This window comes from Saccharicrinis sp. GN24d3, from assembly GCF_052400645.1.
In the GTDB taxonomy this organism is placed as follows: Bacteria; Bacteroidota; Bacteroidia; order Bacteroidales; family Marinilabiliaceae; genus Saccharicrinis.
The window spans coordinates 8,696-124,038 of sequence record NZ_JBQTGI010000001.1 but is presented as its reverse complement, the minus strand read 5'-3'; the positions used below and the strand labels follow the sequence as shown (position 1 = coordinate 124,038).

Genomic DNA, 115,343 nt, shown 5'->3' with positions numbered 1-115,343 from the left:
AGATCGAACAGAAGATACGATTGCGTTGATTCGAAAACACAACCCGCAGTTGGTTATAAATGTAGCATTACCTTATCAAGACCTAGTTATTATGGATGCTTGTTTAGAAACCGGCGTGCACTATCTTGATACAGCTAACTATGAACCTAAGGATGAAGCCAAGTTTGAATACAAATGGCAATGGGCCTATCAGGATAAATTTAAAGAAGCCGGCTTAATGGCTTTACTAGGAAGCGGTTTTGATCCAGGTGTTACCAACATGTTTTGTGCTTATGCTCAAAAACACTTATTCGATGAAATTCACCACATAGATATTGTAGACTGTAACGGAGGTGATCACGGCAAGGCATTCGCAACCAACTTTAATCCTGAAATAAATATTCGAGAGATAACTGCACGGGGCCGTTATTGGCAGGAGGGAGAATGGAAAAGCACAGATCCACTTTCTGTTAATCAGGATTTTGAGTTCCCGGGTGTAGGTACACGCAAAATGTACTTGATGTACCACGAAGAAATGGAGTCGTTATGTCAGAATATAAAGGGATTAAAACGCATTCGTTTTTGGATGACCTTTGGCGAGGAGTACTTGACGCATTTACGTGTTATACAGAACCTTGGGTTTGACCGTATTGACGAGGTCGATTACAAAGGACAGAAAGTAGTTCCTTTGGAATTCTTAAAAACACTGTTGCCCGACCCTGGCAGTTTAGCAGCTAACTATACCGGAAAAACATCCATAGGTTGTGTTATCGAAGGCATCAAAGATGGCAAGAATGTTCGCAAATTTATTTACAATATTTGCGACCATGCCCAAACCTACAAAGAAGTTGGTTCGCAAGCTGTATCATACACTACTGGTGTGCCTGCCATGATTGGTGCCAAAATGATACTAGAAGGTCATTGGAAAAAACAAGGTGTGTTTAATATGGAGCAACTTGATCCTGATCTTTTTATGGAGGATTTAAATAAATATGGTTTACCCTGGCATGTTGAGGAATGGAGCAATTCAGTGGAATAAATTTCGCTAAAAATGAGTTAGCAGATTTACAAACACCCTGTTACGTAGTAAACGAAACACAACTGGAGCGTAATCTCCAGTTGTTAAAATACGTACAGGAAAAAGCTGAATGTAAAATTCTGTTAGCCTTTAAAGGGTTTGCCATGTGGAGCCTGGCTCCCTTGGTTCGAAAATATTTGCCCGGAACTTCTGCCAGTTCAGTGAGTGAGGCGAAACTGGGACATGAGATGTACGGTGGCGAATTGCATGTGTATGCGCCTGCCTTTTCCGATAAGGATATGGAAGAACATGTTAAACTTGCCAACCACATAGTATTTAACAGTCCAGGTCAATTCAAACGCTTCAAACCCCTATTGACTGCATATCCGAATATCCAAACCGCCATTCGTGTTAATCCGGAGCATTCAGAAACAGATACACCTATTTACGACCCTAGCGGTAAATATAGTCGTCTGGGCACCACCCTGAAAAACCTATTGAACCATATCGACGATATTGATGGGATAACAGGCTTGCATTTTCATAATCTATGCGAATTAAATGCCGATGCACTGGAAAGAACATTAGCCGTAGTAGTAGAAAAATTTGGTTTTTTATTCAAGCGTTTGTCATGGATTAATTTTGGCGGAGGTCATCATATTACCAGGTCGGATTATGACCTGGAAAGATTAATAAGAATCATCAAAGCATTCAAATCGAAACATAAGCTTGAAGTTTACCTAGAACCAGGAGAAGCCATTGCTTTAAATACCGGGGTATTGGTTTCCACAGTTGAAGACGTTATATATAACGAGACGAATATTGCTATTCTGGACACCTCGGCAACGGCCCATATGCCAGACGTACTGGAGATGCCTTATCGTCCTTACGTATTAAATGCAGAAGAAGCTCATATAAAAGAACATACCTACCGATTGGGAGGAGTCACATGCCTGGCCGGAGATGTGATAGGGGATTATAGCTTTGACCGTCCGCTAACCTTGGGTGACCGTTTAATATTTGGAGATATGGCCCATTATACTATGGTAAAAAACAACACTTTTAATGGTGTTCGTTTACCATCAATTTATATTTACAATGAAGAAACTGAGAAATGCCGAGCGGTAAAACATTTTTCGTACGAGGATTATAAAAACCGTTTGAGTTAAATTTTTATCATGGATTACACCAAATATTTTTGTGGCGAAGATGGTTATTGTTTAGATTACAAAAAAGCAGCAATTGCGCTATTGCCTGTCCCTTACGATGGTACAAGCACCTGGATAAAAGGTGCCGACAAAGGGCCTGAAGCCATAATTGAAGCTTCAGGAACCCTTGAAATGCTGGATATAGAAACCATGACCGACGTTTCAAAGAAAGGTATTTTCACCATGCCTGCCGTTACCAATAATGGTACTCCGGAAGATATGAGTTTGTCTGTTGAGCACGCCATAACCAAAATCTTAAACGATGGCAAATTTCCTGTTTTGGTTGGTGGAGAACACTCTGTAAGTATTGGAGCATTTAATGCTATCGCCAACCACTATAAGGATGTTACTATTTTACAGTTCGACGCCCACGCCGATTTACGAAAATCCTACGAAGGTTCGGCATACAACCATGCCTGCGCCATGTACAAAGCAAAAGAAGTAGCTCCGATAGTTCAGGTAGGCATTAGAAGCATGTGCGAAGATGAAAGCATTTATGTTGATGCAGAAAAAATGTTTTTTCGACATCAATTGCGAAAGAATAAGAATTGGCAAAAAGACGTTTTAAAGCAAATGTCTAAAAATGTGTATATTACCATCGACTTAGATGTTTTCGACCCTTCAATAATGCCATCTACAGGTACCCCTGAGCCAGATGGATTATTATATTACGATGTGCTATCGATGGTAAAAACAGTAGCCGAAGGGTTTAATATTGTAGGGTTCGACATAGTAGAACTATGTCCTAATGAGAAAAACAAAGCACCCGATTTTTTGGCTGCCAAACTCATATATCAGATATTAAGCTTGATTTATAAATAGTATTTTTGTTGTTTGACTGTATTTTAGGATGAGAAAGTGGACCGTTGAAGACTCGAAAGAGTTATACAATATAGAAGGATGGGGAATTAATTATTTTTCTATCAATGATAAAGGAAACGTAACTGTTTGCCCAAATAAGGATGGTGTTAAGGTGGATTTAAAAGAGGTGATTGACGAGTTACAACTGCGAGATGTAAATGCTCCGGTGTTACTTCGTTTTCCGGATATTTTGGACAATCGTATTTTAAAAATGACCAACTGTTTTGAGAATGCGAGAAAAGCGTTCGATTTCACTGGCGATAATTTCGTGGTGTACCCCATCAAGGTAAATCAAACACAACCTGTGGTTGAAGAAATTGTGAGTCACGGCCGCAAATTTAATGTGGGGCTCGAAGCAGGCTCAAAACCAGAATTACATGCCGTTATTGCCACCAGCGTAAATAGCGATTCCATAATTATTTGCAATGGCTACAAGGATGAGGATTATGTGGAACTGGCACTGTTAGCGCAGAAGATGGGGCGGAATATATTTTTGGTAGTTGAAAAACTGAATGAATTGCGAATCATTGCAGATATTGCAAAACGTTTAAAAATCCGTCCTAACATTGGTATTCGCATTAAACTGTCAAGCTCGGGTTCGGGCAAATGGGAAAGCTCGGGAGGCGATGTGAGCAAATTTGGATTAACAGCCAGCGAATTACTTGAAGCCCTTGACTTCATGAACGCAAACGGGCTGCAAGACTGCCTGCGATTGGTTCATTTTCATATAGGTAGCCAGGTAACAAAAATACGGCGCATAAAAATCGCCTTGCGCGAAGCAGCCCAATTTTATGTGCAGATTCATAGCCTTGGGTTTAAGGTTGATTTTGTAGATATTGGTGGGGGGCTCGGTGTAGATTACGATGGTACTAAATCTGCCAATAGTGAAAGCAGTGTAAATTATTCAATTCAAGAATATGTCGATGACGCTATTTCGTGCATGGTGGATGCCAGTAACAAAAATAAAATTCCTCACCCGAATATCATTACCGAATCGGGTCGTTCTTTAACGGCTCATCATTCATTGTTGGTATTTGAAGTGTTAGAGTCAACCTCTGTGCCTCATTGGCCCGAAGAAAATGAAATTGACGAGAATGATCACGAGCTTGTGAAAGAATTATACCACTCCTGGCAGATTTTAAATCAAACCAAAATGTTAGAAGTTTGGCACGATGCACAATCTGTTCGCGAGGAAGCTTTAGATCGTTTTAGCCTGGGTTTATTAGACCTAAAAACCAGAGCACAGGTGGAAAGACTATTCTGGTCCATTGCTTCCGGTATTTATAAGATGTCGCAGAACTTAAAGCATATCCCGGATGAATTCAACAGTTTGCCCAAGTTGTTGTCTGATAAGTATTTTTGTAACTTTTCACTTTTTCAGTCATTACCTGATTCGTGGGCCATTGATCAAATATTCCCCATTATTCCCATTCATCGCCATAATGAAAAACCAACACGGCATGCCACCTTACAAGACATCACTTGCGATAGCGACGGTAAGATTGACAGTTTTATCTCTACAAGGAATTTAGCACATCACCTTCCCGTTCATACAGTGAAAAAAGGTGAGTCTTATTACATAGGTGTATTTTTAGTGGGAGCCTACCAGGAAATATTAGGCGACCTACATAATTTGTTTGGAGATACCAATGCGGTTCATATTATAGTAGACAAAAATGGCTACAAAATCAACAAAACCATTGATGGGGAAACAGTTGCCGAAGTTTTAGAGTATGTGCAATACAGTCCTAAAAAATTGGTGAGAGCGGTAGAAACCTGGGTTACATCATCGGTGAAAAACGGGAAAATATCCTTAACTGAAGGAAAAGAATTTCTTTCTAATTACCGATCCGGACTTTATGGATATACCTACCTCGAATGAACCTTTACCTTAACAAAAGGGCATTTCGGAGATGTAATATGGCACATCTCCGTTAATTAAACCATTAATTAAGTTATATATACAAAGCGACTTTGGGGCTGAAAGTCCTGAAGGCGCATTTTGAGTAGCAAACGGCATTACTCGTTTTTATTCTCTTTCGCTCCCTATCTTGGTCACCAGGCTCATTTTACTCATTACATGGTCGTAAGCTTTTTTCGAATGCGGCACCAAACAATCACTGCAGTCTTTCACATTATTGGTGTACTTAAAATTCCCCCCACACTGATCCTTTAGCATATACAAGGGACAGTAACAGAACAGACAATTAAACTCAGCTTCGTTGCTGGTTTTATGGCAAGGGAAAAACTCGCACTTTTTATGTTGGTTGAATTTGTAGTTCTCGGTTTCTAATTTGAAAAGCATAATCGATAGTTTTAATTTATCTGGCAAAACTAAGCATTTGTTATTTTACTTTTTTGACTTCGTTTAAATATTGTGTCCACCAAGCTGCAATTCGATGTTTTTTTTGCCATGCCAGTAAAAACAAACTCGCTTAAAATTAACCGTCATCTTACACTTGACAGGACACTAGCTCAGGGTTTGTATTTTACCCTCCGACATATGAATTGCTCTTGTTGCCAGTCTTTTCGCTTCATCGACATCGTGGGTAACCATAACAAAAGTAGTGTTTAATTTTTGATGAATATTTTTAACCAGATCCTGCAAGTTCTTCCTTGTATCCGCATCCAAAGCAGAAAAAGGCTCGTCCATCAGAACTATCTCAGGATTGTGTGCAATTGCTCTAACAATTCCAACCCTTTGACGCTGCCCGCCACTTAGGGTATCCGGAAACTTATTCAACACATCACGTTCCAGGTTAACAAGCGGAAGAAGTTCATTAATGCGTTCTTCGCACTCTTCTTCACTAAACTGGTTTATTTTCATCACATAACACATGTTCTGATATGCCGTTAAGTGAGGAAAAAGCGCCCCTTCCTGCAGCACATAACCCATTTTTCTGCGAAGTTCATGTATTTCCCACTGATTAATGTGCATTCCCAATATGCTGATGTCTCCATCTTGCCGGGGAAGTAATCCATTGATCAATCGCAACAGGGTAGATTTACCACATCCGCTTTTTCCCGTGAGACAAATAAACTCCCCTTGATCAACCGTAAAGGATAATTCGTGCAGTACCTTTTCCTGACCGTATGAAAAATTAACCTTATCGAAATGGATCATATTTGACTGGCTCATTAATTTGTTTTTAACTGTTGGATAAAATATGAGGCTACTTTTTGGATATCCTCTTTTTCTACTTCAACCTTGTAGTTCATCTCCATCATGGCTTCCGTGGTTATCTGTCCGTTCAGTTTCATTAATAACGGTTCCAGTTCCGGATGTTGTTCCAATAATTCGTTTCGAACAATAATCCCTGCCTCGTAGCTTGGAAAATAGTTTAAATCATCATCCAATACCCTCAGGTTTTGAGCCTCGATTTTTGCGTCGGTGGTAAAAGCATCAATGGCATTTACCTTACCCTCAACAATGGCATTATAACGCAAATTAATATCCATCTCGTGGATAGAGGCAAATTGAAAACCGTAGACATTTACCAAGCCTTCGTATCCATCCGGACGTTCGAAAAAATCGAACTCGGCCCCAAACTTGAAGTGCCGGCTGTTTCGTGCCAAATCGGAATTGCTGTTGATGTTGAACTTTTGTGCTAAACTATCGGGAATAGCCAGGGCATAAGTGTTATTAAAACCCAGCAAACCCAGCCACTTTAAACGAAAGTTTTCTTTGTACATCTTTTGTATTAAATCGAAGTCCACCTGATTGCTGTGTGGTAGTTTTTGTTTCAATACGTTCATCCAACCCGTACCCGTATATTCCACGTACATGTCCACTTCCCCGTTTAACATGGCTGGATGAATATTGGTGGTTCCGCCTCCTATTCCGAATTTTCGGATCACCTGAAGGTCCGTTTTTTCTTCTATCAATTGCGCCATTATCTCACCCAAAATGAATTGCTCGCCGGTAGGTTTCGAAGCAACGGTAATAGTCCCGTTTTTATGGGACGAAAAAAAATTTGTATTGGTAACCGCAGCTGCCAGCACGATAAATAGAAGCCCCAGGTTTACATATACTTTCAACCTCAACTTATTCGAAGCATTTTTACTTACCATTCTTACCACCGTACCTTCAAAAACCCCAACAAACCTATCGCCTAAAATGGCAAACAACGATATCAGCAGCGAACCAGCCACAATCATTGGTGTGTTCATGGTGTTCAGCCCTCTGAATATGGCCTGACCAAGACCGCCGGCTCCAATCAAAGCAGCCAACCCTGTTAGCGCTACCAGCATAACTGTTGTAATTCGCAATCCTGAAAGAATAGACGGCAATGCCAACGGGAAATACACATCTTTAAATACCTGATACCTGGTAGCGCCCATTCCTTCGGCAGCCTCCACGATATCGGAACGGACTTCGTTCAGTCCTGTAAAGGTATTCCTGACCATAGGGAGCAATCCATATAACACCAAAACGATCACGGCATTTTTAAGTCCGATACCTACCAATGGTATCAACAACCCGAACATAGCTATGGATGGTATGGTGTATAGAAAATTGACCACGGGCATTACAAAAGACCGGGATTTAGCCGAATAGAAAACCCATATGCCAATTGAGATCCCCACTACTGCAGTCATAGCAAGAGCACCGAAAGAGATTAGGATGTGTTCCGATAACAATTGTAAGAAATAAGTTCTTCGTTCCAATATTTCCATAGATCGTGTTAATTAAGCTAACTGAAGAAATATAAAAGTAGGTTAAGTAAAGCAAAGTTTAAAGATAAAAAAAAGTAAAAAGAGCGTAAAATTCATCAATCCCATATCCTTTACTACCAAACCACAACAAGCATAAACCAAACAGGTTTATAACCTGACCCAATTAACCGGCTCATGGTCAGATGACGATTGCTAGGTTCAACCTTGTAAAAGCATGGTTGGCACCACCTTCGCATACCACAATTATTTTACTACCTATTAGAAATAGAATAATTATTAAAAATTCAGTTTTAATGGTTCAAAAAACAAACCAATACAATTTCTGACTGGGTGTTTTACACATCAAATGTCATATGGCTATCCACTAAAAAAAACTATTTTTGCGTTGAACACAGTAAATTCAATCAACTTAAAATATTATTTATGCAAAAAACAAAGGTTTTACTTTCGTTAATGATGGCTGTTGGCATGCTGTTTCCAAAGTTAAGCACAGCCTGCACCAACTTTTTAATTACCAAAAACGCTTCCGCAGACAACTCAACCATGATAACATATGCGGCCGATTCTCATGTTTTATACGGAGAATTATATTATTGGCCGGGGCAAGCATGGCCTGACGATGCTATGTTAGATGTGTACGAGTGGGATACCAGGAAATATTTAGGTAAGATTAAGCAAGCCAAAAAAACTTATACGGTTATTGGTAACATCAACGAAAATCAGGTAGCTATTGCCGAAACCACTTACGGTGGGAGGAAAGAATTACAGGACACAACAGGAATTATGGATTATGGCAGTTTAATATACATCGCCTTACAAAGGTCGAGAACTGCACGCGAGGCCATTAAAATCATGACCGATCTTGTAGCAGAATATGGCTACTACAGTTCTGGCGAATCATTCTCGATAGCCGACAAGAATGAGGTTTGGATTATGGAGATGATCGGTAAAGGAGTTGGTAATAAAGGAGCCGTATGGGTAGCCCGACGCATCCCGGACGGAATGGTTTCGGGTCATGCCAACCAGGCCCGTATCACTACATTCCCATTGAACGACGAAGAGAATTGTTTGTATTCAGAGGATGTCATCGAGTTTGCCAAAGAACAAGGTTATTTTGATGGAAAGAAGAAGGATTTCAGTTTTGCCGATGCCTATGCCCCACTTGACTTTGGTGCACTTCGCTTTTGTGAGGCCCGTGTTTGGTCTGGTTTCCGCATCATGAATCCCGAGATGGAAAAATACGAAAGCTACGTAGCTGAAGGTAAAGGTGAAAGATTACCATTGTGGATCAAACCTTCTAAAAAGATTTCCTACCGCGATGTTCAGAATATTATGCGTGACCACTTCGAAGGCACCTCATTGGATATGACCAAAGATGCCGGTGCCGGTGCATTTGCACGCCCATACCGGTTTCGTCCTTTAACATGGAAAGTAGGTGACGAAGAATACTTTAACGAGAGAGCCATTGCTACACAGCAAACAGGTTTTTCATTTGTTGCACAACTCCGCGACTGGCTTCCTGACGCCATCGGAGGTATTCTTTGGTTTGGTGTGGACGATGCTGCCTCTTCGGTTTATGTGCCCATTTATTGCGGCATCAACGCTATTCCGGAAAATTTTGCAGTTGGCAACGGGAATTTACTCGAATATTCTTCAACATCGGCGTTTTGGATATTCAACCGGGTTTCGAACCAGGCGTATGGCCGATATAGCCATATGATCCGGGATATTAAAAAGGTGCAAAAAAAATTGGAGGATAAGTTTGAGGATTATGGCCCAGTCATAGATCAGGCTGCAGTTAATCTGAACAAACTCGATCCACAAAAAGCCAAAGCCTTTATTACCGAATATTCGTTGGTACAGAGTAAGATTACCTTTGATGCCTGGAAACAGCTGGATGAATTCCTGATGGTGAAATACCTGGACGGAAACCTGCATAAGGAGGAAAACGGGGTTTTCTTGCGTAACGAACATGGCAATCCATATGATGCCGAATTCCCGGGTTACAGTAAAGAATTCTATGAAAAGATTGTGGAAGAAACAGGTGATAAATTAAAAATGAAAAAGCTTCCTGGTGAGGAAAGCAATCACTAGATCATACGTTAAAAATAGCCAAGAGCAAAGAACGGTGAGCGGTGAGATATAGGTGTATGAGTTAAAAAATACAAATGCAGCATATCTAACTGACGAACCTGTAATATAGATAAAAGTCCGGAGCTCGATAAATAAGGCTTACAGGATTTTACACATACCACCTTAGTAATCCCGAAACTGTCATTAGACTTCATCTAAGAGCCATTTCGATTAACAAAATCTTAACACAGCAATGTAAGATTTTTCGCATCGGGATTACCTTACGGCCGATGTCTGCTGACACTAAGGAATATTTCAAATTTCCAATAAGCGATCTTGGTTAATAATGTTACAACCATACCACAGAAAGCCCCGTTGAGCAATTGTTCAACGGGGCTTTCAATATCTATATGAATCTTCTTCTATTTCTTTACAGGCACTTCTACTTTTTTTGCTTTAACAATAAAGTAGATGCCCGCCAATACAAACGGAATACTTAACCACTGCCCCATATTTAAGGCCATATCGGCTTCAAAATTTTCCTGATCGTTTTTCACAAACTCCACAAAGAAACGTGACAAAAACGTTCCGATCAGAAATACACCAAAAATCAACCCGGTACGGTCCTTGGCATCTGTTTTCCAATACATCCACATAATTATGCCAAACAATGTTAGATAAGTTAAGGCCTCATAAATTTGTGTGGGATGCGAGGGTTGTGTAAATACAGGCTCTGCTCCTGCCAGCCATTGATGAAAGTTTTCCACAAACCTGAAAGCCCAGGGCACATCCGTTGGATGCCCATATATTTCGGAGTTCATCAGATTACCCATGCGAATAAAAAACGCAGCCAGCGCTGTGGGTATAACTAAACGATCCAGTGTCCAAATAGGCGATTTTTTGGTGATCTTTCTGGAATAGATGATGATAGCAATAACAATTCCCAGGGCACCACCATGACTGGCCAAACCACCTTTCCACACCATGAGTATCTCTCCCAAATGTTGCGAATAATAATCCCAACCGTAAAAAAACACATGACCTAATCTGGCTCCCAGAATGGTCGCTATCACCACATACATGAATAATTTCTCCAACCAGGGCAATGGAATTTTTTCCCATTTAAACATTTTTTCCATCAGCTGGTAACCCAGCATAAACGAAATGGCAAAAAACAATCCGTAATACCTTACAGATATTGGCCCTAAGGAGAATATTTCTGGTTTTACCGTCCAGGTAACAAAGTCAAGTACCATACAAATTAGATTATTAGACAACAAGATAAAAGACATTATACGTAATGGCCCTTATTTATTTCCTATTTTATCAACCCAAAAGAAGTTGAAATATTAAACAAAAAAGTTACTTAATCGCTAAGTATAACTATTTAATGTAATTATATGAATAACATGGCAATTAGAAAACTTCGAGAACTGGGCTTGCTAATTTAGCGGATAGCAGTTATCTGAGTATTCTTGCATCCATGGATTTATGCATGTTGTCCTTTACCATGACATTGCTTATACTTCTTACCGCTTCCGCAAGGACACGGTTCGTTTCTGCCCACTTTTTTCTCTACGCGAACCGGTTCTGCTTTTTGTTTCTCCCGTTTCTCGCTTCCGTTTCCGCCCAACGCTTGCCTGCTGGCAGTCAGCCTGCTCATATCCTGACGCTTGCGAACTTCTTCTTGTCTGATCTCTTCAGGGTCCTGAACCGGAATACTTGCTTTCACCAATGTAGAAACTACATCTTTATTAGCCTGATCGAGCATCGTTTTAAACAGCTCAAACGACTCAAACTTATAAATCAACAATGGATCTTTCTGCTCGTACGAGGCGTTCTGAACAGCGGTCCGTAAATCATCCAATTCGCGCAAGTGTTCCTTCCAGGCATTATCAATCGTCATCAGGATGATCGATTTCTCGAAGGACTTAACCAACTCGGCACCATTCGACTCGTACGCTTTTTTCAGATTCGTTGTAATCTGCATTATCTTTTGTCCATCGGTAAACGGAACCACTATGTTTTGGTATTGATGCGATTTTGTCTCGTACACATCCTTGATTACCGGCATGGCCTGAGCTGCGACAGCTTCAATCTTGCGTTGATAGGCACTCCAAACATCGTTATAAAGTTTTTCGGCCATTTCTTCCGGATTACCTTTTAAGAATTCCTGACTTCCGAACGGAGATGACACCGAAAACACACGGATCAGATCCATTTCAAAACCTTCGTAATCGGCATTGGCATGGTACTCGCTGATCATGCTTTCGCAAGTATCATAGATCATGTTGGACAAATCCACCTGTATACGCTCACCAAAAAGGGCATGGCGACGTTTGGTATAGATCACCTCACGTTGCGAGTTCATTACGTCATCATATTCCAACAAACGCTTACGAATACCGAAGTTGTTTTCTTCTACCTTCTTCTGCGCACGTTCAATAGATTTGGTAATCATAGAATGCTGAATCACCTCACCATCCTCAACCCCCAATCTGTCCATATATTTTACGATTCTGTCAGAACCGAACAAACGCATCAGGTTATCTTCCAACGACACGAAGAATTGCGAACTACCCACATCTCCCTGACGACCTGCACGACCACGCAACTGACGGTCGACACGACGCGATTCGTGACGCTCGGTACCTACAATGGCCAAACCGCCCGCTGCTTTTACCTCATCGGACAATTTAATATCGGTACCACGACCTGCCATGTTGGTTGCAATAGTTACTACCCCGCTACCTCCTGCTTCAGCAACAATATCCGCCTCTCGTTGGTGTAACTTCGCATTCAGTACGTTATGCTTGATACCACGTATTTTCAACATTCGGCTTAATAATTCCGAAATTTCTACCGATGTTGTACCCACCAATACCGGACGGCCTTCTTTTACAAGACCAACAATCTCTTCGATGGCAGCATTATATTTTTCGCGGTTGGTTTTATATACCTTATCGTCTCTATCATCTCGGGCAATGGGTTTGTTGGTCGGAATGACCACCACATCCAGTTTGTAGATGTCCCACAATTCTCCAGCTTCTGTTTGGGCAGTACCCGTCATACCGGCCAGTTTGTTGTACATCCTAAAGTAATTCTGCAATGTAATGGTAGCATACGTTTGCGTGGCAGCCTCTACCTTCACACGCTCCTTGGCTTCAATTGCCTGGTGCAATCCATCCGAATACCGACGGCCTTCCATAATACGACCTGTCTGTTCATCCACAATCTTCACCTTGTTATCCATCACCACGTACTCGGTATCCTTCTCGAATAAAGTATAAGCTTTGAGTAACTGGTTGATGGTATGTACACGTTCCGATTTTACACCGTAGCTTTGTAGCAGTTCATCTTTTTTGGCCAGTTTTTCTTTCTCTTCCAATCCAGATTTTTCCAATTCGGCGATCTCAGATCCGATATCCGGTAATATAAAAAAGTTTGGGTCATCAGAAGCTCCGGTAATCAAATCAATACCTTTCTCGGTCAACTCAATTGAATTATGCTTTTCGTCGATCACAAAAAATAATGGATCGGTAACGATATGCATATTCTTGTTGTTCTCCTGCATGTAAAAGTTCTCAGTCTTTAACATCTGAGCTTTAATACCCGGCTCACTCAGGAACTTAATCAACGGTTTATTGCGCGGCAATCCCTTAAACGCCCGAAGCAACAACAAAGCACCTTCTTCGGCCTCTTTTTTGTCCTCTGACTTCAATTTCTTTTTGGCTTCCACCAATATACCCGAAACCAAATGACGTTGTGTTTCTGCCAATCGCTCCACCTTTGGCTTTAGTTCTTCAAAAAGCTGGTCATCGCCCTTAGGCACGGGACCGGAAATAATCAATGGCGTACGGGCATCATCAATCAATACGGAGTCGACCTCATCCACAATAGCATAATTGTGTTTGCGCTGCACCAAATCCTCCGGAGAAATGGCCATGTTATCGCGCAGGTAATCAAAACCAAACTCATTGTTGGTACCAAAAGCGATATCGCTGTTATATGCTTTACGACGCTCATTTGAATTTGGGCGGTGCTTGTCGATACAATCTACCGAAAGGCCATGAAACTGATATAGAGGCCCCATCCATTCGGAGTCACGTTTTGCCAGGTAATCGTTCACGGTTACCACATGAACTCCGCGACCGGTAAGCGCATTCAAAAACACAGGCAAGGTAGCCACCAGGGTTTTACCTTCACCCGTTGCCATCTCAGCAATCTTACCCTGGTGAAGTGCCACCCCACCGAACAACTGCACATCGTAATGAACCATTTCCCAGGTGATTTTTGTTCCACCCGCTTCCCACGAGTTAAACCAGATCGCTTTATCCCCTTCAATTTCTACAAAATCGTGCACGGCTGCTAAATCTCTGTCGATTTCTGTAGCTGTAACTTCTATCGTTGTGTTTTCTGTCAAACGGCGAGCGGTGTCTTTTAATATAGCAAAAGCCTCCGGAAGTAACTCTTCCAATACTTCTTCTAATTTCCCGTCGATGTCTTTCTCGATTTTATCGATTTCGGCGTAAATCTTTTCCCTCTCAGCAATGCCCACAGCATCATCTTCTGTTTTTGCCTTCAGTTCGGCCACTTTGTCTTGATCAGCCTTTACATATGCGCTGATCTTAACCTTTAAATCACTACTTCTTTGACGAAGCTCATCGTTGCTCAATTGCTCAATTTCAGGAGAAACCTTTTTAACTAATTCTACAATTGGATTTAGCTCCTTTAAATCTCTTTCGTATTTGCTACCAAACAATTTGGTAACCATGTTATTTATAAATGCCATGTTTATTTTAAATAGGATGAATCAGAACACATTGTATTCCATTCAAAATTATATACTTTGATTAGTGATATCAGAAAAAATTAATCGTTAACGATTAATTAAAAAACGGACCAGAAAGGGGTCCCGCCCTATTTTGAAAGTTAATTCCATGGAAAGAAGTGGAATAAGATAATTTTCCGGCAATAATGCTTTTATTGATCAGAGGACTCAAATAGTGTTGAAACCTCACATGAAATACTATGGGACAATAATCAACGGTTATACCGGAAACTGCAATATGCGTTCTTCCCGATTCAATAATATGGTTGATTCTTAATTTTGAGTTCGATGAATATCTTGTCTTTTTATGCTTGCCGACACTAAATGTTTTGTCGGTTGAAGAAATATCAAACTCAAATCCATAGCTACGAAGGGTTTCGGCATTCAGTTCCAATGAACCACCCACACATGACGACATAGTCACCAATAACGTGATCCCTAAAACCTTAAACCTTGAAAAATCCTTCTTCATTGTTATACCTAATTTCTAACGAGGACAAATGTATAGAAAAGAAATTAGTATCCAGTCATCAGGCACCAGTTTTAAGTTCTAATTTTTAGACTGACACCTGACAGCGGATGAAGAAATTTACTTCTTCATATACTTATACGCCTTTGGCAAATATGCTTTAATATCTTTAATACGTGTATCGTCAGCCGGGTGCGTGCTCATAAATTCAGGAGGTTTCTGCCCACCACTTTGCGACATGCGGGTCCAAAATTCAGCTGCTACCGCAGGATCATATCCGGCCATGGCCATAAATACCAGCCCCATTTTATCCGCCTCGGTCTCATGTGTTCTGGAGAAAGGCAAGGTCATACCATACTGCGCTCCCAGACCAAAGGCACCCATATAAATTTGTTGTGTTTGTTCCGGTTTTTCCTTTAACGCTACTTGCAAACCGGTTGCGACTGCCTGAACCCCCATTTGCTGGCTCATGCGCTCGTTACCGTGACGGGCTACGGCGTGGGCAATCTCATGTCCCATAACTACAGCTATTCCTGCTTCATCTCTGGTATACGGAAGTATTCCTGTATAAAACACTACCTTACCACCAGGCATACACCACGCATTAGGCGTATCGTCCTCAACCAAATTAAACTCCCAATTAAAATTGTCGATATGACTGCTTAATCCATTGTTATTCAAATATTCTTCCACCGCGGCAGCAATCTTTTTTCCCACTTTTTTAACCAATGCAGTCTGTTGTTGATTCGTCGACAATTTGGCTTCCTTTAAAAATTCGCTATAGTTGGTCAATCCCATTTCTGCCATTTGCGACTCCGGAAATAAGTTCAGTTGGGAACGTCCTGTAATGGGCACTGTAGAGCACGCCACTGCAAATACTGCTATAAATGCAACCGCTAATATCTGTTTACAAAAGTTCTTCATCATTTTTTCAGTTTGTTTTAGATTAGTATCTAGAATTACTCATCGCAAAAATATAAGATTTATGACAAAATCAATAACCAACAATCCACATTAAGGTTTAATATCTGTTTCCAACCAGTAGGCACCTTCGTCACTAATATCGTTGTCATCGTCCTCATCTTCAAGAGGTGACCTTGGACGCTGGGGGCCTTCGTTTTTAAATAAAACGGCCAACAATATTCCTGCCAATCCACCCCAAAAATGCCCTTCCCACGAATAAGGTAAATTTACCTTTAAAGGAAACGCACCCCATACCATACTACCATAAAAGAATATAACCAGAAACGAGATAGCAATCAGTCGAACGTGTTTTCGGAGAATACCGCTAACCGCCAAAAAACCCGCCAGGCCGTAAATAACCCCACTTGCGCCTATATGCCACGAATCGCGTGCTGCCAACCACACCCCTATTCCACTAAGCAGGTATATTAAGAAAAACACCTTATAGGCAATTTTATTATAAAAGTAAAACAAAGTCACCCCAAGCACAAACATGGAAACTGAATTGGAATATAAATGATCCCAATCGCCATGGATAAGCGGAGACAATACGATACCCCACAAACCTTCTTTTGTTAAAGGGCGAACGCCATAATGCGAAAAGGACACATCCTCCAATATTTCAATGAGCTTAACGGTAAATATCACCAACAAAAAGAATGTTGGAAATATAAGGCTATGCAAAAATCGCCTCTTTTCGATGGGTATATGTGATCCAAGACCTTTCAATTTATTAGATAATAGATTTTTAGATGAGAGATAACAAACAAAAAGTATTGAACAACTAATTATCCAAAGTCATAATAATATGTTACTAAAATATAAAAACTCTCCGTCTTTGTGTCGCTGTGTTCAATTTTAATAATTTTACCCCCCACTTTATCGCTATGCAAATACTTCAAAAATTAAACAGTACGGAACGAACCACTTTTAAGCTACACTTGTTTTACAGCAGTATTGACGGGGTTGCGCGTGGAGCATTGATATTAAACGAGTTTATCTTTATAAAGTCGTTAAAAGGATCGAATGTACAATTGGCTTTTTTATTCCAGTTTAGCATGGTTGTGTTTCTGTTTGCCATGCTGGCCAACGAGGTGATGCGACGTTACCCTAACCGAAAAAAACTATTAAGGACGGTTGGTATCTTTACCAGACTTCCGCTGGTTATATTCTCAATTTTTCCGGCGGTAAACGCAAATACTGGTTTATCCCCAAATTTTCATTTCCTGTTTTTGGGGGTATTCCTACTGTTTTATACTTCACAAATAGCCGTTATTCCCTCCATTAATCAATATTTAAAAGGAAACTACAGGCACGAAAATTTTGGGAAACTTTTTAGCTATTCCACTACGGTAAACAAAGTTTTAATGATGGTTTCCATTTTTACCGTTGGCTTACTGCTCGATTACAACCCAAATTCATATCGCATATTTTATCCGATGGTCGGAATACTGGGTGTTGTTTCTATTTTTCAACTCACCCGAATTGATTTCAAACAGAAAGTCGTACCAGCCACCACACCAATTAGCAAAGCCCTGGGCGATTCCTTTAAACGTATTTTCTCCATCTTAAAAAACAATACCCCATTTCGCCATTTAGAAATAGGGTTTATCCTTTATGGTTTTGCGTGGATGAGCACACATGCGGTAATTACCATTTTTTACAAAGAAGCACTCGATCTTAATTATTCTTCGGTTTCCTTTTATAACAACGCCTATAATTTGGTAGCCATTGCGGTACTGCCCTTATTTGGAAAACTGATTGGAAAAAACGACCCGCGTCGTTTTGGGATTATCACCTTTGGTGCCTTGATGATGTTCATCATATTCACCGGATTAACAGAATATTTTACCGGCTTTAATGAAATATGGGGGCTAAAACTTTACCACATGCTGCTAATCGCAGTAGTCTTTAACGGGTTCTTCATGGGGAGCATGCCCATTCTGTGGGGAATTGGCAGCAGTTATTATTGCGAACCTCATGAAGCTGCCGATTACCAATCGGTCCACCTATTTTTAACCGGGGCAAGAGCATTGTTTGCTCCCATTATCGGGATTCAATTGTACGAATATTTTGGTTTTAGTATAACCTATATGGTGGGAATAGGCTTTTTAGTTCTCGCTATTCTGTTAATGATTTATTCTGAAAAAAGATTTCCTAAAAACGCATAAACAAAAATCCGGTACCTATTAAACCCGCAATATGCATTAGAAATTCTATTACACATTGAAATTACTTTAAAACAAGACACTTCGTTGCATCACTTCAACTCACCAGAACGATGCTCCCGAAAGTAATCGGGAAAAGTGATGCCTCGTTTCAGTAATGCCTTGTTTTATTGTACTTGCCATGCTCATGACGAACCTCCAATACACAATCCGGGTTAAAGCAACATTCCAATCAGAAATATTCCGATTACAGCCACAAAAGTGATAATAAATGATAGATATGACAACGTTAACAATCGATATTGGCGCAACAACATCGAGTTAATCAAATAACTGGTGCGCACCTGGTTACCTATTTGTAATTCCTGACTGCGCACAACCTCATCCATCGCTTCCTCATATTCGTCCAGAGTAGGTTGCGTAAAGAACAAAAGCACATTGTTTTTCAAATTTGGATACTTGGGTATAATTTGTTTATCCAGTACCTGCTCTATCCCACTGGGTTTTGAGGATAACAATCCGAATACAAGCGAAATACCAACGCCAACAATAGCCGTAATCAGCACGACAGATCCCAAAGGTACATTTTGTTCAATATAGCTGTGGAATACGATCAATGCCGAAAGCAACGTGGTGCTAATCCGGACCAATATCATAGACTTTCGGTCGGACAGCGCCATTGAACTAAACAAGGTTCGGAATTGATTCCTCTGAAAATTTGTTAATGATTTTTTAGGTTCTTTTTTGGTGGCGTATAACTCCCGTAATTGGCCCCTTTCATTGTTCTCTTTTTTTTTCTTTGGAAGTTCATTTCCACCTATGTTTTCAACGAATAGTTTCTCTTCAACTATGTTTTGTACCAGTATATCCTTTTCCATACGCAAACGATGATGTTACATTTATATATGCAAAAAAATAAATTTTTATTCACATATGCAAATATATACATGTTTACATATTACACGGCACTGATTTTATGATTTCAAATGACATATTCGGACTGATTGTTATGTTAAGTACTATTTCTTTTGGGCTACAAGAGAGAATAACATAGGAAGTTTTCCCTGCAAGCCCTCTATTTGAAATTTACCCGTTTCTATTTCTACAGTATTTTGAAAGCAATCGTACGGGGAATAATCGTATTCCTGCACATCTGTTATTTCAAGACCCGATTTGATCAATGCATTCTGCACTTCGCCCAAACCATGATTCCAGCATACCGATTTTCCCTTTATGTCTGCGTTAGTATCGGCATATGTACCTTCCTGCACCTCTACAATAGGACCAGTATTTAAATAATCGAACTCTACCTTTTTAAAATCGTAACTGAACATCCAAACAACCGGATGAAACTCTACCATGACAAACCGACCCCGCGGCTTTAAAAACCTTGAAATAACCTGAGCCCACTTTTCCATATCCGGGAGCCAGCCAATGGTGCCATACGATGTAAAAACAATATCGAACTCCTGGTCCAGCATCTCCGGTAATTGATAAACATCGCTTTGTATAAAACGTGCCGACATTCCCAATTCCCCATTTAATTGTTTTGCCCTGGAAATGGCTTTTCCCGAAAGATCAATCCCCGTGACCATAGCACCGTGACGAGCCAGCGATATGGTATCCATTCCAAAGTGACATTGCAAATGCAACATTCTTTTTCCCCTAAGATCCCCCAGCAATTCCAATTCCACCTGGTTTAAAGAGTCTTTTCCTTGTTTGAATGCTTTAACGTTATAAAAATCAGAATCGAAATGTATATCGGTTTTCCTGTCCCAAAGGTCTTGGTTAATTTTTAAATAGTTCATTTAATCATTAGTTCAAATTGATTCTTGGATATCTTCTGTTTAAAATCACAAACTGTTAGGATACGTTCAGTTTCTCACAAAAAAACAATTTCTTTGCGTAAAAGTTATATTTGAATGACAAAATCGCTCAAACACACAAATCATAAAGCCTGGTTTCGATTATTGGTTAAGGAATTTTGGCGACACCCGAACAGACTAACCGCAACTAAAGTAATGATTACCATGGCTTTTCAAGCCATTCCATTTATTATCCTGGGGAATCCATTTTTGGTGGTCACGCTCTCATTGGGAACTGTTGCTGCCGCATTATCGGAAACCGATGACCATCCTAAGGGTAGAACAAAAGCACTGGCCATTACTATTATTAGCTTTGCGATTACTACATTGTCCGTTTCACTTTTAAAGCCCTACCCGATCATTTTTGGTGCAGGTTTTATAGCTTCAACCATCGTTTTTGTTCTTATTGGGGGCATAAGTGAAAGATATCGAGGTATTTCTTATGGCGCCGTTTTAATTGGCATTTATGCCATGATTGGGTATCGTGAAGAATACCTTTGGTACGAACAAGCCTTGTATTTATGTGCCGGCGCGAGCATTTACGGTCTTCTTTCCTTAATCTTGTTATTTCGGAAACCATGGCGTTTACTGGAAGAGCAACTGGCTACCGGGTTTAAGGCTTTATCCGATTATTTGGAAGAAAAAGCAAGAAACTTCCCGAACGAAAAATCAGAGCAGTCCAACCGACAGGCCATTTTAAACATCCAGGTGGTAAGCGCTTTGGAAAAATGCAAGGAAGTGATCAACATCTATGGTCAGGAAGTAAAATCAAAAGAGCAATTAACACCTTACCTGCAACGCTTTATGTTATTGCAGAGCTTGCACGAGCGAGCTGCCTCAGGTCATGAAAATTATGAGAAACTAGCAGACAAAGAAGAATATTCCGAAATATTGGAAGGATTTGCCGAACTACTCCATCAGCTTTCGCATGCCTCCAGATTGGTAGCGGAAAACATGTTAACCGGAGAACCTTATATTCATCCTGTTTCAATAGGTTGGATTGTGAACGCTTTGGAATTTGAGATTGAGAAAATACCGGAACACGACCGTCAGTTGCTGGAACTACTTTTACATAACTTAATTCGTTCACACCAATCCTTAAAAAACTTTAACCTTCCGGATAAAAGCACTTCCGCGCCAAGGTTGGGACAAGACGAAAGAACCACCATACAGCGGCTTAAGGAACAATTAAACTGGAGTCATCCGAGATTGAGATATGCCATCAGATTAAGTTCTTGTTTTTTAATTGGTTATTTATTGATTCAACACTTTAACCTTGAAAATGGAGAATGGATTTTGCTCACCTCCTTATTCGTGAGCCAGCCCACCTACAGCGAAACAAGAAGAAAGTTATTGGAAAGAATTATAGGTACAATAACCGGAGTTGGGATTGGTATATTAATGCTACAACTTCTCCCTACCCAGAGTGGTCAACTTTTGCTTTTACTGGCAAGCGGATTCAGTTTTTTTTATTGGCGATTTTCCAACTATTCCTATGCGGTAATCTTCATTAGTATTTATGTTTTGGCGAGCAATCAACTTACATCCGAATCGGTTGACTATGTGCTTATCCCTCGAATAATGGACACCTTGGCCGGATCGCTTTTATCCTTTTTAGCCATTCGTTTTTTATGGCCTAACTGGCAGCATAAACAAATACCAAATTTATTAGGCAAAGCTCTTCAGAACAATATCTTGTATTTTAAAGCGATAGTCAATAGAACCAACCGGCAAAAGGATGACTACGATTATCGGTTGGCCCGAAGGTTAGCACATAAATCCGACAATGCCCTCACACTGGCCTGGCAAAGTATGCAAGTGGAACCTAAAAAGAGAAGACATCTGATGGATCAAGCATTTAAACTTACGTATCTCAACCATGCCTTACTCTCGCACTTATCGGCGCTTGGGGCCTTATACCAGGATCATAGCGACCTAATTCTTGCCAAAGATATTTATACGGCCATCACCAGCACTTTGAACGGAACTGCCACCAGGTTGATTGAAGATGACCATATGAACATTGGTTCATTAAAGCCGGTATTGTTTGAACTAAAAGATAGGATCAACGATTATTCCCAAGGAACAGAAAGGCAACATTTACGATTGATTTATAATATTGCGGCTGTAAGTAATAAACTGCTAAAAGAATCGGAAGAATTTCAAAAATCGATAAGTTAAGTTGCGCAATTCATTACTGTGAAACATCAATCATTAATGTACAAAACCACTTTTACAATGAAACAAAAGCTGATGTTAGAGCCTATGATTTAAGCTGATTTATCAGTTGATTTACTTTGCCCATATTGGCTTGTCGTTCCAATGAGAATGCACCAGACTCAATTTCAACCAGGTTATATAACTGAAGTGCTTTTATATAGCAACTTTTAGCGCGCTCATCATCATTATTTCTGACATGAATATCTCCTCCTTGCACCAGCAACCCGGCCATTACCTCCAATCCTTCAAAGCTTTCGCCAAACTTATCCTCAAAAATATTCCTTAGTTGGTCGGTATCCTTAATCAGGATAGCTTCTTCATCCAAATCCAATGATCTTTTAATTCCCTCGCTGTATAGTTTTTGAGCCTGTTCAATTTTTCCCTCCTTTAATAATCCAAGGATGGCAGCAATCATTTTGCCAATTTCTTCTATCATCCGTAAAATATAATCACGTCTAATCATAACTGTTATGTCTTGTATGAATATATAAATATAACGTGTTTTTTGAAGCTATACCATTTGTATCATAAAATAAGCGATTAGAAATTTTTCAAATCCCCCTAATTAAATGGTTAAACCCTATCAAATAATGTATATTTGTTATCAAATGTAAACCCGTTAAAATAATTCAAAAATGATTGTTGACAGCTTAGATCATGTAAAACACTACAGAAACTTAAACGAAAGGATAAAAAAAGCCTTCGAGTTTCTTGAAGAGTTGGACTTTGAAAACATTGAGCCCGGAAAATACAATGTAGAAGGAGATGAGATATTTGCCATTGTTAGCGAATATAACACCAAAGAGCATAAGGATGCCCGCCCCGAGGCACATGAACGCTATCTGGACATCCAGTATATTGTTAAAGGCGAAGAATATATGGGGTATTCTCCTTTAGAGGATCAAGATATAATGCAGCCGTATAATGTAGAAAAGGACGTTGTTTTTTATCAGGCTGATGTTAGCCCCATAAAAGTCAGCGAAGGGATGTTCGCCTTATTTTACCCTAACGACATCCACGCACCGGGAATGAAAATCGGTGAGTCAAAACCAGTAAAAAAAGTAGTGGTTAAAGTGGCCGTTTAAAAACAAAAGCTGAAATACCAGAAACCCCGTTTTTGTCATGACAAAACGGGGTTTTATATTTTTATATACAGTTAAGGTATTAGTCTTCCGGCCAGATATACGCTTCGTTATCATCGTCCCAAAGCGGGCCAAACTGAATTTCGGTAACTGCACCGTTTTCAATCCAGAAATTAATGCTTGCTTCGTAAAAGGTCACCACCTCATGATCGGGACTTTCGGGAGAAGAAACATCCTCTCTATCGTAATCGCCAAGATCTATAGCCGAAAGTTTAGCCAGTAAGTCATCGTCTGTAATACCCACTAGTTTAAGTCCTTCCAGAACGGCGTCGGGACTGCTAACGGCAATAGAACCCAGCCGCCAATCGTCCATCTCGTCAAAAGAAACAGAAAGCTCCAACTCATCATAGTGATACGCCTCCGTATTATCGTCAGCTTCCTCACTGCTCGAATAGGCATCAATTTCATCAGGTTCACCGAGAATCTCTTTTACCTGTTGACGAGTCATCCCGAAACGAATCTCGTCGAACCCCTTACCAATTAAAATGTCTTTCATGCGTTTATTTTTTTTATATTGTCACATTGCATGTTCCGCAATATTGCGGAAGAACTCGCCAAATAATCTACTCCACAGGGAAGAAATCATTATGGTGCTCATTCATATGTTTAAATGCTAAACCATGAAGAACGATGTACATCACCGGGTTAATTCATGGCATCTTTTATTTTTTGATATGCGCAATATAAGGCAATAATTAATTAAACCTATATCTCAACGGAAATTTTACACAAAATTCACAATAAGTAATTATTGGCCTTATTAGTTAACACACTTCAGACGCAAATACTTTTTTCCGTGCGTGATTTTTTCCTATCGGCGACTATAATTCGTGAAGTACCTTTTTTAACTCACCGGCATTCCTTATTAAATGAAAATCCTCGGGAATTTCGTGTGCATGTTTTTTAACTTGAAGGCCGGTAATCAAAAATGGCACATCCGGAAATTCATCTTTGTATTTTTTTAGCAGCTCATCCAATTCAACTTTTGAAGGCGGACTGATGAATGAAGTAAAAAAAGCATCCGCCTTTTGTATTTGGTTCACCGCTTTTAAGTCATCAAAAGGCACCGATATCCCTAGATAAATAACTCCGAAACCTTCTTTACGAGCCAACAAGCTGTAAAACAACAAACCTATTTCGTGCAGTTCGTTCTCAGGTAAAAAGAAGATTATTTGCTTGTCTTTTTTCTTATCGCTCATTTCGTTATCAATGGCCACAATTATCTTTTGGCGTATCAAGTTGCTGATAAAATGCTCCTGTGCCGGACTAACAGTACCTGCCTGCCACAAAACTCCAATCCTATCTAAAAAGGGAAACAATATTTCTTCCACCGTATTCTCAAAGCCTCGTTTAATTATTGATGTGGTCAATACATTGTTGAACTTATATTCGTTTAGCTCCAACATGGATACCACCAAACTTTCTATTTGAACGTTCGTGTTTCCATGATCCAAGCACAAGTCAATAACTTTTTCCTTCAACTGCTGGTTATTCAGATTGGCTATTTTGGAAATTTTAAAGCCGTTTTGATTTAATATGGCAATGTTTAAGATACGTTTTAAATCATCATCGGAGTACTTTCTTATATTGGTGTCGCTTCGCATGGGTTCAATAACCCCGTACCTTCTTTCCCAAATACGAATGGTATGCGCTTTTATTCCGGATATCTTTTCTAGATCTTTGATTGAATATACTGCCATTGTCTACAGTCCTGTCTTTTTGTTAGTCGAATTCAAATGTACTTATCAATACTGTTATGAATTCAATTTAAATACAGAAATTGAATCGTTATAAGTACTTTCTCCTTAACGAATGATGTTTTAGTTTTGTTCATCAAAACTACAAAATTATTTAGCAAAAAGAACCTTGCTACTAATGGGAAAGGTTGACCTGAAACACAGGCCAACCTCTCTGTCAACAACTGAAACCATATACCTAAAGATACGATATGATATAATGCCGATATGTATAAACACTGAGCGTTATTAACGGAATAAATAAATCCCGCAGCATTAAACCCGCAATATGCATTAGAAATTCCGTTATGCCATTAAACTACTTCAAAACAAGCTATTTCACGGAGTTGCTTCAACTCACCAGAGCGGTACTATGCCTCGTTTCAGCAACTCCTTTTTTATCGTAATTTTAAATGCTCATTACGTCCCTCCAATAGATAATCCGGGTTTAACAATCGGTATGAACCGATTAAGGAACAATCACTTTATCAATTGCATGCACAACACCGTTGGTACCCTGTACATTGGCAATAATTACATTGATTTCCGAATCTATGGTCACCCCGTTGCTAATATCGATAGAAATGGTTTTTTCCGTGTTCAGGGTAGGTACGGTACCATTGCTCAAATCGGTAGACCTCACATTGCCACTCACAACATGCGCTAGCAAAATTGGTGTTAATGTTTCCTTGCTTAAATCTGCCACACCACTTACTCCTAGTGCGGTAAACAACGCCTTAAACGCTGTGTTAGTGGGTGCGAAAACGGTATATGGCCCTTCTCCCGAAAGTGTTTCGTCCAATTCGGCCTTCACCACTGCCTCAACTAATATTGAAAACGCACTGTTGTTGATGGCCAGGTCAACCACGGTATTGGGCAGAATAACTTTATCGATCACGTGAACAATTCCGTTTGTAGCCACAACATCTGTTAAAACCACTGTTGCTCCATTGACCATTACAGCCGAGTTACTGACTTCAATGTTCATACTTAAGTAATTTTCTTGTCCCATGGCCAACGCATTAACATATCCAGATGTTACCTGGGCAGCAGGAACAAAGTCATCTATCACGTGGTATAATAATATGGGTGTAAGTGCCTCCTTGTCTAAATCATCCAATGTTGCACTTAAATCCTGGAACAACATGGCAAATGCATCATCTGTTGGAGCAAATACGGTAAAGTTATTATCATCATCGTCCAGGGTTCCAGCTAGTTCTGCTTTCACCACAGCCGCCGTCAGGTTGCTCAACGCAGGATTGGCTATGGCATGATCTGTAATAGATGGTGGCAAAATTACCTTGTCGATGATGTGAATAACACCATTGTCGGCCATTACATCCGCTTGCGTAACTTTTGCAGAGCCATTAACCATCAAATCCTCCTTGTTAAAATAAATAGAATAATAATACCCATCTTCCTTTTCGCTCATGGACGCATAGTAACCAGAGGATAAACTTGAAGATGCGTTGCTTCCACTAACCACATGGTAAAGCAAAATCTCAGTCAAATCATCCGTAGAGATATCATTTAACGAAGTGGCGCCCAAATTGTTCAACAATGCTTGAAAAGCAGTGTTTGTTGGTGCAAACACCGTGTACTCAGTAGACCCGTTTAAAGTGGAAACCAAGTTAGCTTTGGCAAGTGCTTCCACCAAAATTGTAAAAGAAGACTCAGAAACTGCTATATCAACAATGGTATTAGTTTCTTCTTCCTCGGGCTCGTTCAGGTTGTTGTCGTCATTTTCATCACAGGCGGTTGTACTAATAGATAAAAGTACAAACGCTGCCAGTATTAAATACCAATTGAATCTTAGAGTTTTCATGATTTTTTGTTTTAACATTGATTAAACTTTTAACCACCTTTCAAATTAAACGCGCGCTATCATTAACTTGAAAAAATGAGTTGCGTTGATTATTTTTTGTTTAATCTTTACAACTTTTTATTAAACATTAAAGATCTGGTTTTTGTTCATTGTTTTTTAGCTTTTTATTAAACACTATATAAGACAGATCACAATTACCGTTGATTTCAGAGGTGTTTGACCAGTTTTTTTTGGTGAAAATAAAATCAGAATTCTAAGTTAAAAGATTAACTTTGTGGCTTTAAAAAAGCTAAATAGCATATGATTAAATCAATGACCGGCTTCGGTAAAGCCACTTGTGAACTTCCAGACAAAAAAATTAGCATCGAAATTAAATCACTTAACAGCAAGCAATTAGATGTAAACATGCGCTTGCCTAACATGTACAGAGAGAAAGATTTGGTGCTTAGAAACGAATTGGCCAATCAATTGGGAAGAGGAAAAGTAGATGTTGGTTTTTATATTGATTTTTTAGGTGCAGAAAAAAACGCTTCTATCAATCCCCAGGTTATTGAAACGTATTTTAATCAATTATCCCCCCTTGCCGATAAACTAGGCTTAACCGAAAATACCGATATTCTAAGAGCCATTATGCCTTTGCCGGATACAGTTAAGATTGAACAAGCAGAATTAGATGAAAGCGAATGGGCAACCATTTTTAGCACGTTCAAATCGGCCTTAAATAATTTAAACAGTTTTAGAGCACAGGAAGGTGAGGTGCTTCAAAAAGAGATTACCGAGAGAATTAGCAATATTAGAAATTACCAGGCTGCCGTAGAACCTTTTGAAGCAGAACGAATTGAAAAGGTGAGAGAGCGTATTCTTGACCAATTAAACGAGCTTAAGGAAAAAATAAACCTGGATCAAAACCGCTTTGAGCAGGAAATGATTTTTTATCTGGAAAAACTGGACATTACCGAGGAAAAAGTAAGACTAACCAATCACCTGGATTACTTTATAGAAACCATTGAGAAGGAAGATTTGGTAGGTAAAAAACTTGGTTTCATCACCCAAGAAATTGGGCGTGAAATAAACACCATGGGATCTAAGGCTAACCATTCCGAAATTCAAAAGTTGGTGATTCAAATGAAAGATGAGCTGGAAAAGATCAAAGAGCAGAATTTGAACGTACTTTAAATTAATAGCTTGCAGCCAACAAAACATAGCAAGCAGCTCGTCACAAAATACGCTAATCAATCTCTAATACTACCAAAAAACAAATGACCAATAACATGTCGAAAAACGGCAAATTGATTATTTTCTCAGCACCTTCGGGTTCGGGCAAGACTACCATTGTAAAGAATCTGCTCGAAAAAGATTTTAAGATGGAGTTCTCTATTTCGGCAACCACAAGAGCTCCCCGAGTAAACGAAAAACATGGAGTAGACTACTATTTTTTAACCCCTGAAGAATTCCGTTCTAAAATAAACGATGATGATTTACTTGAGTGGGAAGAAGTTTATAACGACAAATACTATGGCACTTTAAAAAGCGAGGTGGAACGCATTACTTCCAAAGGCAACAATGTGGTGTTTGATGTAGATGTGGTTGGAGGACTGAACATTAAAAAAATGTATGGCAACAGAGCGATAGCCATATTTGTTAAACCTCCTTCCATAAAGGAACTAAAAAAAAGGCTGGAGATACGTGGTACGGATTCCGAGGAAGTGATTGCACAAAGAATCAACAAAGCCGAAGAAGAATTGAGTTATGCCAATAACTTCGATCACATTGTGGTAAACAGCAATCTGGATTTGGCCATTGAGCAAACCGAGAAAATACTGTACAATTTTTTAAATGACTAACACCGGCAACAACATAGGATTGTATTATGGGTCGTTTAACCCGGTACATATCGGCCATTTGGCCTTGGCCAATTTTATCGTGGAAAATTCCGCACTGGATGAAATTTGGTTTGTAGTCAGCCCCCAAAACCCATATAAGGAAGCTTCGGAGCTTGCTGAGGCAAAACACAGGGTTAGAATGCTGGAGTTATCCATTAAAGATTACACAAAGTTTAAAGTCTGCAGTATTGAGTTAAATCTACCAACCCCATCGTACACTTATGCTACATTAAGGGAGTTATCTAAACTACACCCACACAATAAATTTACCGTTATTATTGGAGGTGATAATTTACCCTACCTAAAAAGGTGGAAAAATGCGGAAGAGATTTTGGCCAATTATTCTTTTATGGTGTACCCTCGTCCCGGTTACAATATTGATCAGCACGACCTCTCGGACAATATCCAGGTATTTTACGCACCTGTTTTCGATATCGATTCTACCAGCATCCGAAAAGGGATTCGGGACGGTAAAGATTATCGTTTTCTGGTTCCGCATGAAGCGTTTCAATATTTAATTGAGAAAGAACTATATCGTTAACATTCCTGCACATTGGGAGGACACTTGCATAAAACAAGGAGTCGCCTGATAAATAACGTCAAATGCTTCTCCTGATATTTCGTTCGCCTATTCAATTCGCATCGACCAATACCCTTATCAAAACACCAACCTAAATATTACACAACATTCGTGTTGAGGTATTTTTTTATAGTACAATCCCCAGGTATAAGGCATTTAGTCTATTATCCCTCATCTCCTATCCCGTTTCTGAAACATCAATGATTTCCGCAATTATGATCGTCATTGTCATGCGGAGGACAAACTTCGGAATTTCCTTTATTTCCGTTTAACCATTGCTCCAAAACCTGTTTGGTTTCGCCTTCGTAGCCCATAAACACTTCAATATTGGAAGCCTTAAGTTTATTGATGGCTCCTTGACCAATTCCTCCGGCCAATAAAACATCAACACCTTCATTGCCAAGCTCTGCAGCCAAATCCGATTTACATCCGCAACTTTCCGGAGCCGTGTAATACGCTGTATCCAATACTTTATTTTGAACCGATAAAGTATAAATGGTGAACTTTTCGCAATGCCCAAAGTGATTGTCAATCATTTCTCCCCTAGTAGGCAATGCCACTTTTTTTGTGCTCAACTTTAAATCAATCATTTGTATTATTTATTTCGTTTCAATATTAACTTCAACTGTATTCTTTGTGCCCGAAAATTCATTACCAGCTGCTTTTTCGATCCGCAGTACATATCCATTGATTAGTGCAGTTGCCACTTTTTTACGGGCTTTCTCAAGTATTCTACCAAATGTTTGACGCGAAACCCCCATTTCATCAGCCGCTTCGGCATGATACAAACCCTGTTCGTCTGCTAAACGAATGGCTTCATATTCATCTAACTCAACAACAACTTCCTGCAATTCACAAGCTCTAATACCTGCGGGCTTAAAAATGTATACATTCGGGAATTGGCCAATATTACGGCATCCTTTGGTACGTGGCATATTCTACAATTTTGCGCTAAAATAGGCATATGCCCAATATAAAACAATAGCTTCTATTCATTCAGAAATATTTTTTGTTCAAATGGATATAATATTGAAAAACTGACATCGGGAGCAAGCCGTTATTAAACGTATAAAACTGAAATATAAACCAATCTATTTGTATATTAGCCATGCATCATCGTTCGCAAACCTTAAAATCAATATCATGAACCTGAACATAAAGAACAACACATTTTTGGTTATCGGAGTAAGCAGCGGTTTTGGTAAGGCCACAGCAGAGCATCTAATTGCGGAAGGAGCAAAAGTTATTGGGGTAGCGCGCACCGAATCAACGCTCAACGAATTCAGCAAGGTTCACAAAGAAAAACTCATTCCTTATTGTGGAGACATAACCGAGATTGATACTGTTGTTAAGGTTGCCAGGATAGCTGTTTCCAGCAATATTTCAGGCGTTTTTATGAATGCAGGGGGACCACCCGCGATGCAATTTGAAGAGTCGGAACTTAGTGACTGGGACAAAGCTTACCATCAATTGTTGCGTTGGAAGGTGGCTCTGACCCAAGCCTTGCTCCCGCACTTTAAGTCCAAACAATATGGTAGGATAGTGTACCTGGAGAGCGCTTCGATAAAGCAACCTATCGATAACCTCGTATTAAGCACTTCACTCCGTTTGTCGGTGTTAGGTATGATGAAAACCTTATCGCAGGAACTGGCCGGGAACGGTGTTACTTTTAATATGATTGCCCCGGGTTCACACACCACCCCTGCTATTGACAGATTAATACAAAAATCGGCGGAACAACAAGGTATTAGCTTCGAGAGTGCCAAAAATTCATTTGTCGACAAACAACCTTCGAAAAGCATGGGAAAACCTGAAAATTTGGGTTCATTGGCTGCCTGGTTGCTTTCGCCGCTTTCCGAATTTGTAAACGGTCAAGTATACGCTATCGAGGGTGGAGCTGTAAAGGGAACTCTTTAGGGTAGAAAAGTAAGGGTAAATAAAAAAGAAGAATATGCCAGTTAGCAATATTTAATTAGTGGAGAGCACAGAGCAGAATAGGGAGAGTCCAAATGTTGGCAGGCAATACAGGGCCCAAGAGTATGTTGGTAAACTTCTTTTCAATTAATCTTTTTTAACACAAATTAAGCGGATATACTGCTAAATATAAATTTCATATCAATCGAAGTTGAGCCTTTTTACTATTTTTGCTGGCTGATTTTGATGAGAAGTACCTTCAACAAAATCACTTACAAACTGTAAACGAATAACTTATTATATGAAATTTACTTTCTCTTTTATCGACAAGCGACAGGGCTCAGTCAAAGATGACATTCTTTCGGGATTAACCGTTGCCTTAGCACTTGTGCCCGAAGCGGTTGCATTTGCATTTGTGGCAGGCATTTCTCCTATTATTGGTCTTTACGGTGCCTTTATGATGGGCTTGGTAACCGCCGTATTAGGTGGCCGTCCCGGGATGATTTCGGGAGCAACAGGTGCTCTGGCCGTTGTAATGGTAGGTTTAGTAATCGAAGGCAATGCCATAGGAGGCGAATCTGCCGGTGTGCAGTACCTTTTTGCCACTATTATTTTAGCCGGAATTTTTCAGATGCTTGCCGGTCTGTTCAAGTTAGGAAAGTTCATCCGTATGGTACCCCAGTCCGTAATGATGGGATTTGTAAACGGGTTGGCCATCGTAATTTTCACCTCACAACTTGGAATGTTTAAGGTAGATGGCGAATTCCTCTCTGGTGCTCCTCTGATGATCATGCTTGGCTTGGTAATTTCAACCATGGCCATTATGTATTTCTTGCCCAAATTCAGCAAGAAGATCCCGGCTGCTCTGGTTGGCATTTTGGTTGTTTCCCTGATCGTAATTTTAGGTGGAATTGAAACAGAAACTGTTCGCTCTTTTGTGGTATCCAGAGGAGGCACAGGCATAAAAGCCGGATTACCCGATTTTAATATACCTATGATTCCACTTAATATGGAAACACTGGGTTTTATAACCCCTTATGCGTTGATACTTGCTATGATCGGTTTAATTGAGTCATTAATGACCTTAACCTTGATTGATGAGCTTACAGAAACCCGGGGTAGTGGTAACCGTGAGTGTGTGGCACAAGGCATTGCCAATATCACCAACGGATTCTTTGGGGGTATGGGCGGATGTGCCATGATCGGTCAAAGCATCATCAACATCAAGTCGGGTGGCAGAGGCCGTTTGTCGGGAATTGTGGCTGCTTTGGCGCTTTTGGCATTTATCCTTTTCGGTTCTACCTATATCGAAATGGTTCCTATTGCCGCTCTGGTAGGTGTTATGTTTATGGTGGTTATCGGAACTTTTGCCTGGAGTACTTTTAAAATCATCAACAAAATTCCTTTGGCCGACGTGTTTGTAATTGCTTTGGTAACTGTTTTAACCGTGTTATTTGATTTGGCAATTGCAGTGGCTGCCGGTGTAATAGTTGCCGCCCTGGTTTTTGCCTGGGAAAACGCCGTTAAAGTCCGCGTTACAAATGTCACCGATGAACAAGGTGTAAAACACTATATCGTGCACGGACCGCTGTTTTTTGCGGCCACAACATCATTTATTTCAAAATTTGATGTCAAAAACGACCCCAAAGAAGTAGTGATCAGTTTCGAAGAGTCGAGAATTATGGACCAGTCGGCTATTGAAGCCATCAATAAACTGGCAGAAAAATATCAGTTGATTGGCACCAATGTGCACCTTAGATATTTAAGTCAGGATTGCGTAAAACTAATTAAACGCGCAGAGAAGATTTGTGATGTGAATGTATTGAAGGATCCGGACTATCATGTAGCCATTAACGATTACCGTAAAAAGGTGGAAGCGCTGAATGTTTAAACTGCATACAAATTACAAAGGGCCGTTCGTTTGCAGAACGGCCTTTTTGTTTATTATAATACCATCTGGTTAAACAAATAATTATAATCTTTTAAGTACCAAATAAAAACCGCACAACCTATAACCATAACCAGACTAACCAAAGCATTTACCTCGCATGCCCTTATCACATCCCCTTTTGAAATCTCCCTTGGATTTTCACCCATATATGGCTTATCCACTCTTATCCCGTGATAAACATTAGGCCCGCCAAACCTGCAATTTAAAATGCCCGCCAATGCGGATTCTGGATATCCCGCATTAGGACTGGCATGCCGGCGACCATATTTAAACACAAAAACACCCCCCCTGTAACTGCCGGATACCAACACCATTAACAACGCTGTTAAGCGAGCCGGAACAAAATTGGCTATATCATCAATTTTTGCGGCCACCTTCCCAAACTGTTTGTATCGATCACTTTTATAACCTATCATAGAGTCTAAAGTATTAATCATCTTATAAGTAAACATCAATGGAAATCCTCCCAGTGCATAATAAAACAAAGGAGCTATCACACCATCACTCAAATTCTCGGAAAGAGTTTCCAGTACCGCGGTATAAATCTGCTGATCATTCAAATTAGAAGTATCGCGACCAACAATGTAACTAAGTTGTCTTCGGCCCGCCTCCAGCCCCTCTTTTTCAAGTGCATGAACAACCTTTAATCCTTCGTTTATTAAAGTTCTATTGGCCAATCCGTAAAAAACAAAAACGCTCCCGCCTACCAGCCAAAACCATTGGTTTATGGCCAAAATACTTTCAATTTTTAAGAGAACAAACCAAGTTGAACCGATCAATAACAAGGTTAATAAAGCACCTTTTACAGTTGTATGGTCGCCTTTATTTAGCTTCCTCTCGCCCAACGCTATTAAATGACCAAAACCCTTGATAGGATGTGGCCACGAATACGGGTCACCGATCAAAGCATCCAGAATAAATCCAAATGTCAATATATAAACGGGTATATATAAGGTATCTATCATCTATTTAAATATTGGTAAATTGCTTTTGAACAAGCCATATTGTTATTGTTTCCTTGAACTGACAACCGAAAGTATCTTTCGTCCAAACCATAAAAGTTACTACAGTCCCGAATCAAGAAACCATAGTTTTCGATTAAATACCCCTTTAATTCTCGAGCGTTCGACGATTCAAGCTTAGCCAGAAAATAATTGGTGCGCGAAGGATAAACCGTTATGCCATCAATTTCTTCTATCATATTTTTAAACGCAGAACATTCTTGTGTAACCCGCTTTAAATCCATTTTAAAATCTACATAACGATCATAAATATACATCCCTGCTTCCAAAGCCAACGTTGACACACTCCATGGCATACGAAACGCGGCTATTTTGTCGCGCAATTTATTTGATGCAACCAAGTACCCCAATCGTAACCCGGGTATAGAGCAGAACTTGGTAACAGACTTAACAACGATAAGACGATCGTACTTATCCACCAGACCTACCGATGATTCAAAATCCGAGCATAGTTCACCGTAGGCCTCATCTATAATAAATATTGATTCAGGATTATTCTTCAAAAGGTATTCGATCGTTTTCAAGGAAAGAACCTTCGCATCCGGATTATTGGGGTTTCCTAACCAGACCAGCTGATTTGAGAATTTAGATTCTTTTGACAGGTTCGTGTTCTCATAGTAGCTCACCTTATGCATGTGCACTTTTGCTGCATCTTCATATTCCGAAAACGAAGGAGATATTATGGTTGAAGAACACTGCCGAAAACAATGCGCGATCAAATAAAATGCTTCCGTGGCACCGCTGGTGATGCACACATTGTCCGGATGCAACTGATGATGCCTTGCAATGGATGCTTGCAGATTAGCGGCATCTACAGGAGGATAGTCTCTTATTTGGTTCAGGCATGTTTCCAGATAAGAAATTAATCCTCCATTTAACGACCCGTACCAAATATTGGAACTAAAATCAACCTTTATTCTATGTTCCATACCCAAGGTATGGTTTCCGTGACCAAGCAACATGTAAACTTTGATTAAAAGTCCACAAAATTAACAATTAATCTATAAAACCGATATCCATCAAAAATCTATCTCTATTCACCTTTATATATTGATTATTAATCACTAAAATAAATCAATAAAGCAAATCCTGATTATCCATATCCCATAAAAGGAATTTGTATTCGTTAATATTTTTATATTCGTAGTATTAACCCCATACAAAATGAAGCAAGTAAAACGCGCAAGTATATTTCATTTTTCATTGGAAAAATGGATGGATACCAAATTAGACAAACTTAACTCCAAGGAAATATTTGAACAAGTTGTACTGGCCACAACCATATTAAGCATCCTTGCTTCAGTTTGTAATACCCTATTGGGGCTAGCGCCCATCCTTAGCCAATTTACGTTTGCCCTGTCTTTTTTATTGATGGGCATATACTACCTGTCACGATTCAGAAACAAATATTCCTTTACCCTGAAATTGTTTATTGGATTGCAATATTTTGTCATTAATTTTTTGTGGTTGACAAATGGAGGGAGTAACGGACCAACTTTGCTGATCTTTCAGGCCTTTATTCCCATGTTTATTTTCATGAGCGAAGTTAAAAAGAAACTTTTGCTTATTTCTTTGTTTGGATTTAACATCCTCGTTTTGTTGGCAATAGATTTTTTCTTTCCCCAACTGATTGTCAATTATAAAAACGACACAAACAGGATTATTGATATCCTTGTGGTAATCATTGCTTTTTTTGTCTTCATCATTCCGTTGTTATACTTTATTCAAAAGCAATTTATAGCACAAAGTATAAAAGCTATCAACTCCGAAAAAATAAAAAGTGCTTTTTTAGCCAACATGAGTCACGAAATAAGGACGCCAATGAACGCCATCATTGGTTTTTCTGAACTGCTGAACCAACCGGATCTAAGTAAAGAGAGCAAAGAGGAATATGTAAACATCATCAGGGACAATGGAAATATATTGTTGGGTATAATTAACAATGTAATGGATGCATCAAAATTGGAATCCGGTGCTATTGAGGTGAACAAGAAGCAAACTAAAATAAAACCTCTTTTCGAAAGGATTTATGCTTCTTTCACAGCACAAATACCTGCCCACAAAAAATTAATATTCAGTTACGAAATCCCTTTTGGGCTGGACGACCTGGAAATATATACGGACGAATTACTGTTGCATCAAATTCTAACTAACCTTATTACTAACGCCATTAAATTTACCGACAAGGGATTTATAAAATTTGGACTTGCCTTACCCAATCCTCAAAATCCTGACAGGATAAGAATTTACGTAAGTGATAGCGGTAAAGGAATTTCCGCCGAAAACCAGAAATTAATCTTTCAACGTTTTAACCAGGGCGGACTTGATTTAAAAAACAAAAAGGAAGGTGTCGGTCTGGGGCTATCCATCAGTAACGAACTGGCGCAAAAAATTAACGGAAAAATCGATCTCGAATCGGATGGCAAAACGGGCAGCACCTTCTATATAAACATCTTTGAAGGAAGACCTGGGGAGCAGGCTTCATGGATTAAAACGACGAAATATGTTAATTATAATTAAATTCAGATTATTTTACATCATGCTTAAACTTTTATATAAACACGTTGTTTACCGTTCAATAAATAAACATTTGAATAAATTAAATGTAAATTTAACTCTTGGCGGAAATCCGGTAACGTATTTATATTAGGCCATGTATTTATTTGATATGTAGAACATCATAACAATAACAAAATTACAACTAGATAAAATAAAACAAAATGAACAAAACAGATTTAGAAATTACATTCGCAGGAAATAAAGTAACTATACTTGGTGACCAAATAAAAGTAGGTGATAAAGCACCTGACTTCACCACACTCAACGGAAAATTAGAGCCGGTTAAACTTTCTGACTTTGACGGTAAAGTTAAAATCATTGTTGTTTACCCTTCTATAGATACGGGTGTTTGTGCTGCACAAAATAGGCGTTTTAATGTTGAAGCTAACAACCTTGAAGATGTTGTTGTATTGTCAATTTCTTGTGATTTACCTTTTGCACAAGCTCGTTTCTGCGGTGCGGAAGGCTTGGATAATATCATTACACTTTCCGACCATAAAGACCTTGATTTTGGTAAAAAATATGGTTTTGTAATTGAAGAATTGAGGTTATTGACTCGCGGAACAGTGATCATAGACAAGGATGGAACTGTTAAATATGTAGAGCATGTTCCGGAAATTACCACTGACCCTGATTATGAAAAAGCTTTGGAAATAACCAAGAGCTTACTTTAAGAGTTATCCACCCCATCATATAAAAGCCGCTTACGTTCATTCGTAAGTGGCTTTTTTTGAAATTACGAACACGGATTACCAATACCCTTCATTAATTAAAATTAACCTTTAAAATTAGCATATCGACCATGTTTTTTTTATTTGCAACATAGTTGTTATACATTACCTCCGGTTTATCCTTAACTTGTATATCTATGGCATACACACTAAATTTAATTGGAGGAGTGAAAAATGAATGATAAACAAATAACTGATGACAAAAGCACTTGGGCAATTGGAGGAGGCTTACTAATCGGCTTAGGGGTTGGTTTTTTCTTTCTGAAAACGTCCGCGCTCGTATTTGTTGGCTGTATTATTGGAGGATTAGGTTTGGGATTAATTATTACGGCCATTCTTTCCAGTATAAAAAATCCGGAATAAATAATACACCTGTCCGCAACTTATATAAATCCATCATTTCTGAATTAAGCAACAGATAATTTGAAGGGGAACGGATTTGAGAGTATGTTAAACCGTGGTCTTATAGCGCAATTGGTTTTAAAAGGTTGTTAGACCTGCGTTGCTATCCGGGAAATTTTACCAAATTTTTCCGTTACGAATATGCCATATGTAGGTATATCTTAAATAATGAGGAAAAGATGATGACGCGAATGTTCCAATGGAGTTTACTTAAAAACGAGTATTTATGTCGGTTAACCAGCAATAGGTATCGCTCTCCGAAATTGCATAGGTTATGGTATTGCCAAAATTTAAAGAAGCGCCTCCACCCATCCTGCCTATTCTCGTAAGCCTAAAATAACAATCCATCGGAACACATAGGAAGAAGGGCGGCCCATGGTATTTTACCCGTACAAAACATTTTATAACATTTTTGATGTCATCAATTAAAAATAGTCAATGTTTTTGGTTGACCAATTGATTGGTTTGCCTATATTTGTTTTATTCATTTATATTAAAAACTTATTGTTATGAAATAATCTTGCATTTGCAGTCGTCAGCTGATGACACTTTGGTCTCGGTCCGGCAAGTACAACTTGAAAGGACACGAAGTGCAAAAATGTTAATGGCATTTTTGAGTTAGATATTTTGAACCCCTCCTTTTTATAATTTTAAGAAAGAATATCAGATGATTCCTAAAAATTATTTTTTTAGCGGCATTAACAAAACAGTTATAGCGTTAATTCTATTTAGCTTAGCCATTAACGCTTCTTCTCAGGTTATATTGAGTGCTGACGGAAATACGGACACCTACGATTTAATAAACTCGGTTTTGGCTCCCGGATATAACGTCGTTGAAGTTCCCGATTGCGGCCATGAAGAGTTTGGCGACCATATAGACCAGGCATTTGACGATGAGCTAGACACCTATGTGTTTTGTTTTCATATCCATACCGAATTTGATTCTGACCGGTGTATTAATTACGACCGACAGCGCACCGAAATTAAAACCTATGATAAATCGCCTGATAATTTAATAGGCACTGAAGGTGAAACTGTAGTGTATAAATGGAAATTTAGGCTGGATATTGATTTTAAAGCCAGCAGCAGCTTTACACACTTGCACCAACTAAAAGCTGTAGGTGGTTCCGAGGAAAGTATGCCATTAATGACATTAACAGCCAGAAAGGGCACACCGGATAAACTTGAACTTCGCTATGCGGAAGCCTTATCGCAGGAAACAATTTACCAGGCGGACCTAACTCCTTTTAAAGGATACTGGGTATTAGCAACCGAAAGGATTACATATGGCGAAACAGGTGAGTATAGTATCAACATCACGTTACTACAATCGGGACAGTCTATATTCCAGTATTCCTCCAATAATATCAGGACCTGGAAAACCGACGCTGATTTCATCCGCCCCAAATGGGGGATCTACCGCAGCTTAAACGATTCTGAAAACCTCAGGGATGAAAAAGTCTATTTTAATGATTTTAGTATCGAAGAAACAAATGGCACACCGGTTTTAGAAACCAAAGGAAACCAAGAATTCATAATATATCCTAACCCTAGCACTGGAGAATTCACAGTTTCAAATATACTGAACAAGGACATTCAGATTAGAAACCTGCATGGCGAGCTAATTTTTAAATTGCAAAACGCTAGCACAAACCAACTAAGCATTAACAACATAACTTCCGGACTATATTTAATCACTTTACGTTTCGGAAATAATATAGCAACTCAAAAACTTGTTGTCAATTAAATGAAGCCTTTAATACCGATTAGTATTCGACCTGATCAATATTTATTAGCCTATGTCAAACATCCCTACACGGGAAGAAGCCTTGCAACTCTTCCGCAAATACAACAAAACTGACAGTCTCTACCGTCATGGATTGGCGGTAGAATCCGTAATGAAACATTTTGCCCATAAATATGGGGAAGATGAAGTAAAATGGGGAATCATCGGTCTGGTTCACGATTTGGATTACGAAATGTATCCCGACGAACACTGCCGAAAAACGGAAAGCATTTTAAAAGAGGCCAACTGGCCCGAAGGCTATATCCGTGCAATCCTTAGCCATGGTTGGGGAATCTGTACCGATATAGAACCTATGGAAACAATGGAGAAAGTACTTTTCGCTTGTGATGAGCTAACAGGGTTAGTAACAACAGCAGTTCTCGTTAGACCAGATAAAAGCATCCATACCCTGACCGTAAAATCGGTAAAAAAAAGATGGAAAGATAAACGTTTTGCTGCCAAAGTAGACAGAAGTATCATTACAAAAGGTGCCGAGATGCTGGAAATGCCCATTGAAGAACTGATTGCAGAAACCATCCAGGGCATGCAAGACATTGCCCCCCAGCTTGGATTAGACGGATAAAAAGCATAAATAACTATTATACGAGATCTGTAGGCTTGGAACATACATGTGTTAAGCACCTACATTAAAGATATATCAATATTTAAACGGAAAAGTCAAAAGCTGAAGCTAAAACCGACAGTTCAATGACCCATACAATAGATCATTACTTTTCCACATTCGCATACTGATCAATAATTACGCTAACCGTTGCATCACCGGTTACATTAACCGTTGTCCTTACCATATCCAGAATACGATCAACAGGTAAAATAATGGCTATCCATGCCGGATTTAATCCCACCGACTGCAACACGACCATTAACATTACGATACCTGCACTAGGAATAGCTGCAGAGCCGATACTGGCTAAAGTGGCCGTTAAAACAACCGTTATCTGCTGCCCCAACGTAAGGTTGATCATATGCATCTGGGCCAGAAACAATACCGCCACAGCCTGGTACAAACTGGTTCCGTCCATATTCACCGTTGCACCTATTGGCAACACAAAACCGGCCGTTTTTTTGTCTACCTTCAAATTCTCCTCCACACACTCAAATGTAACAGGCAAGGTTGCCGCGCTTGAGCTGGTAGAGAATGCCAATGCTTGAGCCGGGCTGATCCCTCGAATAAACTCAAAGAACTTTCGTTTGGGCACAAGCAGCTTTAGAACACCAGGGTATATTGCAAAAGCCATTAAAATCAATCCCAATAGCACCGTTGCCGAATACCAGCCCAAACCTTTAAAAACCTCGATTATTTTAGCTGGGTTATCGCCTGCAATATCATTCACTACCCCCGCCATTAATGCAAATACAAAAAAAGGAGCACCTTTCATGATGATATCTACCATCCTGATAAAAACCTCGGAAGCACCATCAAAAAACTGAATCAATACTTTTGATTTCTCCGATGGGATATAAAGTAGCGTGATACCAAAAAAGATGGCGAAAAAGATAATTTGCAACATGGAACCATTGCCTGCTATCGCATTAAAAACATTCTCCGGAACCAGGTCAACAAGTGGTTGCAGAGGCCCCTGCTTTCCTTTAGGTTTGTATTTGGCTACTACTTCATTATCGGTTGCCACCCTTAACAAAGCCGATTTTGCTTTGACAATCTCCCGGTTTTCGGGCAAATCCAAATAACGTTTCCCATCTTTAATATCTATCTTATTCTGATCGGCCCACAATTCGTAACTTATTCGGTTTTCCAATCTTACCTCGTCAGATAATATCTTTCCCGGGGTAAAGGTATTTACCAACACCAAACCCAACGAGACTGCAGTAATCGTGGTCACCAAATATAAACCAAGCGTCCTCGCCCCTAATTTTCCCAGATCTTTGGGATCACCCAAACTTACAATACCACTGATAATAGAAAACAGGATCAGGGGAATGGCAATCAGCTTAAGCAGGTTGAGAAAGATTTTACCGAATGGGTCAATCCAGTCGCCGGTAAAATCCTGCCATCCCAGGTAACCTGACAAAACGGCCCATATGGCTCCTAAAACGATGCCTATGATGATTTGTAAATAAAGAGGGAAGTTTTTCATATTGTTGCATAAAGATTAAAGACAAAAGGGTTAAGACCTGAACGGTAACTTTATAAACTTTTGCCTTTACGTACTTTGTTAACTTAACGGTACATCTTATTCAGGTAAATCATATCCACCATTACCATAGCAGCCATCGCTTCCACAATAGGCACTGCGCGAGGCAGAACACATGGGTCGTGGCGTCCTTTGACGGTTGTGGCGACTTCTTCACCGTGTTTATTTACCGTATTTTGTTCTTTAAGAATAGTTGCAATGGGTTTAAAGGCTACATTCATATAAACATCTTCACCATTTGTAATTCCTCCCTGCACACCCCCGGAACGGTTTGTTTTAGTACGTACCCGATCTCCGTCCATATAGAATTCATCGTTATGGGCCGTTCCTTTCATCTCACTGGCCTTAAAGCCCATACCATACTCAAAACCTTTAACTGCATTGATTCCCAACATGGCTTTTCCCATTTCCGCATGGAACTTATCGAACACCGGCTCCCCTAATCCAACGGGAGCATTCTTCACCACACAGGTGATCACCCCTCCCACAGAATCCTTATCCTGGCGAACCTGGTCGATATATGCAATCATCTTCCCGGCCACCTCATCATCCGGACAACGTACAATATTTCCCTCGGCTTTTGCCAGATCCATTTCGGCATAGGACTTTTCCAGTTTGATTGTGCCGACCTGTGAGGTATATGCATTTATCTGAACACCATACTTTTTTAGAATCAGCTTAGCAATGGCTCCTGCCACCACTCTGGCAATGGTTTCGCGGGCCGATGAACGCCCTCCTCCCCTATGGTCGCGGATGCCATATTTCTGTTGGTACGTATAATCGGCATGGGAAGGACGGTACACATCTTTTATATTTCCGTAATCCTTTGAGCGCTGATCGGCATTCCAAATTAAAAAACCAATCGGGGTTCCGGTTGCTTTTCCGTCCAAAACACCGGATAAAATCTCTACCTTATCTTTCTCGTCGCGGGGTGTTGTGATGGCACTCTGTCCCGGTCGACGGCGGTTTAGCTCACTCTGGATAAAATCCAAATCAATATCTATACCGGGCATAACACCTTCGATTACACCACCTACCGCTTTACCATGCGACTCCCCAAAGGAAGTCAGTTTATAAAAGTTACCAAATGAATTTCCGGCCATATTTTAAATAGATTAATAGATTTTTAGATAAGAGATAACAGACCAAAATGTATTATTTAAAGCCCGTAAAAAAATATCTGACTGTCTATAGAATTTGATTTAAGTCACAAAAATAGAAAATTGATTGGCTTAACGATAAGGAATCACGCAAAGTTCGCCAAGTTTTTCCAAAAGAACATCCATTACGTACCGGTTTGTTTTATGTCGACAGGATTTGCAAGAATTTCTTTGGGCTGGATTTAACCCTCAATATGCATTAGAAATTCTATTACACATTGAAATTACTTTAAAACAAGACACTTCGTTGCATCGCTTCAACTCAACAGAACGATGCTCCCGAAAGTAATCGGGACAAGTGATGCCTCGTTTCGGTAATGCCTTGTTTTATTGTACTTGCAATGCTCATGACGAACCTCCATTACATAATCCGGGTTTAAGGGATAAAACCGGGGCATGTACACCTTGTTTATCATGTCCAATACAAAACATAGATTCCTTATTCAGCAGGAATAACAAGATCGAAAAAACATGACCATCCTGTGAATCCATTCTAAAAGAGAAAAGCCCATTTTCCGCTGAAAATGGGCTTTCTGAGACTATGGTGTCTCTTATCTCTTATCTAATGTATAAGCATCTAACATTAAGAACATCCGCAACCACCTGAACCTGATCCGTCAGAGCCACAAGATCCGCTATCGCATCCGGCCTGTTCTCCTTCTCCACATCCGCAACCTGAACCACAGCCACCACCTACAGCAGCCATCATTTCTTCATCGCTAGCTTCGCGTACTTCCTTAACCGCACCCGAAAAATAAAGATCGTCACCGGCCAATGGGTGGTTGAAATCCATTTTTACCGTTTCGTCTGTAACATCCAGCACAATGCCGTTTAAACGGTTACCCTGAGCGTCTTGCATAGGTACCATGTTACCTACTTTAATCATCTCCTCGTCCATTTTTCCGTCCACCTCGAAAATATTTTTTGGAATATCTACTTTGGCTTCTTCGTTTACCTGACCATAAGCTTCATCGGCAGTTAGTTTAAAGCTAAAGGCGTCGCCAGCTTTTAAGCCATCCAACTTTTCTTCAAACATCTGCAGCATACGTCCTGTTCCGTAGATAAACTCTAATGGCTTATCCTCTGCGGTTTCCTCTACAATCTCTCCTTCAAAACCTTGTAATCTTAGCACGTAAGACAATGTTACGAACTTGTTTCTAGTAATCTCCATATGTATAAACTTTTAATTTTTTCCATTCAAATTATAATGCAAAGAAAGCGAGTTTTTTAGAAAATACAAAAAGCATCCATAAAAACAGACCTCCATATCTGATTTTTTACCCCGAGTAAATAAGTATGGAATCTAATTCTCCCATGATTTTAAGAATCCATATTTACCTGAATATTTCATCATTTGACTTGCATAAGCCGTGTCATAACTTACTTCAACATCTACAATCTTATCCTCTACCTTAAGCAAAGTTAATTTGGGGTTTAAAAATCCGGTAAAAGGAGGAACACCTAACTTTTTAAATCGTTCCAGCACTTCCTGGTGGAGTTCCTGGTTTATTTTAACACCGTAAGTCTCCACAATGTTTTGTGCTGCTTCAAAATCCCCTTCCGATTTTATGCGCTGAATTTCCTTCAACAACTCCCCAAACAGTATCCTCAGCTTCTTATAGTCATTAATTTTAAAGTAAGTCTTGCCGTTCTCCACCACCTTTTCAATCACTTCCCCTTTGCCCTTCTCAAACACCCAGGATGCAATGAGCTGGCGATTTCGCATATGCGCCTGTTGCACATCTTCTCCCAATTTTATCCGGGTAACCTGAGTTAAAAGACCGTTTCGGATATATGCGTTGTAATGTGATCGGGCAGCATCCAAATTTGGCAACAACCCTAAGGTTACCATTTTAGGATCAAATATAAAATACAAACCGCACAAATCGGCTCTTGCCTCTTCAATAACCGAGCCATAATTTTTAAGCGACTCGGATGTCACCCCTGGCAACATTTTTCCCGACCCATGGCCAATACACTCGTGCAAATGGGTATGCAAATTATCGGCTGTTGCCCCATATTTCTTTTCCTGCTCTACTTCTTGGGTGGTCAATGCAAACTCTTCCGTAAATCCGGAAGTTAACGAGGCTTTGTGATGTGCATTTGATATATTGGTAAGGGTGACGGACTTTGACCCATATTCTTCGCGAATCCACTCCGCATTGGGCAGGTTTATTCCTAACGGACTAGCCGGATAACAGTCTCCGCCCAACATAACAGCACTAATTGCTTTTAATGATATACCTTTGATCCCATCTTTTTTAAAGCGTTTTTCGGTTGGCGAATTGCTTTCGAACCATTGCGCATTTTTGGCAATCGTTTCCGCCTTGCGTGTCTCTTCCTCATCCACCAGTTGCACAACACCTTCCCAGGTAGCTTTCATTCCCATTGGGTCACCATAAGTTTCTATAAAACCGTTGATAAAATCCACATCCCCACTCAAAGTCTCCACCCACTTAATCGAAAACTTATCAAACCATTCCAGATCGCCACTTTTATAATAATCCATCAACAATTGAATTACCGATGCTTGCCTATCGTTTTCCGTAAAGTTCAACGCTTTGTTCAGGTTTAAACAAATATGCTCCAGGGCTGCACTATATTTACCGCCTATTTGGTACACCTGTTCGCCGACCTTACCGTTTATTTTCACCAGTTTGGTATTTAAACCAAATGACAGCTTTTTATTAATTGCGTTCTCCTTTTGCCTGCGATAATAATCTTCCGCTTCCGCTTGCGAAACATCCTCATAAAAGTTATTGGCCGAAGTTTCTATTAAATCCTCTTCGGAACTTGTATTTACCCTTTTCGCTAAAAAATCCTTATCGAAAATCAGTTTTTCGATCATGGACAAAATGTCGGGTTTGAGATGGCGCTCCGTTATTTTTCCAATCCCAGGCCTTAATTCACTAAGCCATGATGCAAAAGCTTCCTTTGAAAATTCAGGGACAAATTTGTCGGTACTGTAATGATGATGCGGCCCACTGGCAAACCAAACTTTTTTCAGGTATACTATAAAATGCTCCCAATCCTCGCCTTCGTTGCCCTTGCCCTTTAAATAAATAGCTTCCAGCACATCTCGCAACAACAGATTGTACTTCCCATGCTGATCCCACAAGATATCCCTACCCGCCAAAGTGGCTTCCGACAAATAGTAAATCAGCAATTTCTTGTTCAGGCTAAGTTTATCGAAACCAGGAATCTCGAAACGCAATATTTTTATATCATCAAACTTTTCTGCAAATACTTCCATGTTTATATCTTAATTATAGTGGAGATATGGCTTTTAAACATCGCCAATAAAACTCAATCTAAACTACCTCAAGCTTAAAGCGTTGCACTGTGCTCTGTTCTTCAAGCCATCTGATCAGTTATTCCTCCGCTTTCGGGTTTCGTACGTCAACATCTTTGTAAAACACCCATTTCCCTTTATCAAAAACATAGGCATCGTAAGAAAAATCGGGTCCATAAAATCTTTTGTTATCGCCGTAAATCGGGCTTGGTGGAGCCAGGTGGTCCATGACAATCCTTTTCTCCTCTTTGTCGTATCGTAACAGCATGTTGCTTGCCGTATTATATTCAAAAACCAATCTTTTCAGCACATACCTGTCTTTTTGAAAAACGGAATGACCAAATCGTACCTGACCATTGCCAACCACTTGCATTGTTTCAATTACTTTTTTCTTGGTCATCTCATTATTTGGCTTATAACCTAACAACACATAATACTCTCTCCTTTTATTATCTTTTACCCTAATCAATTCGTAATAAATAGCCCCGTACCATTTTTTAGGGCTAAGTGAAGAACGTTCGGGTGATCGAATATCATTGGTATTATCCTGCAATGAAGATACTTTGATCCCATTATCGGTTTTAACAATCACAGCGCCGTAAAAGTTGTTAGACGCATTGGGTAGCGGTAGGTTCCAGGTACATACCTTCACACTTGCGTCTTCCGAGATCAAGCTAGAAATCCGTTTTAAGCCCTTGAAGTCATTGGCAAAATATTCGGGATTGCTCCAAAGTATATTCATCCTATCCACAATTTCTTCATTCAGGGCCAAACGCTCCCGGGTTGTATTGAGTTTTAAAATTTCTTCGAATATACACAAGGTTGCCACATCCCTGAATTCCATAAATGTTTTACCGTTTGTTACAAACGAGAATGTTAAGGGATAAAAAGTCATTCCCTTTTCTACTAACCTGGACAGGCTTAACTTTAGTTCCCCATTACCTTTTTTTGCGTTAAGGACGATCTCATCGTGATAACCATGTATCACTTTTTTATGCCCTGTTTCACCATGCAACACAAACCAATCAATACGGTATATCATCCCTTCCACATAGGTATTGAAATAAAGTATCTCATATTTTGAATCGCTGGATTTCGTATACTTGATGTAAGATGAGTCGTTTATATCGATAGATGAAGAATAATAAGTCAGAAAATCCTTAAACTCTTTTGCAAACTCTGCCAACTGATATTTTTTTTCGTTAATATCTGTTTTGTCCGAGATAGATTTAGCCCGCTCATTATATGGTTGAAAGCTTTTCTGCCCATAAGTATTAGACGAAAAGAGAAACAACAAAAAAAACACCCCTCTAAATATGTACATTTATATATATTTTAATATTTTTGTCAGACAAACATGATCCGACATTTAGTCCGATCCAGAAAATTAGAATTAAACACAATTACAAATTCCGTTCGAAAATATGAAGATTTGGGAAAAAATAAAAAAACAAAAACCGCACCGAATAATTTTGGGAGTGATGATCGGTGCAGCCCTAGGGTATGCTTATTATTATTTTATAGGATGTAACTCAGGTACGTGTGCCATCACCTCTAACCCTGTCAACAGTGTGTTATATGGCAGTTTTGCCGGATTGGTTATTAGTTTTCGGTAATCAGACCAACCGGGAACTGTTGTCCCGCTTACAATTAATTGTTTATAGTGGCGGGATGTCGCGCTGTTCCAACCGCCGGCCGTGTACTGCGGACTGAAGATTTCAAACCGGAACTATTCCCAATTAAGGATTACTTTGCCACTGTTCCCGGTTTCCATTATATCAAATCCTTTTTGAAAATCATCAACCTGATATCGATGGGAAATCATGGGTTCCAGATTTATACCTGAAAGTAACATTTGTTCCATTTGGTACCACGTTTCAAACATTTCCCTTCCATATATACCCTTCAACGTAAGTCCTTTAAAAATAACCTTGCTCCAATCGATTTGTGTATGTGAAGGTTGGATACCCAGTAATGATATTTTACCTGAATTATACATATTATCCAACATGGAGTTAAACGCAGTGGGATTACCCGAACACTCCAAACCGATATCAAAACCTTTCATATTTAACTCCTTCACCACATCCTTTAGGTTTTCGTTGATGGGGTTTACCACACGGGTAGCCCCCATTTTCCTTGCCAGTTCCGCCCTGTATGCGTTAGTTTCGGTAGCAACAACATATCTTGCACCCGCAAATTTAGCGATAGCCACGCACATGCTTCCAATCAATCCACTACCTGTAACAATTACGTCCTCGCCAATAATGGGAAAACTCAGTGTGGTATGCGTTGCGTTCCCGAAAGGATCCATTATGGAAGCTATTTCATCGGATATTTTTGGGTGCACCTTCATTACGTTATAAGCCGGAACCTTTACAAATTCGGCAAATGCCCCATCCGTGTTAACCCCAATTCCTATTGTGTTTTCGCATATATGCTGACGTCCTCTCCTGCAATTCCGACAATGCCCGCAAGCAATATGACCCTCTCCCGTAACCCGGTCACCTTCCTTAAACTCATTTACTTCTGATCCTACTTTAGCGACGTACCCAACATATTCATGACCGATGGTCATGGGCGTATGGATGGTTCTTTGCGCCCATTCGTCCCAGAGGTAAATATGCAAATCCGTGCCGCAAATGGCCGATTTCACAACCTTAATCAGTACGTCGTTAACCCCAATTTCAGGAACATCAATTTCTTCCAGCCAAATACCTTTTTCAGGTTTTGCCTTAACAAGCGCCTTCATCTTTGCCATCGTATATTTGCTTTTGTAGTCAATAGTAATTTACAGCAGTAAAGGTGGGGATAAGATAGAGACTGTTCAATGACAAATCTCAATGGAAAAACTTTTCTATCGTTTAACGTTGATGAATTGTGGCAGGTATTGAAAAAATACGATAACTACACAATTACCTTAAGCCTATATGCTACCGCCATAAACTTTTACTCCTTCACCTCACCCAACCATTTATAAAATTCAAGTTGCGAACGGTATTCTTCCTTACTTCCTTTTATTTTCCTGATTTTATTATCCATCTCATTATTTAAAACGCGGGCGGAGCAATTGTCTTTCATCTGCATTTCCAATTGGGTCATTATTTCCCGCTTCAGTTTTTTGTCGTAGATAGGGCAGGCAACCTCAATCCGGCGGTCAAGGTTCCGTGTCATCAAATCAGCGGAAGAAATGTACATTTTTTCATCCCCATTATTACAGAAAACAAAAATACGCGAATGTTCCAGGAACCTGTCGATTATCCCGATGGATTCAATGGCATTCTCCGGCTTGTCAAATTCAGAATAAACAGAAAACATACCTCGTACATTCAGGGTAATCTTAACTCCTGCTTTTCGTGCCTTGTATAGCATTTGAATTAACTCAAAATCAACCAGGTTGTTTAGCTTAATGTAAATAAATGACTTTTTTCCCTGACTTGCATTTATTATTTCCCGTTCAATAAAGTTTTCCAGCGAATTCCGCAGGTAAAAGGGAGAAACCAATAAATGGTTAAAGAAGGGTATGTTATAATTTTTATTGAAAAAATCGAACACAGAACCCACTTCATTAGCAATTCCAATATGTTTGGTAAACAACAGGTGATCGGCAAAAATACCTGCCGAATCCTCATTAAAGTTACCCGTCCCCACACACACATAACTGGCCATGCGACTTCTTTCTTTCCGCACTACCTGGCATATTTTGGCATGTACCTTTAATCCCGGTACACCAAATATCACCTTTACCCCTGCATCTTTTAAGGTATTGGCCCATTTAATGTTTGCTTTTTCGTCGAAACGGGCTTGCAATTCCATTACGGCAGTTACCTTTTTACCATTACGGGCAGCGTTTTTAAGGGCTTTCATAACCGCCGAGTTAGATCCCACGCGATAGATGGTAATCTTTATTTCCCGCACCAAGGGGTCGATAGAAGCTTCCCGCAAATAATCGATAAAATGATGAAAGGAATGATATGGATAATGAAGCAGAATATCTTTTTTGGAAATTACCGAAAAAAGCGAGGATTCCGGTTTAATATCCTTATGCGGTATAGCAGGCAAAGAGGGATAGACCATTTTTCTGTTTCCGAATTTAGGGAAGCCGATAAAGTCCTTGAAGTTATGGTATCTACCGCCTTTAATCACCGAGTCGTCCGTTGTATACCGCAGTTTTTTCAACAATACATTCAACATATCCTCGGGCATCATTTCGTCATATACAAAACGCACCGGATGGGCTTCTTTTCGCCGTTCCAGCCCCTTTGAAATCTTTTTTACGTAGCTTTCCGATACATCTTCGTTAATATCCAATTCTGCATCGCGCGTGAGTTTAAAAGTATATGCACTGATTTCGTCAAACTTAAACATGTAAAACATGTCGGACAGCTCATACCTGATCACATCATCCAGAAGCATCACATACTTTTTACCATCGTTGGACGGTAACAAAACAAAGCGATCCAAAACCGAAGGGATCTCCATCAAGGCGTAGTTTACCTTGTTTTGAACCGTGTCTTTTAAATAGACCGCCAAATAAATCCCATCATCTGCCAAATCGGGCAGTGGGCGTCGCTTATTAACAATGATGGGCATCAGGTTACCACGTACTTTTTTGCGAAAATATTTTTTAACAAACTCCCCTTGATCCTCCGTAAGATCGTTCTCATTAATAATATAAATATCTTGCCTGGCCAGGTCGGCAATAATTCTGTCGTAGGCTTCACCAAACATCTTCCCTTGCTTAATCACAATCTTGTGAATCTCTTTCAAGATTTCCTGAGGGGTACCACCTTCAAAAACAGTGCTTTTGTCGAGCTGAACAATCCTTTTAAGTATGGCCACGCGAACACGGAAAAACTCATCCATATTATTGGAATAGATTCCTAAAAACTTTATACGCTCAATTAGCGGAACATTATCGCGAGAAGCTTCCTGTAATACACGTTCGTTAAATGCCAACCAACTAAGTTCTTTACTTCTAAAGTTTTGTACGCTCATACCTAAAATATTTTAACATGGGTTTACCATTGAATACTGACCTCATAGCCGAAAGCCTAAAAATAACAAATATCTGTTGAACCTGCTTGCTGTTCATGGATAAAAAAGATGAACAAATAATTAAACTATCGGTTGTAATACAGATTCCACCGCGGGGAATTAACAAACTAAAATTAAGAAAAAACACATATGAATGCCAGCAGGAAGAGATTAAACTTACATGAAATACTCGAAATAAGACACTTAACCGATTCGACTTTTGTGATTAGGTTTGAAAAGAATGATATGGATTTCACAGCGGGACAGCACGTTTGCGTAGGGCCCCCAAACGGAATACACACACGCGAATATTCTATTTACAGCGCCGAAGATGCTCCTTACATTGAAATTCTGGTAAAGGAGGTTCAGAATGGGCTGATTACGCCGGTATTAAAAAAATTAAAAGTGGGCGACTCGGTGGTGGTGGAGGAACCGGTGGGTTATTTCGGCCTAAACAAAAAAGAAAAATTCGAAAAAAAATATTTGTTCATTGCCACCGGCACGGGCATTTCGCCGTTTCATTGCATGGTTAAATCTTACCCAGGATTAAACTATAAGGTGGTGCATGGGGTAAGATCGGCAGATGAGGGATATGAAAAAGAGGAGTACGAATCCACCAGGTACACACTGTGTTCTTCCAGGGATACCAGTGGCGATTATACGGGTAGGTTAACAAATTATTTGCAAGAATTACAGATTGATAAAGATTCTGAAGTATATTTGTGCGGAAATTGTAATATGATACATGATGCTTATGATATTCTCGAAAACAAGGGAATACCCAATGAGCAGATTCATGCGGAGGTTTATTTTTAAACCTTAGTATTCATCAGGTGACCATTTGTTTGCCGTGATAGCGATAAGTAGGAGAAGTTGAAGTTGAAGATTAATATTTTTTAGGTGTGAAGTACTTTTTAATGACACTGGGGTGTCAAATGAACATGAGTGATTCGGAACGTGTAGCATCGGTTTTAGATGCGGCAGGTTGCGAAAAGGTTGAAACGGAGGAGGAAGCGAACTTCATAGGGATTCTTGCATGTTCGGTCCGCCAAAAGGCTATTGATAAGGTGTACTCCAGAATAGCCAAATGGAACAAGTGGAAGAACAAGAAAAACCTGGTCACTTTTATTTCAGGCTGTATGCTGCCCGACGATAAGGAAAGGTTTTTGAAATTGTTCGACCTTGTTTTTACCATGCCAGAACTGCCTCAACTGCCACGTATGTTGGGCGAATATGGCATTGCCAATCCGCTATCCCTGATAGCGGAACCGCAATCTGCCGTGGACGAAATCAAATTGTTTTGGAAAGTGAAACCCAAGTACGACAGCAATTTCGAAGCTTTCGTTCCTATCCAAAACGGGTGTAACAAGTTTTGTACCTATTGTGCGGTCCCCTATACACGCGGCAGGGAAATATCACGGCCATCGGAAGAAATTCTGGAAGAAGTAAGAATCCTGGCGGAAAAAGGATATAAAACCATCACTTTACTCGGACAGAACGTTAACTCTTACGGGTTAGATAAAAATGGAGATGAGATCGGTTTCCCCGAACTGTTGGAAAAAGTGGGGCAGATGGGAGAAGAGATAGATCACGAATTTTGGGTGTACTTCACCTCGCCGCATCCCAGAGATATGACTACAGATATTTTCCATACCATTGCCAAATACGATTGTTTGGGCAAGCAAATACATTTCCCGTTACAAAGTGGCGATGAAAAGGTTTTGATAAAAATGAACCGCAAACACTCGCTGGCCAAGTACCGCGAGTCGATGGTTGCGCTGCGCGAGATTCTTCCGCAAGCCACGGTGTTTACCGATATCATCGTTGGCTTTACCGATGAATCGGATGTGCAGTTTGAAAACACCCGCAAGGTAATGGAGGAGTTTAAATACAACATGGCCTATATCGCCATGTATTCGCCCCGTCCCGGAGCCGCATCGTACCGTTGGGAAGACAATATTCCATTGGAAGAAAAGAAAAGAAGGTATGCCGTTTTAAGCGAAGAACTTTCGAAACACACCTTTGAATATAACAAGTCACTGATTGGCAAAACCGTAAAAGTGCTGGTCCGCGAACACGACCGCAAAGCGGGTTACTTATCAGGCCATACGGAAGGTAAGTTAGTGATCCGTTTTGAATCGAATGACGAATCTTTGATCGGACAGATCATTGAACTGAAAGTTACCGCAGCTGCCCGTTTCTCGTTGGAAGGGGAATTGTTAGTGCACAGCCTTCAGACGGCAGCTAGCAGTCTGTAGTCCATAGCCGGCAGCTGGAACAATGCGAAAACCCGCCACAATAAACCATTTAAGGATAGGCGGGCCAGTAGACGGTGGTCAGTTCGTCAATGCTTAATCGTCAGCGGTCAATAGCCATTGTTGTGGTTTACATGTAACGTGGCATGCCCTACAAACTAACAGTGTTGTAGGTTAAATTTCTCATTCAGGCAGTAATCAGTATGTTATGGGTTAACAGAACGTACTGATGAAGGATACATTTCGTAATCTGTTATATAAAAAACACAAAGCCCGTTTCAATCACAGAACCGGGCTTTTTTACAACAGTATCAACACAACTAAAATTCTAAGTTATTGCAATTGGGTCTATTACAACTTTATTCAAATTTAAACTTGTATACACCAACCATCCAAAAAGGTTACATTCATACACCAACGGCCATATTTTTGCCATTAACAGGTCATATTCATTGACGAACTTAATACCTACAGGAAAATACGGGTACATCATGGTAAGTCCGCGATCCACTCACTTTTGATATTTTAACCCGGATTATGTATTGGAGGTTCGTCATGAGCATTGCAAGTACAATAAAACAAGGCATTACTGAAACGAGGCATAACATCGTTCTGGTGAGTGGAAGTGATGCAACGAAGTGTCTTGTTTTAAAGTAATTTCAATGTGTAATAGCATTTTTAATACATATTGCGGGTTTAACCTGCCTGAGCAAACTTCGGATAAATAATCCTTTGCCCGTTTCCCCTGTAACAATCTACCAAAGAAGATGTCGTTCTTGACAGGGCCGACACCAACGTTTCTTTTTTATCCCCGACAATTACCTCTTTATTTAAAACATCAAGTAATTGCACCTTGTTTTCCTGATTTAACCCTGCTTCAATATCTCCGGACACATAAAACCTATAAACGACCTCATCGATAAATGGTTTATAGGGTTCCATTACATTCGCCGACAGACCATATACCTCATCCGAATTTTGCCCTTGCAAACCAATGGTTGGTAACAATCCCACGCCCACCAATGAATTTGTGATGGCAGCTTTTAATATGCCGTACCCATAATCCAAATGACTGCGAGTAAGGCTGTGTAAACCGCTCGGTTGGAATTCAGTTCCAAATAAAGTGCTGATATAGGATTGATAGGAAAACTCATTGTCGTTCAATGCATTATCGAACGAAAAACCATTGTGTTTATTCAAACCTGATTTCCCAGTTGAATACAGCATTTCCAACTGATTGTTGTTCCTGCTATCCATGGTCTGCTGCCATAGTTGCTCTCTCAACGGGAGCGAAGCGTTCAGCTGCTGGCGCAACAATTCATTTTGGACTTGATTACCATGCAAGTTCATCAACATGGAAGACGGAAATAAATTCTCGTCGCTGCAGATCACAGGTATATTATTGCGGTTTAAATGTTGTATCGCTTTAAGCGTAATATTAATTTTTGGATTTTCGAGTACCAACAGTGCTATGTCTTCGAAAAAAAACAGTAATTCATTAAAGTCTATCTTGTTATGAACAACCAACTGCCCTTGTCTTACGCAAATATATGCAGCTTCTGTTATAAAAATTATTTCTTGTTTCATGCTATGTTAAATTTGTTCCAGGATAAACATATACATATAAACACCTAACATGTTGGTTTTCTTTTACAAATGGCATTTCTCATACGGCTAACGTAGGTTTTTTTTAGGTGACTGAAAAATCGATCGGCTGGCAATTAGCGGTTATTTGGTCAGCGGTTATTGGTCAGCGGTCAGTGGTAAAAAGTCATCAATTGAAACGAACTGACATCCTGCCACTGATGGTTTAACCCGGATTATGCATTAGAACTTCGTCGTGAACATTGAAAGTGCAATCTTACTAGGTTTTCATCGTTCTGGTGAGTTGAAGTGAAGCAGCGGAGTGTCTTGTTTTGAAACAATTTCAATGTGTAATAGATTTTGTAATGCATATTGCGGGTTTAATGCTTTACGGGATAGCAGTAAATTTTTACACCCCTTACAGGTTTAGAGAACCTGTAAGGGTGTAAATGATGAAATTCACAAAGGCAGTTTAGAATTGCTTTAATTCACTGAATATTAATCGCTAATCATATTCATTGATCTACGCTACGCTCCAATTCAAATTGTATATTAACGTAGGTCTTTGACATGCGTATTAAATCCTACTCTTTTCCCATGTCCATTGTGAAAACATTTGTGTCGCCTCTTGTCCATAGCCGGGAGGCTTTTTTATGCCCAAATGTTTCATGGGCGTTATATAAAATAAATATGGACGAACAAAACATTTAATCTATTGCGACAGAAAACCGCAGACTTTGTCAAAAACCTCGTTAAATGATCTCGATACTTTTTCCGCTATTTTATGATTGTTTGGGAAAGGTGTTTCATGGGTATATGGGTAATCAAAGTCCATCACATCTACTTTTATTTGAATATCGCGGTAGGCTCCGTTTAAAGTATTGATGACTTCAAAAGCCGGAATCACTACATCTTTTTTAAGTGCAATAGCATAAATCTGTTCTTCATGTTCTTTAAACAACGATTCCCTGTACTCTCTCAATCTCTTAAATTCCAACATGGAACGAAACACTTTTCCCTCGTTATGGTCACCGTTCAGGCAGTGGTTTAAATACGCATCCTTTATTAAAAACTTGTCGAAGTGCTCCACCAGGTACGAATACAAAGCTACGTTGGCCTCGCTATCCAATATATACTTTGATACCGGCGACAAACGATTAAAAACCGGTCCGCTGCAGAACAAACAGAGTCTGGCATTGTCGAAATAACCATTATAGTTGGTCAGTTTAAGTATTTCACCCAGTAATCCCCCGATGGAATAGGCAAAAATATCAAAACTGAAATCGGGATCTATATTACTTATCCTGCCGGACTTAAGCTCTTCTATCAGCTGCATTATGTCGTAATAAGTTTGCAACCCCGAGCAGATAAAACGCTGTGGCAATGATTGCATACGAGCACTTATCGCCGCATTTGAGAGGGTGGAATGAATCACATTGGGAAACTGTTGTTTGCGTTTATTACTCAGTTCATACATCTTTCTTTTCTCACTCCACAACGACGGAGCCCTGTCCATATGAAAAGCCAATGGAAAAAATACCACCCCGCACTTTAACCTGTCGGCAATGGCAGCTCCCCAGGGAAGGTATTTATCCCAACTTTTTTCATTGAATCCGTGGAATAAAAAAACCATCTTTTTTAATTTGTGGGTGCCCCTTGGTTTGAGTAGGTAAAAATTAAATGATTTATTTTCTTCAACACGATCGTCCTTGACGTTGACATCATGGCTGCAATCATCCATCAGGTTATTTTCCTGATCACTCACCTTAAAATATTTATCGTGTATCCGGCAATATCTTACCTCTTCGCCGGGCAACACATAAGCAGAATTGGAACAAAAGGAAAGCCGGGATATTTGATAGTTCTCAAATTCCACTTTACTTTTATTCTGATCAACGACCTCTTTTAGTTTCGAATACAAATCTTTATATAGCATCGTTCATGAATTAAATAGTTGAATCCGCTATTATTTTAAGATTTTCGATTTTGCAGTTAGCATTCTTTGTTGGCAGTACTACAAATCTATAAGTTATTATCGATACCCAGAAAGCTGAAATGTTAAAATGAGGTAAAACTTAAGTTTAATCAACGGGCTTGTTTTCTTTTTTAGAGCTTATACGTCTTTTTCCAGATATCATGTTTTGGGAAAAATTAAAAACACAACGGTAAATTGTATACGTAGTAGCCGAATGCGCGGCACTTTCCTGTCAAACTGTTACGTAGTTTGAGCGACTGTAAATACTGATGCTAAACCCATTGCCTGCCATTGCGTATGTAAAGTTTTATCGATTGGTAGTCTTTTAAACCCGGATTATGTATTGGGGGTTCGTCATGAGCATTGCAAGTACAATAAAACAAGGCATTACCGAAACGAGGCATCACTTGTCCCGATTACTTTCGGGAGCATCGTTCTGGTGAGTTGAAAGTGATGCAACGAAGTGTCTTGTTTTAAAGTAATTTCAATGGGTAATAGAATTTCTAATGCATATTTCGGGTTAAATCAATATGATTCATTTTTAGCCTCCGGCTTTACAAGATGATCTATTGACTTAGTTATTTTAATTAGCAGATCTTTTGGATAGTATGCAAGCCACTTGCTTTATGAATTGTTCCAAAAAGTTCATGCCCTCATCATCGTATGAAAAGATGTTAATCCCTAATTCTGGATTCACTCCCTGAAGTTCAAGAAATTCCATACTCTTATTGATATTCGAAATATTGGCCACAAAAATTACATTTTTTCTACTTTTATTGTGATGAATCTCATTGAGTTCCCAGATAATATTCTCACTTGGACAAGAAATATCGAATATAACCACCTCACTCCTTTTAATAAGACTGGTTACACAAGTCTTCCACATTTCAGAAGAAGCAGAGACCTTAAATAGTTTTCCTGAAGAGGCAAGCCAATTTATATTTCGGGCAACTGTTTTGCATATCTTCTTTTCCATTTTGATAACTGACTCCAATCTACCCAGGTGTAATGAATGGAAATGAAGTAACCACATCTGCGGCAATGCGACTGGCCACCTAATATACCAAGGCTGACTGATTTCAGCATCGGACAGGGTGTATACGTGTCCAAAATATCCGACAGTATCCTGAATGATGCTTTTGAGAGTAACACTTACTTCCGGTGCATGAAAAGGCCGGAGCAGTAATATTCGCGAAGGTCTTTTCCAAAATAAGGCGACCACACCTATCACAGGATACAGTATAATGGGATAACTCAATGATAAAAGGATGCTAAATAAAGTAAAAACACGTTCAATAAAATTGCCAAAAGTATCAGTAATTTTCATAAACAACAAGCTAACTAGCGCATCACTAAGAACATACAAGGAAAGCATAATAATCAGTACTTCAAACCCAAGAACCATGCTGCTCATACCTTTTCTAAAACTTGCATGTTTTAAGAATTTCCTGATCAAGGTATTGGATGTGTTAATCTTGTAAAATTCTATTGCATATGATTTTAACCACCTTCGTACAGACGGTTTCGTAAGAATCCAATATTGAAATAATGCAGGAACGCATAAAACAAAGCCAAACCATAGATAATTAAATTCTTTATCACGTGGATAATAATAAAAGAAAGCCAAACCAGTGAACAACTGAAACATATTAATGAAGTACGAAGCAGTGCTGGTACCTCTTTTTCTAATTAACATAGCAACTGCTGTAGACCCAATCAAACATCCCACTATAAAAAATAGGATTTGGGTGCCAATTGAACCTGCGATCATTCCATAGAGTTCCGGGTCGGCATTGCCGTTAATTAAATCCTTAATCAAAGATGTCGTCCAGGTGTCAAGGATAATTCTGTCACTTTCTGATTCTGTGATGGTGATGGTGAGACTTGACCAAATCAACGAACTTGCCATGGCCAAGTAAAAAACAACTCCTGGTATCAGCCATTTTGGAAAAGATGGTTTGGGGCAAGTGTATGTTGGCATTGCGTGCATAGTCATAACAAACATCAATAAATATTTTCTGCTTTAGCATTTTCTTAGCGGCAATTATCTTCAATCATAATTTATCATTTTTTTTCTTTTTAATTGTCCTTACTAAGCGCTCCACGCGGAATTTTCTTTACTTATTAATTTACCATACGATAGACAAAAGACTTAAATGACTATTCGTCATCATTATATAGTACAGGTTCAGTTATATAACGGAATTTTTCATGTTTTAAAGTTTCAGAAGAAATCATTCGCCATATTCAACTATTACATTATTGTATCCCAATGCTACCGGCTAGCGAGTACGTTACCCTATAAACAGCCTTCCGCTCTTAGCGGCCTGGCCACTTGTATGCGTGGTGCGGGATTTACTGCACTCCATCGTCAATTTACACCGATACTTAATTAATAACATTTCGTTTATAACTTGCAATTTGCCGCATTACATAAAACACTTTATTAGGCAAAATTCATAAAGCTTTTGTGTAAATCACGGCTGCACATTCACATGGATTGCCGCATTCAGGGCATAAATAGCCGTTTTTCTTGCTGCCATCAGTCCAAAAGTTTGTTATCTCCTCATAAAGTTTAAAATCATATAATTTCATTAACCCTCCTATATTTATCCCCTGTTTATTCTTCCATGCCAAACAGTAGACTGATTCTATGTTTTTATTTTCGAATAAACATAGAGAATCCCTCATCAGTGCAGAACCAATTCCTTTGTCCTGGATGCCGGATTTCACAGCAATCGTTTTCAATACCGCCATTTTTGAAGATATTTTTGAATACTTGGGTAGTTTATTAATTCCTAAATCTTTAATAACATCCTCTGTTTCGGATATATAAGAGTAACAAAAACCCATGAGACCATTGGCAGGGGATTCCGCTACCCTAAAAATTGTATTATCCGATGTAATTTTATCTTTAAACGTTTCGTCAAGATAGTCTTTACCAAGTTCCGCATCGGATATTTCAAGTATTCGAGCTAAGTCCTTACTTACTGCATCCCTTAACCGAAAATCATTGATACCAGGTTCAAATGCATACCTTCCGGATGTAATTTCCTGATATACTGAGTCAAATCCTGACCATAGCCCTTCCATATGTTTCCTATTATTTATGAAAAGAAAAAGTTTCCAATTCCATTAGTATGGGGTCTTCAGCATAATACACACCGTGAACATGTCCACCTGATGCAACTTCACCATCCAAAAAAAACTTCCGATTTTCAGACTGCTCATATTCTTAATTATTGCCAGTAGTTTTTATGTTTTCCTCAAATGTCCATTCTAAATCTGTTATAAAATCATGTTTTCGAAAATTACAATCAGACACCCTGCAATGCTTACATAAATCAGTTTTACATGCGTCTGTATGAATTGTAAAATCAATACTATGCTGATAATTTTCAGATATGATTGACATTATTGATTCACTTTGTTTGTGTGCTTCCAAAATATTCATATACCATGGTAGAGTTATATCACAATCAATGTGCAATGAGTCCCCATATTTCAACAGTTTTAGATTATGTATATTTATCCAGCATTCTGATTTATTCTTGGATAAAAGTCCGATTAGTTCTTTCAATATTTTAATATCTGCTTGATCCATTAAATTTGAGGTTGTTTCCTTCAATATTTTATAGCCAGTAAATATTATGATAGAACCAAAAAGCAACGCAATAACACTGTCCAGCCACGCGATTTTTGTTATTAAAAGTAAACTTAAGCCCACTACCAACCCAATTGTTGAATACGTATCGGATTGCAAGTGTTTACCTCCAGCAACCAGAGCTATTGAATTGTGCTTTCTTCCCGTTTTTATACTATAAAAACCGAGTATGTAATTCATGATACCGGCTACTGCTATAATCATTATTCCAACATCTAATTGTTGTATTTCAACTGGACTAAATAACCGTTTTATCGCTTCAAAAATAATTATTAATCCTGCCAAAATAATAAGAGATCCTTCAACCGAAGCAGATATAGATTCAACTTTCCCATGTCCAAAGGGATGGTTTGCATCTTTTGGCTTTAACGAAACTCCAATGCTGTACAAACTAATAAAACCAGTAAGTACATTAACAGTACTTTCTAATGCATCGGTTAATATACCGACTGAATTTGTAAGAAAATATGCTGCTATTTTTCCAACAAAGAGAACTACGGAAATAATTACAATCCTTTTTTGAACTGTGAATTTTATAGCAGGGTTTGAGGATTCCATAATTTCATTTTAAACCTAATTATTTTGTCCGAAATATTCAGCCAATTTACCAATAATTGCTCTGATTTTGAAGTAAGTTTAGCGTTTGAGTGAATTAATAAATAAGATTTTAAAGGCATCTTATTATCTTGAATTTCTTCCATACATTCTTTCGTTAGCGAGATTTGCTTGCCTATTGAATATTCACCCCATTTTGAGAAGTTTAAATGTTCACGTCACTCTTTTACATGGTTATTCAACATCCAAGAAACAGATGCTATGTTTGAATACCATGGATATTTCGTTTGATTGGGATGACAGTCATAACAAGAATTATTCAGGATATTTTTAATTTCCTTGGGGGCAGTTGTCAAATTTAAAAAGTCATTACTTACAATACTTTCAGCATTATTAGTATTAATCCTTATGAATTGGATTAATACTATAATAGTCGGAATTAAAATTATTAGTTTCTTTTTCGCAGTTGTGATGTCTATGTTTAAATTACAGGCAACGTCAGTCTGTCTAAAAACTATTTATATTGTCATTATTTTTGTTAAATATAGATAGTTTGATAGTGTATTGGAAATAATGTGTAGTGGGTATTTATTTGAATCCATGTGCTTACATGAGGACTTTTACCCGTTTTTAGGGCCCAAAAAGACGATAAAAAAAGTGAATGCATCTCCCATTTGCTCCAGAAGCACAACGGCCCTGGTTATAGCAAGATCGGGATTTCGAAACCGTTTTCCGCTCCAGATACCGTAAGTTTATTTAGTTGTAACACATTCATTTTGGAGCAATATGCCCACATTTACCATAGCCAATATTGTGGTTTCGTACTTTTTAATCGTTCTCCTTTGTTCCACTTACTATTCGTGAAACAATTCCTTTTTGGTCTGTAAATTCCGCTATTAATATCCCTGCCAAATGAATAACAACAAACGCTACCAAGTAATAAATACCAAGGATATGGATTTCTTCCATTGGTTTCTTTAGTTCTTTTGGTCCCCATTCTATAATAAGTCCAGTTGAAAGAGAAATGATAACACAGACATAAAAAATGAGGTACGTCCATTTCTTAAATTTTTCCTTTAAGGATAAATCTTTGGTCAAAGGATTTTGGAACTTCATATGTCCTAATGCAGGAAGTGTGAAACGAATACTAAATAGTCCAACTAGTACATAACCAATATAAAAATGCCAATCCCACATTGGTTGTCTTATCTTTTTTGCTAAAACTATGAGCTGTTCCTGAGATAACATCTGGTCGGTAGTATTCAGGTAGTCCTGTATTATAGCTGCAACATTAAACTTGTTCAGCCACGTCAATCGTAGAAATATCGTTAATAACAATAGCAGAAATGATATCGCTATGGCCCAATGAATTATTCGATATATTTTAGGATACTTTGTTTTTTTCATAATGTTTGTTTTTTGTATGAAGCAGTAGAATAGAGCCTGGTAACTTACCCTAATTAATACCACTAAAAGTAACAATAATAAGTAAACTATCAGCGCCCCCTGCATCAAACCGCACGTGAAGTATTCCCTCATATACTTACACTGAAGTTTCAGCATAGGCGCTACGGCTTACCGATAGAGTTCTCTATTTGCTTTTCACATGAATCTACCCGGCACATGTAAAGTTCATTAGCTGAATGAACCACTTGTGATTTCTCTTCATATTTGAACCCGGATTATGTATTGGAGGTTCGTCATGAGCATTGCAAGTACAATAAACCAAGGCATTACTGAAACGAGGCATCACTTGTCCCGATTACTTTCAGGAGCACCGTTCTGATGAGTTGAAGTGATGCAACGAAGTGTCTTGTATAAAAGTAATTTCAATGTGTAATAGAATTTCTAATGCATATTGCGGGTTGAACAAACATATAGCGACATTTAGAATCAACTACTTAATTATTTCAGCCAAATAGGACAAAGCCAGCACGGATAGTATCAATTCCATATTCGCATCTCTAAAGATTTGGCGGTGGTCGATAGTCCCACTTAACTCCCAAGAAATAACTAACTGTATATACCCTATACCAGTGCATTGTGTGCCGTTTAACCATAAATATTATTCCATTAAAGTAACCTCTGCTTCAACAAAATCCCCTTCAATGTGATAATCAAAATCAATTCCCAATGATTTAAGCATTAATTTGAAGTGCCCCCACAAACATTTTTCAAACTCATCAATTGTTACCCCAACCATATATCCTTTCGTAAAATATGAGATATAAGGTCTGTTGGTTTTATACTTAACTGTTGACGGAGATTCCGAAATAATTTCAAATGTTCCATCCGGATAGCTAGTAATTAAAAAATTTGCTAAGTTAATAATGGGCTCAAGTCCTTTACCTTTTATTGAGTTCAAGGTATTAACATGTGTATCAGCAACAAATTTCATAAAATCATCCGTAGTTCTTCCTGCACTTTTTGCATATGCTATTCCAGTGCATATATAAAAGTCTGTTCTCCAAACTGCGTTTCTCGCAGCTTTTTCGATTGGGGCTTTCATTAGATTAAATCTGCTGGAATCGTCTTCTTGTGCAATAACAACATTTACATTTAATAACAGCATTAATGTCAGAATAGTAAAAAGGTGATTTTTCATGTCTATTACATTTTGAAAGGTTATTGAATAAGAAAGTAGCATCTAGCATTCCTGAGACATAAAAAACACAAAAAAAACGATTAAAATACCTGGCAGGTATCTAAACCGGGTTGTCGTTCAACCTGGAATAATCGCTGGGTCTTGCAGACCGCTCGATATTCCTATTTATTGTGCCGTCGTACTTTGTACTTTTAAGTATCTAATTTTTCAATTTCATAACTCATATACTCTCTGTATAATTTTGAAATGGATTTAATTTCTCCAAGTATGGTTAGAACATCATTAGTCATTAAAGTTGTAGAACCATTAGGAGTAAAAGTTTTATTATTTCTTTCAACTAAGGCAACTAAAACATCCTTGGGAAGCTGAATTTCTTTTAATTGACGACCAATCATTACCTCTTGTGGTGTTCCCTTTAATAGTTTTATGCTCACAAAACGCTCATTTTGCAACATATATTCCTTAATTTCTCTATGGCTATTCATATTTAGTATCGCTTTCACAAGGTGTTCTCTTTCTAAAATATCGAGGAGTCGGGATAACATACGTAGCTGTTGTTTAGGATTTTCGTCGGAATTAATTAAAAAAACACAGATGTGTATTGGCGTTTTTAATTCATTGTCTTTAAATAGCATTGTGCAATCAATAGCAGTATTGGAAACAATTATTTGCATCGAAGGGTGCAAAACACTCTTGAACTTAGCATGAAAAACCAAAACACCGGGTAAGGTTATTACTGACTCTTCGGGCAATGAATGGGTAAATTTATGTGTAACTTCTTCTTTACATGTCTCTAATTTCGCACAAAAATTATCGGAAACATTACTTAATATTTCCTCAAAATCGGTAGCTTCTTTTAATATTTTTATCTTCGACTTAATAACAGTTTCATCAAAAGGGTCACCTTCACGAAGGCCTTTTTCTTTTAATATCGTCATTAACTCATTTTCCAATTCGTCGTATTGATATTTACCCAATAGTGCAAACCAGTGAAATATTGCTCCTTCTCGTTTTACTTTTCCGCGGGAGTGAAAATGATACCAAAGTAGCCCCACTACAACTACACCAGTGGTAAAAAGAATTGGCATCCACCCTAAATAAATAATGAGTATAATCGAAATAACAATCCCAATAATTTGCATAAAAGGATAAAGGGGAGACAAATATCCCGGGTCGTATGATTCTATTTTACTATTTCGGAAAACAATAACAGAGAAATTGATGAAAATGAAAATAAGCAGCTGGAAGGTGCTTGCCAGTTTTACAATTCCTTCTTCAGACAATATTAGGATGAATAAGATAATTAAAGCTGTTGTAAGCAATATAGCTAATATTGGAGTTCCTTTCCCCCCAATCCTTGACAAAACAGCAGGAAGCAATTTATCACGCCCCATTGCAAAGGGATAGCGTGATGCTGATAAAAGTCCTGCATTTCCTGTTGAAGCAAACGCGGCAAGAGCAGCAATTGACATCAACCATACTCCTGCATGATCGGGCAACCATTTAAAAATTTGTTTAGCAGCAGTAGCTGCCGGAGCCATATCATTGGCAAATGAGGTTGGCTCAATAACGGCAACCATAATAAAAACACCCAAACCATAAATTAGTCCTGTAACAACTAAAGACAATATCATTCCCAAGGGGATATTTCTTTCAGGATTTTTAACCTCCTCTGCAACACTTGCAATTTGGGTTAATCCCAGATATGAAACAAAAACAAAACCTATTGTTGTGAACATACCCCCAATCCCATTTGAAAAGAATGGGGTAAACTGGGAACCAAATGATTGATTTTTTATGGATTCTATTGTGAATATGGAAAAAAGTCCGTCGGCAATAAAAGTAATTAAGATAACTAAAAGAAATATTACAAATATTTTTTGGAAGGCAGAAGTTTTTTTTGCGCCTACTAAATTTAAAACCATAAAGAAAAGCGTGGCAATTATGGCAACTGTTTTTGTTGGGATATCCCAGAAAACAGCAGCATATGCACCGATACCGATGATTGCAAAAGCTGTTTTTAACATTAAAGCAAAATATGTACCTAAGCCACCAATTGTTCCCATTATTGGGCCTAAACTTCTGTCCAGAAAGAAATACGCTCCTCCTGAGCGAGGTAAGGCAGTAGAAACTTCGGCAATGCTAAACATGGCCGGCAATATTAATATGCCAGCAAGTAAATAAGCCAAAAATACGGATGGTCCTGTGTAATGCGCAGCAATGCCTGGTAGCAAAAAGAACCCGGAACTGAACATTGCCCCGGTGCTAATGGCAAAAACATCGAACAATCCTAAATCTTTTTTTAGTTTATTTCTCATGGTCAAAAAATTGAGACTTTTATTTTAATCATTAGTTCTTTAAAAGATAAGGATAAATTACATTTTTGAAAGGTGCTCGATTAAAATTTTATGTATCCTTTCTCTTCTCTGGTTTCTTTTCAAAAATCCGGTTTTATTAATTTTCATTTCGTTCCATAGTTGCAAGGTCTTGTTGTATGCGGCCTACAACAGACAAGTATATGAAACGTTTGGCATTTCAATAAGATTTCCCATCAACCATTCCAATGTTTGTTAAATGCAATATACTTAAAATTAGCACTATCCGCCAAATGTTTTATCTACAGTGTTGAACAAAACCCACACGAGTTAACTATGCAATATGGCAATTAATCACCCTTCTTTGCTTGCCGTATAACAATAATTATTTATCGCATAAAAAATTACTGTTATGAGAATGAAAACATCACTTACAATTTTGGAAAAGGCCATTGCCATGTGCCTGTATTTAAAAAGGTTTTACAGAAACCTGAAACCCAGGTTGAACTGCGCGGCAAAAGCAAGAGTACCTTGCAAAATTATGGCAGAAGGTTAGCGCTGTTTGTGATTCATTTTAAGGCCTTGCCCGAATTGAAACGGGACACGAAACTACCGGTGATCCTTAACCGGTCCGGACTCAAAGCGTTTTTCCGCACCCCTTTGCTTTTGAAACAGCGCACCGTTCTGACACGCATTTATTCGGCCGGGCTGCACGGAAAGGAAGTCATAAATTCAAAATTGGAGATATGGATTTTGAACGGCAGACCATCCATATCCGACAGAGCAAGTATAAAAAAGACCGGATTGTGCCACTCTCCCCGACTATGGCCATTAGGTTAAAATACCTGGCAGGTATCTAAACCGGGTTGTAGTTCAACCTGGAATAATCGCGGGGTCTTGCAGACCTCTCCTATTCCTATTTATCGGCGCCTGGCTATTTTTTCCAAACAGGACTCTCATTTCTACTGTTCGTATTGGTTAATTGAATTCGTTCTTTTGTGCTAATATTTATTTTCCAAATATTGTAAATCCCTTTACTACCTGCTGTATAAACAAGCCATTGTCCATCTGCTGACCAATCTGGTGAATAGCATTCAATACTATCATAGGTCAGGTTGAGCAAATTAGTTCCATCGGAATTCATTATAAATAAGTCCCAGTTATTATCATTGATTCCATAAAAAGCAATTTGTTTTCCGTTGGGTGAAAATTTGGCTCCAGAATCGTAACCAATTTTGTTAGTTAGTCTTTTGACATTTTCGCCATTGACATCCATTATATGTATTTCACCATTGGCAGCGTGAGAAGTGTCTGCTGAATCGCGCAATTGTCTGGTGAATAAAATTTTCTGACCATCATTAGACCAACTAGGACTTTCTTCGTAAAATTTATTTCTTGTTAATTGCCTAATATTCGAGCCGTCTTTGTTCATAAGATAAATGTTCCTGGAAAGAGAATCCCTTTCACTCATAAATACAATTGTTTCTCCAACAGGCGATAATTCAGGAAGTACATCTGTTGTAGGATGATTTGTTAGTCGCTTTAATTCAGTTCCATCAGAATTAATTGTATATATTTCTGCATTACCATCTCTTTTTGAATAGAAATAAAGATTTTGCCCATCACCTGACCAAGAAGGACTAAAGTCAAGAGAATCATTTTTTGTAATATTTCGCACATTATCTCCATTTATATCCATTATATATATTTCAGAGTTGCCATCTCTATTAGTTACAAATGCAATTTCTTGTTCAGATGATTGTTCTTCATTATTTGGTTTTTCTTTTTTAGTCTCATTGCAAGAGATAAAAATTAAAAGGAATATCAAAAATTTAAATGTGTTCATAATTTTGTATTGCTTGCTGCCAATATTATTAATAAGGGTGTGGCTAATTTGAAAAGCCAAACTGCCAAAATCCCACCTAGCCGAAGCTAAGGTTTTGGTTATAAATTTATTCTTTTAACCAGCCGAAGCAAAAGCTTCGGTGAACTTATTTAAAGAGAAAAACTCCCAAATTTATGCGACCAGCCCATGCCCTTTATTTATTGGGCATAGTTTTTTCAATTTCCCTTCTATATTAATCTCCATTAAAGTGTTTCTCCATGTCTATTTGAAAAAAAACAGGAGCAAATTTCTTTTTTTTCTTATTCAGGGAAGCGTCCAAATTTATTTATTGCTTCCAACGATTCATCCCAACTTGCTTTATTTGAGATAAAAATATGTGCATTAGGTCGTTTTTCCAATGTAGTATCTAAACATCCTGCTGGTACTACTAAAAGTTTACCGTCCATTTGCAAATTGGGCAGGGCTGAACCACAATTAATACAAAAAGCTTTCACATGATTACTTTTATGTGGTTGAAATATTTTAATTTCAGTTTCCGTTTTTATCCATTCTAGTTTAGCTGTTGTGGAAAACAAATTTGCAGCATGAGCAGACCCTGTGTCTTTCCTACAATATCTGCAATGGCATAAATAAAAACTGTCAAAGTCACCTTTAACTTTAAATTTTATTCCTTTGCATAAACATGAACCCAAGTATTCCATTTGATAAATCACTTTTTTAAATAATGAATTTGGTTATAATCCATTTCACAGTATTTCCTGTTTTTTTTTCGTTTACACTTTCCAATTTTTTCCTTAAGAAACGCGCGTCTTTCTGTTTATATTAGGCATTAGAGTAGAGCCTGATGGCTTACTCTAATAAATTACTATAAAAGTAATAGTTATATGCAAACTATCAGCACCCCCTTCTTCAAACCGTATCCCGATGTTCGTGGACAGGCTGTGAAGTCTTCCCTCATATGCTTACGCTGTAGCTTCAGCATAGGCGCTAGGGCTTACCGATAGAGTTCTTCTTTTGCTTTTCATGTACATCCTCCCAGTACATGTACAGTTCATTTGCTATTAGAACCACACGTGACTTCTCCTTATATTTGAACAAACAGTGAATTGCTTTAATTCGTAGAATATTATCTTCTATAGGTATTCATTGATTTACGCTAAAGCTCCAATTCAATTTGTATATTTAATGCGGTCTTTGACATGTGATTTTAATTTTCTTCTTCATCCTTTTCGGTTGTGAATTGCTTTCAATTTGTATATTTAATGCGGTCTTTGACATGGTGCCGATTATAGAACTAAATAAACCCATTGTGAATTGCTTTCAATTTGTATATTTAATGCGGTCTTTGACATGTACCGTCGGAGAATAAAGTCCATAGGTTGAGTTGTGAATTGCTTTCAATTTGTATATTTAATGCGGTCTTTGACATGTCGGCAAACATAGGCATAACAACAGGTATAGTTGTGAATTGCTTTCAATTTGTATATTTAATGCGGTCTTTGACATGTAATACATTTGAATACACCGATGTGCCAGAGTTGTGAATTGCTTTCAATTTGTATATTTAATGCGGTCTTTGACATGCATATCCAAAAAACGTCAAATCATATGTAGTTGTGAATTGCTTTCAATTTGTATATTTAATGCGGTCTTTGACATGTTTATATTTTTATTTCCCCCTGGCATCCTTGTTGTGAATTGCTTTCAATTTGTATATTTAATGCGGTCTTTGACATGCAGCAATTTAATGGGGGTTCTGAACAAAGTGTTGTGAATTGCTTTCAATTTGTATATTTAATGCGGTCTTTGACATGTTCCTCCCGGATTAAAACAGGCGATCATAAGTTGTGAATTGCTTTCAATTTGTATATTTAATGCGGTCTTTGACATGCGGGCTTTTGCTGTTTTCTCGCAGCAACCAGTTGTGAATTGCTTTCAATTTGTATATTTAATGCGGTCTTTGACATGAACTCAGGGGGGCAATCAGCCCCCCTATGCGTTGTGAATTGCTTTCAATTTGTATATTTAATGCGGTCTTTGACATGTGGCTCAAAGGATTACCCGAGCTTGAGTATGTTGTGAATTGCTTTCAATTTGTATATTTAATGCGGTCTTTGACATGGCATCCTAAGAAATTCCAATCCAAAACTTGGTTGTGAATTGCTTTCAATTTGTATATTTAATGCGGTCTTTGACATGATTCCCATAGGTCATCATTAGCGACACCATGTTGTGAATTGCTTTCAATTTGTATATTTAATGCGGTCTTTGACATGATAGATATGATATTAATAGGTATTGACAGGGTTGTGAATTGCTTTCAATTTGTATATTTAATGCGGTCTTTGACATGTAACAGTGAGGAATATGAAGACAACACCTCGTTGTGAATTGCTTTCAATTTGTATATTTAATGCGGTCTTTGACATGTTATTATATTGTCAGAATCGTCAGGATCTGGTTGTGAATTGCTTTCAATTTGTATATTTAATGCGGTCTTTGACATGTATGACAAACTATTTTAATTTGTTTGTTATGTTGTGAATTGCTTTCAATTTGTATATTTAATGCGGTCTTTGACATGATTTTACCTTTCCCCCCTTTTTTTCTGCTTGTTGTGAATTGCTTTCAATTTGTATATTTAATGCGGTCTTTGACATGAAAGTTGGTTGAATTAAATGTAAATATGTCGTTGTGAATTGCTTTCAATTTGTATATTTAATGCGGTCTTTGACATGTTAAGCTGATAATGCCAATTTGCACGATGCGTTGTGAATTGCTTTCAATTTGTATATTTAATGCGGTCTTTGACATGCGCTTTAGATTTGTAAAGTTTCGTAAAGCGGTTGTGAATTGCTTTCAATTTGTATATTTAATGCGGTCTTTGACATGTTCTATTCTTTATTAAATCGTTCCAATGCGGTTGTGAATTGCTTTCAATTTGTATATTTAATGCGGTCTTTGACATGTGTAACAGGTGCATCCGATGACCAGCATGTGTTGTGAATTGCTTTCAATTTGTATATTTAATGCGGTCTTTGACATGCGGACTAGCATAGTCAGGAATGAATGAACCGTTGTGAATTGCTTTCAATTTGTATATTTAATGCGGTCTTTGACATGTGACAAATTCAGAACTTTTCACAGCAGCTCGTTGTGAATTGCTTTCAATTTGTATATTTAATGCGGTCTTTGACATGAGGTACCTACTTTTTACAAGTTCAGATTGTGTTGTGAATTGCTTTCAATTTGTATATTTAATGCGGTCTTTGACATGCTATTATTACAGCTTGCTTGGGCTTATGTAGTTGTGAATTGCTTTCAATTTGTATATTTAATGCGGTCTTTGACATGGTATTGGCCGCAACATTAAAGTTCACAAACAGTTAACAAAGACCTTAGAAAATAAAAACCAGAACTAAACGGATCTGGTTTTTATTTTTAAACACCTATTTTAATTTCTACCTATAACTAGAAAAGCTGAAGTTGTTGAACTATTTCCGGTTTTTCTTTTGGTTTTTTGCTATAAAACAACTCCATCATCCCAAATTGTTTATCGGTAATTTTTAAAACACCAATATGTCCGTACTCGGGCAACATACTTTTTACCCTTTTTATATGCACATCGGCATTTTCGCGACTGGGGCAATTGCGCATATATATCGAAAACTGAAACATGGCAAAACCATCCTGCAATAGTTCTTTTCGGAACTTTGCTGCAGCCTTTCGCTGCTTTTTAGTTTCTACCGGAATATCAAATAGAACAAGTACCCACATATTTCTGTATTGATTGATGGCTTCGAACGACATAATTGTATTTACATTATATTTCAGAACTTAAGCATTGGCAAAATATTTAAAGCTGCGCTTATAAATTCATAAACTTATATTAAGCCATAAACTCCGGATAAATAATTTTACGCCTCTCTCCCTTGTAGCACTCAAACAATGAATTGGTTGTACGGCTCAAACCTACCATCAGCGGACTCTTTTGCTTGTCGAACAGTACATCCATACTGGCAATGCTTAATAATTTGGCCTTATGTTCGCGGGTTATTTCTATATCCTTAATCTCGCCTTTTTTCCACATACCGTACACCAGCTCATCACAGAACGGACGATAAGGCTCCATAATATCATCGGCCAAACAATAGGCATTGTATTTATTTCTGTGAAATATGCCCAATGTTGGCAACAAACCACTACCAACCAGTGCACGTGCCACAATGGACCGAAGTATGGCATAACAATAGTTTAAATGCGCATTAGGAGCTTCTCCAAAGCGGTTACGGGTAAAATCATCTTCTTCGAACAATATTTTCCAATACACCGATGCGGCTCTCCCTTCAATATTGTCGGGGTCGCCGCTTTGAATTTGCGGGACCAAGGCCTTTAGCCTTTTGTTATCAATAGCAAAGCGTTGAAAGAGAGCTGCCTGATTTTCAACCTTAGCCTTTACTGTTTGTTGCCAGAGGTTTTTCTTTAAGGGTTCACTGGCTTCAACCTGATACCGAAAACGTTCACTTTGCAGGGTATTGCCTTCGAGTGGCAACATAAGCCCGGTGGGCAAATGTTTGCTATCGCAACTAATAATGGCCGTATTTCGTTCGAGCAAAGCAGACATCAATGCATGGGTTAATGTAATTTGCGGATTGTCGAGCAATACTACCCCTATATCTTCAATCGGAATAGAACCAAGTTCGTTATTTGTTTTTGGTTCGTGAACTTTTAACTGTAGGTTATTTTTATGCAAATAGGCAGGGTTCCCAAAATAAAGTGTCCGTTTAATCATAGTTCCATATTTAAGGTTCTATAAATCAATACGCACAACAAACAACCAGGCTTTAATATGTTGATACATAAAACATTTTAGTTGACTAACGAATTACAACATTAGATAAACAAATGTTCGAACTTATTCGATGATTAGATTTTTTATCACATCTAAATCAACATCCCGGGCATGATATCGCAAATAATTATCACTATGACCAAACCAAGTTACCACCTCTTCTTTTTTAAGTTTTGATGGCTTGTTTTTCAACATTCGTTCGTAACTGCTCCAGGGATAATATCTAAAGTCATCGCATATGCCATGCTTCTGTGGGTTAATATGTATATAATGAACCAGATTAGCCAGCTGCTGTGTTGTTTTTACTTCCAAACGTTTAAAAGGCTTTTGAAACAAACTACCGGTACGTTTTTGCTGAATATTAATAGCCTGCGAATAGGCTGCAAAAAAATTTTTAAAAGCATTACTAACCGGATTCATATTTGTAGCTGTTTGGCTATGATAGCGAAACAGCTTAGTTCGTACCAACAAATGAAAATGATTTGGCAATAAACAAAAAGCATACGTTTCTAATACATCGTCCATTTTTTCGGCATACAAACGGAGAAAATATTCGTAGTTGCCATTATTATAAAACAAGTTTTCACGATTATTACCCCGATTCCATATATGATAAAACTTTTCTTCCTGTATCGGTATACGAAAGTTACGTGGAGGCATGATTTTGTTTTTTAATGTTCGCTTATTATATTTTTAATTTTTAGCGGTTTCGCCAGTTTTGGCGAAACCGCTAAGTATATAATTATTCACCTACTTGAACTATTTTTCCTAAATGGTTGGTTACAGAAATGATTTGACCTAAACGGTTTACTTGTAACTTCCAACACTTTTCTTTTACCATAACTCCTTCAATATTCTTTTCCATTTTATTCAAAGCCGAGAACTCATTTTTATTCCAAATTGAACTTGAAACTTCCGATTTTACAAAAAAACATTGGTTACCACTACTACTTATCATTTTATAAATCCGTCTTACCTGCTCCACATTTAAATTGTTAAAACTTATAATAATGGGATTTTCCATTTCCTCATCAGTAGGTATATAAACCAAGTCATTAGGCGAAAGCGAAAATAAAAACATACCTTTTTCTTTATTTATTGGAACAAGCGTTCTTTCCTCTTTAGGTAAGTGAGCAACTTGCTTTTGATGTTCAATAACAACATTTAACGGTATTGTTTCATATTCTCTTTTCTGTTTTTCTTCATTCCAATAAATAGCAAAAAACAAGTTTGTTCCTTTTGCAGCTTCTACAAATTTTAAACTTTTTGAACCATTATAGCCAACTTTAAACTTATTTCCTTCTTCAAAAATTCTTACTTTATATATAGGTTGATGAGGAACTCCATTGTTTAATTCTACTATATTTTTATTTAACTCTTCTAAGCCATCCTGACCAAATGCTTTTGCAAAATCCTCTTTACCTTTTTCATCCTTGAAATTCAGCAAATGTTTTTCAAGTATATTTTTAATACCCGTATCGGTGACACTTTCAAGTTGTTTACGCGTAAACTTTTCTGTTAACAAAGTACGAGTAGCCGCAGCATTTTGAGTATAACTATAAACTCTTAATTGCGAAACATTTTTTCCATCTACTTTATATGGGTGTTTTTTAAAATGTTTAGCAATCTCTTTTTCGTTCATGCCTGCAGCAAACAATCCTTGAACCAACTTTTTCAACTTCTTATCCACAAGATTTTTCCAATCTTTTAATCCATTGGTAAAAGATACTTGTTTTGTAACTCTAACATGTACAGCTCCACTCACAGTTTCTTTATGCAACGGCTTTCGTATAGCCCAATTATCTCCCTTAGTTTGTAAAACCAATTGCTTTTTTAACTTACCATCACTTTGTTTAACCCACTGCAAGGTTTTGTTGTTGGTTTTATTAATGACACGAGTATTTTGTTTAAAACTCACTACGGTACTTTCCAAAGCATTCAAGGCATCAACCGGAAACCTATTCCATGGCATTAACATTGTTTTTTTGTAGTCTCCTTTATCGTTCCGCACCAACAAGCTATCACGCAAGGCATAATTTTCATTTTCTGCATTTAAAGCGTTTAAATAATGAATATGCTTACGGGTAGTACAGGCTATCACCAATGCATCCATGGCATGGTGTCTATGGTCGATACGTTTTTTACTGAAACCTTTCTTCAATTCATCTGGCACATCGCACCTAAACGCATTGATGGAACTATCAAAATATCCAAAATTGTTAGTTCCAGTCAACTCATTTAAACGTTTAAAGCGAGGAGCCACCAGTTCATTCCATTTATCATTTAAGCCCCAGTCTTGTTTTAGTTTATTTGTAATAGAACCTGTTACTGGAACAACATTTGGAGATATAGTATCGATTTCATCGCCATCTTTAACAATATTGTTTAACAAAGACTTTACTAATTTGCTGATATATCTGCTGTCATTCATTTGGCGCTGGATAAATCCCTCCGGGATATCTTCGCTCATCAACTTCTGAAGTTTAATCCGGTTATTTTTAAAATAACGACTACAGTGAGCTTCATATTCACCTATCGAAAAAAGTCTTACACTTCTCCCTGCCGATAATTCAACAATCTCGCCCCCATTTGTTTTCAAAAACTCATACGCTGTTTTGTTACTTTTTAAATGGTTCACTTCACTTTCACAAATCACCTTATTGCTCAGCGAGTCATCAAAATATCGCGCTTGAGGAATAATATGTTCAATTTGATAATCTGTAGTAAACAATTTACTTAAAGGAATCATCTGCCCCGTATAAGGCGAAACATATCCCTGCTCCAACCAAAGCTTATAACGTTTGATATCTGAATTCGATGGTGAATTATTTTTCCGAATTTTGGCAACATCATCTTCGCTCATTTGAGAATAATCCGCATCGGGATTGTTGACAATACCTTCTTCGTATATTTTTAGGATTTCTTGCTGACTTGGAGAATATGCTTTAACATCGCCTTCAACATTGCCATCATTCATTAATTCCTTAAGCACTTCACGAATTCGAATGTTGGTATTTTCATTTTCGATACTTCTGGCCGATATACTTTTACGTTTATCTGCCGGATTCTTCATATCTCGACCCAGTTCTACATGAATCTCATCAAAGAATTTATTTTCTCCTTTGCCATACACCGTCCAAATATCTCTTACAACCCGTAAAGTTTCCGTTACTACTTGCTCTACTATTGGATTTCTTAAACTATGTTGCTTAAACTCATTCAAGTATTTATCAATATCGTTTGGCGTATTCCACTTTGCACCATCGCTACTCTCCGCATGTCTATTATAAACAACATAACACGCTAACCAAAGCGGCATACCTTTAAAATCACCAACATTATTTAAATATTTAGTTTTTTCTCTCACTCTATCCTTAATCCCCCCATCAAACTCTCCATCAATAATTTTGTTAATCCTTTCTAAAGTTGTTTTTTGAATCTGATTTTTATCCCAATATTTCCCTAAACGCATAAGCGGCAACAATTTACTTAATGCCTTTTGTGAGTAAGAACCATAGTCATTACTAAACGGCGGAAACTTAACAAAACTCTTAACAAATGACTCTATATCAAATCCATATTCCTTCGCAAAAGTGCCTAATGCAGCTTCAAACTCTGTTTTATCTTTAACGGAATATACAATGTGCCATAAATGTTGCTCTGTTTTATTGTCAAAATAAAAATCTTTTACAACATCATTCACCTTAGACAATCGCGAAGCAAATTCCGATCTGGTTTCGTTACCCGGGTATCTTTTATCTTCTACATAATTCCATCTATAAAGCCCCTTCTCTGTTTTTGGGATAAGTTTCTTCTTTACAAAGTGGTCAATTAAATTCTTTTGCTCAATTTCTTTCTTTGTATTGAAAAAATCAAACAATTCAACCCAATCCTCCTCCCCACTAATAAATTTGTTGGTTACATCAACATCGCTCTTGGCTTCTTTTCTATAAACCTTGAGGTTGCTTAAAAACTGCCACAAACGAAATTCCTGAAATAATGGATGCGATTTTGGAATAGCTCTAATTCCCTCTTTTATCAATACTTCTTTTTCAATCTCCTCTCCACCATATATTTTCTCTTTTATAACTTTTTTGAAAGTACGAGATTCATATGAGCATGCCGCAATAGTAGACTTTTTACTTTTTAAAGGTCGCTGGTAAAAGATAATGTCATCTAAAAACAGATAAAGAAAATCTTTATCGCTAATGTTAATCCGATGGGCTTCATTATTCGGATATAACTCTTTTATACACGATTTATATAACTCCCTATCCTTTAACTCTTCATGCAGGCTGCATTGTTTCGCAAGAATAGCTTTTAGTTCTTTTTTATAAAACTTACGTTCTATTGTACGAACCAGCTTTCCTCGTATTTTTTGTGTTGGCTCACTTAAAAGAGTTTCATAAATATATTGCCCTACTGTTTTTTCCGAGTTATCTATGTCCTTTTCTGTTTTTTGCTTAATCGCAATCCAGTCTTTTTCTGAATCTACAGCTCTAAAGCTACGTTTTACCTCCCCATCTTTATCCAACTTTGGAGAACCATCATTATCTAATTGGGTGGTAACAATAAATTCTTTTGTTTTCCCTACCCAATAATCTAAAGGATCTTTACTTTGACGCCTATAAACCCAACCATTTTCAAGCACTACATTATACCAAATACCTTTTGCATTTTTATCATCAGTTGCTTCTACTCTATCCACTATTAAAGCAAAGAACTCCTCCTTTTTAGTATCATCATTTTCTTCATCTTCCCCTCTTAACTGATAGTACCCCCGCTTTTGATTAAAGTTAAGTAGTATCCAAGCCAACTCTTCTTTTGTAATTTTTTCGGTCAGTGCCTTTTTACGTAAATAATAGAGTGTCCAATCATATGGAATCTTAATATCTTGCCCTGCTTCATTAAATTCCTTAACCATCTCGTTAAAACTTTCTTTAAAAATAAATTCAAAGTCTGTTTTACCTTTTTCTTCATTCCAAACCGGTAAATAATTTAATTTAACTTCTTTTTCTCCGTTCTTAGCTTCTTTAAACTGTCCTTTGCTATTTTCAAAATCAATCGCTTCGCAATAATGTTTTGGCAAAAAGTCCAAAATATTTAATACCCTGTGCAAACGTTCTCTCCTTAAATTATCTCTTTGATATAAACGTCGCACTCCTCTATAATGTGTTCTATCTGCTGTTTGAGAATGACTTTGTCCTTTCCCAAAATTATCCAATACATCTTGACTCATTGGGATTATCCGACTTCCCAATCCCAATATTTCACCTTCTTTATTTTCAAAATCTTGCTTAATCATGGCCCAACCAATGCTGTTGGTTCCCAAATCCAGCCCTAATATTTTCTTCATAATTTCGTTTAGTTATACTTGTCTATAAATCCACCACTTACAACACCTGCCTTACATCATTAAAAAAACACACGTGTTTCTAAAAAAAAAGACGTGTGTTTTTCACAAAAACGTAGTGTGTTTTTTGGTAAAACCTCATTACGTTTTTTTTGAGCGCTAAAAACTTACTTTTCAAGATTGCTTTTCATACTCCAAAGTCTTGAGCATGCTCTTTAGGTTTTTACCGGGCGTAAATACCGTTTTTGCGCTTTTAATGGAGCGCGAAGTAACATCTTCGGCAGTTTCTTCGCCGTTACTACTTACACTAATGCGTAAACTACCCAAATCGCCCAAACGAACAATTTGACCATCTTCCAGTGCATCTTGCATAGTTTCAACCATAGCATACAACACGGCTCTAATATCTGCTCCATTAACTGTACTGGTTTGTTCAATACGTTTGGTAAGTTTGGTTAAGGTCATCTCACCATTGGTAGTAGCACTGGCATAAAACTTTTTAATACCGCCACCTGCCACGCCAGGTTGGCCTTTTTCAACAACTTTAATCTTAATTGACATGAGGTTATTGTTTTAGTTAAATAAAATAAACGTTAATAAAGTTAAAATATTTAATTAACAAAACAAATAATGAAATCAACTAGTATCAATTAAAAATTTTGTAAATATCCTTGCTTGCGTGCTATTTATTGCTAAATTTGCTTTCATACAATATTGAAGCAATTCACAATAAGGATTATTCCGTTGTGAAAACATTCAAAGCGGCACTGGCATTTGTTAGTGTCGTTTTTTGTTACCTTAGCTTTTCCCTCCATTCCTTTTAAAGCACGATCACATCATTGGCGAAACGCATGCTAGCATAATAACAAATAGTACCATTGGAGGTAGTTAGCTAGTTTTACATTGATTTTAGAACGCAGACTGTTCGCTAACCCAACCTTACCTAAAGTGTGTGCATCAATTCCTTTACCCCTGCCTTAGAAGGCGCGGGGCCCATCAGATCCGGTAACAAATGATATAAAATAGATTAATTTATAGTTTCTACCTTTTCCAAAGTTCAGAACCTTGTCGGTGCGACCGGGGCCTGTGTACAATAGATATCTTATACAGAAATATAGAAAGAATCCATTCCCTAAAACACAAACTTCACCCCGCCAAAAACATTAAAAGGCGATCCCTGATAGTAATACCTTGGCAGACTGTTACCAAAAGCATTAACATTGATAATTACCATGGAAGCATTACGCGTATCAAAAAGGTTATCCGCGCCCAGATAAAAATAGGCCTTTGGCTTCATCAAATGAATATCCAGCCATACTTTAATGTTAGATTTACGTTAAGTGAAGTAAGGTTTGGAGTTGGCATCGATCAGGTATGGACTGCCTTGGAAATGATGATTAGATTATTATAAAACGTTGCCGGCTCCCTGCCACTTCACCTGTGAGGTTAACATCAGGAATACCAGGAATGTGCTTGCCATGACAATCTGTTCCGTCATCCACAAAATCATCGAACTTGTTTGCGGAAGTTAAATAGGTAAAACATAAGTTTAACCCGCAATATGCATTAGAAAATCTATTACACATTGAAATTGTTTCAAAACAAGACACTCCGCTGCTTCAATTCAACTCACCATAACGATGAAAACCTAGTAAGATTGCACTTTCAATGTTCACGACAAAGTTCTAAAGCATAATCCGGGTTTAATGAACGGTATTGATTCGTTTTAAGGGTTTATTACCCTTTTCCCAGATCCTGAACCAAAGCAAAAAAACAGGTTGTTCTACGCTGGCTAACAATCATTAATTTAGCCTATATTTAGCCCGAGTCATCAAGAGGCAGCATATACGGCTAACTCCCCAATAGTAATTTAAGACTTCTTAATATTTTTTTTTGGAATAAAGGTTATACATTTGACGGTATACATAAACTAGCAACCATGGCAATAAAAGTAGCAATCCGGCACAACACCTACTATAAGTACGACAGACTAGTATCAGCCTCCCCGCACGTAATCCGGTTAAGACCGGCGCCGCATTCACGCACGCGCATTCATTCCTACTCATTAAATATTTCACCCAAAGAACATTTTATCAATTGGCAGCAGGATGCTTTTGGCAATTACCTGGCACGTGTGGTCTTTAAAGATAAACTCAAGGAATTAAAAGTGGAAGTTGAAGTGATTGCAGAAATGACTGTGGTCAACCCCTTTGATTTTTTCGTGGAAGAATATGCGCAAACGTTTCCTTTTGCGTACCAGAAAGTAGAAAAAAAAGAGCTGACGCCATATTTCGAGATCGTTGAAAGCGGGCCATTATTGATGAAATGGCTCAAAAAAATTAAGAATATCAAAAACGATAAAATTGTTGAGTTCTTAAGGGATGTCAATCAAATGCTATATGACGATCTGGATTATACCATTCGATTGGAAACCGGCGTATACACTTGCGAAGAGACTTTGGAAAAGAAGAAAGGCTCGTGCAGGGATTTTGCCTGGCTAATGGTTCAAATCATGCGGCACCTGGGCATTGCTTCCCGCTTTGTATCAGGTTATCTGGTACAGTTAAAGTCAGATGAAAAATCAATAGACGGTCCTTCCGGCCCCGAGGAAGATTTTACAGACTTGCATGCCTGGTGCGAGGTTTATATTCCGGGAGCGGGATGGATTGGACTGGATGCCACCTCAGGTTTATTTGCGGGCGAAGAGCATATTCCATTATGTTGCACGCCCGACTACGGAAGTGCTTCACCAATAACCGGGGCTACGGATAAATGCGAAGTGGAGTTCAGCTTTGTTAACGATGTAAAAAGAATCCACGAAGACCCTCGCGTCACCAAACCCTTTTCCGATCAGCAATGGATTAACATTATGGCGCTTGGCGATCAGGTGGAAAGGGAATTCGAAGAGGGCGACGTACGGCTTACCATGGGCGGGGAACCTACCTTTGTGTCTATGGACGACATGGAGTCTCCGCAATGGAACACCGATGCCGACGGAAAAGAAAAAAGAGAGCTGGCCTACCAACTGCTTCACAAGCTAAGCGAAAAAATAGGCTACGGTACCCTGCATCAATACGGTCAGGGCAAATGGTATCCGGGCGAACCTACTCCGCGCTGGCAAATGTCGCTTTACTGGAGAAAAGACGATAAACCCATCTGGAAAAACAAAAAATTGTTTGCGGATGTGAGCCAAAAACACCATTACACCAATGCAGACGTAGAAAACTTCATAAAAGTACTGGCCACTAAGCTTGGCGTAGAAAAAAACAATGCCATGCCCGCCTACGAAGATGCGTTTTATTATTTATGGGAAGAAAGAAACCTACCCAAAAACATTGACCCGCTTAACATTAACCTCAACGACTCCCTGGAAAGAAGATCCATGATGGAACAACTGGACAGGGGTTTAAACAAAGCGGTAGCTTTTGTATTACCCCTGGAATGGGCTTACCAAAAGAAAAACTGGATCAGCTGTGCATGGGAATTTAATGGCCGTAAATTACTTTTAATACCCGGCAACTCGCAAGTGGGTCATCGCTTGCCGCTAAATTCCCTTCCCTATATGGCGGAAGCCAGAAGACAAAAGCCCTATGAGCGCAGCCCCTTTGAAGAGGTAGATGAACTACCCGACTATCATCAGTTAGTGGACCAAAGATCGAAGGAAGAAGCAGACTACAGCATTCCCGACGAACTTTTGTACCCGCCTAAAATAAAGCACAACGCGGAGGAAGAGGAAGAAAACCTTCTAGAAAAGTTCATGCCTTTTAGCACCAAAAAAGAAAAAAAGGACGATTATGAACCCCTGTACGATACATTTACCATCCGTAAAGCCCTGGTGACCGAATTAAGAGATGGAAGGCTGCACATCTTTATCCCACCAACCGATCTTATCGAGCATTATTTAGACCTGTTGGCCGCCATTGAATTAACGGCCGAAGAGTTAAAAATGAAGGTGGTGATTGAAGGTTACAACCCGCCATACGACAATCGTATTGATAAATTGATGGTAACACCAGATCCGGGCGTAATTGAAGTAAACATCAATCCTTCAAAAAACTGGAACGAGCTGGTAAGCAACTACAACATGCTTTTTGAATGCGCCAGGGAGTGCAGGCTAGGTGCTGAAAAATTTATGCTAGACGGCAAGCATACGGGTACCGGCGGAGGAAACCACATTACGCTGGGAGGAATAAAACCGGCTGATTCACCTTTGCTCAGAAGGCCTGATATATTAAGAAGCTTTATTACTTTTTGGCAACACCACCCGGGATTATCTTATTTGTTTTCAACCTCTTTCGTGGGTCCCACAAGCCAGGCGCCAAGGGTCGACGAAGGACGTCAGGAAATGTTGTACGAGCTGGAGATTGCTTTCGACCAGATACCAAACCCCGGCGAAAAAGAAATACCTTTTTACCTGATTGACCGAACCTTAAGAAATCTCTTGATCGACTTAACAGGCAATACCCATAGAGCAGAGTTTTGTATCGACAAACTCTACTCACCGGATTCTATGTCCGGAAGATTGGGTATTTTGGAATTAAGAGCCTTTGATATGCCACCCAATAAGCAAATGTGCCTGATGCAGTTATTGCTTATCAGAACTTTATTCGCATGGTTTTGGAAAAAACCCTACAAGGGCAAACTGGTACGCTGGGGTACAGCATTACACGATAAGTTTTTGACCCACCATTTTGTGAAGGAAGATTTGAAAGATGTGGTCAGCCAGCTCAATGATGCAGGATACCATTTCGATATAGAGTGGCTGGAACCTTTCTTTGAATTCCGCTTCGCGCATATCGGTCGTATTAATTACGAACACATCGAACTTTCTTTGAGATCGGGCATTGAACCCTGGAATGTGCTTGGAGAGGAAATGTCAAGCTCGGGAACCGCACGTTTTGTGGATTCGTCGGTAGAACGGGTAGAGATAAAAGTGGAGGGCTTAAACGACGAGAGACATAAAGTGTTATGTAATCAGATGCAAGTGCCATTGGTAAAAACAGGTAAAGCCGGCGAATACGTGGCCTCCATACGATACCGGGCCTGGCAACCCCCTTCGGCGCTGCACCCGAATTTGGGTGTGGACACTCCTCTGGTATTCGATATTTTTGATACCTGGACAGGAAAAGCGGTTGCAGGATGTACCTACCATGTATATCATCCGGGCGGCAGAGCCTACGAAACCTTCCCGGTAAACAGCTACGATGCCGAAGGACGAAGGGTATCGCGTTTTTACGAAGGCAATCACACACAGGGAATGTACCAACCCGAGTATCCTGATTTTAACATGTATAAAAACACCAGCCATACCCCCGGTAAAATTTCTTTTATTCAGGGAGACATTCAACGGTATATTACACCGGGTACAACAGATAATGTGAGCACGGTAGCTTTTGTGCCAACCAATATCGAATCCGATCCGGAATACCCTTGCACTTTTGACATCAGAAAACAAAAACTCAAAAAATTAAAATAACGCCTGGCGGGTGCTATTTTAATTTGAAGCATTTTTATCCGAGATCTGTCATTGGGAATCTTTAAAATTCCTAATGACAGCAGGCTTCTGCCGTAACGGGGAATCCCGGTGTATACAATCTCACATTGCGGTATGTAACCCGGGTTGTTACAGTTACGTAATGAGCATTTAAACCCGGATTATGTATGGGGGTTCGTCATGCGCATTGCAAGTACAATAAAACCGGACGCTGCAGAAACAAGGCATAACTTGTCCCGATTATTTTCGGAAGCACTGCTCCGGTGAGTTGAAGCAAGTTAGGAAACGCCGTGTTATGAAGTAATTTGTTGGCGTAACAGGATTCCTAATGCATAGGACGGGTGTAAGCAGTGTAAGCCTTAGGGCATTGAATGAATGCCAATTTTGGGTTTATTCTAACGCTCAATAAAAAACCCCGGGTAATCATCCGGGGTCTGTTACAAGTTATCCTATTCAATCACCCTGCAAGGGCAACAGAACATTCGTATACTATATTTTTTTTGTCGTTTCTCGTTGGTGTCTGTTTCCTTTTATAATACCCATTACAACTTGCCGGCCTTAATCCTCAAAATGAATAAACGGCGGCAATGCATTGGCTGCATCCACTAACTTTTGATTCCATTCGGTTGATGTATCCTTTAACTCCTGCTCTGTCTTGCGAAACTCCATCAATTCTTTTGATCCATTTTTATACAGTATAAAATCAACCGGAAAATCCACATCGCTGGCATTTTTATAAGTCGCATCAAACGACAAATAAGCCACTTTTATGGCCATGTCAAAGGTTATTTCTTCGTGCAAAAGCCTTCTTAAAATAGGTTTGCCAAAACCGGTATTCCCGATAATCACATAGGGAGATTCATCCGATACTTCCACCCAATTCCCCTCTGGAAGTATCAAAAACAAAGATGCCTTTTTATCATTTTCACACTGCCCGCCCACGATAAAATGAGCATCAAACATAAAGTTGCTGGCAGTTAAATCTTTCAAATCCTGATGCCGGACTTTTTTAACCGTTTCACCCAATAGGTCTGCTGCTTTATATAATTTATCCGGATATTGATGGTCCAATTTATCCTCAAAAAAATTCTTTACCTTATCCCGGATAGAGCGCAACCCGGATGACATAACAAAAAAAGAATTCCTTCCGTCCTGATAAGTCAATACCTTTTTCGAAGTTGAGATTCCCAAACCACTGCTTATGCGTGTATCTGACAGGGCTATTACGCCTGTTTTACTTTTAATTCCAATACAAAAAGTCATTTTACTGATTAATTACGGTTACTTTATGGGTGTGCTTTTGTTCCCCAACGGTTTGAATAATCCCTTTAATCGGGCTACAATCATTATAATCTGTTCCGTGTGCAATTTTAATATAATGATGATTAACAAGCAAATTATTAGTGGGGTCAAACCCAATCCATCCCACATGGGGGATAAACGCTTCGGCCCAGGCATGTGTTTGGCTGGTTCCGATATGTGAAAATCCCGGGTTCATATATCCACTAACGTATCTGCAAGGTATGCCAAATTGCCGGGCTATGGAAATAAAAATATGGGTATAATCCTGGCACACGCCTTTTTCCAGGCAAAAGGCTTCCAGAGCCGCAGTCTTTGTGGTGGTAACATCCACGGTATATTGCATGGCGCCATTCACTTTTTGATTCAGCTCCCGCAAAAAATTCAACACCCCCATTTCATTCTTAAATGAAATAAAACCCTCTGCCACTTCTTTGGGAATATCAGTAAGGGGCGTTGGCCGCAAAAATAAAAAATGCTCAAGCTTAAAGGCATCGGAGGAAAGTCTTTGCAACTCTTCCTGCGGAGGCCAGGGAATAAAATTAAAGGGATTTTGATGCTTCACTTTCACCTTTACATCCAGATGAAAACTAAAAGCATCGATGGGTTCTTGCCGGGTATATTGCAACACATTAAACCCAAAGCTATTTTTAGCAAAGTATTCTGTACTTTTTAGGCTACACTTAATATCCAGTTCCGAAATATTTTGATTTACGTAAACAGCGGGGATTGCTAAAATTTGAAAAAACGATTTTGTGACCGGATTTTCATATTTATTTTCTATAGAATATGAAATACTAAATTCCATTGTTATTTAATACGAGAGATATTTCTTTTCAAAATCTTGACTTATTTCAAACAAGGTTTCCTTGGTATAGTTTAATAATTTATAGATATCATCTTTAAACTCATCAATAGTAAAATAATTATATTGCGCATTCAGCTTATTGATTTTATATTCAATGGAACCCTCCTCAATATATTTCGATTCGGATATGTGCGAAAGATAAGCAGCTATTCTGTTTATGCTGTATTGTAACGACCTTGGATTGTGCTCGTTAAGCATTAAAAACTCAAGAACCTCGTGTTTATTTGGGATAGAACGATAATATTTGCGGTTCATATCAAAGGATTCCGTACAACGTAAAAGCGTTGTCCACTCAAAGCTCAATTTGGTAACCGGGTATCCCAACTCCTTAATTTTATACACGTCGTGCAGTTTGGAATTGATAATCCTCACCATTTGCAACGAACGCTCAATATGCATGGCACATGATATCAGCGACCATGTTTCGTCATGTAATATGGAGCCATATATTTTACCCCTCACTACCGAAGTTTGCTCCAGTATTTTTTGCATGACATCATACAAACCCGCGGTTAAATAGTTTTCCACCGGGTAAGTATTAAAATAATGATAATGTGTATTAATAGACTCCCAAATCTCGCTTGAAATTTCGTTTCGCGCACCCCTGGCATTTTCGCGTGCCAGGGTAATAATGCTAAACAACGAATTGCTGTTCTCCTTGTCGAAACCGATTTTATACAGCACCTCCCTTTCATCGCAATCATCCATATCAAATATACCCACCATATACAAAATGGATTCCAACACAAACTTTCTGCTGTCCATTTCCTCTATTGGCGCATCAATGGATGAAAAATACAATTCTTTCACATATCGGGCAATATGTTCGGCTCTTTCCACATATCTGCCCATCCAGTACAAATTACCTGCTACTCTTGATAACATTACATTCATAAACCCTTATTTTATAACCCAAGTATCTTTTGAACCTCCTCCTTGCGAAGAATTCACAATCAAATTACCTCTTTTAAGCGCAACACGCGTTAAACCTCCCGGCAATATATAATTTTCATCATCACCCATTAAACAAAACGTCCTTAAGTCCACATGCCGGGGTTCAAATTTTTGTTCCTCCTCGATGTAAGTAGCATGGGTTGACAAACTCATAATGGGCTGCGCAATATATTTTCGAGGATCTGATTTTATCTGTTTTTTTACTTGTTCTATTTCTTCTTTGGTTAGTTTATTCCCGATGCTGATACCGTACCCTCCCGATTCGTCCACCGGCTTCACCACCAGTTTGTCCACATTCTCCAATACATATTTCAAATCGTCCTGATTTCCGCAGTGATAGGTTTTTACGTTATTTAAAATAGGTTCTTCGTTTAAGTAGTACTTGATGATGTCCGGCACATAATGGTAAACAGCCTTATCGTCCGAAACACCGGTTCCCGGAGCGTTTGCCAGGTTCACGTTTCCCTTTCGGTAGGCACTCATAAGTCCCGGAACGCCCAGCATAGAATCTTCCTTGAAACATAAAGGATCAATAAATTCATCATCCACCCTACGATATATAACATCAACCTTTATGGGACCATGAATGGTTTTCATATACACAAAATCCCTCTCCACAAATAAATCTCTCCCTTCCACCAACTGAACCCCCATGGTCTGTGCCAAATAAGTATGTTCGTAGTAAGCTGAGTTGTACATCCCCGGAGTAACGATAACCACGGTTGGAACATCAACCCCAGCCGGTTTAACCGTCTTTAATACCTCGAGCAATCTTTCAGGATACTCATAAACAGGTTTCGTTTTCAGTTTGTCAAACATCTCAAAGAGTGATTTCCGCAAGGCCAGGCGGTTGGAGAGCACATAACTTACACCCGAAGGGCAGCGAAGGTTGTCTTCAAGCACGTAATATTGACCGTCGTTATGTTTTATAATATCTGTTCCGGCTACATGGGTATAGATTTTTCCCGGAGGCTCAAAACCCACCATTTCCTTTAAATAATGCTTGGAAGAGAAAATTAGGTCTTGCGGCACTACTTTGTCCTTGAGTATTTTTTGCTCGTTATAAATATCATAAAGAAACAGATTTAAGGCCTTGTTGCGTTGGAATATACCTTTTTCGAGCATATCCCACTCCTTCCCCGGAATGATGCGCGGAAATAAATCAAAGGGAAAGATTCTTTCGTCAGGCTTTTTATCTTCAAAATAGACCGAAAAGGTAATTCCCTGGTTAAAAAAAGCTTCTTTAACCTCTTTATTTATCCGATCAAAATCGGGCAAAGAGTATTCGTTAAATCGTTTATATAGATCGCTGTATTGTTCGTTAGGCAATCCATCTTTTGTAAATACTTCATCCAAAATATGATCGTTAATTTCATATGAAGAAAGCAGCCCTGATTTCAATTCTTTCATACACTTTTGGTATTTGGCGAATACATCAAAAATTTCTTTACTAATAACGCAATATAAGAAAATTAATGTGCTCCATATTTTTATTAATGCTTTTTTTGTTTTTTTTTAACAATAACCACCGGCTCAGCTGACACCAAAAGCTCATTTAGGTACTTTTATTTCACACACCCCATCATACATTAGTAAACATAGCCAATTAAACCATTTTTTTTATTCAGTTGAAGCAAAATAACACAGCTACAAAAATAAAATGGCGGTGTAAAATATATGTTTAACCGGGAATATGTATTGGAGGTACGTCATGAGCATTTAAACTCCATACAACAAGGCGTTGCTGAAACGAGGCATAACTTGTCACGAATACCTTCGGGAGCACCGCTCTGGGGAGTTGAAGCAACTTAGCGAAAGGCCTTGTTCTGAAGTAGTTTAATAGCGTAACAGGATTTCTAAGGCATAGGGCGGGTTTAACGGCAGGTTCCATAAAACACACTAAAATATGGTTCCACTGTTCCAAGGTTTGAACCTTTACAAAAGGTTTATCCTTTCTAATTGATTTGTATAATCAACTATACCTGTTTTATTGGTTGGTATTAGAAACATAGCACAATAAGGCCTTAGTACCGAAGGAAAATATTCCTATACGCCCGTTTCGGGGGCGTTTGTCTATTGTGATAATTAATCACCCGATGACTTTGAGTAATTGGGCAGGGGGTGCGGGATACAAACAGTTATTCCTTTTTTCTTTTCCTCAATTCCTTACAAGCACTAAAACGTTTTCAACAAATTCCATAAATGATAATTGCATTTTCTGCAACTAACCTTTAAGAAGTGATTAAAAGAAGTACTTTCCAATAAATTTTCATTTAACCCATTGCTCTTAGTGCCATATTCTGCACCTTCAAAACATTGTTTTCACCTGCCCCTCATCGTAACTTTACGATACCAAAACAACAGATATGAAAACTTCACTTTATATAATCGTTATGCTTTTTCTAGCTTCCATTACGTATTGCCAGGAAAAAAGCGCAGATTCAACATTGGTATATATTGAGACTACCGATGGCAATGAATTCTTCGGGCAGATAATAGAGGAAGATTCTCTTCTTTTAAAATTCAGTTCTGACAAGTTAGGACTAATCACTATTCAAAAAAAAGAGATCAAATCAAGAAGATCAGTAAATATCCAACGGATAAAAGATGGCAAATACTGGTTTGAAAACCGTCAATCATCGCGCTATTTCTGGGCCCCTAACGGTTATGGATTAAAAAAGGGCGAAGGGTATTATCAAAATATTTATATTTTCTGGAATCAATTCTCCATTGGAATAACAGATCAATTCTCGCTCGGGGTAACCATAATACCGTTTTTCTTGTTCAATGGCGCCCCTACACCCGTTATGCTGGCACCTAAGCTATCTTTTCCAATTGTAGAGGAAAAGTTCAATATTGGAGCCGGGGCATTGATAGGCACTATATTGGGTGAAGACGCTGATTCATATGGGCTGGTTTATGGTACTTCAACCTTTGGTTCGCGCGACAATAATTTATCCATTGCCCTATCTTATGGTTATACGGGTAGCCATTGGGCCAAATCTCCTGTTGTAAATATTAGTGCTTTAGCCAGAACCTCAAATAGAGGATATTTTATAACCGAAAACTATCTTTTCCCCGGAGGAAGTGGTTGTTTATCGTTAGGAGGAAGATGGATATGGAAAAAGGCTTCGTTGGATTATATGTTTGCCATGCCTATTAATACCGGAAGTGATTCATTCGTTGCCTTTCCAATTATAGGATTTGTTATCCCATTTGGAGGTTAAAATATATACTGTTTTAAAGGTTCACATTAATTCCGCCGAACACATTAAATGGTAAACCCGGGTAATAATAACGAGGCAAGTTGCTTCCAAAGGCCTGGGCATTGATGACCACCATGGAGGCATAATGGGTATCAAAGATATTATCTGCTCCCAGGTAAATATTGGCTTTTAGCTTCTTCAAATGAATATCCAGCGATACTTTAATGTTGGTTTTATGGTAAGCGGCATATTGTTTTGTGTTGGCATCGTTGAGGTATTGACTTCCCTGATATTGATGATTCAGGTGATAATGAAAACCTCGCCAGCTGCCTGCCAGTTCACCTGTGAAATTAGCATCGGGAATACCGGGAAGGTGATTGCCCCGGAAATCTGTTCCGTCATCCACGAAATCCTCGAACTGGTTTGCAGAAGCGAAAAAGGAAAGACTTAAGTTTAACGAACCGGCTTGCTCAGTATTCATCACGGCCCACCCCAGCGACGATTCCAGCCCTTGATGCGAAGTCTCCCCGGCATTCTTGCCATAAAACTGATCTTCCACATCACGCTCGGTGACCAACAGGTTATTCATCTTCATATAATAAGCCGTAACTTCCGCTTTCATTCGCCTAGAGGCATCTTGCCACCTGAAGCCCAGCTCGTAATTCATCCCTTCCTCCGGTCTTATGTCGGGATTAAACGAACCATCCGGCCATTGTGCCTCCTCCATGGAAGGTGCCGAAAAACCATGCCCTATGGCAGCAAAAGCATGGATACGTTCACTGATCTGATAATTCAGTCCCAGCCTTGGCGAAAACACGGGATCGTAATCGTGGCGACGGGTTTTACCGCTTTCCTCGGTACGATAACCGGTCTGGTTATAATTGAAGGCTACCTGGGCCACTAACCTTGGTACTGGATTCATTTCCATCAAAGCGAAAATATTATAATGATACCGCCTGTGTTCCGCGTCCGAAAGGGGCTGGCCGGTATTGTCCCCCCGGACCGAAAACAATGAAACACTGTTATGTTCGCGCATCATTTCCGTTCCCAACTGCCCTTTAAACCATGAATGTCCAAATTTCAGTTTTTCACGGAATCCAATAGCGTTCCTTTCTTCATCCAGCCGGTTAAACGGGCGAAGCTCCTCCAAGGAAGATATTTTCCCGAACAAAGTAAACGAATTCACCCATTTGTTTCCCAGCGGGGATAACACGCCCAAGCTCATCAAATGCCTTGGACTCTCTTCAAAACCACCAATATCGTTCCACGAGTCGGCGGCTTTTTTCGGGTTATCCTTAAAATCGATGCTATCCAGCGAACTGGGTATTCCGCCGTTCAGGTAGCGGTAATTATAAAGGAAGGCCAATTGGTGGATGCCCAGTTTCTGTTGCCCTTTAAAAGTAAAGTTATATCTTTTGTATTCGCTGTTGTCCCTGTACCCATCTGATATAAGCGCGCCTCCCACTATCGACAAATAACCGCTATCAGCAGTTCTCCAGTTCATTTGGGCATGCTGCGAAGACGTCCGGAAACTGCCCAACTCGCTTTTAACGTTCAATGGGGGAACCTGATCAGACATAAACGGATTTAAAAGGATAACGCCTCCCATTCCCGCCCCGAACAATGCGGATGATGGCCCCTTTAATACTTCGAGGCTGGAAATATCGTTCAACCCAATATCTTCGATGCTGGTAGCCCCGTCGCCATCGGTCAAGGGCATCTCGCCCCAATAGGCTTTAATACGGTTGGTTTCGTAAGGTGTTCTCGAGCCAATACCCCTGATGGTGATTCGGTTTGTATTCATGGTGCCCTGTTGCATCATAACCCCGGGAACTTTGTTGAGCTGCTCCTTTACGTTGTATGCGTTCCCGGATTGCAGCTGAAGATTGTTCAGTTTAGCGTAAGCGCCCGGCCATTGGGCTTCCGACTTAACCTGGATGGGCGCCTGAACAGTGATTTCCTGGATATAACGTTGGCTCTGGTAAGCAGAGGTATCGCTGAAGTGATTTGTTATTGAATCTGTTTTGCCTTGAGCAAATACAAACTCAATCATCATTAACAATAGCATTAAAACCTTAATACGGATCATAAATATTAGAATTCATCTCTGTTAAACGCTGTGGTGCATTTACTTTTAACACGCCGCAAACTGTTTTTTACATCAAAGGAACACAGACAAATACCGAAAGCCAGTTACCCATTGTTGTACGTTTATCACCACAAACACTTTACTATAATTTCCGACGCACCATATTGATGTATAACTGCTATGTTTTGCCATGCGTCGGATGGTTTTGCAAAACTAAACCCAGGGAGTCGATTAAGCTAAGCTCCATCTTGCCCTGGGCTATTATTTTTTAGGCTTTCCACCTTGGTGTTCTTTTAATCAACCATGTATGGAATACTGGTGCCCCTTGACTATTCCACAGGAATCAATTTCAATATCTTCCCCGGGTTTTCAACTGCCACATAGATATAACCATCGGGACTCATTTCCACGTTCCTCACCCTTCCTATACCTTCAAGTAACTTCTCTTGCCTGACCACTTGATCTCCGTTTAACACTACCCGGTGCAAATATTCAAAGCGAAGCGAACCTGTCAGGATATCGTTTTTCCAGTTGGGGTAACGGTCTCCTTTCACAAACGTCATACCGCAAGGCGCAATGGACGGAACCCAGTACAGCAAAGGCTGTTCCATACCTGCCCTGGCGGTATCGTTGGTAAAGGTGGTTCCGTTATAGTTGATCCCAAATGAGATGACAGGCCAGCCGTAATTTTTGGCGGGTTCAATGATATTGATTTCGTCGCCACCCTTCGGGCCGTGCTCGTCGGTCCATATCCTTCCGGTTTCGGGATGCATGCAAACGCCCTGAGGGTTTCGGTGGCCATAGGAATAAATGGACGGCATGGCATCTTTCTGTCCCACAAAAGGATTGTCAACAGGAATACTACCGTCATCGTATATGCGATGGATCTTGCCACAATGGTTATCCAGGCTTTGCGGGTTTCGGTCTCTGTCCCCTCTGTCACCTACCGAAAAATATAAATACCCCTCCCCGTCAAATTCCAATTTACACCCATAGTGATGGCGCTTATTGGTTTCGGGCATGGCTTTAAAGATACGCTCTTTATCCACGAGTGTGTTTCCGCTCAAACGGGCACGCATAATGGCCGTATTGGCCAAACTTGACTTTTTCTCGTTAGGCGACGAATAGGCAAAATACAACCAGCCATTTTGTTCGTACCCGGGATGTAACTCCAAATCCAGCAATCCCCCTTGCCCTGCCGCTTTTATGGGTGGCAATCCCGATATCTGCTGCAAATCTCCATTTTTGGTAAAACGTAACAACTCGCCCTTTCGTTCCGATATCAACAAATCGCCATTGGGCAGAAACTCCAGTCCCCAGGGCACCTCCAATCCCTCCACTACGGTATCCACCCTGAATTTCTGGTCTTCGCTGTCAACCACCCCATCCTGGTTCGCAATATCTTCATCCTCGCCCAGCGGAACCATGGTATCCAGACTTAAAATATAATCGACCAATGCGTAAATAGTGGTATCACTCATTCCATCGGCAAAGCCGGGCATACCATGAGCCACACGTCCAAGTTTTATGCTTTTATAAAGATCTTCCCTTCCGCTACCCCACAACCAGGTCCTATCCACAAAGGATGATTTTTTATCGTTATGGCAACCCAGGCAAAAGTTTTGGAAATTGACTTCCGCGTCTGTCCCTACTACCAAAACCTTATTATTGTTTTCGTTTTTTGTTTGGCACGATACCATCATTTGTGTGGCAATAATCAAAGAAAACAGGAAACAGTATTTCATAATTTTTACATTTTGTGAGGTATAACATATTTCTAAAGTTATTGTTTCTAACCATATCCATATCTAAGTATTTTCCAATGTAATCAAATGTAGATAAAATGAAACAGAATGTAAAGCATAAAATACCCACAAAAAAAAGAGAGGCCCCACGACCTCTCTTGATAAAATTTTTATTGACATACACACCTTACCCGGCAGTTACGGCCTCTTCAATTGTAACCGTACCCATGTCGTTTATCTCGCCGTTGACTAGTTCAACTTCATCGATTTCCTTTATTTGATAACCTTCAACGGGATTAAAGTCAACCTTATAATTTCCTTCCGGTAAGGCTTTAATCATAAAATAACCCGTAGTGGTATCGGCATAAGTAGAGAAGGTATCGGCATTAGCCGAAATTGCCTGGATATACGGCTTTGATTCGACGGGAAAAACCATACCTTTTAGAGCTCCACTGGCAGCTTCGGTAAATACCCGTATTACAGGCTTTAACGAGTAAGTTCCGTTTCCTTTGGCAACTATTGAGCGACTGGCATCAAAATCGAGCCACACACGATAGGCTACTCCCATTTCCAGTTCGGCATGCACATTAAGCTTCAAACCCGACTGTTGTGCCGATGGCGTTTTAATATCATGGTAAACACCGTCTTTTTTAATCTTGTTGTTTTCGCCCAATATCAACCTGATTTGAGATATCTTACCTACCGTAAACTCCTCCTCTGCAATCAGCGTATCTGCGCCATTGGTAAAATCAAGCAAGTTATATATGCCGGTATTTACATTTTCGAGCGTATGCCAGCCTCCTTCTTCTTCTCCCTCTCCAGAGAAGTGTACACGCACCTCCTGCAAGTCTATTAATACTTCGTCGTAACTAGCCGGAGCGTCGGTTAACCTGATGCTTATCTTTGGGCTGCTTAATTCTTCGCTGCTGCTATTGCTTTCTTCGACACACGAAACGGCGAGCCATGAAGCCACAATCGATAAACTTAAAAATAACTTCTTCATAATGATAAATATTAATGTTGTGTTGAATGATTATAACGCATAAAAGTATATAAGATTATCTAAATCAGAAAAAATTGACATATTGAATGGGTACATTCTAGCACAGCTTTTGCAAATATTTTACCATATCATAATTATTTCCATAATACTCAAATTCACCCACCTTCCGAAAGCCATGTTTATAATAAAAGTTTACCGCCTTTAGATTTGAAGCCTGCACCCCTCCCCATAATATAATTTTATACGCTCCTCTTTTTCTTAAATCTTCAAGTACAAATTCCAACAGAAGACTTCCCACTCCCCGCGACTGGTAGGCATCGGCAACGGATGGAGCCAGCGTATAATCGTGCCGATCGCTTAACGTTATAGGATAACCTATATAACGGTTTCTATCCCCGGGCACATACCCTTGTTTAACAATGGCATAGCCAACAACGAGCACGTCGTTTAGGCAAATATAGGCCATACAATTTTTATAGCCGCCTGAACATACCAACCATGCAGTATGCTCATCAAAAGGGTGAGGCCCAAATCGTTTACGTGTCTCTTCCGATAACGTTTTAAGGTAAAGGTAAAGCTTGTCTTTATCGTGTTGGGTTACCTGGCGGATATGCATGATAATCTCTATAATAGTTTTATGTAATTACTTGTTACCTGGCTTTTCTGAATTTCTTTCGGTATTCCTTATCCATTTTCTCCGTTGCATACTGTATGATAAGCCTGCCACACCTATCTTTCCATTTTAAAAGGAAATCTTCTATTTCTAAGGGATACTTTTTCCATAAACCACGCATCAAAGTGCCTATGCCTTTCTGCACGTATTGCGAATTATCCAGCATCAAATCTTCAACCGTTTCAATGGCATCCTCCGGCTTTAAATCGTGCTTTATCAACTCAACCAAAGTTACAGGCACCGCTCTTCTTTTCCATTCCGATTCAGCCTTGTTCCATGCCTTAAGTTCACTGAGTTCAATAACATTATCAATAACAAATGCGGAAATTACCAGCATACAAAACACATCGGTAGTAGCCCAATTATCTACACCAACATCGAACCACAGCCCTATTCTGTCGAAGGTTTCTTTAGTGTAATTGTCACGTTGCGACTGGACAAACCCAATTACAAAAGACTTTTCTTCGTACCGCCCGTTTTCAAATACAATATCTCCAAGGTCAAGATAATCGTCAATCGTCATTTCACTGTTCCATTCCTGAATCCATTTGTCCCTTTGCCTCTCAAATGTCTTCTGCTCTATTCCATAACCGTCAAAACCTTCCTTAAAATATCGCTCATATTTCTTGACGATCTTGTGACTGGAATTCGATTGGCAGAAATTGCTAATTTCGTTGAACTTGCCTTGTATCATGAATATTAAATCAATGGTTAAAACACATCAAAATACAAAAAAACCAAAGCAGAATCAATTCCACTTCGGTCATCATTTAAGACCAGCTGCCACAAGCTATTGGTATGAGCTGCAGATTACACTAAATACTGCATTCTTCCTCTTGATATGGCGCTAGCTCAACCGTAAAGTGTCTTAATATAGGGGCTTCGTTAATGATTTGATAGCCCGACCTAATATCCTCCCTCCTATCATAAACATTCTTCAAGGCAACAGCTATTACATCCATATGGTTATTGGTGTATACCCTTCGCGGAATAGCCAAGCGCAACAACTCCAATTTCGGAAATCTGTTTTCCCGGGTTACCGGGTCACGGTCGGCCAGTAGGGTTCCTATCTCTACTCCTCTAACTCCGGCTTCCTTGTACAGCTCAATAGCCAGCGTCTGTGCCACAAACTGTTCAACCGGAAGGTGAGGCAAAAAACGTTTGGCATCCACAAAAATGGCATGCCCACCAAAAGGTTCTTGCACCGGAACACCAAACTCTTTTAGTTTCTGCCCCAGATAAGCCACCTGTTTAATTCTGGTTTCCAGGTAATCAAATTCCGTACCTTCATCCAGTCCTTGTGCCAAAGCGTTCATATCGCGACCCGACATACCTCCGTAGGTAATATATCCTTCGTAAATAATATTGAACTGAGCTGCCTTTTTAAACAACTCCTCCTCGCGCAAGGCAATAAAACCACCCATATTAACAATGGCATCCTTCTTACTGCTCATGGTCATCCCATCGGCATAGGTAAACATTTCGGCCACAATCTCCTTGATGGTCTTATCGGCATAGCCTTCTTCACGGGTTTTAATAAAATAGGCATTCTCGGCAAAACGGGCCGAATCGAATATGACCCTGATTCCATAATGCTTAGAGAGCTTGTATACCTCACGCATGTTTTCCATGGATACAGGCTGACCCCCCGACGAATTGCAGGTAACAGTGACAATGACACATGGGATCTGTTCTTTGGAATACCTAAGATATATAGCTTCCAGTTTATTTAAATCGATATTTCCTTTAAAGGGATGGTGAACAGTCGTATCGAAAGCCTCATCAATGGTGCAATCGATAGCAGATGCCTTGCGGAACTCAATATGTCCTTTGGTGGTATCAAAATGCGTATTCCCGGGGACCACGTTTCCTTCTGAAATCAATGCCGAAAACAACACATTTTCCGCAGCACGTCCTTGATGTGTCGGTAAAAAATAATCAAAACCCAATATGTTTTTGATAGCTTGCTTAACATTGTAATACGATGACGCACCGGCATAACTCTCGTCGCCCAACATCATACTGGCCCATTGACGGTCGCTCATGGCACCCGTTCCGCTATCGGTTAGTAAATCGATAAAGACCTGATTGCTTTTTAAGTTAAACAAGTTATAACCCGCTTTTTTAATCCAGCGCTCACGTTCTTCTCTTGTGCTTTTTCTGATGGGTTCAACCATCTTAATTTTATATGATTCTGAAAATGGTAATTCCATGATAATTACATCAAATGATAATAAATTTAAAAGTGAATGAACTACTTATATCCCTATACCAAAACAAGAAATACAGTTATACCAATGGTTGAAAATTAATAACCATTGCTCATTCAAACAATAACATTAAATCAAGAAATTACGCTAAAAAAGAGTCCCGGTTTTTGATATTCAGGAACAAATGGAAAGTTAAAAACAACAATATGGTAAGAATAATTTTCATACCCTGTATTAATTATATTGTACAAATATATTAAAAACAAGGCTTATCTCCATGAAATGACAGGCAGACTTTTATCATAAAACAAAACATATTTTCATAAATCGCAGCTAAATCTTAATTTCCTTCGGTATATCGCCTTCGATTAAATCAAGCAAGGACACTGACTTAAAATATTTTATTACCAGTTGATTTAAATTACCCCAAAAGGTTTTTGCCTTACACCTATCTTCAAAATTGCAATTCACAGAACTGTTCATACATTCCACAACAGTAATGCCTGGTTCAAAAGCACTATGGATATCCAACAATGTTATTTCTGATGGCTTTTTGGTAAGTATATATCCGCTTTTTTTTCCACGAGCATTAACAATCAAACCGGCCACTTTTAGTGCTCTAATAATTTGATCCAGATATTTATTGGAGATACCTTGCCTTTCTGCAATATCTTTTTGAAAGACACCATTATCACTTTTGTCCGCAGCTATATCAAGCATAGCCCTAATTCCATATCTTGTTCGTGTACTAAATTTCATTGAGTAACATTAGTTGGTGCAAAAATAAACAAAATTCTAAAACCAATTGTCACTTCATCTTTAACTTTTATAAGTCCCCAGAACTTACTGGGCGGGTCTATTTCAAAATCAGTCAGTTTAACCTCAAGCTGACCTAAAAGGCACCATTGACCGGATAAACATTTACTGAATTCGCATGCACAAGTATATGAATTGGTTATCCCATTCATATTTATCTGAACCCGATTCATCCCACCCGTATTAAATGATAATAACTCGTTCCTGAAATTTTCGTCTATCGAAATATCAATATTAGGATGTTTATCGGCATTTATCAAACTGAGAAAGTCTTTCAACATTAATTTAGAATCAGCCTCAAAATCTTCAGCTGGTATTGCAATGGTAATACTATCTACAACATTAGAGTCTGCATGAGGTACATTAACATAACCTTGCTCACTATATTTAAGCACAAAATTACTAACATTAGTTACGCCCTTAATAACAATTTTATCAAATTGATATCGCTCTAACCGAACCGCCGTGGGGTTAGGATTACCAGCATAAACCGACAATTTGCTTATCAACAGAACTAAAGTCAAATATTTCTTTCCGATCCTCATAATACTAACATAACTAACATCATAGGCCGTTCAGCTTTGAACTGAACAGCCTTACCCAAACCTCTTTAGAACGAAATAGCTGCTTCCACAACCAAACCATCAAATTTTCCACCATCTATCTTACCATGCGCTGGCCCTTCATAATCCTGAGTTACGTAATCTAACTTAACCACAATATTTTTGGTCATGTCCCAACCACCACCTATATTAAGGCGTTTTACAGTACTCTCATCATCTTCATTATCAGATACTTTATTATATCTACCTCCAAAGTAAAAACTTCCTATCCTATAAATACCTTGTATTGCTGTTTGAGAAAAATGCTGATCAGCTCCTTCTTTTACTCCTTTCATATCCTCAACTACAGTAAATATTTCCAAGCCTTTAAATTTGGCAAATACATTGAACATATAACTATTCATTTCCGTTTGACCACTACCCGGACTCCAGCGCCCCGATCTGAAATTATCACTAGCATCGTGCATTTGCATAACATTGTAATATCTTGCACCCGCACGATCACCATCCCAAAGGTAAGATCCGCTATGTCCTTCACCAACATGGTAACCAGATACAGTACCGCGTATTCTTAAATCATCATTTATCTGACTATCATAACCTAACTTCCAGTTATAAACCAGATCTTCGCCAATATCGTTTCCTCTGCCATAATTCAGTCGTCCATTATTTAATCCAACAAGAGCCAATATGCCTTTGTTTCGATACATGAATTCCATTCCTGGATTTGTGGTATAATTGTCCATGATAAAGTTACCAACAAAAGGATTGTTTTTAACAGAGCCATTGGTACTCCTGAAGAAATGAGCATCGCCATAATTAGGGTTCATCACACCTACTTTAATGGTCAAATATTTCATTAAATTCTCTGTGGAAGGTAAAAATGGTAGATGATCAAAGGTTAAATAACCACCTTCAACCCAAGCTTCCTGATGATGCCTAGACGACATATAGTTATTAATAAACAATTGGATACCAGGCGCAAGATCAACTCGTAATGTGAGGTTTGCTGTGGGTAAGTTGAAGTTATTCTTTAAATCTAATAATGTATCTGCCGACGAACCAGACAATTCATGACTGATACTTTGCAACTGAATGGCATATGCACCGCCAACTCTTACCTTCACATTCTTAAAATCTTCTGGATTTAATTTTTCTGATTCAAACTGTTGCCCAAATGTAGAAAATGCAACTACCAACGCTAAAACACAAAACGTGAATTTTTTCATAAGAAATTAATTAAATTAGTAATTCTATTTTTTCACTATTAAAAAAAACAATCAAAGTTTTAACTTTTCTTGTAGACAAAACTATATGCTACTTGTACTTCATTACCCGTTTTAATCGTACCCATCATAGCCACGGGCGCATCAACATCAAAATCAGACATTTTAAGGTGGAGTTCTCCTTTGATTTCTATGCCTCCATTCTCTAGGTAAATGATTAAAAACTCCTCCGTTATCTCTCTTTTTTTACCTGCAATAGTTATAACTACCTTAGCATTACCCTTACTTGACTGATTTGATACTTGAATAACATCAACTACAATCTGAGGAAATTCATCCTCTTTAAGAGCCTCATAAGCTTTCTTATTCATTAGTTTATGATTACTTTTTATTGAATTTACCTCAACCGCCAAACTGCCCGACATCAATCCATGAATATCCTCATCAGCAAGCACCATCTGTCCTTTAAACTTTTCTACGTTCATTTCCCAATCATGAATGGTCGAAGTTCCCTTTACGGTCAAAGAACTATTTTCCAGATCAAGTTGATAACTTGTTTGTCCTATAACAATCGAACTTGAAATGCATGTTAGGAAGATTATTAATGCAGCAATCCATTTTTTCATAATGATGTAATTTTTGTATCCTACTTATCCTACTTGTTTTCTTGCATAAAAATATAGTTTTAATTAACATTTACTAACATTGTATTTGTTTTTTTTAACTATTTATATTCAATCTAAATATAACCGTTTCGTTATCAATCGACAATTCAATATTTCTCAACCTTTTTGGTATACAACTCAAAAATATTAACATAGCTTGTCCATTTGAGCGTTTTTTTCAACAAAACTTCGTCTAATAATTGGCCGCGTTAATCAAGGATTATCACATATTAATGGTTGTTAACAAACACCCGCTATTATGTTTAATTTTGACAATTAATAATTAAGCCCCCAAAACAATAACATTTTAAGCGCACTATTTTTCAGTACTTTAAAAACCATTTTCTAACCCCCTGACCAAATTTTTAATGGATTTTGAAGATTTTAATAATAATTAACAGACCATATGTCATCAAAAACGGCATGATCGGTTGAAACCTTATCATCACCTATGCGAATAAGAATAGAATAATTTAACTATTTAATCGAATAACTTAATCAATTAAAGTATGAAGAAGAAGTTGATTGCAATGATGATGATTCTTATGTCGTTGTCGCTCAGTGGTCAGCAATCTATGTTCAAGGCATTGTTTATGTTTAACTTTGCCAAGTACATTGAGTGGCCCAACCAAGAATCCCAGAAAGAGTTCATCATAGGTGTATATGGGGATGATGAAATTATTGCAGAGCTTAATAAACTGGCTGCCGCCAGAAAAATCAACAACAAAAGCATTGTTGTTGCAAGCGTAAGTTCACCTTCAGAAGCCGGTAATGCCAACATTTTTTACGTGCCCAGTGCCAAGTCCGGCGAGATTGGCCAGATAACCAGTTTCTTCGCCGGAAAATCTACGCTTATTATAACCGACAAAACCAACCTTTGCAATAAAGGTGCAGGCATTAATTACACCATGCAGGGAGGTAAAATGAAATTCGAAATATGTAAGCGGAACATCACCACCCACCATTTAAAAATCGACCCCAAATTAGTAACGTTAGGAATTGAAATTAAATAAAACACATAGCATGTTATTTAGAAAATATATTACTGTTGTTTTATTGATGTTTATTACTGCATCCGTAATAGCACAAGAAAACAAAAGAGGCATCAACAGTCTCACACGCGGTCAAGTATTGGAAATGACCATTGAAGAACTATCGCTATATGACCTGGAGGAACTCACCAAGTTAATGGATATTGTGGGCGCATCGAGTTTAGATGAACTTTACGAACTACTATTAAACAAGGACGTTACATCCGCATCAAAATCGGAAGAAAGCCTGTTTGATTCTCCACTATCCACTACCGTTCTCAGTCATGATCAAATTGTTGCCTCAGGCGCCACTTGCATCCCGGAAGCGTTGCGCTTGGTACCCGGCATGATTGTGAGGGAGAAAACCAACGGAAACTACGATATACACATCAGGGGCAACGACAACTTACCAGCCAAAAACATGATGTTATACTCAGAAAACACCAATACACTGGTTATGCTAAACGGTCGTCCCGTATTTAATTATTCGCACGGTGGTACCCTGTGGGAGTCATTACCCATTAGTATAGGCGATGTGGACCGGATTGAGGTGGTACGTGGTCCATCCAGCGCATTATATGGCTCCAATGCCGTTACCGGCGTAATCAATATCATGACCAAAGATATCGACAAGGACTCACCGTTATTTTCGGGAAATTTCCAGGCCGGAAACCAAAACACTTACATTGGAGATGTGGCCTTCCGAAAACAGATCAACGAAAAACTGGGGCTGGGCATCACAGCTAATTATGAGTACCGCAATAGAAATACGGATAAGATTTACATTTACAATAACCCGGATGCCATGATAAACGGTGTCACAGTTGGAAACGGCTGGTATACCGCAGATGAAATTGCCACTATCGAAAAACCTTCGATATTCAACGATCCTGCAGCACCGGAGAATGATCAATTTGATTATCTATTTTCACGCAATGAAAGCAATGAATCGGAGACTTCTGATATCTATGATGCCTTTCCCGACCCTGAGCTTTCGAAAGACAAATTAGGGGTAAACGGGTACTTGACCTATCAATTCTCACCGTCCACCAACATTCATCTTTCGGCAGGTTACCAAAGTTCAGATAACATCAGCAGCAGCTATGGAGACATACCCACCCCTTATTCCGCCCGTAACTCATCAACAGGATATGTAGATGTGAGCGCCCATATAAATAAACTAAGTTTCCAGGCCAATTATAACGGAGGCAGGACTGACTTTATGACCGGAAACGAAGGTTTTGAATTGGACCTGAAACAAACGAACGCTCTGGCCGAATATGACCTGAAGCTCAACAACCTCAAAATTAGGCCCGGTGTAGGTTATCAGTCTATTTCATACGACGACACCCCTTATTTAACCCAAGAAGGGCAAGGATATCTTAACGGCGAAAGAAGTCTCGAAATTTTTGCCGCAAGTATGCGACTGGACTACACCGCCTTCGAGAAACTTCGATTTGTGGCTGCCCTGCGCGCAGAAAATTACAGCCAACCCGACGATTGGTATGGTTCGTGGCAGTTGGTTAGCTCCTATAAAATTAACGACAACCACCTTATACGAGCTGTATATTCCAGAGCCAATCAATCTGCATTCCTGGTTAATTCCTTTAGCAATTACTCCTGGCAGATTGTCAATAGGGATTACCCTTCTTCAATGTATTTTGGCGGCAATGACAACTACGCCTTAAAAACCATGGACATGGTAGAACTGGGATATCGTGCCAGACCTGCCAAAAGTGTCTTGCTAGACCTTGAAGCTTTCTACCAGAAAACCAACGACTTTGGGGCACTCATGCCGGACAGCACCACCATATCTCTGTATAATCCTCTGGGCGTGATGAACGGGCAGGACGCTATTATTTTGCCGGAATTTATAAATGTTATGTATCAGAACATGGATTTAACCGCCGAGCAACTGGGTGTGTCCATCGGGCTTGACTGGGTTGTCAATAAAAAATTAGTATTAAATGCACATGCCACCTACCAAAACACAAAACTCGACAATTATTCGGCCGTTAGCCGGGATCAATTAATTTCTGATCAAGCCTTAGATGCCGGATCGGATGAGGCAGCCATTGCACAGGAGATCAACGCGCAACTAACGGCAATAGGTTATGGCCTTGCCACAGGAACCATCGACCCGGCAGAAGTGGGGCACGTAACCCTTGGCAGTTCAACCCTAATGCCTACTGATTTAGAAGATGACGTTGACAACAAAGCCACACCCACCTTTTGGGGTAGCATAGGACTTAATTACAAGCCTTTCGAAAAGCTGGACATCAATTCCCAGGCATATTTTTACGGAGAACAAACGTTTGTGAATCAATACGGCACAGTGCCCATCGACAGTAAATTCCTATTAAACGCTAAGATCACCTATCATGCCGGCAAGAATATTTCCTTTTACTTAAATGGAAGAAATATCCTGGATAACGATCAGCCCGAATTTGGATATATGGATAACATCGGAGGATTATACTTAGCCGGATTACAATTCAATTTTTAAACATAATTAAAAGGTTATTGATATATTAATCAATACTGAACATATCAATTAGAGACTGTCGCAAAAGGACAGTCTCTTTTTCGTTTTGAATATGCATAGTCTTCAAATAGCGGTGCACAAATGTATAAGAAAGCCTGCTTAGCCATATCTGGGAGTAACCTCTTCCTTATCTGGTACTGAACCACACCTTTATATTTTACGTCCTCCATTCTAATATTTCCGTATAATCGCAGAAACCCTTCAGCACCCTGAATTAGATACGCGACTTCAGCCTTATACACTACATTAACCCGGATTTTGCATCAGAACTTCGTCGTGAACATTGAAAGTGCAATAAAACAAGGCTTTACTGAAACGAGGCATAACATTGTTATGGTGAGTTGTAGTGAAGCAGCGGAGTGTGTTGTTTTGAAACAATTTCAATGTGTAATAGATTTTCTAATGCATATGGCGGGATTAACCTTCCAAAATTCCACCCATATGACATGTTGGAAGGTTATAACGCAAAAAAGCCGCTCCAAATTGGAACGGCTTTTAAATTTTATATCAGATAAAATTATCCTAAATAAGATTTTAACAATTTACTTCTGGACGTATGACGAAGTCTACGAATCGCTTTTTCTTTGATCTGACGCACTCGTTCACGAGTTAAGCCAAAACGCTCACCAATCTCTTCCAGTGTCATTTCCTGCGTCTGAATACCAAAGAACAATTTAATAATATCCGACTCACGATCAGTTAAAGTAGCCAACGCCCTTTCTATTTCGCGAGCCAATGATTCGTTAATTAGCGTTTTATCTGCATTCGGAGAATCTCCGTTTACCAAAACATCCAACAAACTGTTATCCTCACCTTCAACGAATGGGGCATCCACCGAAATATGACGACCCGATACCCTTAAAGTATCAGCTACTTTATCTACAGGTAACTCCAACTTATCTGCCAGTTCTTCAGGTGAAGGCTTACGCTCATTTTCCTGCTCGAACTTAGAGTAAGCCTTATTGATTTTATTTAAAGACCCCACCTGGTTCAATGGCAAACGTACAATTCTGGACTGTTCCGCTAAAGCCTGAAGAATAGACTGACGAATCCACCATACTGCATAAGAAATAAACTTAAACCCCCGGGTTTCGTCAAATTTTTCGGCTGCTTTAATCAAACCAAGGTTTCCTTCGTTTATCAAGTCGGGAAGACTTAACCCTTGATTTTGATACTGCTTAGCAACCGAAACAACAAAACGCAAGTTAGCTCTTGTCAGCTTCTCCAAGGCAATTTGATCACCTTTTTTAATTCGCTGAGCCAGTTCTACTTCTTCCTCTACAGATATCAATTCCTCGCGACCGATTTCCTGAAGATATTTATCTAAAGAAGCACTCTCGCGATTCGTAATTGATTTTGTTATTTTAAGTTGTCTCATATCCTATATGCAAAATGTGGCGCAAAATTATACTTTTTAATTCAATTATCCAACTCTTTTATTAAAGGGTGAGACAAATTAAACTATTACTAATCTTCAAGATTAATAGCGTAATAGGCAACTTGACCGTTTGGATAAACTCCTGTGATAAACAACCCGCCATCGGTAGATGCAATCACATTTTTTAAATCCGTTACATTGCTAATGGGTTCTCTATTGGCTTTTAGAATAATAAAACCCTCAGTAACACCGCTTTGTTTCAATTTTCCGGCTGTTAATTTAACAATTTTCATACCATAGTTAATGCGTAGTTTCGCTTTCTCTTCAACTGTCAGTTCACGTAACTCAGCCCCCAACAAATCGGAGATTCCCTGTTTCTCTTTTACAATATCCGTTGAACCATAACTATTACGTAAAATTACGGTAAATTGTTTTCTTTTTCCATCCCTTTTTACAACTAAATTCACTTTATCTCCTGGACGACGCTGACTAACTTGCTCAATCAGTTCTGAATTTGTGTTTACTTTAACCTCATTGATGCTTAAAATCACATCTCCTTCTTTCACGCCTGCGGCATCCGCGCCGCCATTTACGGTTACTGCACTCACATACACACCCTCTACTTCATCTAATTTATATTGTTCAGCAAGTTCTGCTGTCACACCTACTATTTGAACCCCGATAAATGCTCTTTGCACTTCGCCAAATTCCTTTAGGTCACCAACCACTTTTTTTGCTATGCCCACCGGAACTGCAAAAGAATAACCTGCATACGAACCCGTTTGCGAGGCTATAGCCGTATTAATACCAATCAGCTCACCTCGTGTGTTAACCAAAGCCCCTCCACTATTTCCCGGGTTTACAGCCGCATCGGTTTGGATAAACGATTCAATGCCCATGGGTTGATTTCTATTGGCCAGTATATTAATGCTTCGCGATTTGGCACTTACAATACCTGCTGTTACCGTGGAAGTCAGGTTAAAAGGATTACCAACAGCCAATACCCATTCCCCTATCCTAATATCATCTGAATTACCGTAAGTTAAAAACACAAGCCCTTGCTCTTCAATTTTCAAAAGGGCAATATCGGTTGTTGGATCCGTTCCAACCAAGGTGGCCTTGTACGATCGTCTGTCATTCAGCACCACCTCTATTTCATCCGCATTATCGATTACATGGTTATTGGTAATGATGTATCCATCTTCGGATATAATCACCCCGGAACCCGATCCCATGACAGGACTTCTATCCGGTGTTACGCCACCTCTTGGGCCAAAAAAGAAATCGTAAAAGGGATTTCCGTGCGAATAGCCATCACCCGAGACGGTAGCTTTTGTCATCACGTGAACCACGGCCTCAACCGACTTCTCCGCCGCCACCGTAAAGTCCGGCACTCCCACAGGCGTAGCAACACCCATTGAGGCATAACGGGCTGCAGGAACTACTTGCTGTTCAATGGCAACAATTTCCCTGTTCGGTTTAACAAATAATACATAAGCATACACTCCGACAATCCCTCCGAGCACAGCTGTCAGGAACACAAAAAATATTTTTTTAACATTCATAACGAATAACTTTAAGTTTTATATGCCACTGGGGCATCCATCAATTTAATTTACCTTTAAACCTGAGTCTAACTCTGTTTATGATTTCATGTAAGTCTTAGAATGAAAATCATAATTCAAAAATGGCAAATTATATGCCCTTATCATGCCAGAATAAGTACGTTAACCTAATTTTAACTGATTTTTCCTTAACTTTGTTCACTGTTTCTTTAACAAATTTCGCACAAAAGAAACTAAATATCAAACACTTTGAACGCAAATACCATGCAAATCGAATTTTACAAATACCAAGGCACAGGCAATGACTTCGTGATTATCGACAACAGAAATGGTAATTTTGACAGCCAAAACAATGACCTTGTCAGTTTTTTATGCCACCGAAGGATGGGAATTGGGGCCGACGGGCTAATGCTCCTTGAAAACCATAGTTCACCAAAAGTAGATTTCACCATGCGTTATTACAACAGCGATGGCAACGAAGCTTCGATGTGCGGAAACGGGGGAAGATGTATAGCTGCTTTTGCGGTGCATATTGGCGCGGTTAAATTTGCCGACAAATTTGACTTTGAAGCAGTGGACGGTATGCATACGGCCAGATATAATGACGGCATTGTTAGCCTTCAAATGACAGATGTTAACTCCATTGACATCAAAGACGGATATCATTTTTTAGATACCGGCTCGCCCCACTATGTTACCCACAAAAAAGATATAGATAACTTTGACATCGTTAAGTTTGGCAGGGAAATTAGATATTCGGATACCTTTAAACCCGGTGGCACCAATGTGAATGTGGTAGAGGAAGTTGCTCCAGACCATATAAAGGTAAGAACGTACGAAAGAGGTGTTGAAGACGAAACCTATTCGTGCGGTACCGGCGTTGTTGCTTCCGCCATAAGCACTTTTGTTAAAAATAACGAGTGCAGGGATTTTAATATTGATGTAAAAGGCGGAAAACTTCAGGTTTGGTTTGAAGGAGATGCAGAGGCCGGGTTCAGAAATATTTGGCTTACCGGCCCGGCTACTTTTGTGTATAAAGGAAGTATCTCCGTATAGGAAACGGTGCATGGGCCACTAGTCCATTGTGTTTAATCAACAACTACCATTGGCTATCCGTTATGGGCAGATGACCTATTGGCTACCTACTTATGCCCCTTTTATTAAGCTCTCTGCGATATTTGGCCGCATTAACATTATGCTGTGCGAGTGTTTTGGCAAAGTTGTGGTAACCCGAGAAATCTTCCTTGGCACACATGTACAAATATTTATGCGTCTCGGCATTGAGTACCGCATCTATTCCAGCGATCGAAGGGATTCGAATAGGTCCCGGAGGCAAACCTGAATATTTATAAGTATTATAGGGAGATTCGATTTCCTTATCCTCGTTCAAAAGTCTTTTTATAGAAAAATCACCCAAAGCGAACTTTAAAGTCGGATCTGCCTGCAAACGCATACCGCGCTTTAAACGATTCAAATACAACCCCGCCACCAATGGTTTTTCATCTGCCATTTGGGTTTCCTCATCCACAATACTAGCTAAAACAGCTACCTCAACTGGCGTTAAACCTTTTTCTCTCGCTTTACTTATTTTTTCGGAAGTCCAAAAATTATCATATTCGCGCTTCATCCTTTTTACAAAACCGTTGGCATCGGTATTCCAATAAAATTGATAGGTGTTAGGCAAAAACAAAGCTGGCAAAGTATTTTTATCAAAACCTAACCTTTCAATATATTCGTAATTACTAAGTAAGTTGATGAGTTCTGTAGAATCTGTCATGAGCTTCTTCCCCACAACCGAAGCCAACTTTTCCAATTCTCGTATATTATTAAAAGTAACGTTGACCGGCTCTTGTTTTCCGCTTCTCAGCAGGTTTACCAACTTATTGTTAGACATTCCGTCTTCGAGTTTGTACCTGCCCCCTTTTATCCTGTCGGCATATTCTTTCTTTTGAGCCACCCACTCAAAACTTACCATATCTTTTATGGCTCCCGAATTCTCCAGTATTTTTTTAAGTTCGGCAAAACTAGTTCCGTTGGGAATGTGGATATAAGACGATTCAACATTGGTTAAATCCACGTTGGCAGCATTGATATATCTATAAAACCTGCCACCAAACAATACTGCAATAAGTACCAGAACAATAGAAAACAACCCCATTCTCTTGATCCTTCGGGTCATTTTCCTCTTCGTCTTCTTTACTTTGTTTTTCATTTATAATATCTAGAGTAATCGTTCAAATATAGCAGAATATTCCTTTCTAAAAGTATCTTGCCACATTTTAACCTTGCGTAATTAAAAATAAATAAAAATTTTTGCAAAGAATATTATATTTTTGAGGAATTAAAATCAGGAATCAATAAAATTAATACAATGAACAAATTATTTCTATTAGCCACCATTACCCTATGCTTAATCAGCTGTAGGACTTTAAAAGATGCCGGAAGCTCTAGTTTTAGCGATAGCGACTCACCATATATTAAGGAGGAACCCGTAGTTAAACCAATAGTTAAAGAAAAACCCATAGTGGTTAAAGAGGAAAAAGTTAAAGTTATCGAGTCGAATGATGATGTCGCACATAAATATTATGTGATTATTGGTTCGTTTAAAGTACTTAACAATGCACGCAACTATAAAAGCACATTAATTGAAGAAGGGTTTACACCGGTTATACTTGAAAACCAAAACGGACTTTATCGTGTTTCTGTTTCGGCTTATAACGACGAAATGGATGCAAGAAATAAAGTAGGTTCAATCAGAGTAAAATTTGAAAAATATAACGACACCTGGCTTTTGATCAGAAAACTATAAAAACCACGTTATACAAATCATTTAATCCTTCTACGTTTCAGGAATTGAATGTTTTCTATATTTTTGTATCACCCGAATACCGAAATAATAAATAAGATATATATGTATAAGCCGGTAAAACTAACCGATGATGTTTTTTATGTTGGTGTTAACGACAGAAGAACGCATCTATTTGAAAACATGTGGCCTATTGAGCGTGGCGTGGCATACAACTCGTATGTTATAAATGATGAAAAGGTTGCACTTATTGACTCCGTTGAAATAGGACAGGTTGAAAAATACTTGAAGAAAATTAAAGCCATCATTGGCGATCGTCCTATCGACTACCTTGTGGTAAATCATATGGAACCTGACCATGGTGGTTCTATCGACATCATTCGCAAGATGTACCCTGACATTCAATTTGTAGGTAACAAAAAAACCTTACCTATGCTTCAGGGATATTTTGACATTACGGAAAATACCATCGAAGTTAAAGAAGGAGACAGCTTGAGCTTAGGTAAGCACACTTTAAACTTTTACATGGTACCTATGGTGCATTGGCCCGAAACAATGGTAACATACGAGTCTAAAGAACAAATCTTATTCTCTGGAGATGCCTTTGGTACTTTTGGAACTTTGGATGGCGGTATTTTCGATGACGAGTTTGATTTTGAATATTACCGCGACGAGATGCGCAGATATTATTCAAATATTGTTGGTAAATATGGATCGCCTGTGCAGAAAGCATTGGGCAAGCTGGGCGGATTTGATATTAAAATGATCGCATCGACACATGGCCCAATCTGGAGGAATTATATTAAAGAAGTAATTGGATATTACGATAGATGGAGCAAGTACGAAACCGAAGAAGGTGTGGTTGTAGCTTACGCCTCCATGTACGGAAATACGGAAGAAATGGCAGAGGCTGTGGCACGGGAATTAGCGGAGAACGGCATTAAGCACATCCGTGTGCATGATGTATCAAAATCACATGCTTCATTTATTCTTTCGGATATATTTAAATACAAAGGTCTTATTTTAGCCAGCCCTACATACTGTAACGAGCTGCACCCAAATATGGAGTCACTGACGACCAAGCTGGTGCACATGGGTGTTCAGCATCATTATCTTGGGATTTTAGGATCGTTCTCATGGGCAGGTGCCGCGGTTAAAAAACTTACCGCTGTCGGCGAACAGCTCAAATGGGAAATCGTTGGCGAGAGCGTTGAGGAAAAACATGCGCTTAAAGCGGATAAATACGAGGCTTGTTTGAAGTTAGGACAAGCTATGGCAGATAGACTTAAAAAAGATAGATAGTCTGTACAAAAAAAAACGCCAATTCATGCGTTACTCTCGTTTAACCCGCAATATGCATTAGAAATTCTATTACACATTGAAATTACTTTAAAACAAGACACTTCGTTGCATCACTTCAACTCACCAGAACGATGTTATGCCTCGATTCGGTAATGCCTTGTTTTATTGTACTTGCAATGCTCATGACGAACCCCCAATACATAATCCGGGTTTAACCTTTTCTTCCATAACATGGCCTTTTGTGTAACGTTATTTCAGAACTAGACAACATAGTCTTAAAAAAAATCCACTCCATTAGTTTGGGGTGGATTTTTTTGTTGTATGCGGATTTTACCTTACTGTTTTGAGATCACTCAAATGAATCAACGCCTTCGTCTTCCGGAATACTCCATTGCCTCACCATCTCCAAAGCCATAACTTATCCCTAGTGTGACAAACCTGCCACTCTCAGTTAAATTATATAGGTAATAATCGTTTTCGTTGGTTTCGCTTTCTGATTTTCGGGAAGCAAAAACATCTCTGACGCCCAGGTTTAAAACAGCTTTACCTTTCAACATTTTCTTTCTCAGACCTAAGCTGGCATATAAATCATCCTGATATACAAGTTGTACTGTTTTTCGTTTCGAACTAAAATTGCCGGTCACCTCAACCTCAATCTCTGCCGGCAATATAATTTTACCCACCAGTTTCGACGACCACTGGTCGGCATTAAAGTCAAATAAAGTATCGTCATATTCACCTTGCCTGTTATAATAATTATAATTGAAATCCCCATTGAAAGACAGCCAATTATTGGGACTGTACTTGCCATTAAATTCAATTCCCCCGGCATGATTGATCCCAATATTCATGGGCATTGTGGTATTCACATTATTTTCATAAACCGAAATCCTTTCAACGGCATCTGTAGTATACCTGTAATAGACACCAAAATTTAAAGAGGCTTTGTTGAGCACATAAATACTGGTTAGTTCATAGGAATCGGTAAATTCCGGTTTCAGGTTAGGATTCCCGGCCCTGATGCTGTAAGTATTTCTGATGTTAAAAAACGGATTTAAGTCCCAAAGCCTCGGTCTGTATATCCTTCTGGAATAACCGGCTTGCAGCGAAAATTGACTTGTCAACTTTAAAGAAGTGTGGAGCGACGGGAAGAAATTACCGTAATTCTGGTCGTTGCCCTCATTGGTATTGATGAGTAAAGTTTTTAAATCGGTATGTTCCAAGCGCAAGCCAAGTTTCACCCCTAGTTTTTCCCCTTCGTATGCAGCCGTTCCGTACAATCCCAACACGTTTTGATCGTATTCAAACACATTGGTTAACCCAGCATCCTGAACCCAAATATTATTATCCCAGTTATGTACCTCGTAGTCGTTGCTCACCTGCTGTAACACATACTGACCGCCCACCTCCATGGTAAACTCTTCTGAAAATGGCTTGGTATAGTCCAAATTGAATGTGTATTTGGCCTCTTTAAAATCTGTTGCCGTACGCTGGTCATCCTCCTGAATGCTTCCGGCAGTAACGGTGTTGGTAAATTCAGAAGACTGATCCTTGCCAAAAAAGTTTCCTAAGGCACTAAACAATAGCTGATGCTCTTTATGATCCTTAAAATCCTTTTTATACTGCAACTCATACCTCCATTTTGGATTGTTTGCATCGGTCGATTCCTCCCGGAACCAGCCAGCCTCTTCTGCACCGTTGTTAAGCAAGCTGTAATTTATTAGCGAAGGTTGGTCTTCCACTTCGTAGGCAAAATTACCGGAAAGGGTTAATACATTGTATTGATTTAGGTGATAGTCTGTTCCCAATATCACATTATAAAAGGTCTCATTCCTGTATTCGGTTCCTTCGGTATATACCGACGAGTTATTGATTAAGTCACTATTGATGCTCTTTTTATCTCTCGGTAATTCTCGATGGCCAATTCCAAACTGACTAAACAAGTTAAACCGCTCGGTACGACGATTAAGGCTAATACCTGCACTATGATTGTCTGGGCTTCCGGTATTCATAGAGATGGAACCATTGAGGCCTTTCCGCTCATCTTTTTTTATCACTATATTAATGATTCCAGATGTACCCTCAGCATCGTATTTGGCCGATGGGTTGGTGATAACTTCAATCTTCTCAATCATTTCGGCTGTTATTGTACCGAGTGCGTTGCTTTCTTCGCTTGCGATGACCGAAGGTTTGCCGTTAATAAGAATTTGGACTCCCCTGCTACCTCTCAGGCTTATCTCCCCTTCAATATTAACATTTACCGATGGCACATTGTTAAGCACTTCCAGGGCACTCATGCCTGTGCTACTAATATCTTTTCCTACGTTAAAAACCCGCTTATCAAGTTTAAATTCCGTTTGGGATTTTTCTGCCCTAACCATTATCTCACTTACTTGGTTATTGCTTTTCAACAAAGCCACCGTCCCTAAATCCACACCCATATCATTTGCTTTGATATCCTTAATAATAACTGGCTGATAGCCGATAAAACTGACCTCTACGTAAAAATTGATTGATTTTGACTGAACCACAAATGAACCGTCCTCTCCCGAAGCACTTCCGGTAATATTCTTACCTGTTTCTTTATCTTTCAGGATTATTGTGGCAAACTCAATGGGCTTATTTCCCTGATTATCTACAACAACACCCTTTACCTCAACCGATTTTTCTTGCGCAATAACAGCATTTGAAAACAGAAATAAGATAAGCAGCCCTACTGTGTTGGAATGTTTTAATAGCATTTTAATATCAGTTTTATACTTAACATTTATAAAAAACGTACTATTGATGAAAGTAAAAAATCATCTTTGAATGAATTAACTAACAGTTGAATGACTTATATTGTTTGACGGGGAATACAATGGTGTTGGCAGGTTTCAACAAGTAGTTACCAGGTTAAATATTATTATTTTAAAGGGAGCAATTACTTTTAGCCGATGAATAATAAACTTTCCTCCAAATTTTTATTGCCATATTCTGCTTAATAAAACGGATGCCGATTACACAGAGATACATACTTAAAAAAAGTCTATTTATCATCACTATCCATTGGGATACTTTTTTTAACAGACCCAAACTTTGTGCGTGATCCGCATTTACATTGATTTCAATTGATATGATTTAATAGGAGTAAAACGAAAAAAGCCCGTAAATCGATGATTTACGGGCTTTTTATAATTTATTTTATCTTAAGTCGGGGTGGAGAGATTCGAACTCCCGACCCCCTGGTCCCAAACCAGGTGCGCTAACCGGACTGCGCTACACCCCGAAACGGTTAAAAATCGTAGAAAACTATCAGTCGGGGTGGAGAGATTCGAACTCCCGACCCCCTGGTCCCAAACCAGGTGCGCTAACCGGACTGCGCTACACCCCGTG

The 115,343-nt window shown here is 39.0% G+C and carries 89 protein-coding genes, 2 tRNA genes, 1 pseudogene and 1 CRISPR repeat array (1 of these 93 cut by a window edge); of the genes and pseudogenes, 29 read left to right on the top strand and 63 right to left on the bottom strand.

Features of this window, described 5'->3' with window-relative positions; translation table 11 throughout:
- The 4 genes in view from ACT29I_RS00510 to speA are tightly spaced (at most 28 nt apart) and all read left to right on the top strand, a layout consistent with a single transcriptional unit that may run on beyond the window.
- Positions 1-1,018: the 3' portion of a saccharopine dehydrogenase family protein gene (locus ACT29I_RS00510; RefSeq protein ID WP_444792463.1), read on the top strand. 185 nt of this gene lie to the left of the window's left edge; only the last 1,018 of its 1,203 coding nucleotides appear in the window; its start codon lies off the left edge, out of view; its stop codon occupies positions 1,016-1,018.
- Positions 997-2,166, top strand: a complete 1,170-nt coding sequence (gene nspC / locus ACT29I_RS00505) for a carboxynorspermidine decarboxylase (protein WP_444792462.1) — start codon at positions 997-999, stop codon at positions 2,164-2,166. The genes ACT29I_RS00510 and nspC overlap by 22 nt, the downstream gene beginning before the upstream one ends.
- 9 nt (positions 2,167-2,175) lie before the next feature.
- Positions 2,176-3,027: an agmatinase gene (gene speB, locus ACT29I_RS00500; RefSeq protein WP_430935308.1), complete on the top strand. Its 852-nt coding sequence runs from the start codon at positions 2,176-2,178 to the stop codon at positions 3,025-3,027.
- Between the two features lie 28 nt (positions 3,028-3,055).
- Complete coding sequence (speA, locus tag ACT29I_RS00495; protein ID WP_430935310.1) at positions 3,056-4,948, top strand: biosynthetic arginine decarboxylase; 1,893 nt, start codon at positions 3,056-3,058, stop codon at positions 4,946-4,948.
- A gap of 147 nt (positions 4,949-5,095) precedes the next feature.
- On the opposite strand, the gene ACT29I_RS00490 is transcribed toward speA, so the two are convergent.
- The 3 genes from ACT29I_RS00490 to ACT29I_RS00480 all read right to left on the bottom strand — a co-directional run bounded on the left by ACT29I_RS00490 (position 5,096) and on the right by ACT29I_RS00480 (position 7,743).
- The gene (locus ACT29I_RS00490) at positions 5,096-5,371 is read right to left on the bottom strand and encodes a cysteine-rich small domain-containing protein (protein WP_430935312.1); all 276 of its coding nucleotides are present in this window, start codon (positions 5,369-5,371) and stop codon (positions 5,096-5,098) included.
- A 165-nt stretch (positions 5,372-5,536) separates the two neighbouring features.
- Positions 5,537-6,205, bottom strand: coding sequence for an ATP-binding cassette domain-containing protein (locus ACT29I_RS00485; RefSeq protein WP_430935314.1), 669 nt, complete (start codon positions 6,203-6,205; stop codon positions 5,537-5,539).
- Positions 6,205-7,743, bottom strand: coding sequence for an ABC transporter permease/substrate-binding protein (locus ACT29I_RS00480; protein ID WP_430935316.1), 1,539 nt, complete (start codon positions 7,741-7,743; stop codon positions 6,205-6,207). The genes ACT29I_RS00485 and ACT29I_RS00480 overlap by 1 nt, the downstream gene beginning before the upstream one ends.
- Positions 7,744-8,166: 423 nt before the next feature.
- Here ACT29I_RS00480 and ACT29I_RS00475 point away from each other — a divergent pair, with 423 nt between their 5' ends.
- Positions 8,167-9,837, top strand: a complete 1,671-nt coding sequence (locus ACT29I_RS00475; protein WP_444792461.1) for a dipeptidase — start codon at positions 8,167-8,169, stop codon at positions 9,835-9,837.
- Between the two features lie 401 nt (positions 9,838-10,238).
- Here ACT29I_RS00475 and lgt read toward each other — a convergent pair whose 3' ends face one another.
- From lgt to ACT29I_RS00450, 5 genes are all read right to left on the bottom strand, one after another.
- A complete protein-coding gene (lgt, locus tag ACT29I_RS00470) occupies positions 10,239-11,072 on the bottom strand; it encodes a prolipoprotein diacylglyceryl transferase (protein ID WP_430935320.1) in 834 nt (277 codons plus the stop codon).
- 233 nt (positions 11,073-11,305) lie between these two features.
- Positions 11,306-14,608, bottom strand: a complete 3,303-nt coding sequence (gene secA, locus ACT29I_RS00465) for a preprotein translocase subunit SecA (RefSeq protein ID WP_430935322.1) — start codon at positions 14,606-14,608, stop codon at positions 11,306-11,308.
- 94 nt (positions 14,609-14,702) lie between these two features.
- A complete protein-coding gene (locus tag ACT29I_RS00460; protein WP_444792460.1) occupies positions 14,703-15,119 on the bottom strand; it encodes a hypothetical protein in 417 nt (138 codons plus the stop codon).
- Between the two features lie 117 nt (positions 15,120-15,236).
- Positions 15,237-16,043 (bottom strand): M48 family metallopeptidase, encoded by an 807-nt coding sequence (locus tag ACT29I_RS00455; protein WP_444792459.1) that lies wholly within the window; start codon positions 16,041-16,043, stop codon positions 15,237-15,239.
- A gap of 87 nt (positions 16,044-16,130) precedes the next feature.
- Positions 16,131-16,763, bottom strand: coding sequence for a rhomboid family intramembrane serine protease (locus tag ACT29I_RS00450; RefSeq protein WP_430935328.1), 633 nt, complete (start codon positions 16,761-16,763; stop codon positions 16,131-16,133).
- 203 nt (positions 16,764-16,966) lie between these two features.
- Here ACT29I_RS00450 and ACT29I_RS00445 point away from each other — a divergent pair, with 203 nt between their 5' ends.
- Positions 16,967-18,250, top strand: a complete 1,284-nt coding sequence (locus ACT29I_RS00445) for an MFS transporter (RefSeq protein WP_430935330.1) — start codon at positions 16,967-16,969, stop codon at positions 18,248-18,250.
- Positions 18,251-18,462: 212 nt separating this feature from the next.
- On the opposite strand, the gene ACT29I_RS00440 is transcribed toward ACT29I_RS00445, so the two are convergent.
- Together ACT29I_RS00440 and ACT29I_RS00435 are read right to left on the bottom strand one after the other, a co-directional pair.
- Positions 18,463-19,125, bottom strand: a complete 663-nt coding sequence (locus ACT29I_RS00440) for a Pycsar system effector family protein (RefSeq protein WP_430935332.1) — start codon at positions 19,123-19,125, stop codon at positions 18,463-18,465.
- A 141-nt stretch (positions 19,126-19,266) separates the two neighbouring features.
- Positions 19,267-20,055, bottom strand: coding sequence for a class I SAM-dependent methyltransferase (locus ACT29I_RS00435; RefSeq protein WP_444792458.1), 789 nt, complete (start codon positions 20,053-20,055; stop codon positions 19,267-19,269).
- Positions 20,056-20,169: 114 nt separating this feature from the next.
- On the opposite strand from ACT29I_RS00435, the gene ACT29I_RS00430 reads away from it, so the two are divergent.
- On the top strand, positions 20,170-22,293 hold the full coding sequence (locus tag ACT29I_RS00430) for an FUSC family membrane protein (protein ID WP_430935336.1): 2,124 nt from the start codon (positions 20,170-20,172) through the stop codon (positions 22,291-22,293).
- An 82-nt stretch (positions 22,294-22,375) separates the two neighbouring features.
- On the opposite strand, the gene ACT29I_RS00425 is transcribed toward ACT29I_RS00430, so the two are convergent.
- Positions 22,376-22,768 (bottom strand): hypothetical protein, encoded by a 393-nt coding sequence (locus tag ACT29I_RS00425; RefSeq protein WP_430935338.1) that lies wholly within the window; start codon positions 22,766-22,768, stop codon positions 22,376-22,378.
- Between the two features lie 199 nt (positions 22,769-22,967).
- Between ACT29I_RS00425 and ACT29I_RS00420 the strand changes: the two genes are divergently transcribed.
- Positions 22,968-23,417, top strand: coding sequence for a YhcH/YjgK/YiaL family protein (locus ACT29I_RS00420; protein ID WP_430935340.1), 450 nt, complete (start codon positions 22,968-22,970; stop codon positions 23,415-23,417).
- 79 nt (positions 23,418-23,496) lie between these two features.
- On the opposite strand, the gene bamE is transcribed toward ACT29I_RS00420, so the two are convergent.
- From bamE to ACT29I_RS00405, 3 genes are all read right to left on the bottom strand, one after another.
- Positions 23,497-23,970: an outer membrane protein assembly factor BamE domain-containing protein gene (gene bamE / locus ACT29I_RS00415; RefSeq protein ID WP_430935342.1), complete on the bottom strand. Its 474-nt coding sequence runs from the start codon at positions 23,968-23,970 to the stop codon at positions 23,497-23,499.
- Between the two features lie 325 nt (positions 23,971-24,295).
- Complete coding sequence (locus ACT29I_RS00410; RefSeq protein WP_430935344.1) at positions 24,296-25,174, bottom strand: MerR family transcriptional regulator; 879 nt, start codon at positions 25,172-25,174, stop codon at positions 24,296-24,298.
- 505 nt (positions 25,175-25,679) lie between these two features.
- Positions 25,680-27,035, bottom strand: coding sequence for a fasciclin domain-containing protein (locus ACT29I_RS00405; RefSeq protein WP_430935346.1), 1,356 nt, complete (start codon positions 27,033-27,035; stop codon positions 25,680-25,682).
- Positions 27,036-27,335: 300 nt separating this feature from the next.
- On the opposite strand from ACT29I_RS00405, the gene ACT29I_RS00400 reads away from it, so the two are divergent.
- From ACT29I_RS00400 to nadD, 3 genes are all read left to right on the top strand, one after another.
- Entirely contained in the window at positions 27,336-28,211 is an 876-nt protein-coding gene (locus ACT29I_RS00400; RefSeq protein ID WP_430935348.1) for a YicC/YloC family endoribonuclease, read from the top strand.
- 95 nt (positions 28,212-28,306) lie between these two features.
- Positions 28,307-28,879 (top strand): guanylate kinase, encoded by a 573-nt coding sequence (gene gmk, locus ACT29I_RS00395; RefSeq protein WP_430935350.1) that lies wholly within the window; start codon positions 28,307-28,309, stop codon positions 28,877-28,879.
- On the top strand, positions 28,872-29,459 hold the full coding sequence (gene nadD, locus ACT29I_RS00390) for a nicotinate (nicotinamide) nucleotide adenylyltransferase (RefSeq protein WP_430935352.1): 588 nt from the start codon (positions 28,872-28,874) through the stop codon (positions 29,457-29,459). Before gmk ends, nadD begins: the two co-directional genes overlap by 8 nt.
- Before the next feature lie 236 nt (positions 29,460-29,695).
- Here the strand turns inward: nadD and ACT29I_RS00385 are convergent, their stop codons facing one another.
- Both ACT29I_RS00385 and ACT29I_RS00380 read right to left on the bottom strand, forming a co-directional pair.
- A complete protein-coding gene (locus tag ACT29I_RS00385; protein ID WP_430935354.1) occupies positions 29,696-30,088 on the bottom strand; it encodes a NifB/NifX family molybdenum-iron cluster-binding protein in 393 nt (130 codons plus the stop codon).
- A 9-nt stretch (positions 30,089-30,097) separates the two neighbouring features.
- The gene (locus tag ACT29I_RS00380; protein ID WP_430935356.1) at positions 30,098-30,433 is read right to left on the bottom strand and encodes a DUF134 domain-containing protein; all 336 of its coding nucleotides are present in this window, start codon (positions 30,431-30,433) and stop codon (positions 30,098-30,100) included.
- A 208-nt stretch (positions 30,434-30,641) separates the two neighbouring features.
- Between ACT29I_RS00380 and ACT29I_RS00375 the strand changes: the two genes are divergently transcribed.
- Positions 30,642-31,415, top strand: a complete 774-nt coding sequence (locus ACT29I_RS00375; RefSeq protein ID WP_444792457.1) for an SDR family oxidoreductase — start codon at positions 30,642-30,644, stop codon at positions 31,413-31,415.
- Positions 31,416-31,713: 298 nt separating this feature from the next.
- Complete coding sequence (locus ACT29I_RS00370; protein ID WP_430935360.1) at positions 31,714-33,303, top strand: SulP family inorganic anion transporter; 1,590 nt, start codon at positions 31,714-31,716, stop codon at positions 33,301-33,303.
- A 53-nt stretch (positions 33,304-33,356) separates the two neighbouring features.
- Here ACT29I_RS00370 and cbiB read toward each other — a convergent pair whose 3' ends face one another.
- Together cbiB and ACT29I_RS00360 are read right to left on the bottom strand one after the other, a co-directional pair.
- Entirely contained in the window at positions 33,357-34,328 is a 972-nt protein-coding gene (cbiB, locus tag ACT29I_RS00365) for an adenosylcobinamide-phosphate synthase CbiB (RefSeq protein ID WP_430935362.1), read from the bottom strand.
- Complete coding sequence (locus tag ACT29I_RS00360; protein ID WP_430935364.1) at positions 34,325-35,347, bottom strand: pyridoxal phosphate-dependent aminotransferase; 1,023 nt, start codon at positions 35,345-35,347, stop codon at positions 34,325-34,327. Before ACT29I_RS00360 ends, cbiB begins: the two co-directional genes overlap by 4 nt.
- A 202-nt stretch (positions 35,348-35,549) precedes the next feature.
- Between ACT29I_RS00360 and ACT29I_RS00355 the strand changes: the two genes are divergently transcribed.
- The 5 genes from ACT29I_RS00355 (at position 35,550) to ACT29I_RS00335 (ending at position 40,446) form a co-directional block, all read left to right on the top strand.
- Positions 35,550-36,905, top strand: a complete 1,356-nt coding sequence (locus ACT29I_RS00355; RefSeq protein ID WP_444792456.1) for a sensor histidine kinase — start codon at positions 35,550-35,552, stop codon at positions 36,903-36,905.
- A gap of 200 nt (positions 36,906-37,105) precedes the next feature.
- Positions 37,106-37,618: a thiol peroxidase gene (tpx, locus tag ACT29I_RS00350; RefSeq protein WP_444792455.1), complete on the top strand. Its 513-nt coding sequence runs from the start codon at positions 37,106-37,108 to the stop codon at positions 37,616-37,618.
- A gap of 231 nt (positions 37,619-37,849) precedes the next feature.
- Positions 37,850-38,038 carry a hypothetical protein gene (locus ACT29I_RS00345; RefSeq protein WP_430935370.1) on the top strand — a complete coding sequence of 63 codons (189 nt, stop codon included), beginning with the start codon at positions 37,850-37,852 and terminating at the stop codon, positions 38,036-38,038.
- 706 nt (positions 38,039-38,744) lie between these two features.
- The gene (locus ACT29I_RS00340) at positions 38,745-39,824 is read left to right on the top strand and encodes a T9SS type A sorting domain-containing protein (protein WP_444792454.1); all 1,080 of its coding nucleotides are present in this window, start codon (positions 38,745-38,747) and stop codon (positions 39,822-39,824) included.
- Between the two features lie 52 nt (positions 39,825-39,876).
- Entirely contained in the window at positions 39,877-40,446 is a 570-nt protein-coding gene (locus tag ACT29I_RS00335) for a hydrolase (RefSeq protein WP_444792453.1), read from the top strand.
- 145 nt (positions 40,447-40,591) lie between these two features.
- Here the strand turns inward: ACT29I_RS00335 and ACT29I_RS00330 are convergent, their stop codons facing one another.
- The 5 genes from ACT29I_RS00330 to ACT29I_RS00310 all read right to left on the bottom strand — a co-directional run bounded on the left by ACT29I_RS00330 (position 40,592) and on the right by ACT29I_RS00310 (position 47,813).
- Complete coding sequence (locus ACT29I_RS00330) at positions 40,592-41,980, bottom strand: dicarboxylate/amino acid:cation symporter (protein ID WP_430935376.1); 1,389 nt, start codon at positions 41,978-41,980, stop codon at positions 40,592-40,594.
- A gap of 83 nt (positions 41,981-42,063) precedes the next feature.
- Positions 42,064-43,140: a chorismate synthase gene (aroC, locus tag ACT29I_RS00325; RefSeq protein WP_444792452.1), complete on the bottom strand. Its 1,077-nt coding sequence runs from the start codon at positions 43,138-43,140 to the stop codon at positions 42,064-42,066.
- Positions 43,141-43,780: 640 nt separating this feature from the next.
- The gene (locus ACT29I_RS00320; protein ID WP_430935380.1) at positions 43,781-44,368 is read right to left on the bottom strand and encodes an FKBP-type peptidyl-prolyl cis-trans isomerase; all 588 of its coding nucleotides are present in this window, start codon (positions 44,366-44,368) and stop codon (positions 43,781-43,783) included.
- 132 nt (positions 44,369-44,500) lie between these two features.
- A complete protein-coding gene (locus tag ACT29I_RS00315) occupies positions 44,501-46,450 on the bottom strand; it encodes a dipeptidyl-peptidase 3 family protein (RefSeq protein ID WP_430935382.1) in 1,950 nt (649 codons plus the stop codon).
- A 118-nt stretch (positions 46,451-46,568) separates the two neighbouring features.
- On the bottom strand, positions 46,569-47,813 hold the full coding sequence (locus ACT29I_RS00310; protein WP_430935384.1) for a hypothetical protein: 1,245 nt from the start codon (positions 47,811-47,813) through the stop codon (positions 46,569-46,571).
- Between the two features lie 100 nt (positions 47,814-47,913).
- On the opposite strand from ACT29I_RS00310, the gene ACT29I_RS00305 reads away from it, so the two are divergent.
- The gene (locus tag ACT29I_RS00305) at positions 47,914-48,105 is read left to right on the top strand and encodes a DUF6132 family protein (RefSeq protein ID WP_430935386.1); all 192 of its coding nucleotides are present in this window, start codon (positions 47,914-47,916) and stop codon (positions 48,103-48,105) included.
- A gap of 113 nt (positions 48,106-48,218) precedes the next feature.
- On the opposite strand, the gene tdh is transcribed toward ACT29I_RS00305, so the two are convergent.
- Positions 48,219-49,250 (bottom strand): L-threonine 3-dehydrogenase, encoded by a 1,032-nt coding sequence (gene tdh, locus ACT29I_RS00300; RefSeq protein WP_444792451.1) that lies wholly within the window; start codon positions 49,248-49,250, stop codon positions 48,219-48,221.
- 188 nt (positions 49,251-49,438) lie between these two features.
- Entirely contained in the window at positions 49,439-51,487 is a 2,049-nt protein-coding gene (gene ppk1, locus ACT29I_RS00295; RefSeq protein ID WP_430935390.1) for a polyphosphate kinase 1, read from the bottom strand.
- Between the two features lie 189 nt (positions 51,488-51,676).
- Between ppk1 and ACT29I_RS00290 the strand changes: the two genes are divergently transcribed.
- Both ACT29I_RS00290 and miaB read left to right on the top strand, forming a co-directional pair.
- Positions 51,677-52,342, top strand: coding sequence for a ferredoxin--NADP reductase (locus ACT29I_RS00290; RefSeq protein WP_430935392.1), 666 nt, complete (start codon positions 51,677-51,679; stop codon positions 52,340-52,342).
- An 86-nt stretch (positions 52,343-52,428) separates the two neighbouring features.
- Complete coding sequence (gene miaB, locus ACT29I_RS00285; RefSeq protein ID WP_444792450.1) at positions 52,429-53,784, top strand: tRNA (N6-isopentenyl adenosine(37)-C2)-methylthiotransferase MiaB; 1,356 nt, start codon at positions 52,429-52,431, stop codon at positions 53,782-53,784.
- Positions 53,785-54,477: 693 nt separating this feature from the next.
- Here miaB and cas1 (ACT29I_RS00280) read toward each other — a convergent pair.
- The 9 genes and pseudogenes from cas1 (ACT29I_RS00280) to ACT29I_RS00240 all read right to left on the bottom strand — a co-directional run bounded on the left by cas1 (ACT29I_RS00280) (position 54,478) and on the right by ACT29I_RS00240 (position 66,482).
- On the bottom strand, positions 54,478-55,368 hold the full coding sequence (gene cas1 / locus ACT29I_RS00280; protein ID WP_444792449.1) for a type II CRISPR-associated endonuclease Cas1: 891 nt from the start codon (positions 55,366-55,368) through the stop codon (positions 54,478-54,480).
- Between the two features lie 709 nt (positions 55,369-56,077).
- Positions 56,078-57,301: a DUF6051 family protein gene (locus ACT29I_RS00275; protein ID WP_444792448.1), complete on the bottom strand. Its 1,224-nt coding sequence runs from the start codon at positions 57,299-57,301 to the stop codon at positions 56,078-56,080.
- Positions 57,302-57,923: 622 nt separating this feature from the next.
- The gene (locus ACT29I_RS00270; protein WP_444792447.1) at positions 57,924-59,336 is read right to left on the bottom strand and encodes a hypothetical protein; all 1,413 of its coding nucleotides are present in this window, start codon (positions 59,334-59,336) and stop codon (positions 57,924-57,926) included.
- A 461-nt stretch (positions 59,337-59,797) separates the two neighbouring features.
- Positions 59,798-60,433 carry a hypothetical protein gene (locus tag ACT29I_RS00265; RefSeq protein ID WP_444792446.1) on the bottom strand — a complete coding sequence of 212 codons (636 nt, stop codon included), beginning with the start codon at positions 60,431-60,433 and terminating at the stop codon, positions 59,798-59,800.
- A 142-nt stretch (positions 60,434-60,575) separates the two neighbouring features.
- On the bottom strand, positions 60,576-61,562 hold the full coding sequence (locus ACT29I_RS00260) for a cation diffusion facilitator family transporter (RefSeq protein WP_444792445.1): 987 nt from the start codon (positions 61,560-61,562) through the stop codon (positions 60,576-60,578).
- A pseudogene (locus tag ACT29I_RS00255) lies at positions 61,538-61,978 on the bottom strand (heme-binding domain-containing protein). Before ACT29I_RS00255 ends, ACT29I_RS00260 begins: the two are co-directional and overlap by 25 nt.
- Before the next feature lie 409 nt (positions 61,979-62,387).
- Complete coding sequence (locus ACT29I_RS00250; protein WP_444792444.1) at positions 62,388-62,966, bottom strand: cytochrome b/b6 domain-containing protein; 579 nt, start codon at positions 62,964-62,966, stop codon at positions 62,388-62,390.
- 658 nt (positions 62,967-63,624) lie between these two features.
- Complete coding sequence (locus ACT29I_RS00245; protein WP_444792443.1) at positions 63,625-64,164, bottom strand: hypothetical protein; 540 nt, start codon at positions 64,162-64,164, stop codon at positions 63,625-63,627.
- Between the two features lie 191 nt (positions 64,165-64,355).
- Complete coding sequence (locus ACT29I_RS00240; RefSeq protein ID WP_430937208.1) at positions 64,356-66,482, bottom strand: amino acid permease; 2,127 nt, start codon at positions 66,480-66,482, stop codon at positions 64,356-64,358.
- A gap of 456 nt (positions 66,483-66,938) precedes the next feature.
- On the opposite strand from ACT29I_RS00240, the gene ACT29I_RS00235 reads away from it, so the two are divergent.
- Complete coding sequence (locus ACT29I_RS00235; protein ID WP_444792442.1) at positions 66,939-67,319, top strand: hypothetical protein; 381 nt, start codon at positions 66,939-66,941, stop codon at positions 67,317-67,319.
- A gap of 94 nt (positions 67,320-67,413) precedes the next feature.
- Here the strand turns inward: ACT29I_RS00235 and ACT29I_RS00230 are convergent, their stop codons facing one another.
- The 9 genes from ACT29I_RS00230 to ACT29I_RS00190 all read right to left on the bottom strand — a co-directional run bounded on the left by ACT29I_RS00230 (position 67,414) and on the right by ACT29I_RS00190 (position 80,116).
- Positions 67,414-68,325, bottom strand: a complete 912-nt coding sequence (locus ACT29I_RS00230; RefSeq protein ID WP_430937204.1) for a TolB family protein — start codon at positions 68,323-68,325, stop codon at positions 67,414-67,416.
- 299 nt (positions 68,326-68,624) lie between these two features.
- A complete protein-coding gene (locus tag ACT29I_RS00225; protein ID WP_430937202.1) occupies positions 68,625-69,026 on the bottom strand; it encodes a GFA family protein in 402 nt (133 codons plus the stop codon).
- Between the two features lie 605 nt (positions 69,027-69,631).
- Positions 69,632-71,679: direct repeats of the CRISPR family, unit length 47 nt; unit sequence GTTGTGAATTGCTTTCAATTTGTATATTTAATGCGGTCTTTGACATG.
- 117 nt (positions 71,680-71,796) lie between these two features.
- A complete protein-coding gene (gene cas2, locus ACT29I_RS00220) occupies positions 71,797-72,135 on the bottom strand; it encodes a CRISPR-associated endonuclease Cas2 (RefSeq protein ID WP_430937364.1) in 339 nt (112 codons plus the stop codon).
- A 79-nt stretch (positions 72,136-72,214) separates the two neighbouring features.
- A complete protein-coding gene (gene cas1 / locus ACT29I_RS00215) occupies positions 72,215-73,117 on the bottom strand; it encodes a type II CRISPR-associated endonuclease Cas1 (RefSeq protein WP_444792441.1) in 903 nt (300 codons plus the stop codon).
- A 123-nt stretch (positions 73,118-73,240) separates the two neighbouring features.
- Entirely contained in the window at positions 73,241-73,837 is a 597-nt protein-coding gene (locus ACT29I_RS00210) for a transposase (protein WP_444792440.1), read from the bottom strand.
- Positions 73,838-73,919: 82 nt separating this feature from the next.
- On the bottom strand, positions 73,920-78,533 hold the full coding sequence (gene cas9 / locus ACT29I_RS00205; RefSeq protein ID WP_444792439.1) for a type II CRISPR RNA-guided endonuclease Cas9: 4,614 nt from the start codon (positions 78,531-78,533) through the stop codon (positions 73,920-73,922).
- A 171-nt stretch (positions 78,534-78,704) separates the two neighbouring features.
- Positions 78,705-79,091, bottom strand: coding sequence for an HU family DNA-binding protein (locus tag ACT29I_RS00200; RefSeq protein ID WP_430933417.1), 387 nt, complete (start codon positions 79,089-79,091; stop codon positions 78,705-78,707).
- 571 nt (positions 79,092-79,662) lie between these two features.
- A complete protein-coding gene (locus ACT29I_RS00195; protein WP_444792438.1) occupies positions 79,663-79,827 on the bottom strand; it encodes a hypothetical protein in 165 nt (54 codons plus the stop codon).
- A gap of 100 nt (positions 79,828-79,927) precedes the next feature.
- On the bottom strand, positions 79,928-80,116 hold the full coding sequence (locus ACT29I_RS00190) for a hypothetical protein (RefSeq protein WP_430933415.1): 189 nt from the start codon (positions 80,114-80,116) through the stop codon (positions 79,928-79,930).
- Between the two features lie 353 nt (positions 80,117-80,469).
- On the opposite strand from ACT29I_RS00190, the gene ACT29I_RS00185 reads away from it, so the two are divergent.
- Entirely contained in the window at positions 80,470-84,006 is a 3,537-nt protein-coding gene (locus tag ACT29I_RS00185) for a transglutaminase family protein (protein WP_430933414.1), read from the top strand.
- Between the two features lie 576 nt (positions 84,007-84,582).
- On the opposite strand, the gene ACT29I_RS00180 is transcribed toward ACT29I_RS00185, so the two are convergent.
- The 4 genes from ACT29I_RS00180 to ACT29I_RS00165 are packed head-to-tail and all read right to left on the bottom strand — an operon-like array spanning position 84,583 to position 88,555.
- Positions 84,583-85,287, bottom strand: coding sequence for a peptidase (locus ACT29I_RS00180; protein ID WP_430933413.1), 705 nt, complete (start codon positions 85,285-85,287; stop codon positions 84,583-84,585).
- A gap of 1 nt (position 85,288) precedes the next feature.
- Positions 85,289-86,131, bottom strand: a complete 843-nt coding sequence (locus tag ACT29I_RS00175) for a transglutaminase-like domain-containing protein (protein WP_444792437.1) — start codon at positions 86,129-86,131, stop codon at positions 85,289-85,291.
- Positions 86,132-86,137: 6 nt separating this feature from the next.
- Positions 86,138-87,085 carry an alpha-E domain-containing protein gene (locus ACT29I_RS00170; RefSeq protein ID WP_430933411.1) on the bottom strand — a complete coding sequence of 316 codons (948 nt, stop codon included), beginning with the start codon at positions 87,083-87,085 and terminating at the stop codon, positions 86,138-86,140.
- A gap of 6 nt (positions 87,086-87,091) precedes the next feature.
- A complete protein-coding gene (locus ACT29I_RS00165; RefSeq protein WP_430933410.1) occupies positions 87,092-88,555 on the bottom strand; it encodes a circularly permuted type 2 ATP-grasp protein in 1,464 nt (487 codons plus the stop codon).
- A gap of 956 nt (positions 88,556-89,511) precedes the next feature.
- On the opposite strand from ACT29I_RS00165, the gene ACT29I_RS00160 reads away from it, so the two are divergent.
- Complete coding sequence (locus tag ACT29I_RS00160) at positions 89,512-90,372, top strand: hypothetical protein (protein WP_444792436.1); 861 nt, start codon at positions 89,512-89,514, stop codon at positions 90,370-90,372.
- 13 nt (positions 90,373-90,385) lie between these two features.
- Here the strand turns inward: ACT29I_RS00160 and ACT29I_RS00155 are convergent, their stop codons facing one another.
- The 10 genes from ACT29I_RS00155 to ACT29I_RS00110 form a co-directional block, all read right to left on the bottom strand.
- Entirely contained in the window at positions 90,386-92,407 is a 2,022-nt protein-coding gene (locus ACT29I_RS00155) for a TonB-dependent receptor (protein ID WP_444792435.1), read from the bottom strand.
- Between the two features lie 362 nt (positions 92,408-92,769).
- Positions 92,770-94,185 (bottom strand): PQQ-dependent sugar dehydrogenase, encoded by a 1,416-nt coding sequence (locus ACT29I_RS00150; RefSeq protein WP_444792434.1) that lies wholly within the window; start codon positions 94,183-94,185, stop codon positions 92,770-92,772.
- Between the two features lie 187 nt (positions 94,186-94,372).
- Positions 94,373-95,188, bottom strand: a complete 816-nt coding sequence (locus tag ACT29I_RS00145; RefSeq protein ID WP_444792433.1) for a DUF4382 domain-containing protein — start codon at positions 95,186-95,188, stop codon at positions 94,373-94,375.
- 97 nt (positions 95,189-95,285) lie between these two features.
- Positions 95,286-95,804, bottom strand: coding sequence for a GNAT family N-acetyltransferase (locus ACT29I_RS00140; protein WP_444792432.1), 519 nt, complete (start codon positions 95,802-95,804; stop codon positions 95,286-95,288).
- A gap of 34 nt (positions 95,805-95,838) precedes the next feature.
- Positions 95,839-96,555 carry a DNA alkylation repair protein gene (locus ACT29I_RS00135; RefSeq protein ID WP_444792431.1) on the bottom strand — a complete coding sequence of 239 codons (717 nt, stop codon included), beginning with the start codon at positions 96,553-96,555 and terminating at the stop codon, positions 95,839-95,841.
- Between the two features lie 121 nt (positions 96,556-96,676).
- On the bottom strand, positions 96,677-98,074 hold the full coding sequence (locus tag ACT29I_RS00130) for a tryptophanase (RefSeq protein WP_444792430.1): 1,398 nt from the start codon (positions 98,072-98,074) through the stop codon (positions 96,677-96,679).
- A gap of 330 nt (positions 98,075-98,404) precedes the next feature.
- Complete coding sequence (locus ACT29I_RS00125) at positions 98,405-98,830, bottom strand: RrF2 family transcriptional regulator (protein ID WP_430933402.1); 426 nt, start codon at positions 98,828-98,830, stop codon at positions 98,405-98,407.
- Positions 98,827-99,432 (bottom strand): hypothetical protein, encoded by a 606-nt coding sequence (locus ACT29I_RS00120; protein ID WP_444792429.1) that lies wholly within the window; start codon positions 99,430-99,432, stop codon positions 98,827-98,829. Before ACT29I_RS00120 ends, ACT29I_RS00125 begins: the two co-directional genes overlap by 4 nt.
- A gap of 65 nt (positions 99,433-99,497) precedes the next feature.
- Complete coding sequence (locus ACT29I_RS00115) at positions 99,498-100,679, bottom strand: hypothetical protein (RefSeq protein WP_430933400.1); 1,182 nt, start codon at positions 100,677-100,679, stop codon at positions 99,498-99,500.
- 59 nt (positions 100,680-100,738) lie between these two features.
- Positions 100,739-101,302: a YceI family protein gene (locus ACT29I_RS00110; RefSeq protein ID WP_444792428.1), complete on the bottom strand. Its 564-nt coding sequence runs from the start codon at positions 101,300-101,302 to the stop codon at positions 100,739-100,741.
- A gap of 548 nt (positions 101,303-101,850) precedes the next feature.
- Between ACT29I_RS00110 and ACT29I_RS00105 the strand changes: the two genes are divergently transcribed.
- Positions 101,851-102,354 (top strand): YfiR family protein, encoded by a 504-nt coding sequence (locus ACT29I_RS00105; RefSeq protein WP_444792427.1) that lies wholly within the window; start codon positions 101,851-101,853, stop codon positions 102,352-102,354.
- Between the two features lie 10 nt (positions 102,355-102,364).
- Positions 102,365-104,878: a TonB-dependent receptor plug domain-containing protein gene (locus ACT29I_RS00100; RefSeq protein WP_444792426.1), complete on the top strand. Its 2,514-nt coding sequence runs from the start codon at positions 102,365-102,367 to the stop codon at positions 104,876-104,878.
- A gap of 556 nt (positions 104,879-105,434) precedes the next feature.
- Here ACT29I_RS00100 and ACT29I_RS00095 read toward each other — a convergent pair.
- Both ACT29I_RS00095 and ACT29I_RS00090 read right to left on the bottom strand, forming a co-directional pair.
- Positions 105,435-106,295: a sigma-70 family RNA polymerase sigma factor gene (locus tag ACT29I_RS00095; protein WP_430933396.1), complete on the bottom strand. Its 861-nt coding sequence runs from the start codon at positions 106,293-106,295 to the stop codon at positions 105,435-105,437.
- Positions 106,296-106,384: 89 nt separating this feature from the next.
- The gene (locus ACT29I_RS00090; protein WP_430933395.1) at positions 106,385-107,860 is read right to left on the bottom strand and encodes a Do family serine endopeptidase; all 1,476 of its coding nucleotides are present in this window, start codon (positions 107,858-107,860) and stop codon (positions 106,385-106,387) included.
- Between the two features lie 264 nt (positions 107,861-108,124).
- Between ACT29I_RS00090 and dapF the strand changes: the two genes are divergently transcribed.
- Entirely contained in the window at positions 108,125-108,916 is a 792-nt protein-coding gene (gene dapF / locus ACT29I_RS00085) for a diaminopimelate epimerase (RefSeq protein ID WP_430933394.1), read from the top strand.
- An 82-nt stretch (positions 108,917-108,998) separates the two neighbouring features.
- On the opposite strand, the gene mltG is transcribed toward dapF, so the two are convergent.
- The gene (gene mltG, locus ACT29I_RS00080; RefSeq protein ID WP_430933393.1) at positions 108,999-110,072 is read right to left on the bottom strand and encodes an endolytic transglycosylase MltG; all 1,074 of its coding nucleotides are present in this window, start codon (positions 110,070-110,072) and stop codon (positions 108,999-109,001) included.
- A 159-nt stretch (positions 110,073-110,231) separates the two neighbouring features.
- On the opposite strand from mltG, the gene ACT29I_RS00075 reads away from it, so the two are divergent.
- Together ACT29I_RS00075 and ACT29I_RS00070 are read left to right on the top strand one after the other, a co-directional pair.
- Positions 110,232-110,669: an SPOR domain-containing protein gene (locus ACT29I_RS00075; protein WP_430933392.1), complete on the top strand. Its 438-nt coding sequence runs from the start codon at positions 110,232-110,234 to the stop codon at positions 110,667-110,669.
- A gap of 102 nt (positions 110,670-110,771) precedes the next feature.
- Positions 110,772-111,968: an FprA family A-type flavoprotein gene (locus ACT29I_RS00070; protein WP_430933391.1), complete on the top strand. Its 1,197-nt coding sequence runs from the start codon at positions 110,772-110,774 to the stop codon at positions 111,966-111,968.
- A gap of 362 nt (positions 111,969-112,330) precedes the next feature.
- Here ACT29I_RS00070 and ACT29I_RS00065 read toward each other — a convergent pair whose 3' ends face one another.
- From ACT29I_RS00065 to ACT29I_RS00055, 3 genes are all read right to left on the bottom strand, one after another.
- The gene (locus tag ACT29I_RS00065; protein ID WP_430933390.1) at positions 112,331-114,709 is read right to left on the bottom strand and encodes a TonB-dependent receptor domain-containing protein; all 2,379 of its coding nucleotides are present in this window, start codon (positions 114,707-114,709) and stop codon (positions 112,331-112,333) included.
- 452 nt (positions 114,710-115,161) lie between these two features.
- Positions 115,162-115,236, bottom strand: a tRNA-Pro gene (locus ACT29I_RS00060).
- A gap of 30 nt (positions 115,237-115,266) precedes the next feature.
- A tRNA-Pro gene (locus tag ACT29I_RS00055) sits at positions 115,267-115,341 on the bottom strand.
- Between the last annotated feature and the right edge of the window lie 2 nt (positions 115,342-115,343).

Coding starts and splice junctions, on each gene's coding strand:
- nspC (WP_444792462.1), top strand. CDS start 997: ATGGAGCAATTCAGTGGAATAAATTTCGCTAAAAATGAGTTAGCAGAT.
- speB (WP_430935308.1), top strand. CDS start 2,176: ATGGATTACACCAAATATTTTTGTGGCGAAGATGGTTATTGTTTAGAT.
- speA (WP_430935310.1), top strand. CDS start 3,056: ATGAGAAAGTGGACCGTTGAAGACTCGAAAGAGTTATACAATATAGAA.
- ACT29I_RS00490 (WP_430935312.1), bottom strand. CDS start 5,371: ATGCTTTTCAAATTAGAAACCGAGAACTACAAATTCAACCAACATAAA.
- ACT29I_RS00485 (WP_430935314.1), bottom strand. CDS start 6,205: ATGAGCCAGTCAAATATGATCCATTTCGATAAGGTTAATTTTTCATAC.
- ACT29I_RS00480 (WP_430935316.1), bottom strand. CDS start 7,743: ATGGAAATATTGGAACGAAGAACTTATTTCTTACAATTGTTATCGGAA.
- ACT29I_RS00475 (WP_444792461.1), top strand. CDS start 8,167: ATGCAAAAAACAAAGGTTTTACTTTCGTTAATGATGGCTGTTGGCATG.
- lgt (WP_430935320.1), bottom strand. CDS start 11,072: ATGGTACTTGACTTTGTTACCTGGACGGTAAAACCAGAAATATTCTCC.
- secA (WP_430935322.1), bottom strand. CDS start 14,608: ATGGCATTTATAAATAACATGGTTACCAAATTGTTTGGTAGCAAATAC.
- ACT29I_RS00460 (WP_444792460.1), bottom strand. CDS start 15,119: ATGAAGAAGGATTTTTCAAGGTTTAAGGTTTTAGGGATCACGTTATTG.
- ACT29I_RS00455 (WP_444792459.1), bottom strand. CDS start 16,043: ATGATGAAGAACTTTTGTAAACAGATATTAGCGGTTGCATTTATAGCA.
- ACT29I_RS00445 (WP_430935330.1), top strand. CDS start 16,967: ATGCAAATACTTCAAAAATTAAACAGTACGGAACGAACCACTTTTAAG.
- ACT29I_RS00440 (WP_430935332.1), bottom strand. CDS start 19,125: ATGGAAAAGGATATACTGGTACAAAACATAGTTGAAGAGAAACTATTC.
- ACT29I_RS00435 (WP_444792458.1), bottom strand. CDS start 20,055: ATGAACTATTTAAAAATTAACCAAGACCTTTGGGACAGGAAAACCGAT.
- ACT29I_RS00430 (WP_430935336.1), top strand. CDS start 20,170: ATGACAAAATCGCTCAAACACACAAATCATAAAGCCTGGTTTCGATTA.
- ACT29I_RS00425 (WP_430935338.1), bottom strand. CDS start 22,768: ATGATAGAAGAAATTGGCAAAATGATTGCTGCCATCCTTGGATTATTA.
- ACT29I_RS00420 (WP_430935340.1), top strand. CDS start 22,968: ATGATTGTTGACAGCTTAGATCATGTAAAACACTACAGAAACTTAAAC.
- bamE (WP_430935342.1), bottom strand. CDS start 23,970: ATGAAAGACATTTTAATTGGTAAGGGGTTCGACGAGATTCGTTTCGGG.
- ACT29I_RS00410 (WP_430935344.1), bottom strand. CDS start 25,174: ATGGCAGTATATTCAATCAAAGATCTAGAAAAGATATCCGGAATAAAA.
- ACT29I_RS00405 (WP_430935346.1), bottom strand. CDS start 27,035: ATGAAAACTCTAAGATTCAATTGGTATTTAATACTGGCAGCGTTTGTA.
- ACT29I_RS00400 (WP_430935348.1), top strand. CDS start 27,336: ATGATTAAATCAATGACCGGCTTCGGTAAAGCCACTTGTGAACTTCCA.
- gmk (WP_430935350.1), top strand. CDS start 28,307: ATGTCGAAAAACGGCAAATTGATTATTTTCTCAGCACCTTCGGGTTCG.
- nadD (WP_430935352.1), top strand. CDS start 28,872: ATGACTAACACCGGCAACAACATAGGATTGTATTATGGGTCGTTTAAC.
- ACT29I_RS00385 (WP_430935354.1), bottom strand. CDS start 30,088: ATGATTGATTTAAAGTTGAGCACAAAAAAAGTGGCATTGCCTACTAGG.
- ACT29I_RS00380 (WP_430935356.1), bottom strand. CDS start 30,433: ATGCCACGTACCAAAGGATGCCGTAATATTGGCCAATTCCCGAATGTA.
- ACT29I_RS00375 (WP_444792457.1), top strand. CDS start 30,642: ATGAACCTGAACATAAAGAACAACACATTTTTGGTTATCGGAGTAAGC.
- ACT29I_RS00370 (WP_430935360.1), top strand. CDS start 31,714: ATGAAATTTACTTTCTCTTTTATCGACAAGCGACAGGGCTCAGTCAAA.
- cbiB (WP_430935362.1), bottom strand. CDS start 34,328: ATGATAGATACCTTATATATACCCGTTTATATATTGACATTTGGATTT.
- ACT29I_RS00360 (WP_430935364.1), bottom strand. CDS start 35,347: ATGTTGCTTGGTCACGGAAACCATACCTTGGGTATGGAACATAGAATA.
- ACT29I_RS00355 (WP_444792456.1), top strand. CDS start 35,550: ATGAAGCAAGTAAAACGCGCAAGTATATTTCATTTTTCATTGGAAAAA.
- tpx (WP_444792455.1), top strand. CDS start 37,106: ATGAACAAAACAGATTTAGAAATTACATTCGCAGGAAATAAAGTAACT.
- ACT29I_RS00345 (WP_430935370.1), top strand. CDS start 37,850: ATGAATGATAAACAAATAACTGATGACAAAAGCACTTGGGCAATTGGA.
- ACT29I_RS00340 (WP_444792454.1), top strand. CDS start 38,745: ATGATTCCTAAAAATTATTTTTTTAGCGGCATTAACAAAACAGTTATA.
- ACT29I_RS00335 (WP_444792453.1), top strand. CDS start 39,877: ATGTCAAACATCCCTACACGGGAAGAAGCCTTGCAACTCTTCCGCAAA.
- ACT29I_RS00330 (WP_430935376.1), bottom strand. CDS start 41,980: ATGAAAAACTTCCCTCTTTATTTACAAATCATCATAGGCATCGTTTTA.
- aroC (WP_444792452.1), bottom strand. CDS start 43,140: ATGGCCGGAAATTCATTTGGTAACTTTTATAAACTGACTTCCTTTGGG.
- ACT29I_RS00320 (WP_430935380.1), bottom strand. CDS start 44,368: ATGGAGATTACTAGAAACAAGTTCGTAACATTGTCTTACGTGCTAAGA.
- ACT29I_RS00315 (WP_430935382.1), bottom strand. CDS start 46,450: ATGGAAGTATTTGCAGAAAAGTTTGATGATATAAAAATATTGCGTTTC.
- ACT29I_RS00310 (WP_430935384.1), bottom strand. CDS start 47,813: ATGTACATATTTAGAGGGGTGTTTTTTTTGTTGTTTCTCTTTTCGTCT.
- ACT29I_RS00305 (WP_430935386.1), top strand. CDS start 47,914: ATGAAGATTTGGGAAAAAATAAAAAAACAAAAACCGCACCGAATAATT.
- tdh (WP_444792451.1), bottom strand. CDS start 49,250: ATGGCAAAGATGAAGGCGCTTGTTAAGGCAAAACCTGAAAAAGGTATT.
- ppk1 (WP_430935390.1), bottom strand. CDS start 51,487: ATGAGCGTACAAAACTTTAGAAGTAAAGAACTTAGTTGGTTGGCATTT.
- ACT29I_RS00290 (WP_430935392.1), top strand. CDS start 51,677: ATGAATGCCAGCAGGAAGAGATTAAACTTACATGAAATACTCGAAATA.
- cas1 (WP_444792449.1), bottom strand. CDS start 55,368: ATGAAACAAGAAATAATTTTTATAACAGAAGCTGCATATATTTGCGTA.
- ACT29I_RS00275 (WP_444792448.1), bottom strand. CDS start 57,301: ATGCTATATAAAGATTTGTATTCGAAACTAAAAGAGGTCGTTGATCAG.
- ACT29I_RS00270 (WP_444792447.1), bottom strand. CDS start 59,336: ATGACTATGCACGCAATGCCAACATACACTTGCCCCAAACCATCTTTT.
- ACT29I_RS00265 (WP_444792446.1), bottom strand. CDS start 60,433: ATGGAAGGGCTATGGTCAGGATTTGACTCAGTATATCAGGAAATTACA.
- ACT29I_RS00260 (WP_444792445.1), bottom strand. CDS start 61,562: ATGGAATCCTCAAACCCTGCTATAAAATTCACAGTTCAAAAAAGGATT.
- ACT29I_RS00250 (WP_444792444.1), bottom strand. CDS start 62,966: ATGAAAAAAACAAAGTATCCTAAAATATATCGAATAATTCATTGGGCC.
- ACT29I_RS00245 (WP_444792443.1), bottom strand. CDS start 64,164: ATGAAAAATCACCTTTTTACTATTCTGACATTAATGCTGTTATTAAAT.
- ACT29I_RS00240 (WP_430937208.1), bottom strand. CDS start 66,482: ATGAGAAATAAACTAAAAAAAGATTTAGGATTGTTCGATGTTTTTGCC.
- ACT29I_RS00230 (WP_430937204.1), bottom strand. CDS start 68,325: ATGAACACATTTAAATTTTTGATATTCCTTTTAATTTTTATCTCTTGC.
- ACT29I_RS00225 (WP_430937202.1), bottom strand. CDS start 69,026: ATGGAATACTTGGGTTCATGTTTATGCAAAGGAATAAAATTTAAAGTT.
- cas2 (WP_430937364.1), bottom strand. CDS start 72,135: ATGTCGTTCGAAGCCATCAATCAATACAGAAATATGTGGGTACTTGTT.
- cas1 (WP_444792441.1), bottom strand. CDS start 73,117: ATGATTAAACGGACACTTTATTTTGGGAACCCTGCCTATTTGCATAAA.
- ACT29I_RS00210 (WP_444792440.1), bottom strand. CDS start 73,837: ATGCCTCCACGTAACTTTCGTATACCGATACAGGAAGAAAAGTTTTAT.
- cas9 (WP_444792439.1), bottom strand. CDS start 78,533: ATGAAGAAAATATTAGGGCTGGATTTGGGAACCAACAGCATTGGTTGG.
- ACT29I_RS00200 (WP_430933417.1), bottom strand. CDS start 79,091: ATGTCAATTAAGATTAAAGTTGTTGAAAAAGGCCAACCTGGCGTGGCA.
- ACT29I_RS00195 (WP_444792438.1), bottom strand. CDS start 79,827: ATGAAGCCAAAGGCCTATTTTTATCTGGGCGCGGATAACCTTTTTGAT.
- ACT29I_RS00190 (WP_430933415.1), bottom strand. CDS start 80,116: ATGTGTAATAGATTTTCTAATGCATATTGCGGGTTAAACTTATGTTTT.
- ACT29I_RS00185 (WP_430933414.1), top strand. CDS start 80,470: ATGGCAATAAAAGTAGCAATCCGGCACAACACCTACTATAAGTACGAC.
- ACT29I_RS00180 (WP_430933413.1), bottom strand. CDS start 85,287: ATGACTTTTTGTATTGGAATTAAAAGTAAAACAGGCGTAATAGCCCTG.
- ACT29I_RS00175 (WP_444792437.1), bottom strand. CDS start 86,131: ATGGAATTTAGTATTTCATATTCTATAGAAAATAAATATGAAAATCCG.
- ACT29I_RS00170 (WP_430933411.1), bottom strand. CDS start 87,085: ATGAATGTAATGTTATCAAGAGTAGCAGGTAATTTGTACTGGATGGGC.
- ACT29I_RS00165 (WP_430933410.1), bottom strand. CDS start 88,555: ATGAAAGAATTGAAATCAGGGCTGCTTTCTTCATATGAAATTAACGAT.
- ACT29I_RS00160 (WP_444792436.1), top strand. CDS start 89,512: ATGAAAACTTCACTTTATATAATCGTTATGCTTTTTCTAGCTTCCATT.
- ACT29I_RS00155 (WP_444792435.1), bottom strand. CDS start 92,407: ATGATGATTGAGTTTGTATTTGCTCAAGGCAAAACAGATTCAATAACA.
- ACT29I_RS00150 (WP_444792434.1), bottom strand. CDS start 94,185: ATGAAATACTGTTTCCTGTTTTCTTTGATTATTGCCACACAAATGATG.
- ACT29I_RS00145 (WP_444792433.1), bottom strand. CDS start 95,188: ATGAAGAAGTTATTTTTAAGTTTATCGATTGTGGCTTCATGGCTCGCC.
- ACT29I_RS00140 (WP_444792432.1), bottom strand. CDS start 95,804: ATGCATATCCGCCAGGTAACCCAACACGATAAAGACAAGCTTTACCTT.
- ACT29I_RS00135 (WP_444792431.1), bottom strand. CDS start 96,555: ATGATACAAGGCAAGTTCAACGAAATTAGCAATTTCTGCCAATCGAAT.
- ACT29I_RS00130 (WP_444792430.1), bottom strand. CDS start 98,074: ATGGAATTACCATTTTCAGAATCATATAAAATTAAGATGGTTGAACCC.
- ACT29I_RS00125 (WP_430933402.1), bottom strand. CDS start 98,830: ATGAAATTTAGTACACGAACAAGATATGGAATTAGGGCTATGCTTGAT.
- ACT29I_RS00120 (WP_444792429.1), bottom strand. CDS start 99,432: ATGAGGATCGGAAAGAAATATTTGACTTTAGTTCTGTTGATAAGCAAA.
- ACT29I_RS00115 (WP_430933400.1), bottom strand. CDS start 100,679: ATGAAAAAATTCACGTTTTGTGTTTTAGCGTTGGTAGTTGCATTTTCT.
- ACT29I_RS00110 (WP_444792428.1), bottom strand. CDS start 101,302: ATGAAAAAATGGATTGCTGCATTAATAATCTTCCTAACATGCATTTCA.
- ACT29I_RS00105 (WP_444792427.1), top strand. CDS start 101,851: ATGAAGAAGAAGTTGATTGCAATGATGATGATTCTTATGTCGTTGTCG.
- ACT29I_RS00100 (WP_444792426.1), top strand. CDS start 102,365: ATGTTATTTAGAAAATATATTACTGTTGTTTTATTGATGTTTATTACT.
- ACT29I_RS00095 (WP_430933396.1), bottom strand. CDS start 106,295: ATGAGACAACTTAAAATAACAAAATCAATTACGAATCGCGAGAGTGCT.
- ACT29I_RS00090 (WP_430933395.1), bottom strand. CDS start 107,860: ATGAATGTTAAAAAAATATTTTTTGTGTTCCTGACAGCTGTGCTCGGA.
- dapF (WP_430933394.1), top strand. CDS start 108,125: ATGCAAATCGAATTTTACAAATACCAAGGCACAGGCAATGACTTCGTG.
- mltG (WP_430933393.1), bottom strand. CDS start 110,072: ATGAAAAACAAAGTAAAGAAGACGAAGAGGAAAATGACCCGAAGGATC.
- ACT29I_RS00075 (WP_430933392.1), top strand. CDS start 110,232: ATGAACAAATTATTTCTATTAGCCACCATTACCCTATGCTTAATCAGC.
- ACT29I_RS00070 (WP_430933391.1), top strand. CDS start 110,772: ATGTATAAGCCGGTAAAACTAACCGATGATGTTTTTTATGTTGGTGTT.
- ACT29I_RS00065 (WP_430933390.1), bottom strand. CDS start 114,709: ATGCTATTAAAACATTCCAACACAGTAGGGCTGCTTATCTTATTTCTG.